The sequence below is a fragment of the Rickettsiales bacterium genome, from assembly GCA_035765535.1.
Classification (GTDB): domain Bacteria; phylum Pseudomonadota; class Alphaproteobacteria; order Rickettsiales; family JABCZZ01; genus JABCZZ01.
Map to the genome: position 1 here is coordinate 57672 of DASTXE010000002.1, position 114047 is coordinate 171718.

102 protein-coding genes and 2 tRNA genes (1 of these 104 only partly in view) are annotated in these 114047 nt (G+C 51.9%); 45 read left to right on the plus strand and 59 right to left on the minus strand.

Annotated features, from left to right (window positions below):
• The 5 genes from lpxD to lpxB form a co-directional block, all read left to right on the plus strand.
• Window positions 1–7: the end of a UDP-3-O-(3-hydroxymyristoyl)glucosamine N-acyltransferase gene (gene lpxD, locus VFT64_02475; GenBank protein ID HEU5046686.1), read on the plus strand. It extends 1022 nt beyond the left edge of the window; only the last 7 of its 1029 coding nucleotides appear in the window; the start codon falls outside the window, past its left edge; its stop codon occupies window positions 5–7.
• 7 nt (window positions 8–14) lie between these two features.
• Window positions 15–488 carry a 3-hydroxyacyl-ACP dehydratase FabZ gene (gene fabZ / locus VFT64_02480; protein ID HEU5046687.1) on the plus strand — a complete coding sequence of 158 codons (474 nt, stop codon included), beginning with the start codon at window positions 15–17 and terminating at the stop codon, window positions 486–488.
• A 116-nt stretch (window positions 489–604) separates the two neighbouring features.
• Window positions 605–1399 carry an acyl-ACP--UDP-N-acetylglucosamine O-acyltransferase gene (lpxA, locus tag VFT64_02485; GenBank protein ID HEU5046688.1) on the plus strand — a complete coding sequence of 265 codons (795 nt, stop codon included), beginning with the start codon at window positions 605–607 and terminating at the stop codon, window positions 1397–1399.
• Window positions 1400–1435: 36 nt separating this feature from the next.
• A complete protein-coding gene (gene lpxI, locus VFT64_02490) occupies window positions 1436–2278 on the plus strand; it encodes a UDP-2,3-diacylglucosamine diphosphatase LpxI (protein ID HEU5046689.1) in 843 nt (280 codons plus the stop codon).
• 90 nt (window positions 2279–2368) lie between these two features.
• Window positions 2369–3511 (plus strand): lipid-A-disaccharide synthase, encoded by a 1143-nt coding sequence (gene lpxB / locus VFT64_02495; GenBank protein HEU5046690.1) that lies wholly within the window; start codon window positions 2369–2371, stop codon window positions 3509–3511.
• A 35-nt stretch (window positions 3512–3546) separates the two neighbouring features.
• Here lpxB and VFT64_02500 read toward each other — a convergent pair whose 3' ends face one another.
• The 4 genes from VFT64_02500 to VFT64_02515 all read right to left on the minus strand — a co-directional run bounded on the left by VFT64_02500 (window position 3547) and on the right by VFT64_02515 (window position 6132).
• Window positions 3547–3930: a hypothetical protein gene (locus VFT64_02500; GenBank protein ID HEU5046691.1), complete on the minus strand. Its 384-nt coding sequence runs from the start codon at window positions 3928–3930 to the stop codon at window positions 3547–3549.
• 31 nt (window positions 3931–3961) lie between these two features.
• Complete coding sequence (locus VFT64_02505) at window positions 3962–4231, minus strand: hypothetical protein (GenBank protein HEU5046692.1); 270 nt, start codon at window positions 4229–4231, stop codon at window positions 3962–3964.
• A gap of 180 nt (window positions 4232–4411) precedes the next feature.
• On the minus strand, window positions 4412–5212 hold the full coding sequence (locus VFT64_02510; protein ID HEU5046693.1) for a protocatechuate 3,4-dioxygenase: 801 nt from the start codon (window positions 5210–5212) through the stop codon (window positions 4412–4414).
• A 35-nt stretch (window positions 5213–5247) separates the two neighbouring features.
• Window positions 5248–6132 carry an alpha/beta hydrolase gene (locus VFT64_02515; protein HEU5046694.1) on the minus strand — a complete coding sequence of 295 codons (885 nt, stop codon included), beginning with the start codon at window positions 6130–6132 and terminating at the stop codon, window positions 5248–5250.
• 84 nt (window positions 6133–6216) lie between these two features.
• On the opposite strand from VFT64_02515, the gene fabG reads away from it, so the two are divergent.
• Complete coding sequence (gene fabG / locus VFT64_02520; GenBank protein HEU5046695.1) at window positions 6217–6954, plus strand: 3-oxoacyl-[acyl-carrier-protein] reductase; 738 nt, start codon at window positions 6217–6219, stop codon at window positions 6952–6954.
• 1 nt (window position 6955) lies between these two features.
• Here fabG and VFT64_02525 read toward each other — a convergent pair whose 3' ends face one another.
• The 4 genes from VFT64_02525 to purC form a co-directional block, all read right to left on the minus strand.
• A complete protein-coding gene (locus tag VFT64_02525; protein HEU5046696.1) occupies window positions 6956–8896 on the minus strand; it encodes an NHL repeat-containing protein in 1941 nt (646 codons plus the stop codon).
• Between the two features lie 109 nt (window positions 8897–9005).
• Entirely contained in the window at window positions 9006–11087 is a 2082-nt protein-coding gene (locus tag VFT64_02530) for a hypothetical protein (protein ID HEU5046697.1), read from the minus strand.
• 27 nt (window positions 11088–11114) lie between these two features.
• On the minus strand, window positions 11115–11354 hold the full coding sequence (gene purS / locus VFT64_02535) for a phosphoribosylformylglycinamidine synthase subunit PurS (GenBank protein ID HEU5046698.1): 240 nt from the start codon (window positions 11352–11354) through the stop codon (window positions 11115–11117).
• Window positions 11355–11386: 32 nt separating this feature from the next.
• Complete coding sequence (gene purC, locus VFT64_02540) at window positions 11387–12202, minus strand: phosphoribosylaminoimidazolesuccinocarboxamide synthase (protein ID HEU5046699.1); 816 nt, start codon at window positions 12200–12202, stop codon at window positions 11387–11389.
• Between the two features lie 77 nt (window positions 12203–12279).
• Here purC and VFT64_02545 point away from each other — a divergent pair, with 77 nt between their 5' ends.
• From VFT64_02545 to VFT64_02565, 5 genes are all read left to right on the plus strand, one after another.
• Window positions 12280–12600 carry a DUF1476 domain-containing protein gene (locus VFT64_02545; protein ID HEU5046700.1) on the plus strand — a complete coding sequence of 107 codons (321 nt, stop codon included), beginning with the start codon at window positions 12280–12282 and terminating at the stop codon, window positions 12598–12600.
• 87 nt (window positions 12601–12687) lie between these two features.
• Window positions 12688–12951 carry a DUF2610 domain-containing protein gene (locus VFT64_02550; GenBank protein HEU5046701.1) on the plus strand — a complete coding sequence of 88 codons (264 nt, stop codon included), beginning with the start codon at window positions 12688–12690 and terminating at the stop codon, window positions 12949–12951.
• Window positions 12952–12973: 22 nt separating this feature from the next.
• Complete coding sequence (locus VFT64_02555; GenBank protein HEU5046702.1) at window positions 12974–13780, plus strand: hypothetical protein; 807 nt, start codon at window positions 12974–12976, stop codon at window positions 13778–13780.
• A gap of 44 nt (window positions 13781–13824) precedes the next feature.
• Window positions 13825–17100, plus strand: coding sequence for an isoleucine--tRNA ligase (gene ileS, locus VFT64_02560; GenBank protein ID HEU5046703.1), 3276 nt, complete (start codon window positions 13825–13827; stop codon window positions 17098–17100).
• Window positions 17101–17199: 99 nt separating this feature from the next.
• Window positions 17200–18210 (plus strand): NAD(P)H-dependent glycerol-3-phosphate dehydrogenase, encoded by a 1011-nt coding sequence (locus tag VFT64_02565; GenBank protein HEU5046704.1) that lies wholly within the window; start codon window positions 17200–17202, stop codon window positions 18208–18210.
• 115 nt (window positions 18211–18325) lie between these two features.
• Here the strand turns inward: VFT64_02565 and gshB are convergent, their stop codons facing one another.
• From gshB to rsmI, 4 genes are read right to left on the minus strand one after another with little or no spacing between them, the layout of a single operon-like run.
• Window positions 18326–19264 carry a glutathione synthase gene (gene gshB, locus VFT64_02570; protein HEU5046705.1) on the minus strand — a complete coding sequence of 313 codons (939 nt, stop codon included), beginning with the start codon at window positions 19262–19264 and terminating at the stop codon, window positions 18326–18328.
• Between the two features lie 33 nt (window positions 19265–19297).
• Window positions 19298–19894 (minus strand): BON domain-containing protein, encoded by a 597-nt coding sequence (locus VFT64_02575; protein HEU5046706.1) that lies wholly within the window; start codon window positions 19892–19894, stop codon window positions 19298–19300.
• On the minus strand, window positions 19891–20259 hold the full coding sequence (locus VFT64_02580) for a YraN family protein (protein ID HEU5046707.1): 369 nt from the start codon (window positions 20257–20259) through the stop codon (window positions 19891–19893). The genes VFT64_02575 and VFT64_02580 overlap by 4 nt, the downstream gene beginning before the upstream one ends.
• Window positions 20256–21149 carry a 16S rRNA (cytidine(1402)-2'-O)-methyltransferase gene (rsmI, locus tag VFT64_02585; protein ID HEU5046708.1) on the minus strand — a complete coding sequence of 298 codons (894 nt, stop codon included), beginning with the start codon at window positions 21147–21149 and terminating at the stop codon, window positions 20256–20258. The genes VFT64_02580 and rsmI overlap by 4 nt, the downstream gene beginning before the upstream one ends.
• On the opposite strand from rsmI, the gene VFT64_02590 reads away from it, so the two are divergent.
• Entirely contained in the window at window positions 21148–22578 is a 1431-nt protein-coding gene (locus VFT64_02590; protein HEU5046709.1) for a penicillin-binding protein activator, read from the plus strand. The genes rsmI and VFT64_02590 overlap by 2 nt on opposite strands.
• A gap of 1 nt (window position 22579) precedes the next feature.
• On the opposite strand, the gene VFT64_02595 is transcribed toward VFT64_02590, so the two are convergent.
• The 5 genes from VFT64_02595 to VFT64_02615 all read right to left on the minus strand — a co-directional run bounded on the left by VFT64_02595 (window position 22580) and on the right by VFT64_02615 (window position 25166).
• On the minus strand, window positions 22580–23392 hold the full coding sequence (locus VFT64_02595; protein ID HEU5046710.1) for an alpha/beta hydrolase: 813 nt from the start codon (window positions 23390–23392) through the stop codon (window positions 22580–22582).
• Window positions 23393–23442: 50 nt separating this feature from the next.
• A complete protein-coding gene (locus tag VFT64_02600) occupies window positions 23443–23799 on the minus strand; it encodes a hypothetical protein (GenBank protein ID HEU5046711.1) in 357 nt (118 codons plus the stop codon).
• A gap of 168 nt (window positions 23800–23967) precedes the next feature.
• A complete protein-coding gene (locus tag VFT64_02605; protein HEU5046712.1) occupies window positions 23968–24369 on the minus strand; it encodes a hypothetical protein in 402 nt (133 codons plus the stop codon).
• Between the two features lie 175 nt (window positions 24370–24544).
• Window positions 24545–24913 carry a hypothetical protein gene (locus VFT64_02610; GenBank protein ID HEU5046713.1) on the minus strand — a complete coding sequence of 123 codons (369 nt, stop codon included), beginning with the start codon at window positions 24911–24913 and terminating at the stop codon, window positions 24545–24547.
• Entirely contained in the window at window positions 24891–25166 is a 276-nt protein-coding gene (locus VFT64_02615; GenBank protein HEU5046714.1) for a hypothetical protein, read from the minus strand. The genes VFT64_02610 and VFT64_02615 overlap by 23 nt, the downstream gene beginning before the upstream one ends.
• Before the next feature lie 200 nt (window positions 25167–25366).
• On the opposite strand from VFT64_02615, the gene VFT64_02620 reads away from it, so the two are divergent.
• The gene (locus VFT64_02620; protein ID HEU5046715.1) at window positions 25367–27313 is read left to right on the plus strand and encodes a lytic transglycosylase domain-containing protein; all 1947 of its coding nucleotides are present in this window, start codon (window positions 25367–25369) and stop codon (window positions 27311–27313) included.
• Between the two features lie 11 nt (window positions 27314–27324).
• On the opposite strand, the gene VFT64_02625 is transcribed toward VFT64_02620, so the two are convergent.
• Both VFT64_02625 and VFT64_02630 read right to left on the minus strand, forming a co-directional pair.
• On the minus strand, window positions 27325–28344 hold the full coding sequence (locus VFT64_02625; protein ID HEU5046716.1) for a CBS domain-containing protein: 1020 nt from the start codon (window positions 28342–28344) through the stop codon (window positions 27325–27327).
• 132 nt (window positions 28345–28476) lie between these two features.
• Window positions 28477–29646, minus strand: a complete 1170-nt coding sequence (locus VFT64_02630; GenBank protein HEU5046717.1) for a tetratricopeptide repeat protein — start codon at window positions 29644–29646, stop codon at window positions 28477–28479.
• A 70-nt stretch (window positions 29647–29716) separates the two neighbouring features.
• Here VFT64_02630 and VFT64_02635 point away from each other — a divergent pair, with 70 nt between their 5' ends.
• Both VFT64_02635 and VFT64_02640 read left to right on the plus strand, forming a co-directional pair.
• Window positions 29717–30670 (plus strand): aspartate carbamoyltransferase catalytic subunit, encoded by a 954-nt coding sequence (locus tag VFT64_02635; GenBank protein HEU5046718.1) that lies wholly within the window; start codon window positions 29717–29719, stop codon window positions 30668–30670.
• A gap of 34 nt (window positions 30671–30704) precedes the next feature.
• Complete coding sequence (locus VFT64_02640; GenBank protein ID HEU5046719.1) at window positions 30705–32036, plus strand: dihydroorotase; 1332 nt, start codon at window positions 30705–30707, stop codon at window positions 32034–32036.
• A gap of 103 nt (window positions 32037–32139) precedes the next feature.
• Here VFT64_02640 and rnd read toward each other — a convergent pair whose 3' ends face one another.
• Both rnd and VFT64_02650 read right to left on the minus strand, forming a co-directional pair.
• Window positions 32140–33294 carry a ribonuclease D gene (gene rnd / locus VFT64_02645; GenBank protein HEU5046720.1) on the minus strand — a complete coding sequence of 385 codons (1155 nt, stop codon included), beginning with the start codon at window positions 33292–33294 and terminating at the stop codon, window positions 32140–32142.
• Between the two features lie 106 nt (window positions 33295–33400).
• On the minus strand, window positions 33401–36100 hold the full coding sequence (locus tag VFT64_02650; protein HEU5046721.1) for a hypothetical protein: 2700 nt from the start codon (window positions 36098–36100) through the stop codon (window positions 33401–33403).
• Between the two features lie 263 nt (window positions 36101–36363).
• Between VFT64_02650 and VFT64_02655 the strand changes: the two genes are divergently transcribed.
• The 3 genes from VFT64_02655 to VFT64_02665 are packed head-to-tail and all read left to right on the plus strand — an operon-like array spanning window position 36364 to window position 39077.
• Complete coding sequence (locus VFT64_02655) at window positions 36364–36828, plus strand: TadE/TadG family type IV pilus assembly protein (GenBank protein HEU5046722.1); 465 nt, start codon at window positions 36364–36366, stop codon at window positions 36826–36828.
• 20 nt (window positions 36829–36848) lie between these two features.
• Window positions 36849–37478 carry a TadE/TadG family type IV pilus assembly protein gene (locus tag VFT64_02660; GenBank protein HEU5046723.1) on the plus strand — a complete coding sequence of 210 codons (630 nt, stop codon included), beginning with the start codon at window positions 36849–36851 and terminating at the stop codon, window positions 37476–37478.
• 18 nt (window positions 37479–37496) lie between these two features.
• Window positions 37497–39077 (plus strand): TadE/TadG family type IV pilus assembly protein, encoded by a 1581-nt coding sequence (locus tag VFT64_02665; protein ID HEU5046724.1) that lies wholly within the window; start codon window positions 37497–37499, stop codon window positions 39075–39077.
• A gap of 578 nt (window positions 39078–39655) precedes the next feature.
• On the opposite strand, the gene VFT64_02670 is transcribed toward VFT64_02665, so the two are convergent.
• Window positions 39656–39730 (minus strand) — tRNA-Glu (locus tag VFT64_02670).
• A 199-nt stretch (window positions 39731–39929) separates the two neighbouring features.
• Here VFT64_02670 and alr point away from each other — a divergent pair.
• Window positions 39930–40994, plus strand: a complete 1065-nt coding sequence (alr, locus tag VFT64_02675) for an alanine racemase (GenBank protein ID HEU5046725.1) — start codon at window positions 39930–39932, stop codon at window positions 40992–40994.
• On the opposite strand, the gene lpxC is transcribed toward alr, so the two are convergent.
• Window positions 40954–41895, minus strand: a complete 942-nt coding sequence (gene lpxC / locus VFT64_02680) for a UDP-3-O-acyl-N-acetylglucosamine deacetylase (GenBank protein HEU5046726.1) — start codon at window positions 41893–41895, stop codon at window positions 40954–40956. The genes alr and lpxC overlap by 41 nt on opposite strands.
• A gap of 97 nt (window positions 41896–41992) precedes the next feature.
• On the minus strand, window positions 41993–42793 hold the full coding sequence (locus VFT64_02685) for a hypothetical protein (GenBank protein ID HEU5046727.1): 801 nt from the start codon (window positions 42791–42793) through the stop codon (window positions 41993–41995).
• Between the two features lie 76 nt (window positions 42794–42869).
• On the opposite strand from VFT64_02685, the gene bamE reads away from it, so the two are divergent.
• Together bamE and VFT64_02695 are read left to right on the plus strand one after the other, a co-directional pair.
• Window positions 42870–43376 carry an outer membrane protein assembly factor BamE gene (gene bamE / locus VFT64_02690; protein HEU5046728.1) on the plus strand — a complete coding sequence of 169 codons (507 nt, stop codon included), beginning with the start codon at window positions 42870–42872 and terminating at the stop codon, window positions 43374–43376.
• A gap of 114 nt (window positions 43377–43490) precedes the next feature.
• Window positions 43491–44357 carry a polymer-forming cytoskeletal protein gene (locus tag VFT64_02695; GenBank protein ID HEU5046729.1) on the plus strand — a complete coding sequence of 289 codons (867 nt, stop codon included), beginning with the start codon at window positions 43491–43493 and terminating at the stop codon, window positions 44355–44357.
• Window positions 44358–44419: 62 nt separating this feature from the next.
• Here the strand turns inward: VFT64_02695 and VFT64_02700 are convergent, their stop codons facing one another.
• The 10 genes from VFT64_02700 to VFT64_02745 form a co-directional block, all read right to left on the minus strand.
• A complete protein-coding gene (locus VFT64_02700; GenBank protein ID HEU5046730.1) occupies window positions 44420–44584 on the minus strand; it encodes a hypothetical protein in 165 nt (54 codons plus the stop codon).
• Window positions 44585–44683: 99 nt separating this feature from the next.
• Complete coding sequence (locus tag VFT64_02705) at window positions 44684–45685, minus strand: sulfate ABC transporter substrate-binding protein (GenBank protein ID HEU5046731.1); 1002 nt, start codon at window positions 45683–45685, stop codon at window positions 44684–44686.
• A 17-nt stretch (window positions 45686–45702) separates the two neighbouring features.
• Window positions 45703–47133 (minus strand): porin, encoded by a 1431-nt coding sequence (locus VFT64_02710; GenBank protein ID HEU5046732.1) that lies wholly within the window; start codon window positions 47131–47133, stop codon window positions 45703–45705.
• Window positions 47134–47268: 135 nt separating this feature from the next.
• Window positions 47269–47841, minus strand: coding sequence for a Maf family protein (locus VFT64_02715; protein HEU5046733.1), 573 nt, complete (start codon window positions 47839–47841; stop codon window positions 47269–47271).
• A 14-nt stretch (window positions 47842–47855) separates the two neighbouring features.
• Window positions 47856–48104, minus strand: coding sequence for a translation initiation factor IF-1 (gene infA, locus VFT64_02720; GenBank protein HEU5046734.1), 249 nt, complete (start codon window positions 48102–48104; stop codon window positions 47856–47858).
• 147 nt (window positions 48105–48251) lie between these two features.
• Window positions 48252–48692 (minus strand): TIGR01841 family phasin, encoded by a 441-nt coding sequence (phaP, locus tag VFT64_02725; protein ID HEU5046735.1) that lies wholly within the window; start codon window positions 48690–48692, stop codon window positions 48252–48254.
• A 140-nt stretch (window positions 48693–48832) separates the two neighbouring features.
• Window positions 48833–49447, minus strand: coding sequence for an RDD family protein (locus VFT64_02730; protein HEU5046736.1), 615 nt, complete (start codon window positions 49445–49447; stop codon window positions 48833–48835).
• Window positions 49444–50106, minus strand: a complete 663-nt coding sequence (gene bioD / locus VFT64_02735) for a dethiobiotin synthase (protein HEU5046737.1) — start codon at window positions 50104–50106, stop codon at window positions 49444–49446. The genes VFT64_02730 and bioD overlap by 4 nt, the downstream gene beginning before the upstream one ends.
• Window positions 50106–50711: a hypothetical protein gene (locus tag VFT64_02740; protein ID HEU5046738.1), complete on the minus strand. Its 606-nt coding sequence runs from the start codon at window positions 50709–50711 to the stop codon at window positions 50106–50108. The genes bioD and VFT64_02740 overlap by 1 nt, the downstream gene beginning before the upstream one ends.
• 151 nt (window positions 50712–50862) lie before the next feature.
• Window positions 50863–51747: a LysR substrate-binding domain-containing protein gene (locus tag VFT64_02745; GenBank protein ID HEU5046739.1), complete on the minus strand. Its 885-nt coding sequence runs from the start codon at window positions 51745–51747 to the stop codon at window positions 50863–50865.
• A gap of 117 nt (window positions 51748–51864) precedes the next feature.
• Between VFT64_02745 and VFT64_02750 the strand changes: the two genes are divergently transcribed.
• On the plus strand, window positions 51865–52404 hold the full coding sequence (locus VFT64_02750) for a peroxiredoxin (protein HEU5046740.1): 540 nt from the start codon (window positions 51865–51867) through the stop codon (window positions 52402–52404).
• 56 nt (window positions 52405–52460) lie between these two features.
• A complete protein-coding gene (locus VFT64_02755; GenBank protein ID HEU5046741.1) occupies window positions 52461–53021 on the plus strand; it encodes a carboxymuconolactone decarboxylase family protein in 561 nt (186 codons plus the stop codon).
• Between the two features lie 119 nt (window positions 53022–53140).
• Here the strand turns inward: VFT64_02755 and VFT64_02760 are convergent, their stop codons facing one another.
• Window positions 53141–54415 carry a hypothetical protein gene (locus VFT64_02760; protein ID HEU5046742.1) on the minus strand — a complete coding sequence of 425 codons (1275 nt, stop codon included), beginning with the start codon at window positions 54413–54415 and terminating at the stop codon, window positions 53141–53143.
• 187 nt (window positions 54416–54602) lie between these two features.
• On the opposite strand from VFT64_02760, the gene VFT64_02765 reads away from it, so the two are divergent.
• The 3 genes from VFT64_02765 to gltX are packed head-to-tail and all read left to right on the plus strand — an operon-like array spanning window position 54603 to window position 58295.
• Window positions 54603–55706 carry a glycosyltransferase family 4 protein gene (locus tag VFT64_02765; protein ID HEU5046743.1) on the plus strand — a complete coding sequence of 368 codons (1104 nt, stop codon included), beginning with the start codon at window positions 54603–54605 and terminating at the stop codon, window positions 55704–55706.
• A complete protein-coding gene (locus VFT64_02770; protein ID HEU5046744.1) occupies window positions 55699–56919 on the plus strand; it encodes an O-antigen ligase family protein in 1221 nt (406 codons plus the stop codon). Before VFT64_02765 ends, VFT64_02770 begins: the two co-directional genes overlap by 8 nt.
• A complete protein-coding gene (gene gltX, locus VFT64_02775) occupies window positions 56916–58295 on the plus strand; it encodes a glutamate--tRNA ligase (protein ID HEU5046745.1) in 1380 nt (459 codons plus the stop codon). Before VFT64_02770 ends, gltX begins: the two co-directional genes overlap by 4 nt.
• A 3-nt stretch (window positions 58296–58298) precedes the next feature.
• Here gltX and VFT64_02780 read toward each other — a convergent pair whose 3' ends face one another.
• Entirely contained in the window at window positions 58299–60050 is a 1752-nt protein-coding gene (locus VFT64_02780; GenBank protein HEU5046746.1) for a hypothetical protein, read from the minus strand.
• A gap of 199 nt (window positions 60051–60249) precedes the next feature.
• Between VFT64_02780 and VFT64_02785 the strand changes: the two genes are divergently transcribed.
• A complete protein-coding gene (locus tag VFT64_02785; GenBank protein HEU5046747.1) occupies window positions 60250–60537 on the plus strand; it encodes a hypothetical protein in 288 nt (95 codons plus the stop codon).
• A 75-nt stretch (window positions 60538–60612) separates the two neighbouring features.
• Here VFT64_02785 and aceA read toward each other — a convergent pair whose 3' ends face one another.
• From aceA to VFT64_02825, 8 genes are all read right to left on the minus strand, one after another.
• Window positions 60613–61917 (minus strand): isocitrate lyase, encoded by a 1305-nt coding sequence (gene aceA, locus VFT64_02790; GenBank protein HEU5046748.1) that lies wholly within the window; start codon window positions 61915–61917, stop codon window positions 60613–60615.
• 86 nt (window positions 61918–62003) lie between these two features.
• Window positions 62004–63416: a CpaF family protein gene (locus tag VFT64_02795; protein HEU5046749.1), complete on the minus strand. Its 1413-nt coding sequence runs from the start codon at window positions 63414–63416 to the stop codon at window positions 62004–62006.
• The gene (locus VFT64_02800) at window positions 63417–64646 is read right to left on the minus strand and encodes an AAA family ATPase (protein ID HEU5046750.1); all 1230 of its coding nucleotides are present in this window, start codon (window positions 64644–64646) and stop codon (window positions 63417–63419) included. It lies immediately after the preceding gene.
• Between the two features lie 142 nt (window positions 64647–64788).
• Window positions 64789–65121, minus strand: coding sequence for a CpaD family pilus assembly lipoprotein (locus tag VFT64_02805; GenBank protein ID HEU5046751.1), 333 nt, complete (start codon window positions 65119–65121; stop codon window positions 64789–64791).
• A gap of 10 nt (window positions 65122–65131) precedes the next feature.
• Window positions 65132–66541 carry a type II and III secretion system protein family protein gene (locus tag VFT64_02810; GenBank protein HEU5046752.1) on the minus strand — a complete coding sequence of 470 codons (1410 nt, stop codon included), beginning with the start codon at window positions 66539–66541 and terminating at the stop codon, window positions 65132–65134.
• Window positions 66538–67362 (minus strand): Flp pilus assembly protein CpaB, encoded by an 825-nt coding sequence (gene cpaB, locus VFT64_02815; GenBank protein HEU5046753.1) that lies wholly within the window; start codon window positions 67360–67362, stop codon window positions 66538–66540. The genes VFT64_02810 and cpaB overlap by 4 nt, the downstream gene beginning before the upstream one ends.
• A 203-nt stretch (window positions 67363–67565) precedes the next feature.
• Window positions 67566–68627 (minus strand): EAL domain-containing protein, encoded by a 1062-nt coding sequence (locus VFT64_02820; GenBank protein ID HEU5046754.1) that lies wholly within the window; start codon window positions 68625–68627, stop codon window positions 67566–67568.
• Complete coding sequence (locus tag VFT64_02825) at window positions 68624–69862, minus strand: N-succinylarginine dihydrolase (GenBank protein ID HEU5046755.1); 1239 nt, start codon at window positions 69860–69862, stop codon at window positions 68624–68626. Before VFT64_02825 ends, VFT64_02820 begins: the two co-directional genes overlap by 4 nt.
• Window positions 69863–70105: 243 nt before the next feature.
• Between VFT64_02825 and rpsB the strand changes: the two genes are divergently transcribed.
• The 5 genes from rpsB to queF all read left to right on the plus strand — a co-directional run bounded on the left by rpsB (window position 70106) and on the right by queF (window position 73936).
• Window positions 70106–71068 carry a 30S ribosomal protein S2 gene (gene rpsB / locus VFT64_02830; GenBank protein ID HEU5046756.1) on the plus strand — a complete coding sequence of 321 codons (963 nt, stop codon included), beginning with the start codon at window positions 70106–70108 and terminating at the stop codon, window positions 71066–71068.
• A 26-nt stretch (window positions 71069–71094) separates the two neighbouring features.
• Window positions 71095–72033: a translation elongation factor Ts gene (gene tsf, locus VFT64_02835; GenBank protein HEU5046757.1), complete on the plus strand. Its 939-nt coding sequence runs from the start codon at window positions 71095–71097 to the stop codon at window positions 72031–72033.
• Between the two features lie 88 nt (window positions 72034–72121).
• Window positions 72122–72796 carry a 7-carboxy-7-deazaguanine synthase QueE gene (locus VFT64_02840; protein ID HEU5046758.1) on the plus strand — a complete coding sequence of 225 codons (675 nt, stop codon included), beginning with the start codon at window positions 72122–72124 and terminating at the stop codon, window positions 72794–72796.
• The gene (gene queC, locus VFT64_02845; protein HEU5046759.1) at window positions 72793–73473 is read left to right on the plus strand and encodes a 7-cyano-7-deazaguanine synthase QueC; all 681 of its coding nucleotides are present in this window, start codon (window positions 72793–72795) and stop codon (window positions 73471–73473) included. Before VFT64_02840 ends, queC begins: the two co-directional genes overlap by 4 nt.
• 1 nt (window position 73474) lies before the next feature.
• Window positions 73475–73936 (plus strand): preQ(1) synthase, encoded by a 462-nt coding sequence (queF, locus tag VFT64_02850; protein ID HEU5046760.1) that lies wholly within the window; start codon window positions 73475–73477, stop codon window positions 73934–73936.
• Between the two features lie 190 nt (window positions 73937–74126).
• Here the strand turns inward: queF and VFT64_02855 are convergent, their stop codons facing one another.
• From VFT64_02855 to VFT64_02880, 6 genes are all read right to left on the minus strand, one after another.
• Window positions 74127–74606, minus strand: coding sequence for a UPF0262 family protein (locus VFT64_02855; GenBank protein HEU5046761.1), 480 nt, complete (start codon window positions 74604–74606; stop codon window positions 74127–74129).
• A complete protein-coding gene (hisD, locus tag VFT64_02860; protein HEU5046762.1) occupies window positions 74603–75892 on the minus strand; it encodes a histidinol dehydrogenase in 1290 nt (429 codons plus the stop codon). The genes VFT64_02855 and hisD overlap by 4 nt, the downstream gene beginning before the upstream one ends.
• On the minus strand, window positions 75885–76541 hold the full coding sequence (gene hisG / locus VFT64_02865) for an ATP phosphoribosyltransferase (protein ID HEU5046763.1): 657 nt from the start codon (window positions 76539–76541) through the stop codon (window positions 75885–75887). The genes hisD and hisG overlap by 8 nt, the downstream gene beginning before the upstream one ends.
• A complete protein-coding gene (gene murA / locus VFT64_02870) occupies window positions 76541–77821 on the minus strand; it encodes a UDP-N-acetylglucosamine 1-carboxyvinyltransferase (GenBank protein ID HEU5046764.1) in 1281 nt (426 codons plus the stop codon). Before murA ends, hisG begins: the two co-directional genes overlap by 1 nt.
• A 75-nt stretch (window positions 77822–77896) precedes the next feature.
• Entirely contained in the window at window positions 77897–78343 is a 447-nt protein-coding gene (gene rnhA / locus VFT64_02875) for a ribonuclease HI (protein ID HEU5046765.1), read from the minus strand.
• Entirely contained in the window at window positions 78340–79026 is a 687-nt protein-coding gene (locus VFT64_02880) for an ATP12 family protein (GenBank protein HEU5046766.1), read from the minus strand. Before VFT64_02880 ends, rnhA begins: the two co-directional genes overlap by 4 nt.
• Window positions 79027–79077: 51 nt before the next feature.
• On the opposite strand from VFT64_02880, the gene VFT64_02885 reads away from it, so the two are divergent.
• Together VFT64_02885 and VFT64_02890 are read left to right on the plus strand one after the other, a co-directional pair.
• Window positions 79078–79926, plus strand: a complete 849-nt coding sequence (locus VFT64_02885; GenBank protein HEU5046767.1) for a prephenate dehydratase — start codon at window positions 79078–79080, stop codon at window positions 79924–79926.
• Between the two features lies 1 nt (window position 79927).
• Complete coding sequence (locus VFT64_02890; protein ID HEU5046768.1) at window positions 79928–80185, plus strand: hypothetical protein; 258 nt, start codon at window positions 79928–79930, stop codon at window positions 80183–80185.
• Between the two features lie 42 nt (window positions 80186–80227).
• Here VFT64_02890 and rfaE1 read toward each other — a convergent pair whose 3' ends face one another.
• The gene (gene rfaE1, locus VFT64_02895; GenBank protein ID HEU5046769.1) at window positions 80228–81685 is read right to left on the minus strand and encodes a D-glycero-beta-D-manno-heptose-7-phosphate kinase; all 1458 of its coding nucleotides are present in this window, start codon (window positions 81683–81685) and stop codon (window positions 80228–80230) included.
• A 609-nt stretch (window positions 81686–82294) separates the two neighbouring features.
• On the minus strand, window positions 82295–84424 hold the full coding sequence (locus tag VFT64_02900) for an RNA degradosome polyphosphate kinase (protein ID HEU5046770.1): 2130 nt from the start codon (window positions 84422–84424) through the stop codon (window positions 82295–82297).
• Window positions 84425–85044: 620 nt separating this feature from the next.
• On the opposite strand from VFT64_02900, the gene carA reads away from it, so the two are divergent.
• The 6 genes from carA (at window position 85045) to VFT64_02930 (ending at window position 91675) form a co-directional block, all read left to right on the plus strand.
• Window positions 85045–86211, plus strand: a complete 1167-nt coding sequence (gene carA, locus VFT64_02905; protein ID HEU5046771.1) for a glutamine-hydrolyzing carbamoyl-phosphate synthase small subunit — start codon at window positions 85045–85047, stop codon at window positions 86209–86211.
• Window positions 86204–86482 (plus strand): hypothetical protein, encoded by a 279-nt coding sequence (locus VFT64_02910; protein ID HEU5046772.1) that lies wholly within the window; start codon window positions 86204–86206, stop codon window positions 86480–86482. Before carA ends, VFT64_02910 begins: the two co-directional genes overlap by 8 nt.
• A gap of 49 nt (window positions 86483–86531) precedes the next feature.
• Window positions 86532–89888 carry a carbamoyl-phosphate synthase large subunit gene (carB, locus tag VFT64_02915; GenBank protein HEU5046773.1) on the plus strand — a complete coding sequence of 1119 codons (3357 nt, stop codon included), beginning with the start codon at window positions 86532–86534 and terminating at the stop codon, window positions 89886–89888.
• 21 nt (window positions 89889–89909) lie between these two features.
• Complete coding sequence (locus tag VFT64_02920) at window positions 89910–90386, plus strand: hypothetical protein (GenBank protein HEU5046774.1); 477 nt, start codon at window positions 89910–89912, stop codon at window positions 90384–90386.
• Window positions 90387–90392: 6 nt separating this feature from the next.
• Complete coding sequence (locus VFT64_02925; protein HEU5046775.1) at window positions 90393–91454, plus strand: quinone-dependent dihydroorotate dehydrogenase; 1062 nt, start codon at window positions 90393–90395, stop codon at window positions 91452–91454.
• 83 nt (window positions 91455–91537) lie between these two features.
• Complete coding sequence (locus VFT64_02930; protein HEU5046776.1) at window positions 91538–91675, plus strand: hypothetical protein; 138 nt, start codon at window positions 91538–91540, stop codon at window positions 91673–91675.
• A 4-nt stretch (window positions 91676–91679) separates the two neighbouring features.
• Here the strand turns inward: VFT64_02930 and VFT64_02935 are convergent, their stop codons facing one another.
• Together VFT64_02935 and VFT64_02940 are read right to left on the minus strand one after the other, a co-directional pair.
• Window positions 91680–92192 carry a DNA-deoxyinosine glycosylase gene (locus tag VFT64_02935; protein HEU5046777.1) on the minus strand — a complete coding sequence of 171 codons (513 nt, stop codon included), beginning with the start codon at window positions 92190–92192 and terminating at the stop codon, window positions 91680–91682.
• 8 nt (window positions 92193–92200) lie between these two features.
• Window positions 92201–94084: a tetratricopeptide repeat protein gene (locus VFT64_02940; protein ID HEU5046778.1), complete on the minus strand. Its 1884-nt coding sequence runs from the start codon at window positions 94082–94084 to the stop codon at window positions 92201–92203.
• 159 nt (window positions 94085–94243) lie between these two features.
• On the opposite strand from VFT64_02940, the gene VFT64_02945 reads away from it, so the two are divergent.
• Window positions 94244–94609, plus strand: coding sequence for a hypothetical protein (locus VFT64_02945; protein HEU5046779.1), 366 nt, complete (start codon window positions 94244–94246; stop codon window positions 94607–94609).
• 60 nt (window positions 94610–94669) lie between these two features.
• On the opposite strand, the gene VFT64_02950 is transcribed toward VFT64_02945, so the two are convergent.
• A tRNA-Gln gene (locus tag VFT64_02950) sits at window positions 94670–94744 on the minus strand.
• A 175-nt stretch (window positions 94745–94919) separates the two neighbouring features.
• Complete coding sequence (locus tag VFT64_02955; GenBank protein ID HEU5046780.1) at window positions 94920–95282, minus strand: helix-turn-helix domain-containing protein; 363 nt, start codon at window positions 95280–95282, stop codon at window positions 94920–94922.
• Between the two features lie 114 nt (window positions 95283–95396).
• On the opposite strand from VFT64_02955, the gene gstA reads away from it, so the two are divergent.
• Window positions 95397–96017 (plus strand): glutathione transferase GstA, encoded by a 621-nt coding sequence (gstA, locus tag VFT64_02960; GenBank protein HEU5046781.1) that lies wholly within the window; start codon window positions 95397–95399, stop codon window positions 96015–96017.
• Between the two features lie 677 nt (window positions 96018–96694).
• Here gstA and VFT64_02965 read toward each other — a convergent pair.
• The 3 genes from VFT64_02965 to VFT64_02975 are packed head-to-tail and all read right to left on the minus strand — an operon-like array spanning window position 96695 to window position 101709.
• Window positions 96695–98221: an HlyD family type I secretion periplasmic adaptor subunit gene (locus tag VFT64_02965; protein HEU5046782.1), complete on the minus strand. Its 1527-nt coding sequence runs from the start codon at window positions 98219–98221 to the stop codon at window positions 96695–96697.
• Between the two features lie 2 nt (window positions 98222–98223).
• Window positions 98224–100344: a type I secretion system permease/ATPase gene (locus tag VFT64_02970; GenBank protein ID HEU5046783.1), complete on the minus strand. Its 2121-nt coding sequence runs from the start codon at window positions 100342–100344 to the stop codon at window positions 98224–98226.
• A gap of 3 nt (window positions 100345–100347) precedes the next feature.
• Complete coding sequence (locus VFT64_02975; GenBank protein HEU5046784.1) at window positions 100348–101709, minus strand: TolC family outer membrane protein; 1362 nt, start codon at window positions 101707–101709, stop codon at window positions 100348–100350.
• Between the two features lie 360 nt (window positions 101710–102069).
• Between VFT64_02975 and VFT64_02980 the strand changes: the two genes are divergently transcribed.
• From VFT64_02980 to VFT64_02990, 3 genes are all read left to right on the plus strand, one after another.
• Window positions 102070–104433: a hypothetical protein gene (locus VFT64_02980; protein HEU5046785.1), complete on the plus strand. Its 2364-nt coding sequence runs from the start codon at window positions 102070–102072 to the stop codon at window positions 104431–104433.
• A 301-nt stretch (window positions 104434–104734) separates the two neighbouring features.
• Window positions 104735–105253, plus strand: a complete 519-nt coding sequence (locus VFT64_02985) for a hypothetical protein (GenBank protein HEU5046786.1) — start codon at window positions 104735–104737, stop codon at window positions 105251–105253.
• A 1678-nt stretch (window positions 105254–106931) separates the two neighbouring features.
• A partial coding sequence (locus VFT64_02990; GenBank protein HEU5046787.1) for a hypothetical protein occupies window positions 106932–114047 on the plus strand: 7116 nt, incomplete at its 3' end.

Below are 114047 nucleotides of genomic sequence, written 5' to 3' on the forward strand. Positions count from 1 at the left end.
TGACTGAAGAGACCATGAAAAAAGTTGAATACGGAGCGGGGCATAAAGGCGGCGCATCGCTGGATATCGATCGCATTATGCGGATGATTCCGCACCGTTATCCGTTTCTGCTGGTGGATAAGGTCATTAACATCGTGGAAGGTGAATCGGCCACAGGCATCAAGAATGTCACTTTCAACGAACCGCATTTCGTGGGCCACTTCCCGCAGAAACCGATCATGCCTGGCGTTCTGATTATCGAAGCGATGGCGCAGACTTCCGCGCTGCTGGTCGTACATACGATTGGGGAGCAGGCAGAAGGCAAGCTGGTCTATTTCATGTCGATCGAAGAGGCGAAATTCCGCAAGCCTGTTGTGCCGGGGGATACGCTGGAGATTCACGTGCAGAAGGCGAAAAGCCGCGGCAATGTCTGGAAGTTCATGTGTGAGGCGCATACAGCCAACGGCAAGGTAGCGGAAGCGACCATCAGCGCAATGATTGTGGAATAACCGGCTCTCACGCTGGTTTCTTCGATTGTAATATAATGCAATAACTTGTGATTTGCAGCAGTCTGTCGCGCTGACTAGAGTGCGCACATGGAAACGGTTTCGATAAGGTAAAATAAATGACGAATATACATCCCACCGCCGTGATTGAAGACGGCGCAAAACTGGCCCCCGATGTAAAAGTGGGAGCGTTCTGCGTTGTGGGAGCGGAAGCAACATTGAGCAGCGGTGTCGAGTTGGTATCCCACGTATCCGTGAGCGGTTGCACGGAAATCGGCCAGAATACGAAAATTTTCCCGTTTGCTTCCATAGGTCATGCGCCCCAGGATCTGAAATACAAGGGAGAAAAATCTCGCCTTGTAATCGGCAAGAATAACATGATCCGTGAGCATGTGACCATGAATCCCGGCACACAGGGTGGTGGCATGCTGACACAGGTCGGCGATAACTGCCTCTTCATGGTCGGCGCGCACGTGGCGCATGATTGCCGCGTCGGTAACAATGTTATCCTCGCCAATAATGCGACGCTGGGTGGACATGTGACGGTGGATGATTTTGCCATTATCGGCGGTCTGGCGGCAGTGCACCAGTTCGTGCGCATCGGCAGGCATGCAATTGTGGGCGGTATGTCCGGCGTCGAAAATGACGTCATTCCTTACGGTTCGGTCATAGGTGAACGTGCATCCTTGGCGGGCCTGAATCTTGTCGGCCTGAAACGTCGTAATTTCGACCGTGAGACCATTCATGCGCTCAGGACGGCGTACAAAATGCTGTTCGATGCCGACAAGGGCACATTGTTCGAACGTTCCACGCAGGTGCAGGAAACATTCCAGAAATTTGCGCCCGTGCAGGAAATTATCAGCTTCATGGAAGACAAAGGCACACGTTCGCTGTGCACTCCCAAAATGTCGTAACCGGACGCAAGTGCGTCAGGACAGGATATCGCGCTTATGGACACCACTCCCCAATCCCAGGCTCCGCTGGGCATCATAGCAGGCAGCGGAGGATTGCCGCGCCAGATGATAGAGCGCTGTGCGCGTAGCAGTCGCGAGGTATTCGTGGTGGCCATTGAGGGTGATACAGACCAGCAGACGATAGAAAACGTTCCGCATATCTGGATTAATCTCGGTGCAGTAGGCACGGCCATTGAGGCGCTGAAATCGGCAGGTGTGAAGGATCTGGTGCTGGCAGGAAAAATTAACCGTCCTGCAATTTCGGCTCTGCGTCCGGATGCAGTAGGTGCGCGCCTGGTAGCCAAGCTCGGTTTTTCAATTTTCGGTGGCGACGCCGCCATATTCAAAACGATTGTGGCCTTCCTTGAAGAGCACGGCTTTCGCATTATCGGCAGTGAAGAGGTTATGGAAGAGCTAATCGCGCCGCAGGGGCCGCTCGGTCAGCATATTCCGGATAAACAGGCCCGCAAGGATATTGAATTGGGGGCGAAGCTCGTCCGTGCAATCGGAGAGTTCGATGTCGGCCAGGCGGTGATAGTAAAGAACGGTCTGGTGCTGGGCATTGAAGCAGCAGAAGGCACAGACGCATTGATCGAACGTTGTGCGGCCATTAAAGGCGATGGTAAGGGCGGTGTGCTGGTGAAAGCCAGGAAACCCATACAGGAAGAGCGTGTAGATCTACCAACTATCGGCGAACAGACAATCATGCTGATCCACAGAGCGGGATTCAGCGGTATTGCTGTCGAAGCGAAACACTCGCTTATCGTGAACAGGCGCGAAGTTATCAGGCTGGCCGATTCGCTGGGACTCTTTGTCATCGGGTTCTCACTGGGTGACTAGGTACCAGCTGAATAAATACACTTAAATATTCTCCTTTTAGCTGCGCTTGTTTTATCTTGTGTTTAAGAGGCATTCACCTACAAATACAGTATGCCGGTCATATATCTCATTGCAGGCGAAGCATCGGGCGATGCATTGGGCGCGAGCCTGATGCATGCGATCCATACTGTCCGCCCGGATGTACGTTTTGCCGGAGTGGGCGGAAACGCGATGCGTGCTGCTGGTCTGCAAAGCCTGTTTCCTTATGAAGCCTTATCCGTAATGGGGTTTATGGAAGTGCTGCCACATATTCCGAAATTCCTGCGGCTCCTTCGGGAAACGGCGCAGGATATCGCCGCAAAACAGCCCGATCTGGTCGTAACGATAGATTCTCCCGGCTTTAACTTCCGGCTTGCAGATATGCTCAGGAAGAACCTGCATACACAGGACATCAAACGTATTCACTATGTCGCGCCGAGCGTATGGGCGTATAAGCCGGAACGGGCTGCAAAAACCGCCCGCCTGTTTGACCGGCTGCTGGCAGTATTGCCGTTTGAACCGCCTTATTTTGAAAAAGAAGGACTGCAAACGAACTTCGTGGGCCATCCCGTCCTCTGGCAAGAAAATAAAGGTGATGCTGCCGCATTCCGCAACCGCCACAACATAGCTGCAGATGAGTCGGTTCTGCTTGTACTACCGGGCAGCAGGCGGGGTGAGGTACAGCGCCATTTGCCGATCTTCATGGAAGCGGCAAAAGCAATGGCAGGTTACAAAATAGTGGTCATGGCCGGAGCGCAGGTGAAGCGTTATATTGCAGAGAATGTGCCGCAAGATGTGGTGGTGTGCGATGTGCAGGAAAAACAGGATGCGTTCGCAGCGGCAACGCTGGCGCTCAGTAAATCCGGTACAGTGACGCTGGAGCTTGCGGCAAGTCTGGTGCCGACTGTCGTAGCGCATAAAGTGAGCGCGCTTTCCGCCTGGCTGCTGAAGAAAATGATCCTGATAAAGTATGTAAGCCTTGCCAATATTGCGCTAAATGAGGAAGTGATTCCTGAGCTCTTACAAGAGCGTTGCACGGTCACGGAAATTACGTCGGCACTGCGGACATTAGCGGCATCTGAAATGATGCAGAGGCAGAAGGAAGGGTATGAAAGGGCTATCCGTGCTCTGCGCGGAAATAATACCGAACCGCCTGATAAAATGGCTGCGGAAGCGGTATTGGCGGAACTGGATCAATCAAAACACATTAAATAAGCCGCTCCCTGAATAGGAAGCGGCTTATCTCATCACTATCTTCTTTTATGCTCATCGAGCATGCCATCCATAAAAGCGTTGGCAATGGACATGGCTCGTTCGGAAAGCGAGTCAAGCCCATGACCGGATGGTTTGCGTAAGCGGTGAACATATAATATGCCTGTTGTCACAATAGCCACAAGCAAGGCAATTATCAGGCCCCCTACCAAGGCAAGCGCCGTGCCGGGTGTTACTCCGTGCAGGATGAGTGCCTGGTAAACCGCATATAAAGCACCACACACCAGCAACGCTACAAGCGCGCTGGTAATAAGCGCTAAAATAAAGACCACTGCAAGGCTCACCACCAGTTTGTGAATCAGGCGGCTGCTGGCTGCAACGGTCTTATTGAATAGCAGAATACCTGCAACTTTTTCCAGCATAGGGCCGTATCGAGTCTGTTGCGGCACGCGCTTAGCGGCGAAAAAGAGCGCCTAGCAGAAACCCTGCTCCCAACGCCAGTAACGTGGAACGCATAGGATTGTCCCTGATTTCGTCTTCCACCAGATGAGCCGTATCTGCAAGATGCTCGCTCGCCGATTCAAAATAATGACGCGCTTTACGCCCTGTGTTATGGGCAAAAGCCTCCAGATCGTTTTCCGCATCGCGCTTGGCGCTGTTAACGGTTTTCCGGACATCGGATTTAACCTCATTTGCATTTTCTTTGGTAGCGGCTGATAACATAAATATTCCTCCTTTACGGGTAAGTTCTGCATCACATAACTGCGATACTACAAAAGCTTATCACTAGCCATTATAAGAAACGAGACGCCGCATGGGGTGATAGCATAAAGAACCCATAAACAGCAGGAAGCACGATTGGCAGAAAAGCTGGAAAAGACACTAAAGCTATTCAAAAAAGCCTTAGTAGGTCCGGTAAGGATTGACACCGTCTAGCACGACATCCCATTTGACTTCGAGCGCATTGTCGTTATTCAGCGGCGCTACGGTGGCCAGCAATGCACCGCGCACAGGTTCAGGTAAGGTCTGGAGCGATTTGTCGCTGTCATTGCGGCTGTCACCTGCGAAGAAGACCTCCGTATTCACGAGCGGATAATTACCATGCGTAATGCGGAAATGCAGGTGCGGTGCGTGTTTTGCGTCTTCCTGGCCGGGGAATAAAGTGATGAAGCTGAAATTACCGAGATTATCGGTAACCGCACGGCCCGAACCGGCAAAACCGGGGTAGGGGCTGAGACGGTCGCCCAGCGGCTCGGTGAGGTATTTGCCATCGGCATTAGCCTGCCACAATTCCACAATGGCATCGCTGATCGGTACGCAGTTCCTATCCAGTACGTGACCGCGAACATAAACTTTCTGCCCGGAAGCATAAATGGATTTGCCTGCAGGTAAGGCCAGATTGTTGGAGGTGATGATGGATTCCCGGCCCGGATAACCGCCGCCATTGCTGCCGCTGAGCGATGGAGTCGGATGGCATTTGCTGTTCATGTCGGGAATGCGCGTCTGCATCTTTTCTGCTGCCGCGTGATGTTTGCGGTGATGCTTCGCATGTTTCTTTTTATGTGCTTTATGAGCAGGCTTGGCTACAGGAGCTGCCTGACACCCTACGGGGCATTGCTGCGGGGTGCTGCTGGGAAGACTGATGTCGGCAGCCATAGCAGAAAACGGAAGGAGCGATACAAGCAGCAGCGGAATTTTTCTCATCTTTGCACTCATAATATAATAGCTTATAAAACATCTCAGTACTGGGTTTTAATGTCAAGCCAATCCGTTACCGTCTTGATCTGAAAATCGTCGATTAATGCCGGAGCGTGTCCGACTCCCTCAACTTCGGTAAGTGTCACATTGTTTTTCTCGCTGCGCATGGCCTGTGCCGTCTCCCGGGAAAGAATATCCGAATTGCCGCCGCGCAATATCAGAACCGGACAGGTAACGGCGTTCCAGAAGGGCGAAAGATCGATATCCTTGATCTCCTCGTCTTTAACAGCGCTTTCGCGGAAGGGAATGCTGATATCCGGGTCGTAACGCAGCGCATATTGCCCATCGGAAAGCGCTTTATAAGTGGTGTTGAACATAAATGCCCAATCCTCTTCGGATTTAACCCCGAAGGTTGCTGCGTTCTTGCGCAACGCAGCATTGGCTTCTTCCCGGTTCGCGAAATTACCGGAAACGCCCACGTAGCCCATAATGCGTTTGAGCCCTGCGGCAGAAACGATTTTGCCGACATCGTTAAGCACCATGCGCTTGATCCGCCCCGGCTGGGCGCTGGCCAGCATCATGCCGAGTATGCCGCCCATGGAAGTGCCTATCCAGTCCACCTGGGCGATATTCAAATGTGTGAGCAGTGCGAGCGTATCGTTAAAATAAGTAGTGTAGCTGTAATCGGATTTGCGGATCAGCCAGTCGCTATAGCCGCGTCCGGCCATATCCGGGCATAAAACCCGGTAACGCGGAGCCAGCCTGATCGCGAGCCGTTCAAAGTCCAGCCCATTGCGTGAAAGCCCGTGCGAACAGAGGATGACGTTAGGGTTAGACGGGTCCCCGAATTCATAGTAGGCGATATGGCGTGGTTGCGCTTCATTAGCAGGTTCTGACAGGGTAATATAACGGGGTTCCGGAGGCATAAATTTTCTCTGGGATATTGGCCGGACTGTGCTATAAGCCCAATATAAATTGAGCGTCCAACTTAATAAAGAGAATAATGGCTTATGATGAATCTGACAGGCAAAACCGCGCTGGTGACCGGCGCTTCGGGCGGCATCGGTGGTGCTATCGCAAAGGCGCTGCATAACAATGGCGCAAAGCTTGTAATTTCCGGTACCCGTAAGGAAGCGCTGGATGCGCTGAATGCGGAACTGGGCGGTGCAGCAACCCCCATCACCTGTAACCTGTCTGACGGTGCTTCTATCGAAGCGCTGATCAAGGAATCGGAAGCAGCTCTTGGTCAAATCGATATCCTTGTCTGCAATGCGGGCGTCACGCGCGATAATCTCAGCATGCGCATGAAGGATGAGGAATGGCAGCAGGTGATCGACGTCAATCTGACAGCCACGTTCCGTCTCGTTCGCGCTGCCATGAAGGGAATGCTGAAACGCCGCAATGGCCGCATTATTAATATCACATCCATCGTGGGCACCATGGGCAATCCCGGCCAGGCGAATTATTGTGCCTCCAAAGCAGGTATCGCCGGTATGACGAAAGCGATCGCGCAGGAAGTAGCCAGCAGAAATGTGACGGTAAACTGCGTTGCGCCGGGATTCATAAAGACCGCCATGACGGACGCGCTCAATGAAGAACAGCAGAAACGCATTACGAACAACATTCCGGCGGCGCGTTTCGGTCTTCCGGAAGATGTGGCAGGCAGCGTGCTGTTCCTGGCAAGCGAGGCAGCCGCCTATATCACAGGGCAGACCCTACACGTTAATGGCGGCCTTTTGATGGTGTAGCCTATCTGCCGAAGAAAATATTCTGCGGATAGTAGAACTGAAGCGGTGATGTGCCGGAACCGGCTGCAGCTGTGCCGATTGTTTTTATCAGCGCTCCTGTAGCGGGCGTGATATTATAAATATAGCTCGAGGTTGAATATTCATCCGCTCCCCAGAGGGTATTGCTGCGGTCGAAACCGAGCCCGTCCACGCCGCGGCCGCCGGTGCAGCTGAATACCGAGCCCGGTAAAGTGCCGCTGTAGGAACCCGAAGAATTGAATTTATAGACTTTGCAGTTGCCCTCGTCGGAAGCCCAGATGACGCCGCTACGGTCAACGGTAATATAATCGGAATAATCAAGGCCGCTTACATTGCTGAAACTAATGCCACTGACGAATGCGCAGGAGCTGACCGATGTGCAGCGTTTGATCTGCGTGTCGTTAGGGGAGATAATCCATATGTTGCCGGAGTTATCGATTGCCACCCCGGAAGGAGAATTGGTCAGCGAAATCTTATTCATATAGGCACCGGTGCTGCCGTTGAATTCTTCCACGCGATTATTGCCATAATCCGTCGCCCAGACATTGTTGCTGCTGTCAATGGCAAGCTGCTGTACGTTCGTGCCTACGGTAAACTGCCCGTTGCCGGTTCCGGTGCTGCCGGTCGTTAATAAGACATTCCCGTTATAGTCATATTTGATGAGGCGGTTATTGCCGCTATCGCCGACCCACACATTGCCATTGCCGTCAACCGCTACGGCATTGGGCTGATTAAGGCCGGTAGCGAAGGTAGAAACATACGCACCGGAGGAGGATAATTTCAATATGCGGTTATTGCCGCAATCGGCTACCCAGAGAAAATCGTCGATCACTACCTGCGACAGGTCCGGCGGAGAAAAATAGATGCACTGGCTTACGCCATTGCGAGTTATACTGCCGCCATTGAGGCTGATGGAGCTGGACAGGGAAATGCCACTCGGAGCCCAATCAGCCGAGGGCACAGTGTAGGTGAAGATGAGTGCGTTACTGCCGCTGCCGCTAACGTAATTGGCATAGGCCGTGTTACTGGTACCTATAGAGCCTGTTCCTAGCGCACTAAGCACGAGGCGGGGCGTGCCGGTGACCGTCACAGGGGAGGAGAAGGCAAGCGTAAAGGTGAGCACGGCTCCTGTGCTATAAGTATTATTGGAAGGCGGTGTGATGGAAGCGGTTTCCATCATGGGAATCTGCCTTAAATCCCATTGCTGCGTTTTATACACCACCAGATCGTCGAATGTGGATGTCGCCGGCTTAATGACAAAAGAGGCAAAAGCCGTGTTATTGGTAAGTCCGCCGCCATGGGCTACCTGTGCGTTGTCTGCCTGAGAAGTATCGGTAGAGCCGGAATTCAGACGCGTCGTGCCGCTACCGGTGCCGGGAAGGGGAAGCCATGCACCGTAACCATCTGCACCATGGCTGATAAGAGCAAGGACAGCATTACGGCTATGGCCGTTATCATTGACCGTGATGGAACCTTGTTGTGTGGTAGAAGTCCAGCATGCTGTTGCGCCCGTATCCACAGTGTAAGTAATATCTCTGCCGTAACTATCCAATGCGTAGCTGCTGGCAAGGCCGAGCGTTCTGACAGGAACCATGCCGATAGCGACATGATTGGGCGAAGAGGTAACAGCATAAATGCTGCCGCCGGAGCAATTGCTGCTCGCGCCGGAATTGGCGGAAGCCATTCCGTATGCCGTATTGCCGACAGCAAGGTTAGGGTCGGCGGGGCAGGGAACATAACCATGAGATGCTTCGTATTGTCTCACTGCGGAGAGTATGGCTTCCATTTTCTGTGTTCCCATTTCATTGGAGCGTAATGCGCTACGGGTACTGGGAAGCGTCGCAACGACCACTAAGGAAGCAACTGTCAGCAGGATGCTGATTTGCAGTAAGGTGAAACCAGAGGAATGTTTGTAATCCATCATCGTCCTATAATAGCATACATAGAGAGAAAATACACTCTAAGATATTATTTTCTCATGAAAATAAGCCCTTGGACGGCTTGAGGTTATTGTTTATACCGCTTTAATACGGCTAACGGCTTATATAAATCTGATAGGGATTACTCAGATTGATCGGTGTGCTGCCGGTCGTGCCCGTCGAGCCATGCCCCACTTTTTGCAAAATGGTGCCATCTTGCTTGAGCTGATAAACATAATTGTTATTATCGTTAGCAACCCATATATAGCCGTTGCTGTCTATGGCAATGCCAGCTGGGCCTACGCCGCTTCCCGGGGAGCAGTCTGCAAGTGAAAATGTAAAGGGTATGCTCCAGCTATCTGTAGTGGGATTGTATTTTTGCACCTGGCAATTGCTTTCGTCCGTTACCCAGATATTACCACCAGAATCAATGGCGATTTCGTCCGTATCACCGTTACCGGTAGTATAGAATGTTCCTGCCGTCCCCCCAGTGCTGCATGAACTATGCGAGACGCAGCCGCTGCCATTCGCATTGCAGCGCGCCAATCGGCAGACGCTATTGCCTGGCTGCATAATCCACAGATAACCGCTGGAATCAAGTGCGGCGCCGGAAGTATAACCGGAAATGGAAGTGGTCGTAGTGCCCATGTAGTTACCGCTGGTATCAAACTTGGCAAGACGCGTGTTGGTGCCACCGACATCCATTACCCATAAATAACCGCTCGTATCAAAAAACATCTGGGAGTTAGTGGTCATGTCAAACTGGGTAGTAAGTGCATTGCCGGCGTGACAGGTGCATGATGTGGCATTAAACGCGCAACATGCGGTACCGCTGACATAGCCACAACTTGTTGAGGTAGTATAATAGCCCGCGCATGTATCTGTTGTATTGCCGCCGATGGTCCGCTTCCAGGTTCCAGTGGTGTCGAACTCCGAGACACGGTCATTTCCGGTGTCGGCGACCCAGTAATTTCCTGCGCTGTCGATAGCCACACCGGCCGGGCTTTTTAAACGTGTAACACGTGTGCCGCTCGTATTGGTAGTACCCAGCTGACGGATAAAATTACCGTTGCTGTCGATCACGGTAATATAATGTCCGCCAAAATTGGCAATGGCGATAGTGGACGCAATAACAACCTGCGACAGATCCGGCGGATTGAAAGTGATGCAGGGAGAAGTGGTTCCTACCACTGAGGAGCCAAGCGAGATACCGTTAGGGGCGGTGTCGCTTGCCAGGATGGTGTACTTAAACACGAGAGAAGTAGAAGTGCTGGAGCCGCTGACATAAGTGGCATGCGCCGAAAGATTGCCGCCGGAAAGCGCCGTGAGCTGCAGGTAAGGGGTGCCGGTGACGGTGACGGCATAGGGCGTGGTTAAGGTAAAGGTCCAGGTTTGACCGCTGGTATAAGAGCCGTTGGAAGGCGGCGAAATGCTGATATTCGTAATCGTATTGGGAAGTGAGTTCAGATTGAAAAGCGGCGTTTGATAGATCACCTGATCGTCGAAGCTGGTGGATGGAGTGCCGTTGACAAAAGAAGCGGCTGCGCCGTTATTGCTAAGCCCTCCGCCGCGTGCCACCTGGGCATTATCGGCCTGTGAGTTATTGGTCGAGCCCGTGTTCAGGCGAGTAGCGCCGCTACCGGTGCCGGGAAGGGGAAGCCATGCGCCGAAACCATCCGCACCGTGGCTGACAAGTGCAATGACGGAATTGAAATTAACGTTATTGTCACTGATTTTAACGGAACCCTGCATGGTGGGGGAAGTCCAGCATGCGGTTGCGCCGGTATCAACGGCATAGGTAATATTCCGGTTGAAGCCATCCACGGCATAATCCGAAGAGAGGCCAAGCGTTCTGACGGGAACGGTGCCGACGGCAATATGATTGGGAGAGGAGGTGGGGGCATAAATAAGACCGCCGGAGCAGTTACTGGTAGCACCGGAATTTGCGGATGCCACACCATAGCTGCTGTTTCCTGTGGCCAGATTAGGATCGGCTGGGCAGGGAATGAATCCATGAGCGGCCTGATATTGGCGGGTTGCCTTCAGCACGGAGTTCATTTTCTCAGCGCTGATTTTCCCGGCGTCAAGCTTCGCGCGCGAACTCGGGAGCGTGGCAACCACTGCCAAAGACGCCATCGTCAGAAGCAGGCTGATCTGTATGAGGGTAAATCCTGAAGACGCTTTTTTCGGTGCCATAATTAAGAATTATAGCACAAGAAAAAATTACTCCAACTCAAAGTTGTAGTTCTCGATCACGGTATTAGCGAGCAGTTTCCGGCACATAGAGTCAACTTCATCATGCGCCTTCTGTTTGTCGGCGCCGTTCAGTTCGATTTCGATATACTTGCCTTGGCGGACATCGCCGATGCCCTGAAAGCCCAGATGGCCGAGCGCGCCGGAGATGGCTTTGCCCTGGGGATCGAGCACGCCGTTTTTCAAAGTGATATGGATCTTCGCCTTCATAATCTATCTACGAGGTCAGGGAGGGCCTGAACCTACTTGCCTTTCTTTTTCGTCTTAGGTTTAGCTTTAGCTTTAGCTTTGGTTTTAACTTTGGCCTTTGCCGCCACTACCAGCTCTTCGGTTTCACCGGGAAGCACGCCAAGCCTTCTGGCAACTTCGCGGTAAGCTTCTTCTACCTTGCCCATGTCGCGACGGAAACGGTCCTTGTCCATTTTCTCACCGGTCTTCAAATCCCACAGGCGGCAGCAGTCTGGGCTGATCTCATCCGCAAGGACGATCTGCACCGTATTGCCTTCGTAAAGACGGCCGAATTCGATTTTGAAATCCACGAGCTTGATGCCAACGCCAAGGAACAGGCCGCTCATGAAGTCGTTAATGCGCAGTGCCATGGAAGTGATGTCTTCCAGTTCATTGGGTTGTGCCCACTGGAACGCAATGATGATTTCTGGTGCGACGATAGGATCGCCCAGTTTGTCGCTCTTGAGGCAGAATTCGATGATTGGGTAAGGGAGCTGCGTGCCTTCTTCAACCCCAAAACGCGTAGCGAAGCTGCCGGCGGCAACGTTGCGTACGATCACTTCAAGCGGTACGATCTCAACCGCTTTTACCAGCTGTTCACGCATGTTGAGCATGCGGATGAAATGAGTCGGAATGCCGATTTCGCCGAGTTTAAGCATGATATACTCGGAAATGCGGTTGTTGAGCACGCCCTTGCCGTTAATCACGCCTTTTTTTGCATTATTGAAAGCGGTGGCGTCGTCTTTAAAGTGCTGGATGAGTGTGCCGGGTTCGGGACCTTCAAAGAGTTGCTTGGCTTTGCCTTCGTAAATTGGTGTTCTGCGGTTCATTGTTCTGCTTGCGGTTCGTTCGGATGACATGTAAAAGTCTTTCATAATACTGGCAATGAAAATAAGAAAGGGAAAATATGACTGCCTTCGATAATAAAGAAAAAGCCGAAGAAAACAAGTATGCTCACGATAAGGAGGTGGAATTCCTGATTAATGCCAGATATCATAGACTTCTGGCGGAATGGGCGATTGAGAAGATGGCTTTGGAGGCAGCAGCGGCAGAAGAATATAAAAAACAGCTGGTTGCAGGCGATCTGGGTAAAAATGACGAAGAAATGCTGTTTAAAAAGATCCGCCATGATTTTCTCACGCACGATATCCATATGACGGACCACGATATACGTGAGAAAATGTACAACCTCCTGCAGGACGCCAGGCAGCAGGTGATGGAAAAATAGCCTTACATCGGCTATTATAACGTAAATAATCAGGAATATGCGGTGTGGCGGCTTGCTTCGCCCACCGTATGCATAAAGGGCCGGGATATGAAGAAATTTACCATTCCCTGTGATTTCGGCGGTCAGAAAGCGCCGTTCAATATCTATGTGGGGGAGCCGGAACCGTCCAAGCACCCGCTGCAGAACCAGGCGCACTGGCTCTCGACCGAACGCGGAGGTAACATTCCGCAGGAAGTGATGGATAGTTTCCAGACCCTGCATAATATCTCGAAGGAAAACGGCGTTTCCTTTGAAGAATTATGCGTCTATGCACTCGGTTCGGCCTCTGAAGGCGACGGGGGAGGATCCTAAACCTTAGGATTAGCACAGACCCATGGCCCTTAATTATTTACAGACAGCACAGGAGTTCGATCGCTTTGTCGGGCGTTTCAACTCCATCGATTCCCTGAGCCAGGAAGTCAAGGAACTTTCGATAGAACATGCGCGCAACATATTGAAGCATCTGCGCATCGTGGCGAACGGGGAAAACAAGACCGAAAAACGCGACGTGGATGAGGACGCCAGGGAAATTGCCGACGCAATGCTGGAGGCGGCTAAGATGTTTGCTGCTCTGGTCATGGAATTGGTAAAAGATGGTATTGATCCGCTGAAGGATCAGGAAATCGCGCCCTTGTTTGAGGCGACACGGGATGCGTTCGGCAAAGCAAAGCGCCGTGTACGCGTGGATATTATCAACATGCTGTCCAAGATGGGACGTGCGGGCGAAGCGCTGCAGATGAAACAGCAACTTGAAGCGGAAAGCCGGCAGACAGCGCAGCCTACAACGGTTTCTTCCATGGCGGATGTCGCGCGCCAGATTGAGGAGCGCCTTGCTAAGCTGGAGGCTGCGGCCCGCAAAAAACAGATGCAGGCAAAGCTCGGCGGTGCCAAGGGCAAACTGGCCGCTGCCGTGATGAATGTGAGCAATAATGTTGGCGGTGTATTTCGCATTGTGGGACTTAACAAGGAAGGCTTTCTTCCAGCCGCCCAGCATACGAACGAAATTCTTGAAACGACGATGGTGGGTAAGTCCGTCGCCGAAGTCAGCCATGAAAAGCTTGTCGATGCCGCACAGAAGGCCAGCGAAGGCCCGGAAATCACCTTCGGTCAGAACCGCACCGATAATAAGGGTAAAGCATAATTTTCATTGAATTTTCGGCCTTTCTTTGATTAGTATGCCGGTCTATGACCGAAAACACCAAATATTACCCGAATGTGGACGCTAACCCCGATTTTCCTAAAATCGAGGAACGCATACTTGAATCCTGGAAAAATGAAGGAACGTTTGCCGCTTCCGTTGCAGCGCGTGCACCGCAAACGGCAGACGGCGCGAATAACGAATTCATTTTCTATGACGGCCCTCCGTTTGCTAACGGTTTGCCGCATTACGGCCACTTGCTGACCGGCTTCGTGAAGGATCTGTTCGCCCGCTACCAGACCATGCAGGGCAAGCGTGTAGAGCGCCGCTTCGGCTGGGACTGCCACGGTCTTCCGGCGGAACTGGGGTCGGAAAAAGAACTGGGAATTTCCGGTCGTCAGGCAATCACCAAATTCGGCATCGGCAGGTTCAATGAACACTGCCGTACCTCGGTCATGAAATATACCCATGAATGGGAATATTATGTCACACGCCAGGCTCGCTGGGTGGACTTTGCAGGCGACTACAAGACGATGGATAAGAACTATATGGAATCCGTCATCTGGGCCTTCAAACAGCTTTACGATAAAGGGCTGGTATACGAAGCTTACCGCGTAATGCCATATAGCTGGGCGGCGGAAACACCGCTCTCCAACTTCGAAACGCGCCTGGACAATTCTTACCGCGAGCGCGTGGACAAGGCGATCACCATTGCGTTTGAACTGGCGAAAGTGCCGGAGAAACTGATCGAAGCCGTGCCGGTGCTGGCGCGTTGCAGGACATTCAAAGTGCTGGCCTGGACGACCACACCCTGGACATTGCCGAGCAACCTCGCTTTGGCAGTCGGTAAGGATATCAAATACACCGCCATCTGCGTTGACGATACGTGCTACATCGCGGCCATCGCACAAACGCCGCTGCTCCAGCAGATCGCAGGGCAGGGCGGTAAAGCCCTTGTGACGGACGAGTTGCATCCCGGTTCGGCGGAAACCGTTGGCGAGTTCCCCGGCAGCGTTCTGGTGGGGCTAAGCTATAAGCCCCTTTTCCCATACTTTGAAAAACACCAGCCCGGCAGAACATTCCGTATCCTGGACGGCAGCGACTTCGTTACCGATACGGATGGTACCGGCGTCGTGCATATGGCTCCCGGCTTCGGTGAAGACGATCAGCGCGTGTGCGAAGCTAACGGCATCAGCCTCGTCTGCCCGGTTGATATGGCGGGACGTTTCACGGATGAAATCTACGATCTGCCGGAGCTTTCGCTCAAAGGCATGAACGTCATCGAGGAAAATGTCGCGGAATATAAATTCGGTGAAGCCAATGAGCGTATTATCGAATGGCTGAAGAAACACGGCCAGCTGATCAAGCAGGAACAGATCACGCATAACTATCCGCATTGCTGGCGCACGGACAAACCGCTGATCTACAGGGCAGTGTCGAGCTGGTACGTGGAAGTGACCAAGTTCCGTGACCGCGCTGTGGAGCTTAATCAGAAGATCAACTGGATTCCCGAGCATGTCAAGGACGGCCAGATGGGGCATATGCTGGCCACAGCGCCGGACTGGTCCATTTCGCGTAACCGTTTCTGGGGTACGCCGATTCCACTGTGGAAAAGCAAATCAGGCAAGATAAAAGTATTTGGCAGCATCGCCGAACTGGAAGCCGCAAGCGGCCAGAAAGTGCCCGACCTGCATCGCCCCTATATTGACGAAATCGTCATCACCGAAAACGGTGAGGAATACCGCCGTGTGGAGGATGTGTTCGACTGCTGGTTCGAATCCGGCTCCATGCCGTTCGCGCAGGTGCATTATCCGTTCGAAAATAAGGAATGGTTCGAGCATCATTTCCCGGCGGACTTCATCACAGAATATGTTGGCCAGACGCGCGGCTGGTTCAATACGCTGATCATGCTGTCGACGGCTTTGTTCGACCGCCCGCCATTCCTTAACTGTATCTGCCACGGCGTCGTGCTGGATGCGGAGACGGGGCTGAAATATTCCAAGCGTCTCAAGAATTATAAAGACCCGCGTGAGGTAATGGACCAGTTTGGCGCCGATGCGTTGCGCTGGCTGATGCTTTCTTCTCCCGTCATGCGCGGGCAGGATTTGAGTGTCGACCCGGAAGGCAAATTCATCCGCGACATGGTACGCCTTGCGATCAAGCCGATCTGGAACGCGTATAACTTCTTCTGCCTCTACGCCAATGCGGACGGTATCAAGGCTGCGTTCAAAACGGATTCCAAAGATATCATGGACCGTTACATCCTGGCCAAGTGCAATCAGGCCGTAGCTGCCATTGCCAAGGCGCTTGACGGTTACGATACACCCGGTGCGACCGAAGCTGTGACGCAGTTCTTCGAAGCGCTGAACAATTGGTACATCCGTCGCAGCAAGGAACGTTTCTGGAAAAGCGAGTGCGACGAGGATAAAATCTCGGCCTACAACACGCTCTATACCGTGCTGCATATCATGTGCCGCGCCGCTGCGCCGTTATTGCCGTTGACGCTGGAAGAAATCTACCGCGGCCTGACCGGCGAAAAGAGCGTGCATCTTGCGGACTTCCCGGCTTATGCGCAGACCAGCAAGGAACAGAGTGATGCGATCCGCAGAATGGACCAGATCCGGGATATCTGTAACGCGGCCCTCGCTATCCGCAATGCGCGGAATCTACGTGTGAGGCTGCCGCTCGCAGCGCTGAAAATTGTGTCTGCGGAAGGGAACTTCTCCGAGGAAGAATTGAACATCATCCGTGACGAAGTGAATATCAAGGATGTCGGCTATGATAGCAACCTGACGCAATATGCGGCTTTCAAGCTGCAGATTCATTTCCCTGTGCTTGGCAAGCGCCTGCCGGAGAAGATGAAGCAGATCATTCCAGCTTCCAAGAAAGGGGATTGGAAACTGCTGGAAGATGGGCGCGTGGAGATTATCGGGGAGCCGCTGGAAAAGAATGAGTTCTCTTTGCTGCTGGAACCCAAGCCGGACTATAAGGATAACGCGCAGCCGCTTTCCACGAACGATGCGTTAATCCTCCTGGATACACATATTACGCCGGAACTGGAAGCCGAAGGCTATGCGCGCGATATCGTGCGCCTCGTGCAGGAAGCGCGCAAGCGCGCTGGGCTGAACGTGACCGACCGCATCAATCTGCGTCTGCGCGTAGCGGATAAGCTGGCGCCGGCACTGCAGAACCATTCGCATTATATCGCGGATCAGGTGCTGGCGGCATCGCTGGAGCAGGGGGACATGCAGGGCTGCACCTATATCGCAAACGATATGGTCGAAGCACATGAAGTCTCCATCGGCTTTGCGGTAGCAGCGTAAGAGAAAGTGACGAACGAGCGTAACGAGGGCTAGCGGCCAAGGGGGAGCGCAGCCTGCGTGGCGCCAAGGCGCCTGAACGCAAATATAACAGGAAAACCTATGACCAACCAGGCCACCAGTATCGGAGTCATAAGCGCAGGCGGATGGGGCACGGCGCTTGCCATTGCCGCTAATCGTGCGGGTAGCCGCGTCTCAATGTATTCAGCCAATCCCAACGTGCTGGAGTCCATTCGCCGTAACCGCACGAACGATGTCTATCTGCCGGATGTCTTCATTGATCCCGCCATTACGGTCAGTGACAAGCTTGCCGAGATTTGCGCGAGCGATATGATCATACTTGTCGTGCCGTCGCAGCATGTACGGTCCACCTGTATCTGGCTTTCCGATCAGTTGCCCATCACAACGCCCGTTATTATCGCGACCAAAGGTATTGAGCGCGGAAGCCTTGCCTTGATGAGTGAAGTCGTTGGCTCCATCCTGCCGAAGAACCCGCTCGCAATCCTGAGCGGACCGAATTTCGCTATCGAAGTGGCGCGCGGCCTTCCCACTGCCACGACAATTGCCTGCCAGGATGCGTATCTGGCAAAGCAGATTATTTATGCTATCGGCGGTAAATTCTTCCGCCCCTATTATACGGATGATGTCATCGGAACTCAGATCGGCGGTTCGGTGAAAAACGTGATTGCCATAGCCTGCGGTATCGCGATTGGCCGCGGCTTCGGTGAAAACGCCAAGGCAGGATTGATCACACGCGGCATCACGGAGATGGCAAGATTATGCAACGCCAAAGGCGGAAGGCAGGAAACACTGATGGGATTCTCCGGTGTAGGCGATTTGATTCTGACCTGTGGCAGCCGCATGTCGCGCAATATGTCGCTGGGCATTGAAATCGGCAAACAGAAAGAATCGGTGAGAACCATCATCGAAAACCGCCAGAGCAAACTGGCCGAAGGCGTAGCAACGGCTGATTCCGTGAATGAGCTGGCCAGCAGTCTCGGTATTTCCATGCCGATCTGCCATGCCGTGCAAAGCATCATCAGTGGCTCTGCCAGCATCGACGAAGCAATTGCCGCCCTGCTGGAACGCCCGTTCGCCACAGAGATGGCTTAATTACTTACCCTTACTTTCATAGCGGGTACAAAAACGCGGTCAGAAGACCGCGATCTTTAGTCGCCGAAGGTGTCAGGTTCATTGCGAGGGCAGCAGGCCGAAGCAGGAACAATTATTATTTTAACTTCTCTTCCACCGCATCCCAGAATATGCGTTCCTGCTGGATGCCGTAAAGTTCATTGGACTTGATGAGCCCGGTCGGGCAGGTGATGTTAATCTCGGTCAGGTAATCCCCGATGATATCGAGTCCGGCAAGCAGGATACCGCGTTTCTTCAACTCCGCGCCGACCGTTTCTCCGATCAGTATATCGCGCTCATTGGTGGGCGCTTTAACGCCCGTGCCGCCTACGCGCATATTGGCGCGGATATCGTCCTGCGCGGGCACGCGACCTAGAATGGCGGTTACTTTGCCGTCAATAACGATGACGCGTTTATCCATGTTGCGGATTTCCGGCAGGAAGCGTTGTGCGATCACCGGCTCGCCGGAACCCGCAAAAAACATTTCCAGCAGCGCATGGAAATTAGAGTCTCCCTGCTTGATATGGAAAACCGCATGGCCTGCAAATCCGTAAAGTGGCTTGAGTATAATTTCACCATGCTCGTTCAGGAAATGTTCGATAGCTTCCACATCGTGCGAGATCAGGGTTGGCGGCACGAATTGCGGGAAGTCGAACATAAACCATTTTTCCGGCGCGTTACGCACATGGAACGGATCATTGACCACCTGCACATCTGGCTGGAGCTTTTCCAGAAGGAAAGTAGAGGTAATATATTCCATATCGAACGGTGGTTCCTGCCGCAGCAGAACAACATCCATTTCATGCAGGTTCAGCGTCTGCAATTCGCCAACCGTATAATAATCCTTTGGGTCATCACGCAGTATAAGCTTACGCCCCTTGGCTGTGACCTCGCCGCTATGGAAGGACAGGTCTTTCGGCAGGTAGTAATACAGCTCATAGCCGCGCCGCAGAGCCTCACGGCCAAGCAGGAGCGTCGTATCGCTGCGCGGATTTAGCCGTTCAACCGCGTCCATTTGTATGGCGAGTTTCTTCATAAACCGTACCCAGCTTAAGGTGAGCGTGGCAGCCTAGTCGTTCTTCCTGCGCGGATCGTCTCTCAGGACGGCATGGTTGACGACTTTCTGCACGCCGGAAGTCGTGCTGGCAATATAAGTTGCCTTGTCAAGCTCAGCCTGGTCCTGGGCGATGCCCATCAGGTAAACCACCCCGTTGACGACTTCGACGTTATAATTGACCGAATGCAGGCCTTTTTCCAGAATGAAGCGCGAGCGCACCGTATTGGCGATCCAGCTATCCTTGGCGTAATCCATGATTCCTGTCTTATCGTTAACCTGGATTTCGTTGATAACCTCGCGCACGCCTTTGACGTTCCAGGCGAGTTCTGCCGCCTTGATTTTGGTTTCGGGCTTATCCACGTCACCCGTCAGCAGAACGCGGCCTTCGGTGACCTTGATCGTTACATTGCGATACAGATCGTTCACATCGCCTTTTTGTAGGAACTGGTTATTGATAGCGAGGCGAATGCCGGTGTCATCCACGGCATGGCCCGGGGTACGGTCCTGCTGCGCGACGACCGCGCCGGTTCCGGCTCCGGCAAATATAAGAGGAACGCATCCGCTGACGAGGAGCGGAGCAGCGATAATGGCGAGTGAAAGTTTCTTCATTGAATGCTCCATGCATTTTCAAGATGATATATTCTGAAACGCGATGTTACCACCATCAGATCGAAGCGCAAGTCCGTATGCGAATATTTTTCATGCGCTGCAATAAAAGCACTTGCCGCTCGGGCGATCACCTGTTGTTTGGTGGGCGTGACGGAGTATAGCGCCGTCTCCATGGCGCTGCGTGCCTTGACTTCCGTAAAGACAAGCAGGTTTCTTCTGGCGGCGATGATATCGATCTCGCCGTAACGGTTGCGGTGGCGCAGCTGGATAATGCGGTAGCCTTTCAGCAGCAGCAAACCGGCGCACCAGTATTCGGCGGCGATACCCCGCAGGTAAGAACGTTTGCGGCGTGCGTCGTGAGTCATGGTTTTTCCGGCCTGAGCTGCAAGGCTTTGGCATAGAGTTCCTGCCGCGGCAATCCGGTAGCCTTGGCGACATGCGCCGCCGCATCTTTCACACGCATGGTCTGAAGCGCTTCGGAAAGCAGCGCTTCCACATCTTCCGCCGCCGGAGCTTCAGCGGGCAGGGGAGGTGCAACGACAATGACGACTTCGCCTTTGGGCTCGCCAGCTTCAGCATAATAGTCTGCCAGTTCCGGCAATGTTCCACGCCGTAACTCTTCATGCAGTTTGGTGAGCTCGCGCGCGATCACAGCCTCACGCTCTCCGAGCTGCTGCGCCAGTTCCGCCAGTGCTTCCGGCAGGCGGCGGGCCGATTCAAAAAAGACCAGCGTAGCGGGAATGACGGCCAGTTCGGCAATTTCTTTTGCGCGTGCCTGCATTTTGGCAGGAAGAAAACCGCAGAACAGGAAGCGGTCCGTAGGCAAGCCGCAGACACTCAGCGCGGCGATAGAGGAAGAAGCGCCCGGGATCGGAATAACCCGGATACCTGCAAGTCCCGCTTCCCGTACTAGCCTGTAGCCGGGATCGGAAATAAGGGGTGTGCCTGCATCTGAAATCAGGGCGACAATTTTACCGCTTTGCAACTCCTGCAATAGTTGCGGTAGAGCCGATTCAGCGTTATGGTCGTGATAAGAACGTGTGCGGGCCTTAATGCCGTAATGCGATAGCAGCTTCGCGCTGGTGCGCGTATCTTCGCAGGCAATAAGATCGGCAGCGCGCAGCACGTCCAGCGCCCGCAGCGTGATGTCGGAAAGATTGCCGATAGGCGTGGCCACGATATAAAGGCCGGGTTCAATTGTTTGACTATTCGCCATCGGCTGGTTATTGTCCTGAAAAATAATGGAACGTCTCATGCATATTACAGCTTCTTTGCGATTTGTGTACCGTTTATTGGCATTGCTGATGCTCATGACGGTTTGGGCCTGTGGAACTCCCACCGGATGGATGGGGCTGGGCGGGGAGGAAGAAAGCCCCGCGGCGAAAGCTGCAGCGGCGGCGCAGGAAAAACCGGCTGAAAAACAGCCGCCCAAGCCGGCAGCTCCTGCTACGCCTGCTCCGGCGTCATCTTCCACGCCGCCCGCAACACCGGCCCCTGCGCAAGGGAATCAGGGCAATAATGGATTCGCGCCGCCAAGCCATATCAATAACGAACCGCCGCCGCCAGCGCCAGTGGGGGTATACGCGCTGCCCACCAATCTGGGCGAAGGTGCCCTGAAGAATGTGCCCACTGTTAAGGTTGCGCTTCTGGTGCCGCTCACGGGAGCATCGGCGGATGTAGGAAAATCCTTCCTCGATGCTGGCGTATTGGCGCTTTACGATAAATATAATGCGCTATCTACGCATGAAACAACCGCCAAGGTCGAGTTACTGCCCAAGGACACCGGGGATACGATTGAAGGGGCGGAAAAGGCAGCGCAGGATGCCATACAGGAAGGCGCAACGCTGATTCTGGGGCCGGTATATAGCAAGCAGGTGAGCGTGGTAGCCTCGAGCGCGCGTCACCAGAATATCCCTGTCATCACGTTTTCCAATAATATGGCCGTGGCTGGCGAAGGGGTCTATCTGTTCGGCTTTGTGCCTGAGCAGCAGGTCGTGCGTATCGTACAGTATTCGCTCGGACACAACATTACCAATATAGCGGCGCTCGTACCCAGCGACCCATACGGCGCGGCGATCGTCAAACAGCTTTCACAGGAAATGCGCAAGCATAACGGCCGTATCTACCCGGTGGAATATTACTCGGAAGACATGCAGGCGCTGGATAATAATGTAGGCCGCCTGTCGCGCTTCATTCAGGACGAAGGCACCAAGAACCAGGCGCTCTTCATTGCCGAGGGTGGCAAAAAACTGAAAACACTGACGGATACGCTGGTAGCAAACGGTATAAGCGCAAACAATGTGCAGATGCTCGGCACCGGCCTTTGGGACGATCCGGAACTGCTGAAATGGCCCAATGTTAACGGCGGATGGTTTGCAAGCTCGCCGCCGGAAAAGTACACTGCGTTCGAACAGCATTTCATGACAACCTATTCCTACAGGCCGGAAAGACGCTCCAGCCTGGCATACGATGCCACTGCACTGGCGGTAAACCTGGCGCTCTCATCCAGCGGGAAAGGCTTCCCCACGGAAAAGATTCTGGATCCCGTAGGTTTCAACGGGCCTGCAAACGGTATATTCCGTTTTCATGATGACGGCTCGGTCGAGCGTGGGCTGGCGGTATTGATGGTGACACCCGCCGGATTCAAAACGATCGACCCTGCGCCGACGATGTTTAATCAATAGGCTAGGCAGATTTGATAAGCCCCAGCTTCTTCGCTTCCTCAATAACGGGAGTGACGATCTGCTCTGGTGTATAATCGGCATGGTGGACATCGTCATACACCACCAGCCGCTTGGGCTCATTCGCGGCTTCAAATAATTGCTGGCCGTGGCGCAGCGGTATTGTCAGGTCTTTGGTCCCATGCAGCATCAGCAGGGGGCAGATAACCTTCTTGATCTTGGAAAGCGAGTCGTATTTATCCAGCACAAGTTGGCGGACGCCGATAATGAAAGGATAGAGCTCAGCCGAACGTGTTTCCACGGACGTATAGGCGGCTTCCAGCACGAGAAGTGCAGGAGGACGTTTCGTAGCCATTTGCACGGCTACGCCGCTACCCAGTGACTCACCGAAATAGATCAGCTCTTCCTGAGGGATTTTAAGATCGATCAGCGCGTAATTGATGGAGGCTTGTGCGTCGCGGTAGATACCGCTTTCCGTGGGCGTACCCTCGCTTTTGCCGAATCCCCGATATCCGACGGCGATCAGACCGAACCCGCTATCGATGAATGCGCTGAATTTTGCGACCCTGTCCCCCAGATTGATGGCATTGCCGTGGAAATAGATGATAGTGGGATAACCGGGCTTTGCCGTGTGCTGCCATAATTGCACCCGTACGCCGTCCAGCGATTCGATGAAAAGGTCGTTAATCTGGCCCAGCCCGTATTTTCCGGGGTCACCTATATCGCGCGACGGGTGATACATGAGGTTCCTTTGGAAAAGGAACACAAGGCAGGAGATGATAATATATCCGATGATGGCAAACTGTATAAAAATCATCAGAATTCTACTGTTTCAAAATAAAGCCTGCTCCCGCAAACGGCGATCAGCTAGTCATCAAAAAATTTAGGCTGGAAGCTGCCGAACCGGTTGACAGGCTTGGGTGCCGGTACGTCGATCATGTTATATTTTTCTTTCATCTCGTCCCGGATTTCCTGCGGCGGCGTATCGCGCCCGGCAGCAAGAACGGAACCGAAATCGGCGGGTTTGAAATTCTTGCCCGCCTGCATTTCACCGAACATCCGCTTCAGGTCTTTCCCCATCAGCTTCAGGTAGGAATAAACAGGATCGCCGAATAGATTGCTGCCCTGCAGAAGGATGACAACCTCCACGTCAAGCAGTTCGTCGTTTATCCAGTCGGGCGATACGTTCTTTCCAAAACCCGGGGTTGACCAATTATTCTTCATGATTACTAACTTGTCGGTTGAGGCGGTTAAAGTTCAAATTATGTAGAAATATTAGTGCACAAAAGTGCAAAATAAAACAAAAATTTTCTAGGGTAACGTGAAAAATCCCATAGTGTTGCACGAAGCTTGCCATGGCGGAATGCCGAAAGGAGAGGAGAGGACAGTGGGTTATTTGAAGCGTGTGCCGATATTCTGGGACGGGGCGGCTACATTCTTACCCACCAGCTCCATGGCCTGAGGCAGGTATTGCTTGTTCTGTATCCCTACGGCAAGTATCACAACATTATAAATTTTTCCGTTCGGGAAGACGATGCCGTCTTCATCGGTCTGGGCTTTGTTCTTATGCACCAGTCCAACCACTTCCGGCAGGTGTTCTACATCGACAGCGCCGATGGCGGGGATGCGGGCGTCAAAGACCACTTCATTGGGTTCGCCCTCAGTTGTGATGGAATTCTTGTCAATTAAGGCTTTTAAGAGGGGTAAATGTGCTTCGGAAGTGGTGCCTATGCAAGGAATGTTGGCTGCGTAAAGTCTCTTATCCGGTAGAACCCCATTTTCTTCGGTATTCATTTCCATACTCATTTTACTCACCCTTCCTAAAACCGGTAACTTGCTTGTGTTTCCGTATCCATTAAGCCCAGTATATCTAAAACACCCCCCCTATGCCATTGCATAATGCAGGTGTCAAAAACACTTCATCAATTTGTAATAGGATTGTAACAATTTAAGGGAAAAAGCAGGAAAACTAGTCTTCATCGAAGAATTTGGGCTGCGATGTATCAATTTTAGGTAGAGCCGGTTTCTGTACGTCGATGATATGGTGCTCGTTATTCATTTCCGCTTTGATTTCGGGAGACGGTTCTCCGCGTCCTGCCACGATGACGGTGCCGAAATCGGCAGGCTTGAAATTCTCGCCGCTACGTATCTTTCCGAAGATTTCGCGTAAGTTCCTGCAGGTCAGCTGCAGGTAGCAGTACAGGCGGTCGCCGAAGGTGTTATTACCCTCCAGCAAAACGATGACTTCGTCGTCCAGGAATTCATCGCTGATCAGATCAGGCGATACATACCTGCCGAAGCCGCTTGCCGTCCAGTTACTTTTTTTTGGAGGGGTCATAAGGATTCAACGAACGTTGCATGGTGTATAGCTGCTGTCTTTGTTTCTGCGCCTGCTGGAATAGCTCGGTATTGATTTCCATCATCCGCTTGGCGTACCGGGCGGCGATGAACCTTGCCGCTTCGGCGGAACGCTGTTTTTGCTGCTCGGTGCCGTTGCTGCGGATTCCCAGGCCAGCCATAAGCACGGTCAGGGCATTAAGCATTTCCTGATTTACGTCTTCGCCGTTCAATATGTCTTTCATGTCAACCATAGGAAAATCGCAGCTTCCGATAATACGCTTCAGTCTATTTTAGCATAAGGTCTGAAATAAATAAATCCTAGTGTTTTTTTAACCATTTTGTCACATGCGCAACGTGCGAAACTATTGTGCAGACTTGCACTGTAATAGGATTGTAACATCCTGTATTATGCGGTATGGTAATGCGCTTTCAGGAGAGAACTCGGAATCCCATGCGTAAGGCCCTTATCCTAACTACAGCGCTTGTAATGCTGCTTCAGCCGGTGATGGCGGGCAATGCGAAGGCAGAAAGCCTGAGAGACATGCACATACAGTCGGCATTTCTCTTTGCCAAGCGCCAGAACTGGCACGAGGCGGTAGCGCATGCCAGAATGGCGCATGATGAAATTCTGGAAAAATATTTCATCTGGGAATATCTCAGGGACCCGCAATCTGACGCGACGTTTGAGCAAATCAATCGCTTCCTTGATGAAAACCCTTCCTGGCCGGACAGAACGTTACTGGAGAAGCATGCAGAAGTAGCGCTCATGGCCGCTAATCCGACAGATGACATGCTTGACGAATGGTTCAGCAAGCACCCTTCGCAGACAAATCTGGTGAAGCTGAAAAGAGCCAAAAATGCCGAAGCGCTTAAAGCCATGATACGTAGCGCGTGGGTGAGCGACAATTACGATAAGGCGACTGAAAAAAGGATACTGGAAAAATACCACAGCATCCTGCGCTCGTCCGACCATGTACGCCGCATTGACCGCCTGCTATGGGAGGGGAATGAAAGCGATGCAAAGCGTTTGCTGAAATACGTGCCTCGTTCGTATCAACGCCTGTTCCAGGCACGCATTGCACTCACTAATAATGAGGACTCGGGACCGGCAGCGCTGAAAAAAGTGCCGCGCGAGTTGATGGGAGACGCAGGATTGATTTACGCCCGCATCTGGTGGCGTATGCGCGAGAATGACAGGGACGGCGTGCGTGAACTGCTGCTGTCCGCGCCTGCTCAGGTGCCTTATCCGGAAAAATGGTGGCGTCTGCGCGACCGTCAGGTACGTGAGGCATTGGCAGAAGGCAATGTGCATATGGCGGAAAGGCTATTGCAGCGCACGGGACAGAAACCGGATACGGTCGAATATAAGGAAGCCGAATGGCTCAGAGGCTGGATAACGCTGGAGTACCGTCATTCGCCAGACAAAGCGTATGAGATGTTCACAAAGCTGCATGAACAGATGGAAACGCCGTTCGGCAAAGCGCGCGCCGCTTACTGGGCAGGACGTTCGGCGCAGCATATCGTCAAGAGCGATCCGGCACGCTGGTTTGGCGAAGCATCACGTTATCCGACCACATTTTACGGTCAGCTCGCCGACTGGGAATTGCAGAAACATGACGAAAACCGGCACGGACATTATATTGAATCCAGCGTACAGCCAACGCAGGAAGAGCGCGAGCGCTTCAAGAGACGTGAACTTGTTAGGCTGGTCTATACACTCTCCGCGGCACAGCAGACGGATCTCGCAGGCAGGTTCATTTTTTATATCGCGCAGAATGCAAAATCGGATAGCGAAGCTATTCTTGCCACTGAACTTGGCCGCGATATAAAGCGTATCGATTTTGCCGTTCGCGCTTCCAAGAAAATATTACTGCGCGATATTGTGGCGCTGGAAAATGGCTGGCCTGTAATTCACACGCCTCAGGCAGCGATAGAGAAGGCGCTGATTCTGGGGCTTACGCGCCAGGAAAGCGAATTCTATCCTTACGCCATCAGCCCTTCCGGCGCTGTCGGTCTCATGCAGCTTCTACCCGGTACGGCCAAGGAAACAGCCAAAAAAGCAGGACTCTCTTATTCGGGTGACCAGCTTTTCCAACCGGAATACAATATGACGGTGGGCAGCGCCTATATGGCCAGAATGGTCAACAGGTTTAACGGTTCTTATGTGCTGGCGATCGCCAGCTACAACGCCGGACCTGGACGTGTGACGCAATGGCTGGGCGAGTTCGGTGCGCCTGCGGCGAATGTGCATTCGATGGTGGACTGGATTGAACGCATCCCGACGAGCGAGACACGAAATTATGTCGAGCATGTCATGGAAAATATAGAAGTCTACCGCTTCCTGCTGGGTGGCAAAACGGATGCAAAGACCTTAATTGCGGATGATTTGCTGCGGTAAGGGTAACGTCGCTATTGCTGTGACGATCCCCACACCAGGAACAGGCCGATATCGCCCGGGAATCCGCCGGGATAATCAAGTACGCGCGCGCCAAGGCGGAATCCCTGTGGTTTTAAGTCGTGTTCCCAGCGTGCGAATACTTCGGCAGCCTCGCCGCGTAAAGTATTCTGCCAGCCTTCTTCCACGACATTAATTGCACGGCCGTTATCCGTGCAAAGATCGCTGGGGAAACGCAGGATCAGAAACTCCTTTTCACCGCGCTCGGCGGCTTCTCTTGCGTTATGCAGCATTGCCTGCCAGTCGGCATCGGCGAGATGGTGATTGATAAGCTCAGCCACCATTTTCTTATGCTGTTCCATGATGCGGCGGCGCTCTTCCTGTTCTTCCAGCAGCCGCTCATGTTTATAATGTACCACGAGTCCCTGAAAGTCCTTGGCAGTTGCCTTCATAGAAGCCTTAGTTTTGTCCTGCTCATGCTTCTGCTCAGGAGGATGAGTATATTCGTGGAAATGCTTATCGACTTTATCGAACGCTTCAAAGATATACTGCCCCAGGTCGAAGCCGTGATGCTCGGCTTTCCCTGCCTGTAATGTTAAAGCACGCACGAGATCTGCACGGCTGACAATGCCAATGATCTCACCGTTCTCGACGACCGGAACGCGTTTGATATGATGTTCGGTCAGTAATTTTGCCACATCGCTTACATCGGTATTTCCGTCCACGGTAATGACAGGGGTGGCCATTAATTCGCGTGCGCAGCGGGAACGTGCCTTGAGCGACTGAAGAAAATCAGGAGCTACGGCATTGCCTTCTGCCAGAAGATCCAGCCACCATTCGCGCCGCTCCATATCCTTTATAATATTGCGCCCGGTAAGATCACCTTCGCTGACGATACCTAGCGGTCTGCCATCCGCATCCACCACCGGGACAGCGCTGATATGATGCTGCATCAAAAGCTTTGCAATATCCTGCGTAGTAGCTTCAGGAGCAACGGCAACGACTTTGCGGGTCATGATATCTTTAACAAGCATACAATCCCAGAGCGCGGTTGAAAAATACGATGAAAGAAAAAAGCAAGGAGCACAAGACAAGAAGATACCTGCATATTTTACCACTTATGCAGGCATATTCAACCTCTTGTAGGCTGGGAAGCGAAAAAGCACCTATTTTTGCGGTTTTGTGGCGTCCTCAAGAGGAGCGCTATCCACGGCCGGAGGCTGAGGAGCGGATGTCGCCTGATGGGGCGCATCTATAGAGGATTTTGCTTTACGGTGCTTCTTCTTTTGCGCAGGCGCTGGTGCCGGATCAGTCTCACCAAAGGAATTGGGTATATCCTGCGCCGAGACGGGGCCATTATCAAGCGCATTGTCATTGACGACGACGCGTTTGCTATGAGAGCCGTATTGCATTGTGTTTTCACCGGAAGGGCCGATGGAGTTATCGCCATTGACGATGGCGAGATTCTTCCATGCGCGGTCGTAATAAATCGGATCCTGTGTCAGGGCTTTATTCAGGTAGACTTTCGACAGGTCGCGATTTTTCGAAATATAGGCATAGAAGCCCATATTATTATACAGTCCTGGTTTGCTTAAGTGCGGCGCTGCCATTTGCTCTGCTGCGTCAAGCTTGCCGAAAGTGGCGTAGGCGAGGGCAAAGTTCAGATCGATCTTGCTTAGTTCCGGGCTGCCGCTTTCCAACTGGCCGCGCGCACGTGTAAAAGCATCGACGCATTCATTATATTGATGGCCCATCGCATAAGCCAGGCCGAGATTGTTCAGGATGCCTGCATTAGTAGGATTAATCTCAAGCGCGGCTTTATAATATTCAATTGCCTGCGGTTCCATTTTCTTGATGGCGAAAAGAATGCCGATAGCGTTCAGTGTACGCCAGCGACGCTTGTCGTTCTTCATAACCTTCGCGAATGTCTTGCTGGCAGTGGTGAATTCGCCCACATTCATTAACGAGAGTCCCTTTACTTCCAGCGCTTCGGCATCGTCAGGATATTTACGCAATAGGACATCCGACACTTTCAGCGCGGAATCATTTTCGCCGCTGCGCCTTAAATTGTCCGCAAGCGCAATCATGTAATGTTTGTCGTCGGGATGCTCGTCGCTAAGCTGTTTGTAGACCTGCGCGGCACGCTTGTAATCCCCATTGCTTACAGCTTGATTTGCCTGATTTTCCAAAGCCTTATCGACCGTACCCACCTTGGGGCCTTCCAGTTTTGCCAGTTCCGCGCGTCCGTTAAGGGTGGGGGTAGGAACGCAGGAGGAAAGAAGGCAGGTCAGGCTGGTGGCGGCCAGGATGTTAATGAGGGTTGCAGGAAAACGCATTTTATGTCATTAAATTCGTTGAACGGGCACCCGACTATACCCCCCGAAAAAGCTTATAACAAGCGGTAACATGACAAACGAACAGAAAAACCCACGCGCCGGAAAATATCCGCATCCGCATTTGCTCGGCATCGAAAATCTCTCCCGCGAAAATATCAGTCATATTCTGGATGTGGCGGAAGATTATATTGAAAGAAATCGCCAGATAGACAAAAAGCACAGCATCCTGAAAGGGCGCACGCTGATCAACCTTTTCTTTGAGAACTCCACGCGCACGCGCATGTCGTTCGAGCTGGCAGGCAAAAGGCTCGGCGCGGATGTGATCAATATGTCGGTCGCGACTTCTTCAGTCAAAAAAGGCGAAACGCTGATCGATACGGCGATGACGATCAACGCCATGCACCCGGATTTCATCGTGGTGCGCCATCCGGAAAGCGGTGCAGTGCATTTGCTGTCGCACAAGGTAAATTGCGCGGTGATCAATGCCGGTGACGGCAGCCACGAACACCCGACGCAGGCACTGCTTGATGCGCTGACAATCCGCCGCCGTAAAGGCAGGATCGAAGGGCTGACGGTGGCCATCTGCGGCGATATTGTCCACAGCCGCGTTGCCCGCTCGAATATCCTGCTGCTCAGGACGATGGGGGCGAAAGTGCGCATCGTCGCGCCGGCGACGCTTTTGCCGCCGCAGCCTGAAAAGCTTGGCGTGGAAGTGTTCACGGATATGCGTAAAGGCATCAAGGATTGCGATATCATCATGATGCTGCGTATTCAGACCGAGCGCATGGAAAGCAACTTCATTCCATCCGTCCGCGAATATTTCCATTTCTGGGGGCTGGATCAGGGCAAGCTTGCTCTGGCCAAACCGGATGCGCTGATCATGCATCCGGGACCGATCAACCGTGGTGTGGAAATCGATACCAAACTGGCTGACGATCTGAACCGCAGTGCGATTCTTGAGCAGGTGGAAACAGGCGTGGCGATCCGCCAGGCCGTGCTGGAAATCCTGTCGCAGCAATTATAAAGATTCGACGAAACCTTAACTTAAAATGAAAACCATGAAACAGCATTTTGCCCAGCCGACCCGCTCCCTTGCGGCCAACCATAAAGTAGCTTATGTCAACGCCCGCCTGTACGATCCGGAAAGCGGACTGGATGCAAAAGGTGCGCTGCTCACGGAAGGAAGCACTATTGCTGATTTCGGTGCAGGTCTGTTCGCCGGTGGTGTGCCGGAAGGGGTTGAAGTTGTAGATTGCAAAGGCGCGCTGCTCACGCCGGGCCTGCTCGATATTCAGGTGCATTTCCGTGAGCCGGGACAGGAATATAAGGAAACCATTGAGACCGGCAGCAAATCAGCTGCAGCCGGTGGCGTAACCACGGTTGCCTGCATGCCTAACACCAAGCCAGTAATTGACGATGTCGCGCTCGTGGCCTTCATCCACAAACGTGCCCGTGAAACCGGCTATGTCAACGTGCGCACATACGGCGCGATCAGCAAAGGCATGAAGGGCGAAGCGCTTACGGAAATGGGCTTACTGAAAGAAGCAGGGGTCGTAGGTTTTACGGATGACGGTCTGCCCGTGATGAACGCGCTGCTGATGCGCCGCGCGCTGACCTATGCGCGTGAACTCGGCGTGCCGATTGCACAGCATGCGGAAGATCTTAACCTGACTGCACATGGCTGCATGAATGAAGGCGTTGTGTCTGCAAGGCTTGGTTTGCCTGGCATTCCCAATGCGTCCGAAGCCGTGATCGTGGAGCGCGATATTATTCTCGCTGAACTCACCGGCGGACAATATCACGTGCTGCATATCTCGACGGCGGAAGCGGTGGATGCCGTGCGTCGTGCTAAGAAAAAAGGACTGCGTGTGACCGCCGAAGCGGCTCCGCACCATTTCTGCCTGACGGATGAAGCAGTAGAGGAATACCGCACTTTCTCCAAAATGAACCCGCCGTTGCGTGCTGAAAAAGATCGTATGGCTATTATCGAAGGACTGAAAGACGGCACGATCGATGCGATTGCCACCGACCACGCACCGCATGATGAGGAAAGCAAGCGCGTGCCCATGACGCATGCCGCGTTCGGTATTGTCGGTTTAGAGACGATGCTGCCGCTGTCGCTATCACTGTACCACCAGAAGATCATGCCGCTGCGCGATGTCATTGCCGCCATGACTTATAAGCCTGCAGACATTATCCATGTCGATGCCGGGCGCTTGAGAAAAGGTGCGCCTGCGGATCTCTCGCTGATCGATCTCGATCTGGAATGGAAGCTTGTACCGGATGCATTCGTCAGCAAATCGCAGAACTCACCGTTCGACAATTGGCCGACCAAAGGCCGCGCCATCCGCACTGTCGTCGGCGGCGAGACGGTCTATACGCTGGGTTAATATTCTCAATCTTCGCGTGGATACGCGGAGGAGCGAAGCGACGACCCCCTTAGAGGGGGTAGGCAAAGCCGTAGGGGGCGATGAACTCGCCCCCTTTTATTATTTAAATTTCCACAAACGCGACGCCGTTTTCGCCATCTGCTTTCAGGGCAATCTTGCCTTCCAGCAGTTTAAGTGCCTGTGCGCCGAACAGTTCATAACGCCAACCCTGCAACGTTTTGACGCCATCACGCTTGCCCATAGCGAGCATATCCAGATCGTCCTTATCCGCGATCAGGCGAGGGACGACCTGATGCTGGTAGGCACAGTTCTTCAGTAGCATGCGTAGCAGATCCGCCAGCACGTCGCTATTGCCGGTCATTTGCGGCTTGGCGGGCATACGGGGATAAGAAGAAGGCGGCATTGCCTCCACTTCTTTCCACAATGCGAACAGCGGCTCATAATTAACGGCGGACATTGTCGGATGGAACCCGCGGATGGCCTGAAGCGCGGCGAAATCCTCCGGCCTGCTATGTGCCACTTCGGCGAGTGTTTCATCTTTCATGATGCGGCTGCGCGGTACATTGCGTTCACGTGCGAGCAATTCACGCCAGCATGCCGTCGCCTGCAGCGCCGCGAGGTAACGCGGAGAAGCATTGCGCACACGGATCTTTTTCCATGCCTCGTTGGGATCGTTATCATACGTTAGCGGATCCAGCAGCGGCTGCATTTCCTCCGCAATCCATTCCTTACGTCCCATATCGGCCAGACGTTGCGAGAGTTCCAGATAGATCTTGCGCAAGTGTAGCACATCGTCCAGCGCGTAAACGAGCTGCTTGTCCGTCAGCGGGCGGCGTGACCAATCCGTGAAGCGCGAGGATTTATCCAGCGGCGCGCGAAGTATCTTGTTCACGAGCGTTTCATACGAAACGGATTCGCCGTAGCCGCATACCATTGCTGCAATCTGCGTATCGAACATCGGAGCGGGGATGACGCCGCCGGAAGCATGGTAAAAAATTTCCATATCCTGACGGCAGGCATGGAACACTTTCAATACGGCCGGATTTGCCAGCAGGTCGAAAAGCGGTTTAAGGTCAATGCCGGGCGCAAGCGGGTCGATTGCAGCAGCGTTTGTTTCACCCGATACCTGCACAAGACAGAGCTGCGGATAATACGTCTTCTCGCGCATGAATTCGGTATCGACCGTAATAAAAGTTTCGTGGGCAAGGGAGGTGCAGAAAGCCTCAAGTGCGGCGGTATCGGTAATGACGTTGACCATTTTATTCTGATAGAAATTCAAAGAAGGATATTCTGTTAAGATGTAAGATTGTTAACCGGCTGTGACAAGCTTTTTCTTGCCAATGCGCTGTAGAGTTAAGCGCAAGCTATCTCTGTGCTACGGCTTTACCGGAATCTTTTTCGGGAGGGCGTTCAACCTCATTGCCAAGCCATTCAGGCTTAGTTGTGGAGGTCAGAATATGATGCTCGACGGTTCTGTCGAAAAGATTCTCGATTGTCTTGGGCTGAAAGGCCTGCCGGGGCTTGCGCATTCCGTCGGCAGTGCGGTTGCCGTATGCATCCTTAATATAGGAGCCGAAAGTGCCGTTGAGCTGCTGCATAAGGGCTTCTATTGCTGCATCATCCACAGTACCGCTGACTTTAAATGTGCGGCTAAGTTCCTTGCCCGAGGGGCCTTTAAAACGGATGATATCGCCTTCTGCTTCCGTGCCGCGCTCCACATTCAGGGTAAGGAATGTATCTTCCCCTTTGGTATATTGTGTATAGCCTACACGGAAATTGGTTTTTGGATTCGGCATGTCCTGAGTGATATGCAGTAAGTTATGCGGTTCGGGATCGGGAAGCTGGCTGCCATCCGGCAGGCGCAATGCAAGACGGCTGGCGATAAAACCCTGGCCGTGCGGTGAATCGGTTCTGTCTTCTTCGGGCTCCGGCGCACGATCTTGAAACTCAAAGCGTAAGCCCGGATGGCTTTGTCCCAGACGGCGCAATTCATTGGAGAGAAACTCGATCGCTTCGCTTCCACGCGCCTGAGCCGTCAACTCATCGGACGTGTGCAGATTCTGCCTGAACTCGCATTCTTGCGTTTCGTCCCCGTCTGCTCCCAGCCCTGTAATTTTTAAGGTATAGCGTAGTCGCCATGTGGGATTGGGATATCTTGCTCCTTCTTCAAGATAGAGCGTAGAAGAGGTCAATATGACATTCTGGCCGCTGCCGCTTGCAAAGGGCAGGGTATGAGCGCCCTCGTCATAATGATCGAGCTTCTGGCGGTCTGCAGTGTGCCATGCAAGCTCGGCCCGTTGTGCTGCATCTCGCTTTAAATCGCGGATAATATCGCCCAGGCTTATCCTAAAACCTGCTTCATTGGCTTCCAGCAGATATTCCTCTATGCGGCTGAAGCGCCGCTCTGCTTCGATCTGCACGGATTGGTCGCGAGGCTGATCAAGCAGACCGAGCGGGAGAATGAACTCCCTTTCCTGATCCGTGCCTTCTGTAAAAACTAAGCGTGCTTCATAGCGCCGCCCCGATTTGATAATCTCCGAAGTGGTGGGTAAATCATCGGGAATAAATGCATCTGTCGCGGTCGTGCGCTGAGAGGGACTTCCGCCGACATTCATATATAATGCCGTCATATTCTCATGGTTCAGGATATGACTTTGCAGCATCTTCTTAAGCGCAATAGCTTCATCCAGATCACCAGTGCCCGTAAATACGGTGTATTCTGCGGTGTCTCCCCGGTCATTGCGAAAAGTGAGATTGATGGGGTAGTTGTGGCGCGTGTTATTATCATCCAGCACCAGGCGGCAGCGAAACTGCGTGCAGGGCGGAGTACGCGACAAGGCTTCCGCCATGATCGGGCGCGTGCTTTCTATCAGGCTTGTCTCAAGGGGATTCTCGGAGAATGGATGAGTTCCGAAATCCGCCAATATCGGAGGGGCAGGGGGCTGAACAGCGTCGGTGGCTGGCTTAGAAAGTTCAATACCTTCCTGATAGCGTAGCGGGTTATGTGCAGGACTGCTCTTAAGTTCATTGACATGTTCTCTGACAATATCCATGAAACGTTCATAGAGCGCGACTGATTGTGGCATTTCGTGGCGAATAGTCAGCGGATTATAAAGACCGCTATTCAAAGCAAAATGAAGCTGACTGATGATTAGCATTGCAGGGTAAGGCATGGGACTAGTATCATCTCCAGCCTGCTGCGTTCTGTTCATGACAAGATCGCGGTGCTGGTTGAATTCTTTCCGGATACTTTCCATAGCCTGCTGGTTAGGGATATTTAGCATCCTGTTTGTGACACCGAGCGATATTCCAGCCATCATCACCACAGCCTGTGACACGAGATTGTTGATTTCATATTCAGATTGTGAAGTCGCCCGTATTAGCTTGTTGCTGAAGAGGGCAAGGCCGTTGGCTGCAGATAGGAGGAAGTCCGTGTTAGGGCGAGCAAAAAAATCTCGGGGTGCGACGGTAATGGGAATATTATCATATGCAAAAAGCTCGGCGAACTCGGATGTAAATACCGGCTGGCCCGTAAAAATTCTTTGAGCATTTTTGAAGCGAACATCGTTGATGCAATAATCCGATAGAGGTTTTCCGCGGCGCAGCGGCATTTCTGTAAAAGCATGATGTACTTCCGCATCGCTTAACCATTGCTCCGGCGAATTGGATATCGTGCGTAAGGTAGCTTGAGCAGCCGTCTCAGCATCTTTGGCAAAAGCTCTTGCTGCTTCATCTTCCCGGCTGGCAGAAAGAGGGGTCTCCCATATGTAACCGGCTTTTTCCAGTGTTCTATAATATTGAGCGTTTTTCTCTCCGCGATCTCTCAGATGCTGTGCCATTCGGGTGTTGAAAGTGTCGCTGCCGAAGACTGCCAAATCTTCAGGTGTTGGTGTGGTGCCGCTTGGCCACATTGCGATGGCTTGCCGGATATGTCCCGGTCTGCTGGCAGTCGTACTATCGAAAAGTTCAGCTTCCCTCTTCAACGAGCCGTCAGGCAGCAAAACGACCTCATCGCCTTTCAGCCATAATAAAGAAGGAGGGGAATCTACGGGAGTATCCGTCATAATTCATGCAAAACCTTGGTTCACCGTAACTATAGCGAAAATAGGTTACAGAATTATGAATATAGTCAGAAAGAGATAGGGCTGATGTTGACCCCTGCGGGACTCGAGCCCATGTTAATATCATATTGTATATAAATAAAATATATTGCAGATAATGTCTTTCTTGGCATATGGCCTGACAGGAGCCGTATTAATTTTTTTAACGATTCTTTAATGAGCTGTATGGTAAAATGCGGGCTATAACGCGTAATTAATATGGTTTTATGAAAAACGTTTTTAACGCTTTTACGTGTTGGTGTGGTAGGAAATTAAAGGATGCCGCCGGTAGCACTGCTATCGAATTTGCGATTGCGTTTCCCATTTTTCAGCTGTTTATCATGGGCATCATAGAATATTCTCTTATCATTGCTGCCTCCTCGGTTCTGGAAGGCGCCGTTTTGGCAGGGGCACGGGAAGGTTCAACTGGCTATGTGCCCGCAGGACAAACACAATCAAGCTATATCACAAGCCTGATAAAGGCTCGCGTAAATCACCTTCTGATTAATTCAGCTAATCTGCAAATCAATATACCTGCAAATGCAAATACGCCGGGTGCTCTGGTCGTCTATACCGCCACTTATAACTGGCCTGTCATAGATCCCGTAATGAAGAGGATTGTCGCCAATAATAGCCAGGGAACCTATACCATCAATGCGACCGCTGTTATTCAAAACGAAATGCATCCTTAAGTGACAGCTTTGGAAAACAAATGAGATTCTCAGGCATCATATCGCATTTGAAAGAAAAGAGAGGAATCCTCTTTTGTGAAAGCGGTGTGGCGATGGTGGAGTTTTGTATCATAGTGCCCATACTCTTAGTGCTTGCGACGGGAATCATAGAAACTACCCGCTATATGCTGACTATTCAGAAGCTGGAAAAAACCATCATCCTGAGAAATAACATCGTGACACAGCATTCCTCGCTGCTGGATAGCAGTAATGGCCATATCCCCATAAGTAATGCGGAGATGGCTGCACTTATGCTTAAGGTACCCAGCATGCTGTCTCCTTATTCTTTCGGCAGTAAAGGCTTGGTCATTATTACAGATATCAAGACAGGTGCCAACGCTGCCAAACCAGTCATAAACTGGCAGTATTGTGGTGGTGGAACGCTTTCCGCAACAAGTAAATTGGGTAAGGGTGCAACGGGTTCAACACCAGCTGCTACGTTACCAAGCGGTTTTAGCATGATCGCTAACGAGGAAATCGTCATAGGTGAGATATTTTATCAATACACCCCCTTGCTGCATAGCGTTATACCTTCCACGCGAATATATCGCACTGCTATTTTTGTACCTCGTTTTGAAACGCTTGCCGGGTTATCGTCTAACTGCCCCTGAAAGGGTAAGGAATTGTATATGAAGATGCTGATAAACCTGATGCGAAAAAAGGCCAAAGCCTTTGCTGCTGACGAAAATGGTTCCATGTTAATATTAATGGCTATCCTGACGGCTTTTGTGCTTATAGTAGCGGCGGGGTTTGCAATTGACATCACACGTGGTGAGATATTGCAGGGAAAAATGTCATCCGCATTTGATGCGGCCAGCCTTGCAACGGAGGTAGAAGTACAGAACCCGCCCACGGGGTATACGCAGGAAGCATGGGCAAATGAGGTCGCGCAGCGTTACTTTAATGCAAACTTCCCTGCGAACTATCTGGGAGCCAGCACGATAACTCCTGCAGTGACGCCAGTCACATCAGACTGGAAAACACTATCTGTCAGTGGAAATACGAACGAATCAACTGTGCTCATGAAAATGGCTGGCTTTAAAACCATTAAGGTCGGTGCATTATCGCAGGTGACGGAAAGCAGTCAAAACAAGAGTGTGGAAATAGCGTTGGTTGTAGATAATAGCTCGGCCATGTCTTCATCAGGAAGAATGGCATCATTGCAGGCGGCTGCCGGCAAGATGATCGATACTATTTTTGGCAGTAATTTAACCTTGTCTAACACGTATATTTCCATCATTCCCTTTTCTGACGGTGTAAAGATACAGCCAGCCACAGCTAACCCATGGCTAAGTACGCCATTCAGTCCGGTATCTGGATTCGATGGCTGTATGACGAACCGCACGAATGCCGCCGCTTCTACAGACAATGCGCCGACAGGTTCCAACCGTTTCCCCCGTTACATAGGGCCGTTTGATACGCTGAACAATGTCAAGATTACGGGGTATAGTGTGAATAATGCGGCAAGAACGAAACCTGATCTTACCTTGCCCTATGATATTTACCAGATTGAAAACGGAGCCGTTGTAGGAGGGGGGCCTGGCGGCATCGGATCGGTGGGGGCTGGCAGTAAACCGGTGCGTGACGGAATACGCATTAAGATTACGGATGATACGTTGGATTTGCCGGGAGGGCGCTGGAGCAAGGAAATCGATTATATCGATAAGGATTGGAAAGGGAATTCGGTCAAACGCTCGGAAATGGTCCGGCTCGATCTCGGGGTGGACTATACGGCATCTTATGCCAATCTTTTTGTGCATACGCTTACCAATGACGATTACACCGACTCTAATTGCTTTATTCCAGCTTCCGGGGGCTGTGTCGAACAGGGGCAATGGCAGACATATAATAGTGCTCGTACATTGATAACTCAGGGAAAGATAATGGGGTCTGCCGATACCTACACCAATTATGCCGTTGATGCGACGAAACCGTTCCGTTATGTCGAGGTGAGTGCGACCGATGATGGGCAGCGCTCATACCATATGTGGGCTGGTGATACACCGGGAAATCGTGATTGCACGAGTTATGAATGCGGTTATGCAGGTACCCCTGAAAACAGTGACTTAGGTTTGCCCGGGTTTGACGTATCGCCAAAATGTAACTTGACGCAGGCGTCATTTTTCATGCAGGACAAAGCCACGTTAAAATATCAACTCTCCTTGCTGAAAGCAGATGGCCCTACCCGCAGTAATATAGGTATGGCATGAGGCTGGTTTGCCCTTTCTCCAAGTTGGAAAGGATTGTTTAACTCTGGCCTGCCTAGTATCCCGGCGGCATATAAATCAGCAAATGCCCAGAAAATAGCTGTGTTAATGACGCAGGGGGTGAACTTCAATCCATCGGTGGATAATTCCAAATTCGCACAAATATGCACGAATATGAAAACGGATGGCATCGCTATTTATACGGTGGCGTTTGATGTAACAGACTCAACAGTGAAAACATTGCTAAAGAATTGCGCAAGTTCACCCAGCAATTACTTTACAGCGACTGACACAGCTTCTTTGACCACAGCCTTCCACGATATCGCCATATCTATCAATATAAACAATCTGCGTATAAGTCAGTAGCGTAGTCGTTTAATCGAGCGATTGCACTCAGATATCAGAGGCAATGATTATCGGGCGAGCAAATAAATCAGGCGCGAGATATTTTATTATGAAGGGCAAGATAACTGGTGACAGGAAAATCCTTCAAGGCGATATATAACTACCCTAATCGCTATTGGTTATGCCGTACATTTTGTACGACATCCAGATAAATCAATATAACTGATTGAAAAGTATGGTGACCCCTACGGGACTCGAACCCGTGTTACCACCGTGAAAGGGTGGTGTCCTAACCGCTAGACGAAGGGGTCTAAAACTTGTGCGGTGCTGCCGAAAACAGGCCAGCACTATCATCAATTATTGGCCCTTAAGTCAAGCGGAATTTTCAATAATAAATGAGATAATGCTAAAAAAGCGGGCGGAGCAGGGGAAAGATGCTATTGAAGTGGCATTTTGCGTGGGTGCGGGTATAATCAGGCCGTATATTGGCCGCAAGGATTGTCTCTTACAATGCATTCTCCCCATTACCCGACACTGGAAGTAAGCCTTGAGGCAGTCGCCCGCAATTACACGCTGTTGAAGAGAAAAGGGGCCGGGCGCTGTGCTGCGGTGGTGAAGGCCAATGCCTATGGTTTGGGAGCGGAGGAAGTGGCTCCCGCGCTGTATCACGCCGGATGTCGCGATTTCTTCGTTGCCACGCTCGATGAAGGCATCGCATTACGGCAGGTCTTCAGAAAACATAGCTTCGCTCAGGCAGATATTTACGTATTTCATGGTGTGCGTGCAGGGCAGGCAAGCGAGTTCGCCGCTTATGGCCTCATCCCGGTGCTTAATGACCGCGGGCAGATAGAGCATTGGCGCGATTCAGGCCGTTATGCATTGCATATAGATACAGGCATGTGTCGTCTGGGGGTGACGCCGCGGGAACTGGACGCTCTGCCGCCGGTAACGGGAAATCTTCAACTGGTAATGTCACATCTGGCCAATGCGGGTGATCCGCAAAGTCCCCAAAATGCCGAACAGCTGGAAGCCTTCAGGCAGGCATTGCATCATTTTCCAGGCATTCCGGCCAGCCTTGCCAACTCCTCAGGTGTGTTCCTCGGCAAGGAATATCATTTCGATCTTTTGCGCCCTGGTTGCTCGCTTTATGGCATTTCGCCCAACACCTCATTACCCAATCCGGTGGAAAACGTAGTAAGGCTCTCCGCTCCCGTGCTGCAGTACCGCTTTATCGGCCAGGATCAGCTGGTGGGATACGGAGGTGAGGGCAGGGCTGGAAAAGGCGCAGTGCTCGCAACGCTGGAGCTTGGCTATGCGGATGGCTTCCTGCGTGCGCTGGGCAACCGGGCTTATGGCTTTGCCGAAGGGATAAAGGTGCCGATCATTGGCCGCGTATCCATGGATATGGTGAGCGTTGACCTGACGGCCGTGCCGGAACATCTGCGCACGCCGGATTTACGCATTACCTTTATCGGCCATGAACAGCCGGTGGATATTGTGGCGGAAACCGCGGGTACGATCGGGTACGAGATATTTACGCGACTTGGTACGCGGGTACGAAGGGTGTACGCTTGATGGCAGCCTTCGGCTTGGCCGAAGTGGTCAGCCTCCAGGCGTCACGGTCAGCAAACAGCGCACGCAGCAGTTTGTTATTAATGCCATGGCCCGGACGATGCGTAGTGACGGCGCCGCGCAGCCTCATGCCGCTTAAGTAAAAGTCGCCGACGCAATCCAGCGCTTTATGGCGTACAAACTCGTCATTATAACGCAGGCCTTCTTCGTTTAGCACAGCTTTGTCACCGATGACGATGGCGTTATCCAGTGAGCCTCCACGTGCAAGACCCATGGCCTGCAGCTTTTCCACGTCCGAAGCAAAGCCGAATGTGCGGGCGCGGCACAGAGCGTTCTTAAAACTCTGCTGGCTGAAATCGTACAAAGCCTGCTGGCGCGGAATGACGCTGCCGGGATAGTCGATCGAGATGTCGAGCGAAAAACCATCCAGCGGAGCGATGGTTGCGGTGGATCCGCCTTCGCTGATGGTGATGGCCTGCAGTACTTCAACAAAGCTGCGATGCGCCTGGAGTTCTTTCACGCCCACGCATTCCAGCAGGAATACGAATGGTTCGGAACTGCCATCCATAATAGGCACTTCGGCATTGTCCAGCGTGATAATGACATTGTCCACGCCCATGCCCCACAGCGCGGCCATCAGATGTTCGATGGTGCTGACGCTGACATTATGCTCATTGCTGATCGTGGTGCCGAGCATGGTGTTCGTGACGGCCAGATAGTTGGCGGGGACGACGGATTTTTCTTCTTCGACGTCGAGACGGATGAACTGAACGCCCGTATCCGCTTCCGCCGGATAGAATTTCATGGTAACGGTCTTACCGGAATGCAACCCGATGCCAGAGCAGGAGATCTGGCCGGCGATGGTGGTCTGATGCAGCGAACGGAAGTGAGAATTATCGAGCATTTTTATCACTTTATATCTGGTTGCTATGGAAGCCAAGATACCTGCTTGCACCGCAACACGCAAATCACAGTTTATTACGAAATGTTACAAATATAATCTATTGTAATAACTGGCGATTCCTTTCTTCCTGCGCCTTGCGTTCCGTGAGTTCCTGTTCCGTCAGGCAGTTAAACCAGTGGCGACCGGGAAGCTTGCGCTCAATGAACTGGTTGATACAGGATAGAAGAAATTCCCGGTCCGTAGTGGTGGGGGCAACGGGGCGTATATCGAAGCGGTGGACGATGCCATGAACGTCTACGCTAAACTTGCGGCCCATATTGACGACCGGATTGTCTTCAATGATTTCTACGGATGTATGGGTTTTGTCAGGTGCGCTCAGATGGACAATGAAATAGCTGCGGAAAGGCAGGTCAGCTCCGTTAGCGCTATATTGAGAATACCAGTAAGGTGTATCGGGGCTCCATAGATAAATATCTTCGGAACGCTCTTCATTGGAAAGCTTGGCGTAGCGTTGCAAGGCAGGGTTATCCATGCCCAATATACTGTAAGGCGTCACCTCTTGCAGGCGTCGTTGCATGGGCTTATAAGCAGCAAAGAACACATAGAATTTATTGGGTCGCACAAGCGGGAAGGCAATGAATTTCCGGTAAGCGGCCTTGCTCAGTCCATGGATATCTTTGGCATTATCCGGCAGCTGGTAGATGGCTCCGTTATAATCTTCGAAGAAGGCGCGATCGTCGGCGCTGAACTGAAGATTGATGCGGTCGCGGACGAATTCCAGCGGGTAGGGAAGAACATCGGATACAAAATCCTGCTGTCCGTCTGCGGTAAGCTGAGGGTCCTGCTGCGCCGTGCCCTGTACAGGCGCTCCCGTAAAGCACAATATTGCAGCTAGCATAAAAAATGCTTTTCGTGTTTGCCTGCCGGGTGCTATAGAGGTGAGCAGACGAAATAAAAACAGGTTTATTCGCGCCATGAACATAAAGATATCGTTACGGGATGTAGGAGTTGCGTCGGCTATGCTGGTTATAGCCGCATGCAGCGATACTGTAAACCGCGGACATTTGAAAGAAGACGAAGCCATGGCGCACATTAAGGTCGGGGTTACGACCGAGAGCCAGGTGCGGCAGGAACTCGGCTCTCCCTCGAGCGAGTCCAGCTTCGGCCCCAAGACATGGTATTACGTCTCCAGTATTTACCAGAACCGCGCGATCCTTGCGCCACGTCTTATTTCACAGCACACGACGGAAATTGCATTCAATCAGGACCACGTTGTCTCCGGCATCAAGGAATATACGCTGGCGGACAGTAAAGACATCCAGATCGAGAAACGCATCACTCCGAGCGAAGGCCAGCATCTGGGATTTTTCGAGCAGGTATTTGCTAATCTCGGAAGGTTCAACAAGAACCAGAATGGGACCGATATCAGCCATGGTCATAGCTCGACAGGAGGCGCTCCCACAGGCTATCCGGGAAGGTAGAAATTTCCTCCGGCTAAAGCAAAACAGCGTTTGACTAAACCGGAATTAGGGGATTAGTATACTTGCGTCACAACCTCGTTAAATGCAACCAGCAACAACCCAGGAGAGTACATTATGTTTCGCCGCAAAGAAGAAGAATCTAATGATGGTTACCAGGCTTCGGCAGGCACGGCCCAGGAACCGTCCACCGGTGCAGCTAAAAGCGGTGAAAACGCTCCTTCCGGCGCGGCTCAGGTGCAGCCCCTGCATCAGTCCCAGCCTGCTCAGTCCTCTCCCGCAGCTTCTCAGCCGGTAGCAGCACCGGTAGTACAACCTGCGGTGCGTCCGGTTGCTGATATGGCCCGCCCTGCAGCAGCGGCAGGTGCTCCGGCTGCAGCTACTCCTGGCTATCGCCCGTCCCCGGTAACGGATTTCAACCGCTCGCCCGCAAGCCCGTCTCCGGCTCGCCCTGTGGGTCAGACACCCTCTTCCTCTGCAACAGTATCCCATTCTTTCCCCAGCAGCGCTGACAGGCAGACCACTAATACCGGTGGCAAAACGAGCCCGCGTATCCTGACGGTTGGTAACGACATCCTGCTCAAAGGTGAAATCGCGACTTGCGACCGTGTTGTGATCGAAGGCCGTGTTGAAGCGAAACTCAGCGACGTGCATACGGTGGAAATCGCTGGCAGCGGTTCTTTCAAAGGCACTGCTGAAGTGGAAGATGCTGAAGTCAGCGGCCTGTTCGAAGGTGATCTCGCTGTGCGCAACCGCCTCGTGATCTACGCGAACGGCGAAGTGCGTGGCAACATCACCTACGGCGAAATCGAAATCGAACGTGGCGGCAAGCTGACCGGTCAGATCAAGACCGTAGGCGGCGCAGCAACTTCCGGCTCCTCGGCTGCTGCTGCTTCCGGCAGCGCATCTTCCGGTGAAAAGCCGAACCTGCTGGACGTGCTGGATGCAAAGTCTTCCCGTAAGGAAGCTGGTGGTCACCACTAAGACGCCTTAAGCATTAAGAAATGCAAATACCCCGCCCGAAAGGCGGGGTATTTTTTTGTGGGTTAGATTCCCCAGATATTCATAATCATAATGATTGCGATAATGGCGGCGATTGCCTGCACGCCCCATTTGATGCCTTCTCCCTTGATGGGAGCAGTCGCGACAACTTCCCTTGCTATACCCAGGCAGATCAATACGACCGCCGTAAGCAACAGGTGCATTATCATAATTCCTCCATGCGGCATTGGTAAGTTACACCGCTAATACTATTAGTATAATGGAAATGATATAAGATTTACATGTGGTTCTGGCGTATAAACTCGTATTTACTTCGCGTAAACCTGATCAAACGTACCGCCATCCACGAAATGTTTTTGCTGCACGGTTTTCCATCCGCCCATCTCTTCGATCGTCAGCAGGGATATCTTGGGAAAAATATCGGAATGCTCAGCAAGCACGGCCGGATCGCTGGGGCGGTAATAAAATTTTGCCATGAGCTCCTGCGAATCCTTGGTATACAGATGTTCCAGATACTCATGCGCAGCGGCCTCCGTCCCGTTTTTCTGGGCGTTTTTAGTAATGACAGCTACCGGAGGTTCCGCCAGAATGCTGATGGATGGTGTAACGACCTCATATTGCCCTTTCGCCAGCTTATTGGTAATAAGCAAAGCTTCACTCTCCCATGTGATCAATACATCGCCAATGCCGCGTTTAGTGAAGCTCGTCGTTGCTCCGCGCGCACCGGTATCCAGCAGCGGTACATGTTTGAACAACTGTGCGATGAAAGCCTTAGCAGCTTCTTCATTGTTATTATTCTTCTTATAGGCATATCCCCATGCTGCAAGGTAATTCCAGCGCGCGCCGCCTGAGGTTTTGGGGTTGGGGGTCAGCACCTGCACGCCGTCTTTTACCAGATCATCCCAGTCGTGGATATGTTTGGGATTATCCTTGTGCACCAGGAAAACAATTGCGGAATCGCAGGGGGCGCTGTTGTGAGGGAATTTGGTTTGCCAGTCCGGCTCCAGAAGCTTTCCGCGTTCGGCGATGACATCAATATCATAGGCCAGGGCAAGCGTGGCGACATCGGCATTGAGTCCATCCATAATGGCGCGGGCCTGCTTGCCGGAACCGCCATGCGACTGGTTGATCTTGATATCCTTGCCGGTCTTGCTTTTCCAGTACTGCGTGAATTCTCTATTATACGCTTCATAAAACTCACGGGTAGGATCGTAGGAAACATTCAGCATCTGTAACGTATCTTCCGCATAAGCTGCAGCAGACAGACTGACGATGGTGGAGGTAAGAAAGGCAGCCAGTAATTTACGCATTGCTAAGTCTCCTATAATTAGAATTTAACCTGAGTGCGGCCAAGAATGGCTCTTTCGGTGGGCCTGTCACCGTTATTGGCTGCGCCGCCGCTGAAGGAGGTCACGGCGAAGTCCAGATTGAACTTAACCGCTGGGTTCAGATACCAGTTGCCGCCGAACGTCGTTTCCTGCGCTTCGTTCGCGGAAGTAGAGGAACTGGCAAACACAGGGAAGGCCGCCTGATCCACCTGCAGTTTGCCTACACGCCCTGCAAGTTCAAACGCACCCCATTCGCCATTTGCCGGGTCAAAATTATGTTTGGGGACTACGCCTGAGAAACTGGCATCTTCTCCCGTTACGACATAGGTGACAATGGCCTGCCAGGCATCGTTGCGCAGATCCGCTCTTACATTGCCGGAAGCAAGTTTCTGCTGCTCCAGCACATATTCTCCCAGAAGACTGAAAGGACCGTTATAATAGGTCAGCTGTGGATTCAGGCGCCACTGGCCTCCATCCGCATAAGCCGAAGTGGCATAGGTAAAGAATTTCGACTGTGCGGGCGTCACATAGCCGGTGGTGAGATCTTGCGATGTCAAAGAAGCATCATGCGTGCCATATGAGGCCGCTGTGCCGATACCAAGACCTTTCAATGCTTTAATATCAGTCTGCGCGAAAGGGCGAACAAGAAGGCGACCAACAACAGACTTTCCGTCGTCTGCGCCGTTACTCAGATTGACCTGATCCGGTGCGCCGTCGGTAAAGGCAAGGTTATATTCCAGCACATTGGAAAACAGCTTGCCATAAACACCGATGCCGTTATCGCGGTAGGGCACGAGGTTAGTGGTAAGTCCTCGTTCTACGAACAGGATATTCTGCTCCGGCTGCCAGCGTTCAAGCCCGAGCGGCACTTTGAATTTACCGATCCGGGCGTTAAAGGCTTCGGATGCGTTATAGTCGCCATACGCATCCATAAGGGTGCTCTGGCCGTTGCCGAAATCCAGCATGAGCCGCGCACTGAATTTATCGAAAATTTTCGCTTCAAAAATCGGTCGCGCGGAACGTATGAAGAACTGGCTCGGATTGTTTGAGGGAGTATCATGTCCGGTGAATTCACGCCCGTCGAACTGGAAATAACCACTGACTTTCAACTGGGACTGTCGGTCAGGTGAAGTGATTGTTAAGCCTTTGCCGCTTTCATAAGCGACGCTGGCATTATTGGCAGCAGGCGCAGCAGCGTATGCGGTAGATGAGGTAGCAACAGCGGGAGGTGTTGTAGTAGTGGCAAAGGGAGAAGGAGATACGGCTGGTGATGCTTTTACACTTTTCTGCGTTTCCTTTTTCTCCAATGCATCCAGTCTGGCTTCCAGTGCTTTAATCTGGGCACGCAATGCTGCGGTTTCTTCATTGGCCGTTGCGGATTGGAAGGGGGTGCTCACCATAATGGCAGACAGCAGCAAAGCTTTTTTCACAGTCCGTACCTCTGATAATTGCAAAATGAAAAAGCTTATAGCGTATATGGAGTATATGCGCAATTATGAATGTATATTGAATTAAATTCACATTCATTTGGGTGAAAATAGTAAGAGAACGAATGAAGCAAGCTGTTAGGCTGTAATGCCGAATGCTTCCAGCATCGCTTTTACTTCGCATAGCGGCAGGCCGACAACATTGGAGTAAGAGCCGTTGATGAAGGGAATAAATGCGCCAGCAAGGCCCTGAATAGCATATCCACCTGCTTTGCCATGCCATTCGCCGTTAGCGATATAGTGATCGATTTCTCCAGCGCTTAAACGTTTAAAGCGTACATGGGTCTCAACATGTTTCTGCCGTAACACTTTATCCTGTAGCATAGCGACAGCGGTGACAACGCGATGCCTGCGGCCTGAGAGTAAGGTAAGACACCGCCGCGCAGTAGCTTCGTCTTCTGCTTTAGGAAGTATACGTCTGCCACAGAAAACCACTGTATCCGCCGCAAGCACGGTATGGCCTGGCATGCGCGCGGCAATCAGGGAGGCTTTTTCCAGTGCTACGCGCTTGGCATAGCAAATAGGGAGTTCGCCCTTCAGGGGCGTTTCATCAATATCGGCTGGGGAAACACCGGCAGGTTTGATGCCGATCTGAGCAAGCAGCTCCAGCCTGCGCGGGGAGGCGGATGCAAGGATTAAGGGGCTGCTCATCGGCTGGATTCGGCTTATGCCGCGCCGCCTGCAGGCGGAGCTCCGTCTTTGTGGCGGAATTTAATGCGGCCTTTGGTAAGGTCGTACGGGGTCATTTCCACGGTCACGACGTCGCCGACAAGGATACGGATGCGGTTCTTGCGCATCTTGCCGGAAGTCACGGCGATCAGTACATGCCCGTTTTCAAGCTTCACGCGGAACATCGCGTTGGGCAGCAGTTCCAGAACCGTTCCGGTAAATTCAAGTAGTTCTTCTTTAGCCATAAATTACGTGTAATTCTATATAAAGGTTTTTAACTCTAAGCGTGATTACCAGCATCTGATGGGCTTGTCCAGAATTGACTGTTCTGGGGTAATAAAAAACCTCGCTGCAGGTTGCAGCGAGGTGATTTATTCGTAAAGCAAAACCTATTAGGCGGCTTTCTTCTTAGCAGCGCTCGGAGCGGAGGCAGCTTCGGAGAATTCCTTTACCTGTTCGGAAATGTGCTTGTTTACAACTTCGAAAACTTCCTGAGCGGATTTGGTGCCCAGTTCAACGAGCTCGCGAACGCTGTTAACGTTGTATTCGAGCCAGTTTTTAGCGAAGTCAGCCTGCTTTGCAGCAGCGTTTTCCGGGGTTGCGTTGCTAGCGATTTCTTTCGTTGCTTTGATAGCCTGCTCAGCATTGGAACGCAGGATTTCAGCCTGACGGCGTGCAATTTCCTGGGTGCTGGCGGTAGCAATCTGGATAACGTTGGAAGTCGTTTCCGCGTTGCGGCGGTACTGGCTGATGATCTGGTTGACGTCAATAGCCGGAGCTTTGAAATCCCCAAATACTTTCGTCCATTCGGTGAATGCGTTATTGTATGTCATGTGAAGTCACTCCTTAGGCAAAGATGATTGAAAAACTCAACGACCGCCGCGAATAATAGCAGCAAAACTCGCCTCGTCAACCCTAAAATGTTGCAATGCACCAATCAATTGTAAGTTGAAAAGAATTTGGTCCTGCTAAATCAGAGTTTGTCCGTAGCAGGAGGAGTATTTACTGAATTGTCTTTGTTGGACTTCTTCGGTTTGACCACAACGATTGTACCCGCAATAAGATCATGAAAACCACGGCGTTTTTTATTGAACAGGATATAAAGAAAGCCAAAAGTAGCGGGTATGAATGAGACAAGATAGCCCAGAAAACGTATAACAGCCTGTTTACGGGTCATCGGCGCGCGAGTGGCGGCATCCTGAATTTCGATGCGCATGAGCATCTTGCCGGGAGTAGAGGAGTAGCGGAACCAGAAGGGCAGCATATAGGCTGCAACAAACAGGAACTGCATAAGATTCTCAAAAAACGCCTGCTGCACGAGCCTGCGGTCCTGCGCAATCTGGACGAATCCATGCAGGAAGGTCCCCATATTGCGGGAGTGCTCATATTCCCTGGCCAGGGGGGCAAAGTCATTGGGCGTCAGGGGAGTCCATAAATGCGCGGCAATGGTGTTGATGACCGGCATGGCGACAATCATGATCAGCAGCACATCGACAGCAGTTGCCATGATTCTGGTATTAAACGGGGCGTACTGGACGGGCAGGGGAGCGTTTTCGTAATCCTGTGCGGCTTGGGTAGGCTCGGTCATAACGTCATTTCTGCCGGGAGGGCCGTAGTATCGTTTCGGTTAACGCAGTATAGAGGAAGATTATTAGGCAGGAAACGTTTAAGCGTCAATAGTGTGCGTGCGGTGGGAACAGGTGATGTCTCCGATTCGCTGATGATAAGGGAATGGATGGGCATGCCGCGTCCCGTGATGCAATGGCAGGCGGTAAGCGTATGGCTGAGCGTGCCGAGATAGCTGCCCGTAACGATGATAGCTTCATAGCCCAGTGCCGTCATCCAATCGAGTACGGTATAATCGCCGCCGATCGGGGTCATGACGCCGCCCACACCCTCGATTAGCAGGTAATCCTGTCGCTCATTATTGCGGCAAAAGGCAATAAGTTCTTTCAGATCGACCGGACGTTTCTCCGCTTCAGCAGCCATATCCGGTGAAATAGGGGCGGAAAATTGCCAGGGCGAAATGGCATGGGCATTCGCCTGCGATAACGGCAGGCCTTGCGCCTTGAGCAGAATGCCAGTGTCGCTTTCCTCAAGTTTAGCCGGATCAAAACCGCTAATAACAGGCTTTAACGCTACTACGCTTGCTCCGCGGCTGCGCAATTGCCGGGTCAGGGCAGCGGTGATAAAAGTCTTGCCGATACCGGTTCCCGTAGCAGTGATAAAGTAGCGCTTACAGCTCATTACTTAAGCGGAGTGGTGCGCGGGTCGCCGCTGTCGCGTTCATCCGTATTCTTGAAGCTGAACATATAGGCGCGCAGCTTGCCTTTTACGACGGAAATTTTTGCGTCCTTCACTTCATCGTCACCGCGCTGTGCGCGTACTTTGTATTTGCCGGTCGGAAGATTCGCCAGCAGGATCGGGCCTTCTGCGGTAACATCAGCAAGTACGTGGCCTTTCATATCTTCAATATGCACCGCTACGTCTGAAATAAAGGTGCCGTTCTTTTCCGTGATAAGCAGTTTTAAATCATACTGGTTCTGGATGCTTTTCATGTGAGCGAGTTCATCGTCACCGATACCGCCGGAGACAATATCAACACTGCTGTTATTATCCTGTGCTTCGTTTTCCACCGGTTCGGAGGCGTTTTCGCCCGGGGCTTCGGTGGTAAGGTCACGTGTGGTGTCCGTCGGAGTTTCTGTCTGTACTTCTTCCGAAGGGGACGTATGTTTCTGGTTCTGTATGACGATCTGAGGAGCATGTATGTCAAGCGTATCCGCCAGTGCCGGAACCGCTGTCAGCATCGTAGCGGTCAGCAATGTGGAAGCCAGTGGAAGTAAGCCTTTCATAGAACTCTCCTGTCTAGGTTAAGAAAGAGATGCGCTTGCATCAGAATGGCGAAGTCTGCCACAATATCACGCGGATTTCCATAGGTAATTTGCTGTTTATAGTGCCGGATCAGCCGAATAAGGGGTATATTTACTGCTTCTTTACGGAAAACTATAAATGAGCATATTCGTCTTTAATGAGTTCGGCTATTTTCGCAAAAAGGACTTTGCGCGCGGAGGTCGGACGTGAATAGAGTCCGATGGTGCGAAACGGGACGGTACCGCTGAAAGGAATATAGCGCAGATAGTCATCATGCCTGCGGATGGCGAGCTTAGGCACAAGGGTTATATTATTACCTGACGCCACCATATGCAACAATGTCTCCAGACTGGTTGCACGGAAGCGGTTGGCCTCTCCGATACCGATTGTATGGCAGACATCAAGCGCCTGTTCACGCAGGCAGTGCCCGTCTTCCAGTAGCAGCATCGTTTCCTGCCGTATGTCGTCATAAGAGATTGATATTTTGCCCGCAAGTCTGTGGGAAACAGGCACGGCCACCAGGAACGGTTCATTAAACAGCGGCAGCGCGCTGAATCCCCCTTGCGCAACCGGCATGGCAAGCAACGCACAGTCTATCTCCCCCAGACTGAGCCGATTTACCAGTTCCGGTGTTTTTTCCTCGACCAGCAGCACGTTGAGCTTAGGGAAGGCGTTTTTAAGTTTCGGCATCAGCGAAGGCAGCAGGTAGGGCGCGAGGGTAGGAAAAACCCCCAAGCGGATTTCACCTGCGAGCGGATCGGCTGCCAGATGGGCAAGCTGACGGATCTGCTCAGCTTCCGCGAGGATATTACGGGCATGCGCCACAACATCACGGCCTGTTTCGGTAAGGCGCACGCTTTTGTTGGTGCGCTCAAAGAGCTGAGTGCCGAGCGTATCCTCCAGTTTTTTGAGCTGCATGGAGAGTGTGGGCTGGCTGACATTACATAATTCCGCCGCTCTGCCGAAATGCAGCTCGTCCGCCGTAGTGACCAGATATTGTAAATCCCTGAGGTTCATAATAATGATAATTATAATCTATCGTTATCATAAAAACAATAGATTATACAATTAAAGGCGGGGGGAGTAGGGTCCTTTATGCAAGAAAGCAGTAACTATAAAACTAAGGAGAAAATTATGTTAAGCGTAGGTCAAAAATTCCCCGCCTTCAATCTCAAGGCCACTGTAAGCAACGATGTAAACTCCGCCTTCACGGATGTCACCGAACAGAGCTACAGGGGAAAATGGCTGGTTGTATTTTTCTGGCCGAAGGATTTCACCTTCGTCTGCCCGACCGAGATCGCCGAATTCGGTAAGCTGAACAAGGAATTCAAAGACCGCGATGCCCAAATTCTCGGCGCCAGCACGGACTCCGAATTCGTTCACCTCGCATGGCGTCAGCATAAGGAAGAGCTGAATAAGCTGCCATTCCCGATGCTGGCGGATATCAAGCGCGAACTGAGCACTTCGCTCGGCATTCTCGACCCGAATGAAGGGGTGGCGCAGCGTGCGACCTTTATTGTCGACCCGGAAGGCATCATCCGCTTTACCATGGTGACCGACCTGAGCGTAGGCCGCAATGTGAAGGAAGTGCTGCGCGTGCTCGATGCATTGCAGACGGATGAACTCTGCCCCTGCAATTGGCAGAAAGGCGAAGATACGCTGAAAGTGGCGTAAGTAAGTAAACGAAGGGGGCGACGAACTCGCCCCCTTACAACAAAAAAGGACTTATTATGACGCTGGAAAATTTAAAAGACTCTTTCGGAGATTACGCCAAGGATATCAAACTGAATCTTGGGAATGTACTGAACACAGAAGGCGCACCGGACCTGACGCAGAACCAGATCCACGGTATTGCTCTGGCTTCTGCCTATGCTACGCAAAACGATGCACTCATTGCAGCTATTCTGGCGGAAGCCGATTCATTATCGGAAGCGGAGCGTAAAGCTGCGAAGGCAGCGGCGACCGTGATGGCGATGAACAATATCTACTACCGCTTCGTGCATCTGGTGGGCGATAAGGAATATGGCCAGATGCCTGCCAAGCTGCGCATGAACGTGATTGGCAATCCGGGCATCGTGAAGGTGGACTTTGAGCTATACAGCCTTGCCGTGTCCGCGATCAATGGCTGCGGCATGTGCATGGACGCCCATGTGCATGAAGTGACCAAAGCCGATATAAGCAAACTTGGTGTACAGTCGGCCATCCGTATCGCCGCTGTCATCAACGCGGCTGCGCAAGCTGCTTACCTGGGCGCACACGAACAAGCTACCGCGCAGCAAAATGCCGCGTAGTAAGACTCAGTAAGTTAATAGTACTTGCGGGGGTACGCGGAGGAGCGTAGCGACGACCCCGCGAAGCGAAGGGGTAGCGTAAGCGAAGGGGGATGACTTCATCCCCCTTAAACAACTAGCTACTTCTCAAACTCGGCCACTAGTTCCAGATGCGAGCTATAGACGAACTGGTCGACGGGAGTCAGTTTTACTAACTCATACCCGCCTGCTTTCAGGAGGCGGGCATCACGTGTGAAGGTCGCAGGATTGCAGGAAACCATGACAATCTTCGGCACTTGTGAAGCGGCAAGCTCCTCAGCCTGTGCTTTCGCACCTGCACGTGGCGGATTGATGATGACAATATCATAAGGTTTGAGTTCTGCGGCTGTGTAAGGACGTTGGAACAAGTCGCGCTGAAGGGCTTTAAAAGAAAAAGCAGGAGTGCGCACCGGTGCGACAGTGACAACTTCTTCAGGGGCGGAAAGCAAAGCCGCAGGGGGCTTGCTAAATACCACTTTCTTCATCGCCTCTACCATACTTTGCTCACCTTCCACGGCGGTAACGCTGGCAGATGCAAGAAGAGGGAAACTATAGGTTCCAATCCCGGAAAAAAGATCCAGTATCTGAACGCACCCGGCGGCGGCCTGTACGACAAGATTAGTCATGAGTGCCTGCGCATCGCGCGAGGCCTGCAGGAAAGCACCTGGCGGTACTTCCACTTCGGCTCCGGCCAGCGTCATTATGACGGGACCGGATTCATAAACGATGCGTATCTTATTATTTTCACGCACGGAAATACGCCTGATCTCAGGGCTTTGGGAAGGATCGATTTTTGCAGCGCCTTCCAGCAGCAGATCATACCCTCCATCCACGCCGTTGATCTGCAGGCGCGTAGTGCCGGGAGCCGAGATAAGTTGCAGTTTCAAGCGCATGATGAGTGACAGCAATTCCGGCTCCAGTACCATGCACTCACCGATATCGATGATAGTATGGCTGCCTTCGGCATAAAATCCCAGTTTGCCGCCCGCCGCCTTTAGCTCAACACGTCTGCGGCTACCTGCAGGGAAGCGTGCAAGTTCTACGGTCAGATTCGGATCGAATCCGGCTTTTCGCACAGCCTCGCGGGCCATGGTCTGCTTAAATTCCGCATATGCAGTATCGGAAATATGCTGTAGCGTACACCCGCCGCAAATACCAAAATGCGGGCAGGGTGGAGCGATACGCTCCGGGCTTGGCGAAATAACTTCAACCAGTTGGGCATAATCGGCATCCGTAGTGCGCCGTATAATACGCGCGCGGACCGTATCGCCTGTGCAGACGTAAGGCAGAAATACCTTCCTGCCGTTATGCATTCCCATCCCGTCGCCTAGTCCGGCAAGTTTCTCTACTTTAAGTGTTATAATGTTTTCAGCCATTGCTTCTTTTATGGCGGCAGTGCAAGATGCACAAGAAATTTGTGATATTTCTCTGTCATCGAAGAGTTGGGCGGAGGAGCGGATGCGACGACCCCGCGAAGCGAGGGGGTAAGCGTAAGCGAAGGGGGATGGCTTCATCCCCCTTATTTAACTCTTCACAGGAATAAGTGATAACTACTGAGTAATAATGAACGATATTGTTTCCATACTTCCCAAAGGAGAAGGGTTTTCTCCCGACCAGTTCGGTGCGATAGCGCTGTGTGTGCGGGATTTTACCCTTCATAGCGCCTATCGCGACAGGACGGTCATACTTGGGGGGATGGAAGGTAAAAGTTTTAAAGGCTTGCGTTATGAAGGAATGCGCAAGGCAAAATGGTACGAAAACCGTACCCGCGCTTACGCACGCGTTTGTACGGAATATATACGCAAGCATGAAGTTGGACTGGTAGAAATCCATAACCGCCCGGCAATGCTGCATATGATTGCGCGTCGCGTAAAATGCCCTCTGGCACTGCATCTGCATAATGACCCCCAGGAAATGGAAGCTGCCCGTACTGCACGCGAACGCAAAAAGCTGCTGGAAATATGCGATGCGGTCTATTGTGTGAGTGGCTACATACGCAACCGCTTTCTGGAAGGCATTGAACAGGAAGCACACGCTAAGGTGCATGTGATTTATAACGGCATCGAAGTACCGGATACGATGCCCGAAAAAGAAAAGACCATTACCTTTGTAGGCCGCATGACGGAGGGCAAGGGGGCATTGCTGCTGGCGCAGGCATTGCGCATCGCGCTGCCGCAATTGCCGGAGTGGAAAGCTGTGCTGATCGGCAGCAGGCGGCATGAAGTGGCCAAGCATTTGACACCGCATGAACTGCAGATCGCAGATATGCTGAAACCACTGGGAAAACAGGTGGAGATGACAGGATTCCTTTCGCATGAAGAGACAATGACGGTGTTTGGGAAATCGGCGATTGCCGTAGTCCCATCTGTTTGGCAGGAACCGTTCGGACGCACGGCGATTGAAGCGATGGCGGAAGGCTGTGCATTAATCAGTTCAGGGCGCGGCGGTTTGTATGAAGTAACCGGAGACGCGGCTCTTACACCGCAGGAATTGACGCCGCATTCACTGGCAACTTCTATAATGCAGCTTGCACAGGATGATACGGAGCGGCTACGCATGCAGACGGCAGGACGTGAGCGCGCCAGATATTTTTCCATTGCGCGCCGCACGCAACTGCTGGATAAGGTGAGACAATCGATACTTAAGGAGAAATATGAGGATGGTTAACAAACTCCTGAAACTTCCGTTATATCTAACAGCATTCTTTCCCATATTATTTCTGACTGGCACTGCATCGGCGGATATCGGCATGTCGCTCATTGCTATTTGCTTCCTGCTGCACTCATGGCTGGAGAAGGATTGGGCATGGACGAAAGCGCTGTGGGTACGCACGCTCGGCCTTTTATGGATTTATATGAACATACGCGGACTGTTCGCCGAGCAGCCTTCGGAAGCACTGCATCGCAGCCTTCCGTTTGTGCGCTATTTCGTCTTTGCGGCGGCGCTGGCTTACTGGACCTTGCGGGAAAAATGGGTGCATGAGACATTCCTGAAAGTGCTGGCTTCCGTGGTGCTGCTTTCCTCACTGGATGCCCTGCTGCAGTGGGTACACGGAACTGACTTGATCGGTATGCCTTATAAGATCGACAATAATCATATTCGCCTGACCGCGCCTTTCCGCATGCAGATTGTGGGCATTATGCTAGCCTGGCTTTCCTTGCCGGTATGCATGCTCTTTATTAAGAATAATGAGGGCAGGCTGAAGCTGGATTGGAAACTGCTTATTATACTGCCTGTGCTGGTGGCCATTGTGCTCTCCGGCGAGCGTATGGCGTTGTTGCTGACGGCGGCAGGCTGGCTGATGGCAGTGTTCATGCTGCCGGTGCGCAAGATCTATCCGCTGGCCGCAGTGATCGCAGGCATTGCAGCATTGGGAGCATTAGCCTATATGAGCCCGGTCACATTCAACCGCCAGATCGTTTCCACGGTGGAAACCTTGCAGAACTGGCAGCAAAGCCCATATGGTATATTGCTCACCAGCGACTTACGGGTTGCGCAGGTGAATCCGGTCTTCGGCATCGGCACCAATCATTTCCGCCTGGAATGTCCGAAATATTTTTCCGGTCCCTTGGCCTGTAATCTCCACCCGCATAATATCTATCTGGAGTGGTTTATAGAGCAGGGGTTCATAGGGTTCATCTTGTTCCTCACCTTTATTTACGCCCTCCTGCGCGCTTGCGTTAAAAACTGGCAGGTGGTGCAGCAGAATCCGGTCTGTATCGGCTTCCTGGTGGCCGTGCTGTTGCGCCTTTGGCCGCTGGCTTCCTCCACGGGTTTCTTTTCCCGCTGGGGCGCACCGCCTTTCTGGCTGGTGATTGGCGCATTATTAGTGTATATAACCGGCAACTTTAAACAAAATACATCTGAGACTTCCTTATGACTGTTGTTACCCGTTTCGCTCCCTCGCCAACCGGATTCCTGCATATCGGCAATGCCCGCACGGCGTTGTTCAGCTGGCTCTATGCTCATCATACGGGTGGGAAATTTCTGCTGCGTATCGAGGATACGGACCGCGAACGCTGGTCGCAGGCGGCAGTGGATGCTATCCATGAGGGGCTGGATTGGCTCGGCATTGTGCCGGATGGTGAGGTAGTCTACCAGTTCTCGCGTGCGGAACGTCACCGCGCGGTGGCACAGCAGTTGCTCTCGCAGGGCAAGGCCTATCACTGCTATGCAAGCCAGGAAGAGCTTGCGGCATTGCGTGAGCAGGGCAAACCTTATGACCGCCGCTGGCGTGACCGCAAACCGGAAGAAGCGCCTGCCGGTGTGAATCCCGTCATCCGCCTAAAATCGCCGCTGGAAGGCGAAGTAATCGTGCACGACCATGTGCGCGGTGAAATCCATGTGCCTGCCGCACAGCTGGAAGATCTCGTGATCCTGCGTTCTGACGGCACGCCGACCTATAACCTCGCCGTGGTAGTGGACGATCACGATATGGGCGTGACGCACGTAATTCGCGGTGAAGACCATATTACCAATGCCGCCAAACAGGTGCTAATATACGAACTCATGGGATGGGATGTGCCGGAATTCGCGCATGTTCCGCTTATACACGGACCGGACGGTGCGAAACTCAGCAAACGTCACGGCGCGCTGAGCGTGCGCGATTACCGCGATATGGGCTACCTGCCCGAAGCAATGCGCAATTACCTGCTGCGCCTGGGCTGGGCACATGGCGATGCGGAGATTATCAGCAGCGAACAGGCAGTCGAGTGGTTCGATCTTGATGGCATTGGCAAATCGGCTTCACGCTTTGACTTTGTAAAACTTGAAAACCTGAATGCCTATTATATCCGTGAGGCAGATGATGCCCGTTTGGTGGATCTGGTGATGCCGCTTATCCGCAGCAAAGTAACGGGTGTGGATGTAGACGCCGCCCGGAAAATATTGACTGCGGGCATGAGCGGCCTGAAGCAGCGCGCCAAGACCATCACTGAACTGGCCGAGAACGCAGCCTTCTATATAACGCCGCGTCCGCTGCCGCTGAATGATAAGGCCAAAGGATTGCTGAACGAAGAAGGCAAGTCAGTATTGAAAGAGCTGGTCTCGCTTTATGAAGCGGCGGATGCATGGGAAGAGGCAGGCTTGCAGGATATGGCGAAGGCTTATGCTGAACGCAAAGGCATCAAGCTCGGTGCGGTCGCACAGCCGCTGCGCGCGGCGCTTTCAGGTAGCAATATTTCACCGGGTGTATTTGAAGTAATGCGTGTGCTGGGGAAAGAAGAAAGCCTGAACCGAATCAGGGATGTATTGTAGTACTTAAGATAGCGCGACGCTAGCTCCGCGCGGCCGTGAATTCACATGATCGGCATGGGATGGCGCGGGCCCTCTGGCTAAAGGGTTATTCTGGGGCCGGTTCTTGATAGAGTCGAGTTCTACCCATTCTTCGGGACGTTCCTTACCTTTAATACCATATTGCTCCATAATGGATTTGCCGGGGGCGGCTTCTTCCGCCTGCTCGGGCGCAACCATACTGTCAATAGGAGGCAGTTCCTTACTGCGTGCGATAATCTCCTGCACTTTGGCGCTTGGTAATCCCATAGTGACGGAGGCAATGATATGCTTGACGGTATTGCGTTCGTCCGGTGACATCTGTGTATAATCAATTGGGCCTTCCTGCGCATGGCGGACGATAAATTTATTCGTATCTGCTGTGAAGCCATAATTCTTTTGGAGATCAGCTGCAGAGAGGGTTTCCAGGCTGTTGGCTATTACCGTGAAGATATTGCCCATATCGGAGCTGGTAAGCTGCTCACGCTGTTTAAAGATATCCGCCTTCTTCATGCCGGCTTTCATGAGCACGCCGGTCGGAAGAACAATGCTTGCCAGCGCCCGTTCATCCTTATCGCTCGATTTAACATGATTGGCGACATCGCCCAGTCCATAAACCTGGGTATTCAGGAATGCCTGTACATTAATGGTTGCGCTACGGGGAAGTATCTGGGTTTCCTTGACGAGCACTTCGTTGATTTTGTCCTGCGACACGAATTCAAGCTTGGTTTTGTCCAGCAGTTCTTCCTTGCCGATAATATTGATCAGAGAGAGGGGGCTCAGATCGCCGCGCACCAGATGCTGAGCAACGATATCGGCAACCTCTTTCATACTGTGGCTGGGAATTTCTCCACGGCCTTGCTCTTTCTGAAACTTCTGGAAAATATCTTTCACCTTGTCGGCAATCTGGCCGACTTTATGATCATCTATCTTCTGGCAATCCACACCTTCGGTGCGCATAAAATCAACCAGCTTGCGGACCATGCCGAGTGAAGTGCCATCAATTACTTTGAGTGGGTCCGGAGGTGCGGTAGTGGCCTTGATACTTTGTTCTAACGCGCCGGTGACAAGTGTACCGTACGTATCAAGCATCTTATGCGTCCGGATGCGAGCCTCCAGTTTATCGGAAGATGCGGAAACGCTGTCCTTATCCGCATTACCTTTGCGAGGAGAGGCTGACTGGTCACGAGCGATGTTTTGGCCCATTTCAGCTGTAACATTCTGCATAAGCGTTGAACTTAAGCCGGTGGTATTAATCATGAGATTGCGGCGTGTGGAGCTGTTAATGATGCCGCGCGCGCTGGCTACCATTTTATTGCCTGAGAAACCATTGTTAAATAAGCCGCTGCTGTTACCGGAAGCTTTATTAGCCTGTGCTATCGGAGCAAGCCAATTATTGAGAGTAGCATTCTGTTGACGGCCTTTTTTGCCAGTGCCGATAAACTCGCTGATATTTCTGAGATAGGGAAAGGTAAATTCAAAACCACGTCCCGTAAGTTCACCAATGCGTTGTGCCTGATCTGGGGGAGCGGAAAGTAATGAGCTGGCAAGGGCGGTGGTTCCTTTCGTCACAAAAGGCTTTGTCTTTTGTGTGATGCCCTGCATTATTCGGGGAAGAACAAAGTTTAGAGCGGATGCAAGAGTCGCAGGAACTTTAATCAGTCCGAAGATCTCTCCGTCCTGGTTAAGGAGCACTTTCTTAAGCTCTTCTTCGTCCTTTGTAAGTTTATCATCCGCCATAGAAATCTTATCCGCTTTCCAGCACAATTCCTCATTATTCATACTAGCACGGAATTGTTACAGAATTATGAATATTGGTGCTTTTTTGACGATTTTATTTTGCGGTGAAGTGAATTGACCTTACTATGGCAGACATGTAAAAAAGGCCGTTCAACCGTAGATTATCCGTTACCATCAGGGAAATAAGGAAACATCCCGCGTGTCTGATCATAGTAAAGAGGAAAAAGAGAAGAAAAGGAAAAAACGGCTATCGGACGTGCTGTTCCATATGCACGCGGCCCGGTTTGTAAAAAATGTCGACATTGGCACGCCGGAAACCCGAAAAGATAAAGTTACCCCCAAACGCAGCGAAGGCGTTATTCATGATGAAGAATGCGCTGAGAAGCTGGCTACCGTCTATAAAAGCATCGAACTCAGAAGGCGCGAGGCAAAGGACAGATGGAACCGTTTTGCAGGCACAAGCGGCGGCGGCGGCAGGGGACGGTAAGAAATCTCAAATAAATCCTAAAGAAAAAGCGCGGCCGGATGACCGCGCTTTCTCAATTTCAAAGAATCGATTTACTTAAGCTTTCGACCTTTTCTTCGCCTGGAACTGCTCTTCTTCCGTTGATCCATGCAAAGCGGTGATGGAGCTTTCGCCGCCGGAAATCACCATGGCAACCTGATCGAAATATCCCGTGCCGACTTCGCGCTGGTGCTTTGTGGCAGTATAGCCCAGTGCTTCATCTGCAAACTCTTTTTCCTGCAGGGTAACATACGCGCTCATACCTGTGCGCGCATAATTCCTTGCCAGCTCAAACATGCTGTAATTGAGCGCATGGAAACCTGCCAGTGTGACGAACTGGAATTTGTAGCCCATCTTACCCAGTTCTTCCTGGAACTTCTCAATCGTTTTGCCGTCGAGATTCTTTTTCCAGTTGAAGGACGGCGAGCAATTATAAGCCAGCAGCTTACCCGGGAATTTCTTATGAATGGCGTTGGCGAATTTCTCAGCTTCCTTAAGATCCGGCTTGGAGGTTTCACACCAGATGAGATCGGCATAAGGTGCATAAGCCAGGCCGCGGCTGATGGCTGCGTCAATGCCGCCCTTGAACTTGAAGAAGCCTTCCGAAGTACGTTCGCCCGTAACGAACTTGCGATCATTGGGATCGTTGTCTCCGGTGATGAGGAATGCCCCGTTTGCATCCGTACGCGCGACGAGAATGGTCGGTACGCCCATGACGTCTGCAGCCAGCCTTGCAGCAATGAGTTTCTGCACGGCTTCGCCCGTGTTGACGAGCACCTTGCCGCCCATATGGCCGCACTTCTTGGCGGAAGCAAGCTGGTCTTCAAAATGCACGCCTGCCGCGCCCGCTTCAATCATGGCTTTCATGAGTTCGAACGCATTCAGATTGCCGCCGAAACCGGCTTCCGCATCCGCAACGATAGGCTGGAACCAGTCGATGGAATTATCGCCTTCGCTGAACGCAATCTGATCGGCGCGCTGGAGCGTGTTGTTGATGCGCTTTACGACTTCCGGCACACTGCTGGCCGGATAAAGGCTCTGGTCCGGATACATATGGCCCGCATTGTTGGCGTCGGCAGCGACCTGCCATCCGCTTAAGTAAATGGCTTTCAGACCTGCACGGACCATCTGCATGCCCTGATTGCCGGTGAGCGCACCGAGCGCGCGCACGAACTTTTCCTTATGCAGATATTTCCAGAGTTTTTCTGCGCCCTTTTGTGCGATCGTGTATTCGATTTTTAGGCTGCCGCGCAGCTTCAGCACATCTTCCGGGCTGTAGGGGCGGGTAATGCCGGCAAAGCGCGCGGACTTCCATTCTTTCTTAAGTGCTTCAACGTCTTTGCGTAGGTCGATTTTAGCCATATGCGTTATCCCCGATGCATGGATGTTATAAGGTGCTGATGTTATAGCACTTTATAAACTGTTAAGCTACAAGATAGTGAGAGATTTTACATCGCTTCGAGCAGTTTCTTATCCAGCCCGTAATAAGCAGCCTTGGTGACAAAATTGGGACGAAGTCCCGTCGATTTGAATTCGCCGACCAACCTGCCGTTTTCATCTTCGCCCTGGAATTCAAAAGTGAACAGGTCCTGTGTGATAATCACATCGCCTTCCATGCCGACCAGCTCCGTCACATGGGTAATGCGTCGTACACCGTCGCGCATACGGCTGATCTGAACGATCAGGTTCACGGCGTTGCTGATCTGCGTGCGTACGGCTTTGCTCGGCAGGTTGATGCCCGCAAGGCCGATCATGTTTTCAAGGCGGGTCAGGGCCTCGCGCGGATTGTTGGCGTGCAACGTACCCATGGAGCCGTCATGGCCCGTGTTCATGGCTTGCAAAAGATCGATAGATTCCGCGCCGCGCACTTCGCCCAGGATAATGCGGTCAGGACGCATACGCAGCGCGTTCTTCACAAGATCGCGCATGGTGATTTCACCGTGCCCTTCAAGATTGGCCGGACGCGTTTCCAGCGGCACGACGTGCGGCTGCTGCAATTGTAATTCTGCGGCGTCTTCGATGGTGACGACACGTTCGCCATGATCGATCATCTGGGAGATGGCATTGAGCAGCGTGGTCTTGCCGGAGCCCGTACCGCCGGAGATAATGATATTAAGACGGCATGCACCCGCGATCTTCAGCACCTGGCAGACATTGGGCGAGATATTTCCCTGCGATGCCATGATGTCGAGCGTAATTTTCTTCTGCGAAAATTTACGGATGGAGATACTGCATCCTTTAATGGAAAGCGGCGGCGCAATCACGTTGACGCGGCTGCCGTCCAGCAGGCGGGCGTCGCAGATGGGGCTTGATTCGTCCACGCGGCGGCCTACGGCGGTCACGATACGTTGCGCGATGGAAAGCACATGCGGCTCGTCGCGGAATTTCACATCCGTTAATATGAGCTTGCCTTTTCGTTCCACGTAAACCTGATTGGCGCCGTTCACCATGATATCGGTCACGGCTTCATCGCGCAGCAATGGCTCCAGCGGCCCAAGGCCGAGCATGTCGTCCACAATCTGGTTGGCAAGAAATTGCTGTTCAAGCTGATTGATGAGCAGCTTCTGCTCCATCACGATTTCGCCGATCAGGTCGATAATCTGACGCTTCAAATCCTCGCGCGGCAGGCGCGATGCCGTCGTAAGATCGATTTGCTCCATCAGCAGCGAATAGATCTTTTCCTTGGTAGAAGAAATTTCAGGCGTAACGGGCGCTGCCGTAGGAGTAGGGGCCTTGATTTCAGGCGGAGTGAGCCGGTCGCCTGGCTCTGGGGGCTTGGCTTCTTGTGGTGTGGGAGCGGGAGCCGGAGAGGCAGGCGGTGGAGAAGGAGGAAGATCAGTACTGCGTCGGCCGAACGCCATTTACTTATCCTTCTTGAATAATGTGAACAAGCCGCTTTGCTTGCCCGGCAATTTTTCTCCCGGTTCCGCATGGGAGAAATGCATTGCCAGTGAATGCAGTATTTTCGTAGCGGGAAGATTCTGCGCGGTTTCCGCCAGCACTTCGCCTGCGGTCGCGGCGGCATGTGCATCCAGTACGAAAGGAATATTGAAAGCTACCTTGGCGCCGAGACCTTTTTCAAACTCGCTTTGCGGCATCTGGTGCTTGCCTGCAAGACCGATTTTGTTGGCAACGAATACCGGCGGTTTGATTTTTAGAACATTGCGGAAATATTCGAGATAGCGCAGTGACTCCCGAAGCCCTGCCATACTGTATTCGGTGACGCATACGACATGGTCGGCCTGTGTAATGGCGCGGCGTGTAAATGGATTGAGAACGCGTGGCAGGTCGATCACGATATGCGAGAATTTCGTGCGGCATTGTTTAAATAAACCTTCTGCGGCAGGTTCGCTCGTTACGATATTTTCTTCCAGCGGTTCTTCCGCGCTCATGAAGGAAAGATAATCGTCGACACGCACCATCACGCGATCCACGAAAAGACTGTCGATACGGTCGGGCTTTTCAAGCGCATCGCGTAAGCCACGGCCCGGTTCAAGATCGAGCGAGAGTGCTACGGTGCCGAACTGGGGGTCGAAATCCAGCAACGTGGTTTTATGATGCAGACGATTGGCGAGTATCCATGCCATATTCACGGCAACTGTCGTTGCGCCGACACCGCCGCGCGTACCGATAACAGTAATGATGTTGGATGCTTTCTTCGCTTCTTCGGGTTTGGCAGAATGGACGGGAGCGACATCTAATGCCTTCTGGTACGCTGCATTCAGCGCTGCAAGTGTGAAAGGTTTCAGCAGGTAGTTTGAAACGCCGATCTCTACGAGCCAGCAATAGAAAGAATATTCGTTCACCTTACCGGAAACGATGACCTTGATATTAGGATCGCATACATCCGCCAGCGCGTCGAGCGATGGGGAGACCGTCTCTGTGGTAGAACCGATATCTACGAACAGAACTTTCGGAGAAGGGGAAGATTTAAGGAATGTCGTAGCCGTATCAATATCGCCGGTATGCACAACGCTTTCCGGCCAGCCATTCGTGGTCGCGAATTGCTTCAGCAAAGCGAGGCTCTCCTGGTCGTTACTGAACGCCATGAATGGAGTCTGCGAGCCGTTGGAGCTAGAAGCGGTACTCATAACGCAAACCTCTTTTCCACAATCCTTTAGTCGGTTTCATTTCCATAGAAATTATCATAAAACCGTTACTATTTTATTAATGTTTATAACATCGCAGGACGCGGCGGCATAATAAGCAAAGCAATAGCCTGTCGGCCTGGGGTTACCGGCCCGACATGGAAGAAGTCACGTCCATCACCGGCAGCGCTTCCTGCGTTGCTTTCATATACCTGTCCAGCACGGCGCTTTCGCGGTCGCCCGAGCCCGTCATATCGCCATGGCCCATATGCAGATCGTCCGGATTGGCCACCTGCACGCTCAGATTATTGTAATAGGCGCAGCCGAATCCGCTGAACTCCGTATTCTGGTAATCATGGCTCGCATTGCTGCTCCAGTTGGGGCAGGCGTTAGACATTTTCTGTTCCGGCGCAGAGTCGCATCCGGTTGCCAGGATCGTCCATGCCGCAAGGACCAGTACAGATGATATGCGTTGCATAAATCCTCCCTTACTTCAATTGATAGCCAGCCGCGCCATGCAGGTGCGGAGCGTCTGCGTCGTGCGAGTATCCCGGCGGCATTTCCTTATAGAGCTTGCCCAGTAATATGCGTTCGAAGTCGCTGGAGAGCACAAGCCCTTCCGTCGGGTCGTGCAATGCCTTGGGATTATTCACCGCATCGACGATATAAGGTGTTACAATAATAACCAGTTCGGTCTGGTTGTTATGGAACTCACTGGAGCGGAACAACGTGCCGAGAATCGGCATGTCGCCCAGGAACGGGAACTTCGTAATATCGTTATTGCGGTCATTCTCGATTAACCCGGCGATAGCGAAGCTCTGGCCGCTGCCCAGTTCCACCGTTGTAGAGGCTTTACGTGTCTGCAGGGCAGGGATATTGAATCCGGCCGTGCTGACGGCGCCGGTCTGCGTCAGCGAGCTGACTTCCGGCGAAACGGTCAGGTTGATCCGGCTTTTGGACAACACCGACGGAACGAAACTCAGGCTCACGCCGTAAGGCTGGTAATTGATGGAAACCTGCGCAGAGGAACCCGTGCCGGTAACGATGGGAATCGGAATCTCACCGCCTGCGAGGAAGCTTGCCTTCTGGCCCGACTGGGTGGTCAGCGTCGGTTCAGCCAGTGTCGTGACGAGGCCGTTATTTTCCAGTGCGTCAATCACGCCGTTGATGCTGTTATGCGAGTCGCTGAATCCACCAAATAAGGATCCGACCGTACCGTCACGTACGAACGTAGCGGGCGTCGTAGAGTTGTCGATAAAGTTACGGTTATTAAATACACCGAAGGAGAAATTACCGGCGAGAGAAAGATTCTGAAGGCTGATACCGAACTGTTTCAGCACGGTACGGCTTACTTCGGCCACTTTCACTTTCAGCATGACCTGGTTGGAACCGAGCGGTCGCAGCATGTTGACAAGTGTCTGACCCTGTTTGACAAAGGGAGTCGCAATCTTGCGCACATCTTCAGCCTGCAGGGGAGAATCGACATCGCCTTTGACGACAAGCGCGCCACCGACAGACTGAACGCTGACCTGCGAATCGGGCAGCATTTCACGGATTTCCTTGCTCAGCCTGCTGAGATTATTCGTGACGTTGATCACGGCATGCAGAACTTCCGCGTCCTTGGAGTCCACGGCGAATACAGTCGTTTCACCGACTCCTTTACCGTTGACATAAATAAGGCTCGGAGAAATTACCTGTACGTCGGCAATCGTCGGATCGGCCGCGATGACGGAAGAAGCCGGTGAGGACAGGCGGATAAGCTTGCCCTTGCTGACCTCAATCGAATAATCCTGCTCAGGGAGGGTTTCATCCTTGCCGGAGGCATAGGACTGCGCTGCGTAAAACGGCAGGCAGGTTATGCACATGACCAGCAGCAGCTTGCGGATGGCGTTGCTCATTTGCTGTTCTCCTGAAAGTTCATTTGTTCGTTAGTACTGCCGTGATAGACGTTCACCTTGGTGGTGATGGAGCCTTTCTCGTCCAGAAGCCTGCTGACATCCAGATTGGTGGAATAATTACCTGGAGCGTCATGCGGCGCGTCCGGTGCACCGGCAGCTGTCGGAGCTTTCTGCGTGGCAAGACTGCGCAGGCTTACGGAAATCGTGCCGATGCTGATGGCGACATTGATCATCTCTGCCTGTTTCGGTGTGACTTCCAGCGTAAGGGTTTTCGGAATAACGGCTTTGTTGTCCGGGTTATTCAGCATCTGGTCAACCGCCAGCACGCGCAGATCCTTCAGGAAGGTTTCGCTCGCCAGTACGCCGTCAGGAATCTTATGTGTAAGGATCAGGTCCACATGGTCGCCGGGGAATACAAACCCTGCATTAGCCGAGATGGAATTCACTGCGATGGAAACAGCGCGCATGCCGGGAGTGAGCACGGCAGACATGAATCCGCCTTCATTGACGCGTACTACAGCAGTGGCGGTAATAGGTTCGCCCGCTGCAATATCATGACGCGCAACGGCGCCGTTGAAATCTTCAATGCGGTTAGCCTGCGGCGTGAGATAGGAGGGTGAAACACTGGCTTGTGGCCATTCTGCCCATTGCAGATCTTTATCGGCGCGGATGAAGCTGCCCGCGGCGATCGTCTGTGCCGCCACAAGTATCTTCGGTCCGGAAACAGTTTGAGTGGGGGCATTACGGTTATTGACCATAATGACCATGACCGCCGCGATGGCAACCGCCATAACCAGCAGTAAAAGTGTGCGCCCGTTCATAGAACTACTCGCCAATCATTTGTCCAAGAATTATTGGGGCAAAAAACCGGAGAACTTTGATCGCGTGTGGTCGTGTCATACGTGAGCGAAGCCCGGTCCGCCTCCACAAGACTATATACCCGCCATCCTTAATAAGTGGTTAAGAAGCCGTAATTAAAATTCGTCAAAATGCATTTTGCATAGCTGTGGCAATTATGCCGCAGTTAGCCGACAATGTTCTTAAGCCGTGAAACCGCCACCGGTGGAGAAAAGAGATACCCTTGAAAAAGATCCACACCTGCTTTCAGCAGTTCCGCATGCGTTTCTTCCGTTTCAACCCCCTCGGCGATGATGGTCGCGCCGGAGCTGTGCGCCATCGATACGAGCTCGGCAATCGTGCGCTGGGACTGCGCTTCAAGCGCCGAACGCACAAGATGGACATCGAGCTTGATAAAATCGGGGCGGACGGTTTCCAGAATCTTCTTTGCCATGGCGACGGAAGCAATATCGTCCATGGAAAGCAGGTAGCCATGTGAGCGGCAATAATCGAAAATGGATTTCAGGTGCGACATGTCGCGCGGCGTTTCGGACTGAGTAAAGTCCAGTACGATCTGCTTGGACGGCATACCATTGAATTTCGCGCTTTCGGAAAGCCCTTCAAGATATTTTTCCGGTCGGTGAATGAAGCCCGGAATCAGGTTGATGAAGAGAAAGCCTTCAAGATCGCTGGAAATAAAGGTGCGTATGGCTTTTAAATGCAGGTAACGGTCAAGCATATACTCCGCATTGAGATATTTGCTCGCTTCGATAATCTGTCCGCCGCCTACGGGTTTATCAGCGGTTTCAATACGGGCGAACGCTTCATGCCCGAACACTTTATTACGCTTGTCGAAAACCGGCTGCATATAGCATACAATACGGTCTTCCAGCATCGCTTCGCCAAGCCAAAGGCTGGAAGCGATTTTATCCAGTATATCAAATGACTTGCGAGTGTAACTGAATTCCTGCGGCTCGGGTTGGTTCTCGCCCGTCAGCAATGATACCTGCACCCCGTCTTTTACATTATGCTGCAGGATGGATTCTTTGACGTTTTTCCATGCATCTGCCCATGTTCCCGAGATCTTCATGACACATGCCCCGTCTCCTCCCGGCAGGCCCGCTAGTCCGTTATCGGTCAGAGATTGGCGGAATTCCGGCATATTCTCTGGTGGATAAACGGCAAGCCAATAGGTGGAGGACTGGTTATATGGCAGGTTGAAGGTAAACGGGATTTTATCAGCGTTCATGCGAGGCTCATGAGTGTGTACAGTTCCGATATCGCCGCCCGGGATGCTTCTGCCAGAGTGGGATCGCGCAGGTCCTTGAAACTGATTCTATCACGATAGTGTTTTTTAATCCACTGACAAAGCGTACTATATAGCGCATCGTTGAAAACGGCCCCGGGATGAACCGCTTTCAGCTCAGCGGATGTCAGAGGTACGCGCAGCCTCAGGCAGGCGGGGCCACCACCGTTTTGCATGCTTTCACGTAAATTAAGATAATGGACGGTTTTAATATGTCCATCTTCCACAAGCCGATCGAAACACCGCCGCGCCGCAGGGCTTTCTCCGCATTCGCTCGGGGCGATAACGGCCATTCCGCCTTCTGGAAGGCTAACAAGCTGGGAATTAAAGAAATAAGTGGAAACAGTCTCCGCCAGGCTCAGATCCTGTTCGCGGATCATGACAGGAGTGAAACCGGCTAGTGCATTGGTATCTAGGTTGTCATAAGCGGTTTCATGATAGACCATCAGGGTTTCATTGCTCATTGCGATCACATCATTATGGAAAACCCCGGCATCGATGGCGCGCGCGCTTTGACGCAAAAACAGGGTGCTGGCCGTTTCCAGTCCGTGCAGCCGCGCAACGGCCTGTGAGGCATGCAGAGACTGGCGCGCCGGGTATTTCGCGCTTTCGCCGCCATAGACAAATATCTCCAAACCCTTTGCACCATGCCCCTTGCAAAGGCGCATATGATTGGCGGCGCCCTCGTCGGAGAATACATGATGCGCGGGCAGGGGAGCATGATGGACGAAATGCGGCTCGGGAAATATTTTCTTTAAGTATTGGGCGGTTACAGCCGGTTCAATGGAGCGGTGAAACTTACTCGAGAGATTGGCCGGAGTAAAATGTGTCTTTCCATCTTCGGTATCCGCGGCGGGGGAAACGGTGGCGGCATTGGCCGTCCACATGGCGGAAGCGGAATAAATCGGATAGAGGATATCGTCTGGCACATCTTCAATTTTAGTGAATCCGAGCTGGTGCAGAATGTTCATCTCAGGGCGTGGATGGGGCGGCATGACAAGCTGGGGAATACCAAGATCATGCAGGAATTTCATCTTGTTAAGTCCCTGCAGCGCTGCCGCCATCGGGTGGGACTCGGAAAGCGCATGCCTTTCGGAAGCGACATTGCCGAAAGAAAGCCCGGCATAGTTATGAGTGGGGCCGACAAGGCCGTCTATATTAACTTCGATCGTATCCATCTTCAGGTCCTTAAGAGATTTAAAACCGTATTTTAGTAGTTATATACCATAATATTGAGAAAATGTAGTTATGTTGGTTGATTTTCCTGCCCCTGTGTGATAAATGGGCACCCTCTGTCATGGTGGCAGAGAAATTCACAGACAGGTCAGGGACGGTGCGGTGCATTGCCCCATCCGGTGCGTAAGCTTGGGTTTATGCGCTTGATTTGTCGAGGTTTAACCGGAAAATAAGGAATAAAGACTATGGCATTGCCAAAATTTACCATGAGCGAGCTGATTGAAGCTGGCGCGCACTTCGGACATAAAACCAAGCGTTGGAACCCCAAGATGGCTCCGTACCTCTTCGGCGTTCGCAACGGCCTGCATATCATCGACCTTCAGCAGACCGTTCCCATGCTGCACCGTGCACTCGTTGCCGTGCGTGAAGTGGTGGCTAAAAACGGCCGCGTACTGTTCGTAGGCACGAAGCGCCAGGCAGCTGACGTTGTCGCTGAAACCGCTAAGAGCTGCGGCCAGTATTACATCAACCAGCGTTGGCTGGGTGGCATGCTCACCAACTGGGGAACCATCCAGGCTTCGATCAAGCGCCTGCGCAAACTGGAAGAACTGCTCTCCCAGGAAGAAACCGGCCTGACCAAGAAAGAACTTTTGACGCTGACCCGCGATCATGAAAAGCTGGAAAAATCGCTCGGTGGTATCAAGGATATGGGTGGCCTGCCGGACCTCATCTTCATCATCGACACCAATAAAGAAGATCTGGCTGTTAAAGAAGCTGCTCGCCTGAACATCCCGGTGATCGGCATTCTCGACAGCAACTCCTCCCCGGACTTCATCACCTATCCTGTTCCGGCGAATGACGACGCAACCCGCGCTATCAAGCTGTACTGCCAGCTGATCGCAGAAGCGGCGATCGACGGCCTGAAAGAAAGCGTTGTTAAATCCGGCCGCGATATCGGCGCATCCGCTGAAGTGCCGTTTGCGAAGCCCGTAAACGATTCCGGCAAGAAGGAAGACAAAGCAGAAGCCAAGGACGCTGAAGACAAAAAGGGTAAGAAAGCTGAAAAAGCTGCTCCTGTTGTCGTAAAGAAGCAGGCGAAGCTCGTAGAAGCGGAAGAAGCTGAAGCGGAAGAAGGGGAAGAAAAAGCCCCGGCTAAAGCAAAAGCGGCAAAACCCGCTAAAGCTGCTCCCAAGGCGAAGAAGGCTTAATATGTATAGTGTAAAGGATAAGTAACATGAGCGATATCTCAGCATCTTCGATTAAAGAACTGCGCGAAATGACAGGCGCAGGCATGATGGACTGCAAAAAAGCGCTGACCGAAACCAAAGGTAACATGGAAGAAGCGGTGGACTGGCTGCGTAAAAAAGGTCTTGCTTCGGCTGCCAAGAAGTCCGGTCGCGTTGCGGCTGAAGGCCTCGTTGCAGTGGCAAGCACCGGCACCACCGGCGCTATCATCGAGCTGAATGCGGAAACCGACTTCGTTGCCCGCAACGACCAGTTCCAGGCACTGGCCAGGAGCATTGCGGAAACCGCGCTGACCTATGGTGACGACGTTGAAAAGCTGAAACAGGCGAAGGATGCGAAGTCCGGCGTGCAGGTTTCTGAACAGGTAGCTCAGTTGATCGGCACGATCGGTGAAAACATGAACCTGCGTCGTAGCGCGAAGCTGCAGGTAAGCAACGGCGTTGTTGCTACCTACATCCACAGCGCGACCGCTCCAGGTCTTGGAAAAATCGGCGTACTCGTTGCGCTGGAATCCACCGGTGACAAAGCGCAGCTCGAAGCACTCGGCAAGCAGATTGCGATGCATATCGCCGCTGCAAAGCCGGAAGCGCTCACCACGAAAGACGTGGATGCTTCCAAGCTCGAACGTGAACGCGCTGTGTTCAAGGAACAGGCGATGGCTTCCGGCAAACCAGCTGAAATCGCCGACAAGATGGTCGAAGGCCGTATCCGTAAGTACTACGAAGAAGTGGTGCTGCTGGAGCAGGTATTCGTCATCGACAATAAGAGCAAAATCTCTCAGGTCGTTGCCGATGCTGAAAAAACAGTCGGCGCTCCTGTAAAGCTCACCGCATTTACCCATTTCAAACTGGGTGAAGGCATTGAGAAGCAGGAAACTGACTTTGCCGCTGAAGTAGCTGCTGCTGCCGGTACGGGCGCTGCTGCTTAAGCTGAGGCTTTAAGATATGCATAGGGATTTCCTTGTGCAAAAATGAAGAGGGGGCGATGAACTCGCCCCCTTAACTATATGTAGAGATATGTACGGCACAAATCCCATACGCCAGCCGATACAAGGCGACGGCATGACGCTCAACGTTCAATCCATATTTGCGACGTTGCAGGGCGAGGGTATTTATGCGGGATGGCCTGCTGTTTTCGTCCGTCTCGGCGGCTGCAATCTCACCTGTAAGTTTTGCGATACCGAATTTGAAAGCTTTACTTCCATGACGCTGGATGCTGTGATGCAGCGCGTGAAAGAGCTTGCGCAAAAGGATGGAAAACGCATTCGCGGGCTGGTGGTGATCACAGGCGGCGAACCATTTTTGCAGCCCATAGGTAGATTATGCGAAGCGCTCGTCGCGGAAGGTTTCAAAGTGCAGATTGAAACGAACGGAACGCTTTACCGCGAACTTCCGCAGGAAGTGGATATTGTCTGCTCGCCTAAGAATAATGGCAAAGGCTATTTTCCGGTGAGACCGGATTTACTTGCACGTATAGGCGCATTCAAATTTATTATTTCGGCCCATAATCCAGATTACAGTGATATCGCCGAAGTGGGGCAGGCTGAAAGCGGAGTGCCGGTGTATGTGCAGCCGATGGATGAATACGATGCTGCGAAGAATGCGGCGAATCTACAGCGTGCAACAACGTTGGCGATGGAGAACGGCTATCGCCTTTCAGTGCAGCTGCATAAAATAACGGGAATCGAATGAACAAAAAAGCAGTATTGTTGCTAAGTGGCGGGCTGGATTCCGCAACGGCGCTCGCGATGGCGAAAGCGCAAGGGTTCGAGGTGTATGCGCTGAGCTTCCGCTACGGCCAGCGGCATGAAGTGGAACTGCGTGCGGCACAGCGCATTGCAAAAACACTCGGTGCAAAGGAACATAAGATCGCGGAAATCGACCTGCGCCTGTTTGGCGGCTCAGCGCTTACAGCTGACATCGACGTACCCAAGCATGATTCCGCAGAAGAAATTGGCGAAGGCATTCCTATCACCTATGTTCCGGCGCGTAACACGATCTTCTTGTCCTTCGCGCTCGCCTGGGCGGAAGTGCTGAAAGCCTATGATATTTTTATCGGTGTAAATGCTGTCGATTATAGCGGTTATCCTGACTGCAGGCCGGAATTCATTGCGAGCTTTGAAGATATGGCGAATAAGGCAACGGCTTATGCTCTGGAAGCCAACCGCCATATCACCATCCATACACCGCTGATTCACTTGACAAAGGCGCAGATCATCAAGGAAGGCCTGACGCTCGGTGTAGATTACGGCATGACCATCAGCTGCTATGATCCAAAGCTCGAAGGTAAAGGCTGCGGCCACTGCGACAGCTGTCTGCTACGTGCCAAGGGATTCCATGAAAACGCAATGACCGATCCGGGAGTATGATATGAGTAAGAAAAAAGAAAATCTGGGGTTGCTGGGTAACCAGGTGCGCGGATTTGCATCGCCGGAAGAGGCCGTGCTCGAAGTAGTAAAGAATCCGCATCCGGATGTGGACTACACTGTACGTTTCACCTGTCCGGAATTCACTTCCATCTGCCCAATCACAGGCCAGCCAGATTTTGCACACATCGTGATCGATTATGTGCCAGGCAAGACGCTCATCGAAAGCAAGGCACTGAAACTGTTCATGGGCTCGTTCCGCAACCACGGCGCATTCCACGAAGATTGCACGGTTTACATTGCAAAGCGTCTTATCAAAATCATGAAACCGAAATGGCTGCGCATTGCAGGTTACTGGTATCCGCGTGGTGGCATCCCGATCGATATTTTCTTCCAGCAGGGCAAACTCCCCGAAGGCGTCTGGGTGCCTGAAACAGGAGTAGCGCCGTATAAAGGCAGGGGCTAACAAGCGTCATCCCGCTGCCTGACAGCGGGATCTCTTTGCACTTGCATGAGATACCGCGATTAAATCGCGGTATGACAAAAATCTTTTAAGGAATATGAATTGCGGTCAGGAGACCGCATGCTTTAGTCGCCGAAGGCGTTAGGTTCATCGCGTAGGCAGGCCAGTAGGCCGAAGCGGGAACGAAACAATTTTATTTTAGATGCAATGCACACACTAGCGTGAACAGCCTGCGGGCGGTTTCGCTATCCATATTCACGCGTTCTGCCGTCAGATTGGTGAGCAGGTCCGCGCCTTCGTTATGCAGGCCACGGCGGCTCATATCGATGGCTTCAATCCTCTGCAGGTTACCACTTTTTACCGCGTCGAAATAGCTTTCGCAGATCAGGAAATAATCGCGGATCAGACTGCGAAACGGTGTAATGATAATGGGGACGACCACCGGCGTTGAAACGGCAGGGGAGGTGACGCTCAGCGTAATGCGGCTTTTGGCAGTGCCGAGTACAATATTATACGGGCCTTCAATATTGTTTCCGTCTGCATCTTTGACGATGAAATGATTCCACTCGATGAGGTCGTTGATGGCAACGTTGCGCTCATGCTCAATTTCATCGGTACGCCGCGTGATACTCGATTCGTCAACTTCTATGCTGGCAATGTAACTTGTGCTCATAACCGAAGCGTAACGGATAATGCATGTGCAGGCAACCCTTCCGTATCCGCAAGCAATGCCGCGTCCGCACCGATCTTTTTGACGGATGTTGCGTCACAGCCGATCAGCGACGTGCGCTTCAGGAAGTCGTAAACCGAAAGGCCGGAGGAGAAACGTGCCGTGCCTGAAGTCGGCAGCACATGTGAAGGTCCCGCAACATAATCACCCACAGCTTCGGGTGTATGGCGGCCAAGGAAAATAGCACCCGCATGGCGAATAAGTTTTGCAAGCGCGTCCGGATTTTCCACGGCAAGTTCCAGATGTTCCGGCGCTATGGCGTCTACAATCCGTGCAGCATCCTGCACCAGATCTTTAGCAATGATAATGGCGCCATACTGTTCCCACGATGCGCGGGCGATCTCTGCGCGCGGCAGAAGGAATAGTGCAGATTCTACCGCTTTCTCCACGGCGCTGGCAAACGCAGCATCGTCTGTGATCAGCACGGACTGTGCCATACGGTCATGCTCGGCCTGTGAAAGCAGGTCCGCGGCAATCCATTCGGGTTTATTCTGATTATCTGCTACGACGAGAATTTCAGAAGGGCCGGCAATCATATCGATGCCGACCTTGCCGAATACCTGGCGCTTGGCTTCGGCAACATAAGCATTGCCTGGGCCGACGATCTTATCGACCGGCGCAATGGTTTTAGTTCCGTAAGCAAGTGCGGCCACGGCCTGTGCGCCGCCGATACGGTAGATTTCCTGTATACCTGCAATACTCGCTGCCGCAAGCACAGCCGGATTAATTGCCCCATCGGGAGTAGGTACCACCATCACAAGGCGCTTCACGCCTGCTGTGATAGCAGGAACGGCATTCATCAGTACGGAACTGGGGTAGGAAGCCGTACCGCCGGGAACATAAAGCCCTACTGCATCGATGGCATTCCAGCGCCAGCCGAGACGCACACCTTCTGCGTCCGTATATTCCAGATTCGGTGGCAGCTGCTTTTCGTGATAGCTGCGGATGCGTTGCGCTGCATGTTCAAGCGCGGAGATGATGCTATTGCCGCATTTGGCACGTGCATCGCGAATCTCTGCGGCGCTGATGCGGATAGTTGCCGTACTGGGTTTGAACCGGTCGAACTGCTGCGTATACTGAATGAGCGCATTATCCCCTTCACTGCGGACTTTTTCGATGATGTCGCGTACGATAGCGCTGACATCGCGCTCAGTGGTTTCACGCAAATCCAGAAATTTGCGGAAAGCTTCGTCGAATCCATCTCCAGCCGTGTTGAGCTTATTAACCACCGACCGCCTCCCTGAATTTGCCGATCCATGCATTCATCTCTTCGCTACGGGTTTTGAACGCCGTGCGATTAACGATGAGGCGGGAAGAAACGTCGATAATCTTTTCCACTTCCACAAGCCCATTAGCCTTCAGCGTCGCGCCGCTGCTGACCAGATCCACAATATGCTGGCACAGGCCGAGTTTCGGCGCGAGTTCCATGGCGCCGGAAAGCTTGACGCATTCTGCCTGCACGCCGCGCTGCGCAAAATAGCTGCTGGTAATATGCGGATATTTCGTGGCGATGCGGATATGGCTCCAGCGCGTGGGGTCGTCATCACGCGCGTTTTCTGCGAGTTCTGCAACGGACAGGCGGCACTTGCCGATACCCAGATCGAGCGGGGCATAAATATCGGGAAAATCGAACTCCATCAGCACATCGCTGCCTGCAACGCCAAGATGCGCCGCACCGAATGCAACGAAGGTCGCTACATCAAAACTGCGCACGCGTATGATGGAAAGTCCCGCGATATTCGTGGTGAACTGAAGCTTGCGGCTGCCGTCATTGAAGAAATCCGCTTCCGGTTCGATCCCGGCGCGCTTCAGTAGCGGCTGAAGCTCTTCCAGAATGCGGCCTTTGGGCACGGCAAGAATAGTGTTGTCCGTCGTCATTATTTGATCCGCTCGATTTGCGCACCGCAGGCCGACAGCTTTTCTTCCAGCCGTTCATAGCCGCGGTCCAGGTGGTAAACGCGGTTGATGATCGTATCGCTTCTGGCGGCGAGCGCTGCGATAACGAGTGATACCGAAGCACGCAGGTCCGTCGCCATCACTTCGGCCCCCATAAGGCGCGGTGTGCCGCGAATCATGGCCGATGCGCCGTGCACGTTGATGCGTGCGCCCATGCGCATAAGTTCAGGCACATGCATGAAACGATTTTCAAAAATCGTTTCGGTAATCATGGAAGCGCCTTCGGCTACCGTCATCAATGCCATGATCTGCGCCTGCATATCCGTCGGGAAACCGGGATAAGGCTGCGTCATGACGTCAACACCGTGCAGGCCGTTCTTGCGTGCGACCAGCACACCATTTTCAGTCGGGGAAATAACCACTCCGGCTTCGGAGAATTTTTCCACGGTCGAGCCGAGAATATCCAGATGGATGCCCAGAAGTTCTACACTCCCACCGGTAATCGCTGCAGCTGCGGCATAAGTACCTGCCTCAATACGGTCGGCAATCACGCGATGTTGCGCAGCGTAAAGCGTCTGTACGCCCTGAATCGTAAGCGTATCCGTGCCGATGCCATCAATATGTGCGCCCATTTTAACGAGGCAGTGCGCAAGATCGCTGACTTCGGGTTCGCGCGCGGCATTGCGAAGGATGGTTTCGCCGTCCGCAAGCGCAGCGGCCATCAGGAGATTTTCCGTTCCTGTCACCGTAACGGTATCGAACGTGATATCCGCGCCGCGCAGGCGGCCTTTAACATGCGCATTGATGTAACCATCCGCAAGCTCAATCATCGCGCCCATCTGCTCCAGCGCTTTAAGATGCAGATCGATCGGACGCGTGCCAATGGAACAGCCGCCCGGCAGCGAAACTTTCGCCTGGCCGAAACGGGCGAGCAGGGGGCCGAGCACCAGCACGGAGGCGCGCATCGTGCGCACAAGATCATAAGGTGCGGTGAAATTATTAACGGCAGCGGCATTAAGCCCCAGCGTGCGCCCGAAACCGAGCGCGCCAGTTGCTTTTTCATCCATATGCAGTGTCACGCCGTGCTGGACGAGCAGGTTCGCCATCGTCACCACATCGGCAAGGTAGGGAATATTGGAGAGCTTCAGTTCCTGTTCGCTCAGAAGACAGGCGGCCATCAGCGGCAACGCGGCGTTCTTCGCGCCACTGATAGGAATGACGCCATTGAGCGTTTTACCGCCGCGTATACGTATCTTATCCATTAATCATCTCTAAAAATCGTCGGGAATCTCGTCCACCGTTATAGTGAAGAAATCTGCCCAAATCAATGCGATTTGTTACCGTTTTGGTATGCCTTTTCGTGCCAGTTCATCGGCGCGCTCATTAAGCGGATCGCCGTTATGACCTTTGACCCAGTGCCACTGCACATCGTGCTTACGGGCGGCTTCATCCAGTAACTGCCAGAGATCGGCGTTTTTGACGGGTTTTTTGTCCGCTGTGCGCCAGTTGTTCTTTTTCCATCCGAAAATCCAGCCGGTTATACCCTGGCGGACGTAATTGCTGTCCGTATAAAGGTTAACTTTGCAGGGTTTTTTGAGTGAATTAAGCGCCTCAATGGCTGCCATAAGCTCCATGCGGTTATTGGTGGTTTCCGCTTCACCGCCGGAAAGTTCTTTTTCCCTGTCATTATAAAGCATGACGGCACCCCAGCCGCCGGGACCGGGATTGCCCGAACATGCGCCGTCCGTGTAAATCGTCACAAGAGGAAGGGAAGCCTCGCTCATGCGTGCCCGCCAGACTTTTGCAACAGGGCCAGAAATGCGCCGGCGGCACGAATATCTTCCAGTAGCTTTTCCATGCGGGCTTCTTTCTCGTCGTCCACTCCCCACTGGGCGGTTTCAAAACTTTCTTCCAGATGGCTCGCCTGAAAGGCGCGATCCGCATCCAGCACCCCTTCAAGAAAAGCCAGGGCGATCACAATAGAAGAAAGCGGTTTGACAACGCTGGCGAGTACAGCCAGATGCCATATGTCATATTGCCGCAAATGTGCTTCCAGCTTCGAGCGATTTTCGGGAGGCTGGGGGATAGGCATGATGCCATCCGTGATCTGCAACTGGAGCGAAAGCGTGTTCTTTGCCCATCGTACCAGCGGATCGAGAATATCTTGCTGCAATGCGGAAAGTTCAGGAATATTGCCGGCGCGGTAGCAGATCTGGTCCGTATCGCAATAGGCAAGAATATCATCTACTAGCTGCGGTCTTTGATGCGATGCAATATCAATGGCGATGCAGGCGATCTGCGTGAGCGGCATCAGCTCTTTACGCGGTGTATTACCCTGGGCACGCCATTCCTGGGCTACCATATCCGCAAGTGTGGCATTCGGCAGAGCCAGTGTCCTGCCGCGCGGTGTCATCAACGGCTTGCCGTCACATAATAATGTCAAATTCTCGACTGAAATCTTTTTCATTGTTCTTAGCTACCACTCCTGTTTATTATGGCAACCGGAAAGGTAACCCCTATGGCTAAAATTGATCCTGAAAATACGATTGCGTTCATGGGCGTCGCGGGAGCGAATGCCGATCTGGCATGCCGCCAGAAATATCCCTATATGCAGACGCTTTCCTGCGCCTCGTTTGAAGATGTCTTTCAGGCGGTGAGCCAGGGCAAGGCAAAGTTTGGCATGATCCCGATTGAAAATTCCCACGCGGGCCGCGTGGCGGAAATCCATCAGATCCTGCCGAAAACGGATTTGCGGATCGTGGCGGAGCATTTCCAGCGTATCGAGCATTTCCTGCTCGCCCCCAAAGGCGCAAGCCTCTCCACCGTTAAGGAAGTTTACTCACATCCGCAGGCACTGATGCAATGCCGCGATCATTTGCGTAAATTGGGACTGGAACCGCACTCTTATTCCAACACGGCCAAGGCGGCAGCGGATGTCGCCCAGTGGAATGATCCGTCAAAGGCAGCTATTGCTTCCACGTTGGCGGCGGAGCTTTACGGACTGCAATGCCTTAAAGAGCATATCGAGGATTCCAAGGATAACGTCACCGTGTTTGTGACGCTTGCGCGTGAGCCGGTGGAACTGGATACGGCCACCAAGGTTTTAACGACAATGCTGTTCACAGTGCGCAATATTCCGGCGGCGCTTTATAAAGCGCTTGGCGGTTTTGCGACCAACAGCATTAATATGATTAAGCTGGAAAGCTATATACCGGGCGGCATCTCCGCCGCCGCGCAGTTCTTCCTGACCGTGGAAGGGCACCCGGACGACCGCCTGATGCGTCTGGCGCTGGAAGAGCTGAAGTTCTTTTGTGAGGAAGTCAGCATCATAGGTGTCTATAACGCCGATGCCGAAAGGTATAAATAATATGCTCAAGAAAATAGCCGTGACGCTGCTGACGCTCACGGTTGCGGCTTCCATAAGCAATCCGGCTTTCGCACGCCGCAGTAGCTCAGGCCATAGCAGCAGCGGACATCACAGCTCCTCGCACCGCTCTTCCGGACATGCTAAGAAGGTCAAATACGAACCGTATAAAAGTCCGCAAAGATATAAAGTAAGGCATTGCAAGAAAGCAGGGTGCTATAAAAAGCATCCCGAGGGCAGCTATCTCGTTTATCCAAAATAATCCGGCGTATGTTTTCGGGGCCTGGCGTGTGCCGGGATCAGGTCAGGCCACCAGTTTTTTTATGATATTCGTGGTGCTGTAACCTTCTTTCAAAGGCACCAGAACCACTTCTCCACCATAACTTTCCACCAGTTCGTGACCGACAACCTGGTGCTTCTGGTAATCTGCGCCTTTGGCAAGCACATCAGGGCGCAGGGCTTCCAAGAGCCGCATAGGCGTGTCTTCGCCAAAGATCACCACCATATCGACCACGGAGAGCGAGGCCAGCAGCAATGCGCGCTCCATTTCGCTGTTTACCGGCCTGCTTTCACCTTTAAGGCGTTTGACGGAAGCGTCGCTGTTGAGAGCCACGATCAGCCGGTCGCAATGGCTTTTCGTGCGGTTGAGAATCGCAAGATGACCGGAATGGATAAGATCGAAACAGCCGTTCGTGAAGCCAACTTTACGCCCCTCGCGCTTCCACTTCTCCACTTGGACGATAGCATCTTCCAGCATGAGAATCTTATGCGTGCCGCCGGTCTTTTCCTGCACGAATAACTCGGTCTTGAGATCCTGCGCGGCAATAGTAGCAGTGCCAAGCTTACCCACCACAACGCCTGCGGCAGTGTTGGCGAGGATTGCGGAATCCAGCAATGGCATGCCTGAAGCGATGCCGAGCGCCAGCGTGGCAATGGCGGTATCGCCTGCGCCGGAGACGTCGAACACTTCATGGGCCCGTGCCGGAATATGATGCACATTACCGTCGCGGCTGACGAGCGACATGCCGTCCTTGCTGCGTGTGACCAGGATATGCTCAAGGTCATGCGACTGGATCAACGCCTTTGCTGCGCTAATAATATCGGCTTCGTTCTTGAGCTCGCGATGAGCGGCAACGGAAAGCTCGTGAAGGTTCGGGCTGATGAGCGTTGCACCGGCATAAACGCCGAAGTCACGCGATTTCGGATCGACGATCACCGGTTTATTCTTCGCTTTGGCTGCGGAAATAATACCCTGCAGTACCGCACGCGTGAGCAGGCCTTTGCCGTAATCGGAGAGGATGATAGCATCCACATTATCAAGCTCGCTTGCCACGGCGTCCAGCACACGGCGCTCCGTATCCTCGCTGATGGCGCTCACCACCTCTTTATCCGCGCGAAGTACCTGGTGCGATCCGGCGACGTAGCGAGTCTTGGTCGTTGTCAGGCGGTTGCTTTCGGTCAGCATATAGGGCAGTACATTGCGTTCCTGACCGATCATGGATGCGATATCATGACCGACCTTGTCGTGGCCGATAACCGAAACCAGCACCGTGTTCGCGCCAAGTGATACGATGTTACGCATCACGTTACCCGCCCCGCCGAGCATGGTCTTTTCTTCCTTAATACCGAAAACGGGAATCGGCGCTTCCGGCGAAATTCTTTCCACGACGCCGTACACAAACTGGTCGAGCATGATATCGCCGACGCAGAGAATGCGGATCTTGCCGAAATTATCGACGACGGAATTATAATAATCGGACATCGAAATACCCCTTTGAAGTTGCGGGTTTTATACATGAACCAGCTGCCGGCGGCAACTAATATCACTAAATTTGGAATATTATTGTTGTTATACAGTATTTTGATGTGCTTTGCCTGATATTTTTGCGCCTAATGTTTTTGCCTGAGGGAAAAACTGGCTGTTTGTGTATTATGGCAGAAATTTCATATTTGCAGAGTTGAATGTGTATATTGGAAATGTTACCCTTAAGTGAATTTGCTCGCACTTTTAAGGTTATATCTATGTTGTTGAGAGTGTGAGCATAGGCTTGGCGCAATATACGATGCGCTAAGTACCTACAACTCCCACGAAGGGGGGGTATTATGCTGGGAACAGCAAGGAAGTTTGCCATAAGAATGGCAAGCCAAGTGCTGTGTTTCGTCTGCTTCAATGGCTTGGATGAAGCGCAGCGGTGCAAAAAAACAAGCGCCTGCATTGAGGCAGGTGCAGGTACGCCGTATCACCACCTAGACTGCTGCCCGTTCTAGTAAAAATGGCACTGGATCATCCTTTCAGGGGATTGTTAGGTGCCATTTGGGCAGCAGTAGATTTTAAAACGCAATGCACTCACAAGTGCCAAATTATATAGCGCTAATTTTCCTTTATAGCCGATTTTGCCTTGGCAAGCGCTTTGCCGCGCCCGGAAAGCGAAGGATTATGCATGAAATAATCATGTGCCGAGAAACTCTTTTCGTTGTGCGGTGTTTTAATGTATTCCCCTGAAGGTTGCAGTGACCATGAGTTTTTATGGTCGTTCAGGTTAGCCACCATGATCTGCCCCATGATCTGGCTGTGCACGGTGGGGTTCTCAATTGGCATCATCGCCTCAACGCGCCAATCGAAATTACGCGGCATCCAGTCGGCGGAGGAGAGATAAACCTTGGCGTCTGGGGAAGGCATGGGGTTGCCGCCGGAGAAACAGAAAATGCGCGCATGTTCCAGAAAACGCCCGATCACGCTTTTCACACGAATATTTTCTGAGAGGCCTGGAACGCCTGGACGCAGGCAGCAGATACCGCGCACAACCAGGTCGATTTGCACTTTGTGCTGTGATGCATTATAGAGCGCTTCAATAATCTCCGGGTCGACCAGCGCATTCATCTTTGCCCAGATAGCGGCAGGTTTTCCGGCTTTTGCGTGCTCCACCTCATCTGCAATCAGCTTCAGCAGCTTCTTGCGCATATCGGTGGGCGCAATAATCATCTTTTTCAATGACTGCGGCGGCGCATACCCCGTCAGGAAGTTAAAGATCTGTGCCACGTCATGACAAATAACCTTATCGCAGGTAAACAGCGATAAATCCGTGTAAATCTTGGCCGTAGCGGGGTGATAGTTGCCGGTGCCGAAATGCACGTAAGAACGCAGTTTGCCTTCCACATGGCGCGTGACGAACGACATTTTGCAATGCGTTTTCAGATGCACGAAACCGTAGACCACCTGTGCACCTGCGCGTTCCAGGTCGCGCGCCCATTTGATATTAGCTTCCTCATCGAAGCGGGCTTTGAGCTCCACCACCGCCGTGACTGACTTACCGGCTTCTGCCGCTTCGATCAGCGCCTGTACAATAGGGGAATCCTGGCTCGTGCGGTAAAGCGTCTGCTTGATGGAAACCACGTCCTTGTCGGCAGCAGCCTGGCGCAGAAACTGTACGACAACATCAAAACTTTCGAACGGATGGTGTACGACCATGTCCTTGGCTTCAATAGCGGCAAAATAATCACCGCCGAAGTCCGTAATGCGTTCCGGGAAACGCACGGTATATTGGGTGTATTTCAGGTCCGGGCGGGGAAGCGCATAGATTTCTGACAGGTTCGAAAGACCAATCATGCCTTGTGAAGAGACGATATCGGCTGATTCCACCTGCATTTGGGTCAGGATGAACTGTTTAAGATTTTCAGGTGTTCCTGAAGCGATTTTGATGCGGATAACACGACCGCGTTTACGGCGTTTTACGGCTCTTTCAAAATAGCGCACAAGGTCGTCACCTTCGTCCGCTACGTCCAGATCGGAATCGCGCACAATGCGCAGCAATGTGGAAGCCAGCCGTTCAGAACGGGGAAATAACTCTTTGAAATTCAGTTCAATAAGGTCTTCCAGCCGGATCAGGCGAATATGATGCGGATGCTTTTTGTTTGAAGGAGGTAGTTGAATGAAGCGTGCCAGTTTTTGCGGGAATGGCACCACGGCAATCTGCTCCGTTTTCTTCTTGGCGCCGCGCGCAAGCAGGAAGAGCTGGGCCAGCCCCAGATTAGGCAGGAAAGGGAAGGGATGCGCCGGGTCGATGGCGATAGGCGTGAGTACCGGAAATATATTTTCCAGGAAGTGCTTCTTCAGCCAGTTGATTTCACTGGTGGAAAGTTCGTTCAGGTCGGTAATGCGGATATGGTGTCCGGTTAGCTCTTCCTGCAGTTCTTTCCATATTTTCTGCTGCACTGTGGTGATGTTATGGATTTCATTGTTGATCTTCGCCAGCTGCTCGGCGGTCGTAAGCCCGTCATCACTCACCAGCGAGGACTGGGCACGGATATGATCCATGAGCCCCGCCACCCTGACCATAATGAACTCATCAAGGTTTTTGGAAGAAATCGACAGGAAATTGACGCGCTCGAGGATCGGGTTTTCCTTGTTTGCAGCCTGCTCAAGCACGCGGGAATTGAAGGCAAGCCAGGAGAGCTCGCGATTGAGAAAAAGGGCCTGCGGTTCAGAGCGGTTATGCGACATAAATCCTATGTTTAGATACCTAGCTTATGCTATATATAACATAATCTTGTAAGGCTTGCGAGTCCAGTATCTTATGAGAAATAAAGCTAAAGTGTCATATAAAATTCATAAATAGAAGGTTGCCTAAACCGCACTTAGGCATAAAATGCTTGCGTCTTGCCTGTTCAGTTGTCGGAAACTTAAGTTGTTTCCCTGAACGGCTATAGCCAGCATGCATATACGTTGCCTGCGGCTTCGTTTGTGTCTTGCTGACCGAAACAAGACTAGGCCCCCTTGTCCAGAACGATTTGGGAAGGGAGGTGTGCGTGCAATGTTGAAACGGATTATTGCATCTATTCTGCGTCCGCGTTTGCCCGGATGGACTTGCATCTGTGGCAAAGTAAACTCTGACGCAGCAATGAGCTGCACGAGCTGCGGCCGATAATGAATAATGAAACGGCGGATCAGTACCAGGCCGGCGTTTCAGCGGTGGCTCCTTGGTCGTCTCCTGAGGGGGATGTGCCAAGGGGTCATCTGCTAAAAGATGCTGCTGGTAAGAACCCAAGATTGTTGAACAGTGCGCTTGACACCGGGAAGCTTTGCCCTTAGAGTCCGCAAAATTCGACGGAGTACACCCCTAAATGTTAAGAGAGAATAACGAACTGCCTTCACATATGAACGCAGCCTTGTTGCTTGCGGACGGAACAATATTTTATGGAAAGGCGCTGGGCGCCGCCGGAACGGTTTTCGGGGAAATTTGCTTCAATACAGCAATGACCGGTTACCAGGAAATCATGACGGATCCTTCCTATAATGGCCAGATCGTTACTTTTACTTTCCCCCATATCGGCAATGTCGGTTGCAACGCGCAGGATATAGAAAGCGATTCCGGCAGGCATCTCGGAGCATGCGGGCTTGTAGTGCGCCAGGGGATCACGGAACCCTCCAACTACCGTGCTACGCTGCATTTCGACGACTGGCTGATTAAAAAGAAAATTACGGGTATCAGTGGAGTGGATACGCGCGCGCTGACCCGTCATATCCGCAAGAACGGTGCGCAGAATGTAGCGATTATAGCAGGCTCAGAACCGCTCAGTATGCAGAAACTGCAGCAGGCATATGAAGAACTGAAACGCCATCCTTCACTTAAAGGTATGGAACTGGCGAAGAAAGTGACGGTTGCAAAACCGTACGAATGGATCGAACCGCGCCTCCTGCTGACGGGCAGCAAACCGCAGACCATCAAACATCATGTGGTGGCGGTCGATTACGGTGAGAAGCTCAATATTCTGCGCTGTCTGGCAAGCCTGGGCTGCAAGATAACAGTTGTTCCGGCGGAAACGTCGGCGGAAGAAATTCTGGCGCTGAAGCCGGATGGCGTGTTCCTGTCCAACGGTCCCGGCGATCCGGCAGCGACCGGCCAGTATGCGGTTCCGGTGATTCGTAAGCTTGTGGATTCCGGCCTTCCGGTGTTCGGTATATGTCTGGGTCATCAGATGCTGGCGCTGGCGCTCGGGGGCAAGACGGAAAAGATGCATCAGGGCCATCGTGGCGCAAACCATCCAGTAAAACATCTGGAAACGGGCAAAGTTGAAATCACCAGCCAGAACCACGGCTTTGTGGTGAGCGAAGATCTGCCGCCGGAACTAGAAGTGACGCACCGCTCGCTATTTGACGGCACAATCCAGGGACTGAAGCATAAGAGCAAACCGGTTTTCTGTGTCCAGGGCCACCCGGAAGCTTCCCCAGGGCCGCATGATAGCCTGTACCTGTTCGAGAAGTTTGTGGGAATGATGAATAATGCGTAGAGAGGCATTCTATATAGCATTTATTCTACTGCTGACGGGTTGCCAGCAAGCTACGAGCATGCGTTTAAATGCTCAGAAACCAGAACAATATAAAGTAGTTTTTAAAGAGCCGGATTCCACTACACAGCCCGCAGAAGTGCTGGAATATATGACAGAAGAGTCTAGGAGGGTATGTCCTAATGGCTTCGATAAAAAAGCAGATGATACGGATGTAGAAGATACGTTCGGCGGATTGAATGTAATCCATACATGGAAAATAGAATGTCTGTGATGGGTGATGTAAGTGTTGTCATGATGGATAAACGGATAAGGTCGTAGAAATGCCAAAAAGAAGTGATATAAAATCCATTTTGATTATTGGTGCGGGTCCCATCATTATCGGTCAGGCCTGTGAATTTGACTATTCCGGCACCCAGGCCTGTAAAACGCTGAAAGCGGAAGGTTACCGCGTCATTCTCGTCAATTCCAATCCGGCGACCATCATGACGGACCCGGAGCTGGCGGACGCAACCTATATTGAACCGATCACCCCGGAATTCGTAGCCAAGATTATTGAAAAAGAACGCCCCGACGCATTGCTGCCGACCATGGGTGGCCAGACCGCGCTTAACTGTGCAAAAGCGCTTGCAGAAAACGGCACGTTGAAAAAATTCGGCGTTGAGATGATCGGTGCTAAGCTCGAATCCATTGATAAAGCGGAAAACCGCCAGCTCTTCAATGAAGCGATGGAACGCATCGGTCTGAACGTAGCGAAGAATGCCGTTGTGCATACGCTCGAAGAAGCAAAGAAAATCCTGCCGCATGTCGGCCTGCCTGCAATCATTCGTCCGTCCTTCACCATGGGCGGCACGGGCGGTGGCATCGCTTATACGGAAGAAGAGTTCGAGCAGATTGTCACGAGCGGTCTGGATGCATCGCCGACCACGGAAGTACTGATTGATGAATCATTGCTCGGCTGGAAAGAATACGAGATGGAAGTGGTGCGCGACAAAGCGGACAACTGCATCATCATCTGCTCTATTGAAAACGTGGATCCGATGGGCGTGCATACGGGTGACTCCATTACGGTGGCTCCGGCGCTTACACTCACGGACAAGGAATACCAGATCATGCGTGACGCATCGCTCGCGGTGCTGCGTGAAATCGGCGTGGATACGGGCGGCTCGAACGTGCAGTTCGCGGTGAACCCAGCCAATGGCCGCATGGTGGTGATCGAGATGAACCCGCGCGTGTCGCGCTCCTCGGCACTGGCTTCCAAGGCAACGGGCTTCCCGATTGCAAAAGTCGCGGCAAAACTCGCAGTGGGCTACACGCTCGACGAAATCCTCAATGACGTCACCAAAGTAACGCCTGCGTCCTTCGAGCCTTCGATCGATTATGTCGTGACCAAAATCCCGCGCTTTACGTTCGAGAAATTCCCGGGCACGGACCCCACGCTGACCACCGCAATGAAATCCGTGGGCGAAGCAATGGCAATCGGTCGTTCCTTCCAGGAGTCGATGCAGAAAGCACTGCGTTCGCTGGAAACCGGCCTGACCGGCTTAAACGACCGTCCGGGCACGCTGGAAGATCTGCGTAAATCCATGGCGATCCCGACCCCGGAACGTATCTTGCAGATTGCGCAGGCGCTGCGTCTGGGCATGAGCGAAAAGGAAGTGCATGAGATCACCAAATACGATCCGTGGTTTGTCGAACAGCTTGCGGAAATTGTAGCGGCAGAAGAGAAACTCAAAGCTCTGATCGCGCAGAAAAATACTCCGGAGCAAGCTCTCATTGCATTGAGCAACGAAGGAATCTACCTGAAACAACAGGGATTCAGCGATGCCCGTATAGCAGAGCTTTGCGGCTGCCAGGCAAAGGATATCGCAGCGCTGCGTAACAAATACAATATTCATCCCGTCTATAAGCGTGTGGATACCTGTGCGGCGGAATTCGAATCCGTTACGCCTTATATGTATTCCACATACGAAGCGCCGAGCGGCAATATTGTGCAAGGCAAAGCAGGCTTGACCAGTTGCGAATCCAATCCGACCGGACGCACGAAAGTGGTGATTCTCGGCGGCGGACCGAACCGCATCGGGCAGGGGATCGAGTTCGACTATTGCTGCGTCCATGCGGCATATGCGTTGAAGGATGCCGGTTTTGAAACCATCATGATCAACTGCAACCCCGAAACGGTTTCGACGGACTATGACACATCCGACCGCCTGTATTTCGAGCCGCTGACAGCAGAAGACGTGATCGCGATTGTCCGCAAGGAACAGGAAAACGGCAAGCTGCTCGGCGTAATCGTGCAGTTCGGTGGCCAGACGCCGCTGAAGCTCGCCAAGCATCTGGAAGAGGCAGGCATACCGATCATCGGCACCTCACCCGATTCGATCGATCTTGCGGAAGACCGCGAGCGTTTCCAGCAATTGCTGCATAAATTGGGCCTGCGCCAGCCTGCCAACCATATCTGCCATTCCGCCGCTGAAGTGGTGGAGCAGGCGCAGAAGATCGGTTACCCGGTTGTGGTGCGTCCGTCTTATGTTCTGGGCGGCCGTGCAATGGCGATTGTGCATGACGCTGAAACACTGAAAAAATATACGCAGGAAATTATCCATTCGTTTGGCGACGGTCCGATCCTGATCGACGGTTATCTGAAAGACGCCATCGAAATGGATGTGGATGCGCTGGCGGACGGCAAGGATGTCTATGTCTCCGGCATCATGGAGCATATCGAGGAAGCGGGTATCCATTCCGGTGACTCTGCCTGCTCGCTGCCGGCTTATTCTGTTTCTTCCGCAGTGTTAGAAGAAATTGAGGCGCAGACCATCGCGCTGGCAAAGGAATTGAAGGTTGTCGGCCTGATGAACGTGCAGTTCGCGGTCAAAGACGATGTTATCTATATTCTGGAAGTAAACCCGCGCGCATCCCGTACTGTGCCGTTTGTTGCGAAGGCAACGGGCGTTTCGGTGGCCAAGCTTGCTGCCCGTATCATGGCAGGTGAAACCTTGCGAAAGGTCATGAAAGATGCGGGAGTCCATGCCGATGCCGCAGGCGATGAAATTGTACAGGAAGTCCTGCGTAGCGGCACCGGAGGCAGCATCAGTATTCCTCTGGCGAAGAAACGTCACTTCTCGGTAAAAGAAGCCGTCTTCCCGTTTGCGCGCTTCCCCGGCGTGGATGTGATTCTGGGACCGGAAATGAAATCCACCGGCGAAGCGATGGGCATCGATACCGATTTCGCGCGTGCATTTGCCAAAGCGCAGATCGCAGCGGGTACGCACCTGCCTTCCAAAGGCAAAGTATTTATCTCGGTCAAGGAATCCGACAAACAGCCTATGCTGGCGGCAGTAGGAAAGCTTTTGCAGATGGGATTTGAGATCGTTGCTACAAAAGGCACTGCTCAATTCCTGGAAGGTAACGGCTTGAAAGTCTCGCGCATCAATAAAGTGTATGAAGGCAGCCCGCATATCGTGGATATGATCAGGGAAGGAGAGATCGCGCTCGTAATCAACACGACTGAAGGCGCGAAATCCATTGCCGATTCATTCAGCATCCGCCGTACAACGCTACTGGGCAAGATCCCTTACTCCACGACGCTCGCAGGCTCGCGCGCGCTGGTGCAGGCGATCGAGGCCATGCGCGGTAACGGCTTGACGGTATGCCCGCTGCAGGATTATTTTGCAGCTTAGTTAACTGCACCGGTATAGGCTATGCGTCTGGTCATTCTGGCGATCCTGCTTCTGGTGCTGCCCGCCTCGATATGCGGTGCGACGGAACAGGAAAACAAGATCGTCATTATCAGGGGAAAGAAGTTCTTCCCGCTTGGTAATGCGCGCCACCGCTATGGCAATAGCAAGGGCATGCCAATGCCGGAAAATAAATATATGCATGATTCATTCCGCTCGGAGAAGCGCGTAGGAAAATCCCGCATTGTGACTCCCCAGAAAAATGAGGCCGGCAAAACCGATGCGATTGTCAAAGGCGCTGCCGCTTCCGCGCCACACCCTAAAACGCCTGATGCACCGAACGCGGCAGCTGAAGCTGCAGCAGCGGCCAAGGCCGCTTCCGGACAAACTCAGCTTCCCAGTCAGCCACAGCCTTCTAGCCCCCGTACCCCCGCTTCGGACGTGCTTTCCATTTTCGAGCCGGAAGGCCAGCAGACGGCCACACCACCCCCTGTAAAGTAGGAATATATGGATTATTACTCAGTAATCGGCCGTTTCGCCCGAATGATGCCCGCAGAAACCGCACATAATGCAGCCATTGCGGCTTTGAAGAACGGCCTGGTGCCGCCAGCACGTAAGGCGGAGTTCCCCTCGCTTGCGTCCGAAGTATTCGGGCTTTCATTCGCAAGCCCTGTCGGTATGGCCGCGGGATTCGATAAACATGCTGAAGCAGTGGACGCTTTGCTGGCGCAGGGATTCGGCTTCGTAGAAGCGGGCACGGTGACGCCGTTGCCCCAGTCCGGAAATCCGAAACCGCGCCTGTTCCGCCTGCCGGAAGATGAAGCCGTGATCAACCGGTTTGGTTTCAACAGCCACGGAATGCATGTATTTGTGAAGAACCTGGAGAAACGCAGGCGGGCGGGAATCGTCGGCGCGAATATCGGCAAGAATAAGGATTCGCTGGATGCCGTGCATGATTATGCCACGCTGCTGGAAGGCGTGTATGATAAGGTGGATTACATCACCGTCAACATTTCCTCGCCAAACACGGTAGGCTTGCGTGACTTGCAGCGCAAAGAGGCGCTTTCCGGGCTGGTGATGGAGGTGGAAAACCGCCGCACGAAACTCGCGCTGGCGCATAAGAAACGCAAACCTTTGCTTTACAAGATTGCGCCCGATCTCTCTGACCGCGATAAGGAAGATATTGTCGAAGTGGCGCTGGCGCATAATATCGACGGGCTGATCGTCACCAACACTACCGTTTCACGTCCGCTGGGCCTAAGCAGCTGCCATGCGAACGAGACCGGAGGTTTGAGCGGAAGGCCCCTGTTTGAGCTTTCCACGCAGACACTGCGCGATATTTACCGCCTGTCGGAAGGTAAGATCCCGCTGATCGGTGTAGGGGGTATCGGCTCGGCGGAAGATGCCTACACAAAGATCAAGGCAGGTGCTTCGCTTGTGCAGCTCTATACGGCCCTCGTCTATAAAGGATTTGGGCTGGTACGCGAGATTAATGAGGGGGTTGCCGGGATGCTTCAGCGCGATGGCTTTAAGCATATCCGCGAAGCTATCGGGGCGGAACATCGTTAATTTCAATTAATAGATATCCGTTAATATAATATTAACGAATTCGATCTAATATGGGCTTCCTCTCACATCAAAAGGAGCAAGCCATGACGGATCGTACCCCCACAAAAAACACGCATAATACATCACAAGTATCTGTAAAATCTTTATGTATTATGAATGGCAAGGTATCTTGGGGTGCTGTTCTTGCTTTGTTTGAGGTAGAACCCCGGTCAGCTAGCTAATTTTCTAACGGACAATATATTCGCCAAGCGCTTTACGCCATTGCTCCAATTTTTGTGCGCGCGTGATGTTGGCGCGGGCGGGGCTGGTGGAAGGCAGCACTGTATGAGGAATCGCAGCGGCGCGAGCAGGCAGGGAAGTCACTTTGCGCCGGAACAATTCATTCGCCTTCTGCCCGTTGAAGAAGATGTGCGCTACTTCTTTGTGCGGCGCAAAAAATCCGGCGAAGTCATTGGCGATAATGCTGTCAGGCGCAATATTGGAATCGAGGCTTCCCGGCCTGAGCGCCGAATGGCAGACATCCCATAATGCAATACCATGTCGTTTCAGCTGCGCCAGCCGTTCAGTATAGGGCAGTTCAGGAAACGCGCCGACAAGCTCACCCATGATCCACCAGAAACTGTTATGCCTGAGCGCGTAATATTCGCCCTGCCGCAGCGACTCAGCGCCCGGCAGCGTGCCCAGAATAAGCACCCGTGCATCCTTGTCCGCTACAGCGTCAAATCCGGTGCATTGCATGACGCACCTTAAACAGCATCGGGTGGAGTATGGCGTAATGCTTCTACAACGCGCGCGATAACGCCGCCCCAGTCGTTGATTTCCTGCTGCCGGAAAAGCCGTGCCGTGGGATACCAAGGGCTGTCTTCCCGGTCCAGCAGCCAGCGGTAATCCGGCACAACGGGCAGCAACACCCACGTCTTCTTTCCAAGCGCGCCCGCCAGATGCACCAGCGATGTATCCACCGATATCACCAGATCCATCTCGGATGCCAGCGCCGCCGTATCGGAGAAATCTCTCAGCTCATGAGCAAGATGCGTAATCGAAGAGGACGCAAGAAACGCCGCGTCGCTTTCCCGCACTTCTTTCTGTAGTGAGAAAAACTCAAAATCCATCTCCAGCAGGGGCTGCAGCAGATGCAGCGCAATGCTGCGGTTATGGTCGTTCACATGCTTGGCGGCGCCCGACCATGCGATGCCGATTCTCGGCCGCGTTTTCGCTCCGAGCCGCGCCTGCCATTCAAGCAGCGTTGCAGGGGGGGCATGCAGATAAGGCACTTGCGCCGGAACGGTTTCAACGGTGGTTTTAAAAGCATGCGGCAGGCTCATGAGCGGGCAGTGAAAATCAAATTCTCCCGTGAAACACTGTGTTTCCATCACCTGCCCGGAATAATCGGCGACACTGGAGACAATCTGAACCAGCGGAGCCTGCACCTCCATTATGACATTGGCTCCCAGCGCTTCCACCATGGAAGCATAGCGGCAGAATTGCAGCGTATCCCCGAATCCCTGTTCCGAATGCAGCAGGATGGTCTTGCCCGCAAGCGGTTCCGCGCCTAGCCACAGAGGCTGTTCGAACGGCCTCGCATCGGCGCTGCTGGTGTCGGCATGTTTCCAGCGCCATTCATATTCCCTCCAGCCCTCCTCGAACTCTCCGAGCAGCAGCTTGAGCAGGGCCCTGTGAATCTGGGCTTCCGCATAATCCGGCTGGAGCGCGATAGCTCTCTCATACTCTATGAGCGCTGCGCTGTAGCGCTGCAGATTCTGGAGAATGAAACCGAGATTGCTATGCGCTTCTGCATAATCGGGTTTGCTTGCGAGCGCGGCATGATAAGCGGCGTATGCCTCCTCATACCTTCTTAAGCCCAGCAGAGCATTCCCGCGGTTATTATGCGCTTCTGCGAAGCCGGGTATAATGCCCAGCGCCTTATCGCAGCTTGCCAGCGCTTCATCATAGCGCTTCAGGTTCCGCAGGATGGAACCGCGCGTGCTATGCGCTTCCGCATGATTGGGAGATAGGGTGAGAGCGCGGTCGCAGCTCTCCAGCGCTTCCTCATATCGCTTCAATCGCTGCAGGATAATGGCGCGGTTGTTATGGGCGTTCGCATAACCGGGCTGCAGCATGATCGCGCGGTCGCAATAAGCCAGCGCCTCTTCATACCGTTTCAGCTGCAGCAGGGCGGCAGCGCAGGTATTGCAGGCAACTGCATTTTCAGGAGCAAAGGTGAGCGCCTTCTGGCAACTTTCTACGGCCTCCTGAAACCGCTTCAGGCTGAATAGCACCGTTGCGCGACTGTAGTACGTGTCGGGATTTTCTGCGTTATGGGAAAGGGCGGCATCGTATTTAACAAGCGCCTCGCGATATTTATGCTGCATGGCCAGCGCGCTGCCGTAATTATGATACGCCATCGCATGTTTAGGGTTAGCGGCGATAGCCTTATCCAGAAATTTTATAGCTTTCGCAGGCGCACCGCGCTGAATCTCAATCACACCGAGCAGCGTCAGCACATCCGCATTCTTCGGGGAAGCGGCCAGCAACTGCCGGTAAAGCTTCTCCGCCTCATCAAGATTCCCCGCCTGGTGCAGCGCCATGGCCTGGGTTAAGCGATCGTTACTGGAAGGAGTCTGTTGCATCCGCTTTTCCTTGATGGATTGCTAAAACCATAAAGCCTGAATGCAATATTGCAACGATTGAGTACAGACTTTGTCGATACGCCCGGATGTGCCGATGCTGAATGTATAGCATCTTAAGAAATAGTGGAGTATGATTTGGCCCATATTCAGGAGGATAGTATGCATATAAAACCTGCCGCTCTGAAACCGTTAAACAGTATATCCCTGACGCATGATGAGAATGTCATACTAAAATGGCTTCGCACCGTTGCGTGGGAAGCCGTGAAAGTAGGAAGCGAACCTTTCCTGAAAGCAAAAGTGCCGCAATATTATGGCGGCATACAATTATACCGGTTGCAGGCAGGCGGGGCTCCTGCCGGAGCACTCGGGGCGCTGGAAATTTTTATCAAGAAATTAGCTATTCACGGCATCATAACCAAGCAGGGGCTTTACCCGGTCGAGGGGCATGGTGCACAGCCTCGCTACCTGTCACTCAGGAAAACGGATCTGGATAATCTGGTGGCCGAGGAAGAGGATGAACTGTGAGGGCAGAAGCTGATCAGTAAGTATTTTGCGGACTTAAACGGACGGTGCCGAAGGGGAGGTTGGCTGGGGTGCCAGGGATCGAACCTGGGAATGGTGGAATCAAAATCCACTGCCTTACCGCTTGGCTACACCCCAACTAGCGGACGTTATAATCGTGACAAGCCGCAAGAAGCAAGCATATTGTGAAGGAAATTTCCTACTTTGTGCCACATATCCTTAAAAATATAAGGAAAATCAGGCATGGTATTTTATAACATATTTATAAAACCCGCTTTTTTGCCTGTCTCAAAGAAATAATCCAGATGCTAGACTACGCCTTCTTCCGGCCCGGTGTGGCCCATGAAATCGCAAGCTCGTTGATGTGGTCCAGCAGGTCGTTGAGTTCATGGCCGCGCTTGGTAAAGCTGTAGCTCACCCGGGGCGGGATGGTCGCTTCCGCGTGCCGGTTCAGGATTCCGGCATCTTCCAGCATGCGCAGGCGGTCGGTCAGCACTTTAGCGGAGATCGCGGGCATCTGTTTCTTGATCTGACCGAAACGCATCGGGCCGTTCTGATGGATAAGCCATAAAATATATGTGGTCCACGGGCCGGTGAGTAACGTCAGCAGCCCATGCATGGGGCATCGTATATCGCTATAGTCGCGGACATCGCGGAATTGCTGCTTGGGAGCCATATGGTTACTTACAGGTAATTAGTTACTTTAAGGTACCTACTTGTTTAAACATACTAATAGCATATTTTGTAATCGTTAACCAGTGATGATTTGTAACAATTAAAGGAGATATTTATGAAGCTATATTACACCCCCGGCGTTTGCTCCCTTTCCCCGCATATCATATTGTGTGAAGCGGGGTTTCCCTTCACGCTCGAAAAGGTGGATCTGAAAACCAAGAAAACCAGTTCGGGCAAGGATTTCAATCAGATCAATCCCAAATCCGTGGTGCCGGTGCTGGAGTTGGATAACGGGGAAATTCTGACGGAAGGTCCGGCCATCGTGCAGTATCTGGCCGACCTGAAACCGGAAGCGAACCTCGCTCCCCAATCCGGCACGATGGAGCGCGTGCGCCTGCAGGAATGGCTGAATTTTATCAGTACCGATATGCACAAATCCCATTGGGCGATCTTCCATGTTGCGGAAGCCGGGGAACAGGCAAAACAGGCCTATATCGGCAAGATCAAGAAAAACTACGATTTCGTTGCGGATAAGCTTAAAGGAAAACAGTACCTGCTGGGCGACCAGTTCACCGTCGCGGATGCGTATCTGTTCACCATCCTGACCTGGCATAAGGCTGTGGTGACCGATCTTTTAGCCTGGCCGGTGTTGGTGGATTATATGAAACGCGTCTCCGCCCGCCCGCATGTGCAAGAAGCACTGGAGGCAGAAGGCGCCAGCGCCAAAGCGGCTTAATGTTATAGGCAAACTCCAAAGGCTTTACGGTTCGCCGTAAAGCCTTTCTTTTTGAATATTCTATATATTAAGGCATTCTTCACACAATCTTCACAAATCCTAAATTGAAACAAAAAGGTTAATGGTCTAATGTGATAGGGTACGCCATTTTTGTAAGTGTAAAAACGCTACGGAAAGGGGCTTCAGTGGATAGAGGTTTATCCACTACCACATTGCTGGAATGTTTTGCTGACTTGACCCCAGAAAGGAGTCAGGCGTGTCTACAAGAATGACACCGGCAGGTAAGTTTGTTTTAGTAGCTCTTGTCGGCGTGATTGGGCTCTTGCTTGTTGATGTTGGCCTATGGATGATGCCCTTGTGGGAACCCTTCGAGTTCATTCTTACCGGGGCTACCTTCATCGGAGCTGCGGGAATCGGATGGAAGCTAACGAAGTCCTCTCGTCAGGCCGTCCAGATCGCCGATTTGGAAAAGAGGGTGTTGAATCTGGAAGGAATCATACTACGTGCGAGTCGGCCTCGGCAACGCTGATCTCCAGCTATAAAAGAACTTGCGGGGGTAGGAAACTACCGGTTCTTAGTATCCTGTTGCTTTGAAGTACGAAGAGTGCTTTTAAGCTTGGAGAGTTCCCGCACCCTAACACTCAATCCCAAAATTCAAAAATACTCACGTAGCGGCATTACTGTTCCCTGAAAGCGTCATGCGTATGACGCCGCAGTGGGGAGAGTAGGTACTGAATGATATGACGAGACCCAGTCTTAATTTCCACAGTGACAGCCATGCCGGGTTCAAGATTCACAAGCTGGCCATCCACAGGCATAGCGGTTTTATCCAGGCTGACGCGTGCGGCATAAAGCAATTCCTGCCCTGCGGGTTCGCTGCTGCTGTCACTGGCGCCGTTCGGTTGCTTCTTATCACCCGGAGGCTTTTCCTGCGTGATCGAATCCCGGGAAACGGATTCCACTTCGCCATGCAGTAACCCATATTCGGTAAAGTTGAACGTATCGATCTTGATTTCCGCTTTCTGTCCTGCATGGACGAAACCGATATCATGATTCTTCACCATCGCTTCAATTTCCAGATGACTCGTGGCGGGCACAATGGCAAGAAGCTGCTGGGCAGGCGTCACCACCCCGCCGACTGTATGCACGACAAGCTGCTGCACGGTGCCGTCTACCGGAGCAGTGAGTGTCTGCAGGCGGTATTTCTGCGCGGCCTGCACAAGCTGCTGTTGCAGACTGTCAGCCTTCTGTTCTGCTTCTGCAAGGTCTTTCAATGTCGTATGACGGTATTCGGCTTCCGTCTGCTTGCGTTGTTCATGCAGTGCCGCGACCGTAGCCTCTGCTTCTGCCAGTTTGCCCTGCTGCACCTGCAGGTCGCCCTGATGCTCGATCAGATCCTGCTTTGTGCTGAGTGCTTCAAGCTTGGAGCCGTAGCCTTTCTTGGCCAGGTAGTCGCGAGCGGCAGAACGCTTTTCCAGATAAGGAATACTGTCATGCAGTTTGGCAATAGTTGCTTTCACCGAATCTCGATCTCCCTCATGCTGGGTAATCTGACGGTCAAGCCCATCCAGCTTGGCGCGGATTTCATCCAGCTGATTATGCAGCAGCGTTTCCTGCAATGTGATCTGGGCATCAGTTGCACCTTCAGGGGCAACAAAGCCGTCATCCTTTTTGCCGGATTCAAATGCTGCCGCGGCCTTGAGCCTTGCGACATCGAGCATGGCCTGCATGGTTTCGCCTTTCAGGCGGTCGCGTTCCGCTTCGCTGATGGTCGTGTCGATCTCAATCAACACATCACCCGCTTTAACCTTCTGCCCGTCCTGCACATGGATGGCGCGAATAACACCGCTATCCAGCGGCTGGATGAGTTTGATACGTCCAGTAGGAATAATTTTACCGGTGGCAGTCGCAATAATATCGACCGATCCGAAAATAGCCCATAACAGTGCGATGACGAAGAAAGAGATGATACTGCCCGCGACCATGCGCCCGGCCGGAGAGGGAGGGGTCTCGATAATTTCAAGCGCCGCCGGGAGGAACTCGGTTTTGTGCGATTTGGAGGTGGCAATATCCAACGCAGTCTCGGCCTTCTTGACCAGATGTTCCAGCCTGCGGGTTCCGTCTACAGCTTCCCAGCCTGCCTGCGCCTGTTCAGCGCCTTTACGAATCCATTTGGAGGGCAGATGTACTAATAGTTTTTTCATCGTTAACCTCCCTGCATGTTCCAGAGGGTGGCGTAGCGGCCATTCTGCGTAATCAGCCGGTCATGCGGGCCGTCCTCGACGATATGGCCTTTTTCAATCGTGATGATGCGGTCACAATGGCGCACGGCGGAAAGACGATGGGCGATGATGATGACCGTGCGTCCTTTGACGATATACTGCATGTTATGCTGGATGATGCGTTCGCTCTCATAATCCAGCGCGCTCGTCGCTTCGTCGAATATCAGGATGCGCGGGTTTGTCACCAGCGCGCGGGCAATGGCGATGCGCTGGCGCTGGCCGCCGGAAAGGCTGGCTCCGCGTTCGCCGACGGGAGTATCGTAGCCTTGTGGCAGTTCAAGAATGAATTCATGCGCGCCTGCGAGCTGCGCAGCTTGAACAACCTGCTCAATCGGCATGCCGGGATCGGCCAGCGCAATATTGTCGCGAATGGAGCGGTTGAACAGCATGTTTTCCTGCAGCACTACGCCGATCTGACGGCGCAGCCAGGAAACATCCACCATCGAAAGATCCACGCCGTCCACTAGCACGCGACCTTTCTCCGGCACATAAAGGCGCTGGGCCAGCTTCGCGAAAGTCGATTTGCCGGAGCCGGACGAACCTACAATCCCCAGTACCTGTCCGGCCTGAATCGTCAGGTTCACATTATGCAGGATTTCCGGGCCGTCAAAACGGTAACGGAAACCGACATGCTCGAAACTGATCGTGCCTTTGATAGCGGGCAGGGCAGTGCGTCCGGGAGTAAAGAGTGGTTCCGGCGGTGCATTAAGAATATCGCCGAGTCGGTCGATAGAGATTTTTGCCTGATGAAAATCCTGCCAGAGCTGCGCCAATCGCAATACCGGCTGTGCTACACGCCCTGCCAGCATGTTGAACGCGACAAGTTCACCGATGGTAAGATCCCCGGCAATCACGGCCTTGGCGCCGAAATAAAGTGTTGCGGCTGTTACGAGCTTGCTGACCAGCTGCACGCCCTGGCTCGCCCAGTTGCCGAGATTGAGCACGCGGAAACTTGCATGCACGTATCCGGCAATCTGTTCTTCCCATTTGCGCTGCATCTGCGGTTCCACTGCCGTAGCCTTCAGCGTTTCAATGCCGGTGATGCTTTCAACGAGGAACGCCTGGTTCTCTGCGCCGCGATTGAATTTTTCATCTAGGCGCTGGCGGAAAAGCGGCGTCGCACAGGCCGAGATCACAATATAAAACGGGAACGATGCGAGAACGAGAAAAGTCAGCCACAAAGAATACCACGCCATGACGGCGAGAAAGACGAAGGTGAAAAACACATCGATCACAAGCGTAAGGGCGGAACTGGTCAGGAAGTTACGGATGTTCTCAAGCTCGCGCACGCGCGCTACACTATCGCCTGCGCGGCGGGATTCAAAATAGGCAATCGGCAGCGCCACGAGATGGCGGAACAGGCGCGCGCCTAATTCAACATCAATACGGCTGGTCGTATGGGAAAATACATAAGTGCGCAGCGCCGTTAGTGCGCTTTCAAACAGTGAAATACCCACAAGGCCTATAACCAGAACGTCGAGTGTTTCCATGCCGCGATGCACCAGCACCTTGTCGATCACCACCTGGAAGAATAACGGTGAAATCAGGGCAAAAAGCTGCAGGAAGAATGAAGCAACCAATACCTCACTCAGCAAACGGCGGTATTTATGCATGGCCTGCAGGAACCAGGTTACATCGAATCGGCGCGCGAGTTCGGATAGGCCAGCGCGGCGTGCCATGAGAATCAGTATGCCGTTCCATTGCTCCTCGAATTGCTCGCGGGTAAGCAGCTGCGGTGCGCCGATGGCCGGATCGTGCACCAATGCACCGTCATCGGAAATTTTGGCTAAAATAACAAAGCTGCCGTCGCGGCGCTGGGCAATGACAGGAAGACTTAAATCGGCCAACTCCTGCCATTGCGAGGTAATAGCACGTACCTTGAGTTTAAGTTCTTTCGCAGCGCGTACAAGGTCGGTCACACCGAGTGCCTTACCATATTGATGGATCAGATGTTCCGGCTCCACCGCGATCCCATGAAAGCGCAGCATCAACACCAGTGCGGCGATGGCGGTAGGGTGCTGGAGCTCAGTGGAATCTTCAGTCATAAATTATTGCTCACCGGAAGTAGGAACCTGATACTGGGCATCATCCTTGCTGAACCCGATCCACTGGCCTTTAACATCGTTATAATGCGTTGCAGGATCATAATAAGTAACCGGAAGCTTAAGCTGATCGGCCGTCAGTTCGCCGATAGCTGCACGAATTTGCACCATGGCAAGCTGTTCGTCATGCTGTGAGCGGGCGAGATCGATTTTGGCATCGAGTAATTCCTGCTCGGCATTGAGCACGTCGAGCATTGTGCGTGTGCCGACCTTGGATTCGATCGTGACGCCTTTGAGTGCTTTGGTGTCAGCCGTGACTTCATTTCTATCGGCATCACTTGCCGTGCGTGCTGTGAGCAGGGACATCCAGCCGTTGCGGGCATCCTCTGTTGCTTTATGGCGCGCTTCGTCCAGCTCCATCTTGCGCTGCGTCAAAGTCTGTTCGGCTGCGCGGATACGCGAATAATCTTCTCCTGAACGGTAAAGCGGCATGGTAGCCTGCACCATCACCTGGCTTGAATCCTCGCGGCCCGGAATCGTGCTGCTCTGTCCCCAGTCGCGGTCGCGACTGGCAACCAGATTCACTTCCGGCAACAGGCTGCCCTTGTTAAGTTTGACCTCCGCCTTTTCCTCCTCAACCGCGAATTCGGCACTGGTGACGCCCGGATTATGGGGGATTTTCTGGAGTGTATCTTCCAGTGTCGCAGGCAATGCCAATGCGGCGGGTTTATTGCTCAATGTGCCCGGCATATGGCCTATGAGCCGCTGGTAGCTGGCACGGTCTTCCTCCACGGAATTTTCGGCCTGCATGCGGCTGACTTCGCCGCGCGCAAGGCGGGCTTGCGCCTGTTGCACATCGGTCTGGGTAAGATCGCCATGCTGGTAACGCACCTGCGTTTCCGTAAGCTTATCCTTCAGCACCTGCACGTTGTCGCGCTGGGCGTCAAGAATCGCCTGATCGCGTACGAGATGCAGGAAGGTTGTGGCCGTATCGAGAAATAATTGCTGCTCAGCCTGCTGGAGCTTGGCACGACCTTCCATCACCTGCTGCTTGGCGGCTTCGGTTTCTTCAATCGTGCGGAAGCCGCGGAAAATCGGCTGGGTCAGTTTGACACCGCCTCCATGAGCCTCGCTGGCATAATGTCCGCTGCCGAATACATCCAGTCCCGGCACACGCTGCCAGGTTCTTCCGACATGCGCATTTGCGTCAATACTTGGGCGCCAGTGGCTCAGCGCCTGCGAGACCTGTTCATCCGTGGCCCGAAGAGCGGCACGCTGTGCCTGTAAGGACGGATTAAGTCCATATGCATCCGCCCATGCACTTTCCAATGTTTCCACCGCACTGGCTGCAAGGGGACATACTGCCACTGCAACCGCCAACCACATTCCTAACTTACTCTGCATCCGGACACGCAACCTATAAATCTCGTAAACGCCTGATATTTTCTACCGGAGGACTATTAACATCAGTTAACGTTATGTACAGCAGATTTTGTGTTATTCGTGCTATAAAAAGACAAAAATACCTGTTGCCAATGTGCAAATGATACAATCAATCCTTTGGGGTGGTGCGTGTCTTTTTGGGAGGTTGTGTGGCGCGGAGGCAACATAACATATTGATAAATATGTGTCTTGATTATGGGAGAAGAGGTTGGTAAACCAGTGGCAACAATAGTGCCGGACTCTTTCCGGGACTTCCCCATATAACCTACTAATACTGGAAGCTTTATGACACAGATTTTCAATGAATCCAATGCCGCCATTAACCTTGCTGCTAATGCCACGGCCAATATTACGGGCAATAACAATACGGTGACCGGCAGCACCGGTGAAAATATTGCGGAATACGGCAATAATAATAACACGACAGTGGGCACGACCAGCACGGTCTATATGAACGGTTCCGGCAACGCCGTAACCGCAGGTGACGGGGACACGATCAATATTCTCGGCAACGGCCAGACCACGAATGCGGCTTTATTCGATACGATCAATATGTCAAACGGTCTCGTGAACACTTCCGGCAGTGTCTCGTTCAATGTCAACGGCGCGGGCAATTCGGTGAATGCATCAAACAACAACAACGTCAACGTGAACGGCGATAACAACACAGTATATGCGGCTTCCATCACCGGCAGCACTATCGCGTTTGTGGGCGGTAAGAATAACACGGTGACCGCAGGCGTCGGCAATGTCATCACGATTGCTGGAAACGGCAAAACTACCACAGGCATGGATACGGTATATGCCAATAGCGATGTGATCAAACTGTTCGGCACATCGAGCGCGGCTATTTACGGCAACAGCGACACGATCACGGGAAGCCCGTTCGAGAATATTTATGTCAGCGGTAACGGCAACACGATTTCCGCATCGTCAGGCTCTACCGTTACTGTTAACGGCGGTTCAAATACCGTAACGGCTGCCAAGGGAGATATCGTGAATGTGTCCGGCAACTCGCAGGACGGCAGCAATGGCGGTGTCGACATCGTGAATATGTATAGCGGCACGGTTAACCTTGCTTCCGGTTCGGATGCAACGGTGAATGGCGGCAGCGACATAATCAATATGGCACTGTATGAAACGCTGCAGGTCACCGGCAAAGGCCACACGATCAATGGCGTAGACGGCAACACGATCAACATCTCGGGCAACGGCCAGACCACGACTGCGGGTGCGATTGATAATGTTAAGCTTGTCAATGGCACGCTGAACATGAGTGATTCCAGCTCCGCAAGCCTGCAGGGGAATGAAAATACGATTAACCTGGGCAACCATGACGACCTGAATGTAAACGGTAACAATAACACCGTGAAAGCGGGTGGCGTGACAGGCAGCAACATCGCGCTCATCAGCGGAACCAGCAATATTGTCACGGCAGGCGCGGGCAATAACATCAGCGTTGCAGGCGACGGCAAGACGACCAATTCGGATATCATGGATACGCTCTATGCCACCAGCGACAGGATCACCCTGGCGCAGACGGCAAGCGCTCTCATCTCCGGCAACGGCAATACCATCACTGGACAAGGTAATGACGATATTTTTGCCTATGGCAATAACAATGCCACCACAGCAGGAGCAAACAGCAACGTGTTTATGAGCGGTTTAGGCAATACTGTGCATGCCGCGAATGGCGACCATGTAACCATGCTTGGCAACGGTGCGAATGCTACCGCAGCCAATACCGACAACGCCTATCTTTCTGCGGGCACGCTCAATGTCGGAAATAGTTCCACGGTGAACCTGAGCGGCACGGGCGATACGGTGAATCTCGGCAGCCACGATATTGTTAACATTACCGGCAATGACAATAAGATCTTCGGCACTTCCGTCACCGGCAGCACGATTGTATTGAACGGCACGCATAACGCCATAAACGTGGCTCCCGGAAATGTGGTCGTCGTGGAAGGTGACGGGCAGGTGACTTCTGCATCTGTTATGGATTCAGTGTATACCTCAGGCTCTAATGTTAATGTGGCAGATAATGCAAGCGCCATCATCTCCGGTAACAACAATCTAATCAACGCAGCTACGCATGATAACCTGTATATCTATGGTAATAACGATACTGTAAATACGGGAAATAACAGCAATATATACATTAAAGGTACGGGAGAGATGGTGAAAGCCAGTAACCAGAGCACGATTACCCTTGCCGCCGGAGCTTCAGCAACCATAGGCGGTACAAACCTGACAGTGCAGGGTAATGGTAATCAATACCAGTTCGGCTATAATAATATACAGGAAACTATCATCAATGGTGTGTCAACCAATGCAGGTGCAAGCGGTGAACTGGATCTTATAGGTATATCCAAAAACAACGTATGGTTTGAACGTGTGGGCAATAACCTGCAGTTGGATTTTATTAGTTCTACCGACCATGTAACGATTAAGAATTGGTATGCCAACAGCTATTCTCAGCTAGGTAGTATTCATGCGGAGGACGGCGTTATTGACTCGCAGTTAGCAAAGCTTGTTCAGGCAATGGCAACCTACAGCGCCAACCATGCAGGCTTCAACCCCACCACCGCCACTGCAATGCCGACCGACCCGACACTGCAAAGCACGCTCGCAGCAAGCTGGCATTGAGACTGAGTGATAGTTGTTACAGGGAAGGGCAGAATTCAATATTCTGCCCTTTTTGTATTTGAATCGAATAATAAGCCGTACCGATCTTTTGCCAACGTAATAGCGAATAAAGAAGATATTTATGCTTGATAAGAAGCATATTCTGATGTTAAAGGTCGGAGTACATAATTGGCACACATAAACGAACATCCAAAATATAGCAAAGTTTGAAAAACGGCGCTCTATAAAGACACATCTTGCTGCATTTGGAGTATTATTATACTGCTCGCATTAATACAGAATTAAGTTTCATCGAGGAAATATGACGTTTGAAGTTATTAAGACCCCCCATCATGCTATTGTGGATAAAAGCAAGGGCATTACAATAGCGTTGGTACCACGTTCTGTAGGTGGAACAACTGGGGGGGAGCAGTTAGAGTATCGTACTTACCGTTTTAGCAAAGGGGATTTGCAGTTTCTCTTTAAGGTAGCTTTTATTGGAACTCGCATGGCGTTGCCGCAGCAAGAGAATGATCCCGATAACGTTACCAAGCCAGGAGTTAATACCCTGTTCATTTTGGAAGATAGCTTGCAAAAGGGATTAACAGAAGGATTGGATAAGGCTCCGACCGATAAAGAGTATCAAGAAATTAAAGCACTTATTAAAGAAGCTTTTGATGTGCATGTGCAGGGTGCTAATGCCGAAAGTATAAAACCATATTGCTACCAAGTGTTGATCGATAAAAATATGGATAGCATTGCGAAGAAATATCCGAACCGAATGCCAAACTACGAGCACTGGGCAAAGGCTTACAATAAAACTATGCCAGAGGCTATATAGCTACGAAGCAATTTTGCCGCGAAAGCTGGGCAAAATCTACAATTAAATCATAATCATGCACAAAAATTAGGGTTCTATGTTAAATCCTGTCAATTTCTATGTTAACCAAGCTCTTGCCCGTTCAGCATATCAAGGACTTCTTTCTCCAGAGCAGGCAACTATCTTGCGGAACTTTTATAGCAGTGCGCAAATGAGTAATACTGTTGCACAAATGAATTCACGGTCAGCTACAGTCAGCGGAAAAACTACATTAAACTTGTATAGTGGTTATGATGGATTAGGTTCTGGCATGAATGATTATGCCAATGTGGCAACAACTTCAACTACGCCTAATGCTTACACTATTGATCAAACTGCAGCCACAGCATATTTGAAAGTACAAGAATCTACAATATTACAGAATTTTAACACAGCACTAACTGATGCGGGATTGCCAACTATACCGCTCACTGATGATCTAGGTAACCCTACGGCAGAATCTTTTCAGGTGCTGGAGCCAATATGGCGAATTAACTCAGAGAACACAGTTGCTGCAGCAATTAATGCAAAAGTGACACTGAATGCTTATATCAGTAATGCTACTAGCGATTCTGTATTTGCTCAAAACGAGATTATGACTGCGGTCAATTCTGGTGCAAAAATAGATGGTTTTACGTCTGCCGAGCTCTCTAGCACGACAGCGCTTACAGACCTTGCAAGCTACACTTCAGCCAATTTAACCAATAATATAACTCTTGCTTACGATATAAATACGCAACAGCCATTTAATGCCTTTAATACCTCCACGACTGATTCTTATATCACTGAAAGTCAGGCGGTAAGTAGTATGCCCGCAGATGAACTTTCGATATTGACAGGCGCTGCCAAGATCAGTCAGGCGATGCAACAAATAGCAGCTACCAATCCTCAACTTGCTGTTGCTCTGGAAGGGCTTACGAGTGGTTTGCAGCGAGTTGGTTATGCGATGATTGCCTATGATGCACTGAGTTCAGGGAAGGAAGCGGTACAGCAGGCAGTGAACGGCGATATTCAAGGGTCATTACTTACTGTGCAGCAATGCTATGCCCGTATAAAATTAGGTCTAGTTGGTGCTGAACTTGGATCTACTGTTGGCGCTGAATTTGGTTCAGTTGTAGGTCCTGTAGGGACAGTGGTAGGGGGAATAGCAGGTGGAATAATTGGTGCTTATTCGGGAGCAACCAGTGCTAACGCAATAGTTACTGCCATTAATCAAGGGATGCAGAATATCGCTCGAACTATTAGTCAGGCAATATTAAGTCAGGATCCAAATTTCTCTGCAAAGTTTGGTGGCAGTAATCTTGCAAGCTTTCTTACACCAGACAGCAATGGAGTTTACCAACTTCCTTCCGGCCCGCTATTTGTCGGAAACACCAATCAGCTCTTGGGAGCTATCAATGGTAATGGTTTAAATACAGATGGCCAGGGCAATACAACCGTCCAGATATTGTCATCCTCTGTTTCACAGACTATTTCCCAGCAATCCAACGGCCGAGTTCTAAGTCAATATAATATTAATGTTGCCGCAAATAGTAATTTTGATCCAGGAACTATTTCCTCTAGCACTGATCAATCCGCCGGGAAATTTATAACATGGACTGAACCTGTTTCCCAGAATGTATACAGAGGGCAAGTAGTATATGTAAATAATGGCAACTATATGGTTGACTCTAATACAGTCCTACCGTTGTCGGATGCGGGTAATAGAATAACTGTCCTTCCTCGTGACCGTCTGTGGTCCATTCCTCCTGGAAATGTTACTAAAATTGAAGCTGCTTCTCCGTCGGTAGATACGAATGTTACTTTACAGAAACAGAGTGCTAATGCTGACGGTTCTTACACTGAATTCGATCAGACTATTGGAAATAATGGATTGCAGTCCTCAGATACTAAGACGACTTCTTCCAATGGCCGGACTACCTATGACGCAAAGCAGTACCAGAATGGCACCTTGGCGCAGGAAACCATCACTACACCGGATGGCGATATTATAGTCACCGATCTTCCGCCTTTGACGGGTACGAATGCCAGTGCGACGATAATTCTAGATAAAAAGGGAAATGTGAAGAAAGGGCCGGATGCGGCAAGCTTCAATTACCAGCAATTCCAGAATGTGGCGGCGAATGCCTTGGCGACGCAGGTGATTGCGCAGTTTTTATTCAAGAATCACTTAGCGCCTTCAATTATAGCACAGGCGACAGCGACAGCAGCATTGAACACGGCTCTTCCGCCGAGTGCAACAGCGCCACAGGGCTTTATGACTAATTATGCTGTTGGCATCGCCAATATCATGAGCAGCATCGGTGGTTCTGCCGCGGGTGCTGCTTTGTTCCGTGAACTTGGGCTGCCGCAACAGATAGGGGCGGTATTAGGAAGCGCTGCCGCGACTACCTATCTTACCCCTATTACTGCGCCGGTTATTGCACAGATTGAAAGTTATGTTACAGGTACGGTGGTAAATGCAACAGTTACAGCGACTGACTTTTTCCCTAATCTTACCAATATAGGAGCAACCGCAATTGGTGATCTTATCGGAGAAGATTTAAGCAAATTGGTGATTGGTTCACCCAATGAAGGGGCAACGTTCGGCGGTGCTGTTGGAGGAGCTATAGGTGCCGCAATCCTTACCGGTACCGGTACTGAAATTGGAGCAGCTCTTGGTTCTATTGTTCCCGGACTCGGTACGCTTGTCGGTGCTGCGGTAGGCTCATTCCTTGGTTCTATTATCGGCAGCGTATTTGGACCGGGCAAAAGTGTTGGTCCCAACGCTTCCGCAGGCATTGGCTATGATGCCGCATCTGGGAAGTTCTATGCCGGACCTGCCAATCAGGATAATGGCGGCGATCCTGCCATTGCAGCTAACATGGCGGCAGCATGTGTCGCGGAATTAAATGGTATTCTTTCCACGGTTGGAGGGCATATTACCAATACAGGTAGTATCGCTAGCTTTGGGTTAGGGTATTACGCTGAAACCGGGTTCTTCGCATACTTTAAACCGGGCGATGATAAAACAAATCTTTATGGCGATCCAACCGGTGCTATTGATAATGCCTTGCTGCATGAAATACGCAGTTTAGTAGTTCAGGGCGGCAATCCATTCATGGAATATGCTTTGAATCATAGCACGGCGACCACAACAGCGGGATTAATCAGTGATCTGAATGCGGCGTATGATTACGGTCAGTACTTAACTAATCCTATACTGTTTGATGTTTCTCTGGCGTTGGCAAACAATGCAACTCAGTACAACACCTGGCTCGCAGAAATGCAGCAGGCGCAGGCGATGGGGTTGACCAATGCGCCGGGTGAGGCGACGCTGAACGGCACGGTCTATACCGATACGGCAGCCAATATCGCAGCCAATATGGAAATACTGCATGATTTCATTACCAGCAATGAAATTACGCAGATCAACCTGAGTGACGGCGGCACGCCGACGATTACTCTGACTGCGGCACAGGCCATACAATATGGCGATGTACTGAGCAAAATCAATGGCGCACATCGAGTCATTGTTGCCGATACCGCTGCAAATATAGCCATAAATTATAACATACTGCAGGGAGAATTAAATAGTGGTGCGATTGCGACATTAAAGTTCACAGATACCAGCATACTGCATTTTGATGCTGCGTCTAATGTTACTATTGCAAATGCTTCGGGATTAAAAGGTTTCAATGTTGTTATAGGCTCACCGGGATCGGATGTATTTTCCAATAGTGGGATTAGCGGCCCTGTTACTTTTATAGGCGAAGGGGCTCCTCAATATGGAGGTGATACATACGATATTACTTCCGCCAATGGTGATGTAATGATTAGTTGCCTTCCCACCGACGGTGCCGTCAATATTACTATTAATAACGATCCCAACACAGGTCTGCTGACATTGTATCCAAATGGGGGTGCTTTAGTTGGTAATGATGCCATCTATACAGGCGCTACAACAATAGTTATGCAAGATTTTACAAACTATCTTTACTATTACATAACTTCTCTTCCAGGTTCTAATGCGTCCAGTGTACTTACTTACGATGCGTATTTTAGTACCCATCCGCAGCATGCCAGCATGGCGGCAATATTGACTCAGATAAATAATATCATACCCTATTTTAATAATACTGTTGAGCCTTTTAGTGTTACCTTCATTGATACAGCAGCTAATGTGGTTAGCAACATCGATGCTATTCAGGTGCTTTATAATCAAGGAAGATTGGCAACCATCAATCTGACGGATAGTGGCACTCCGGTATTGAGCCTTACAGCCTTCCAAATTACAGATGATGCAAATGCATTGAGCAAGATCAATCGGTCTTATACGGTCAGCATCTCTGATCAGGCTACAAATGTCGCTGCCAATATTAACGCCATTCAGGCTCTTGCAACACAGGGTAAAATTACATCCATTACTCTTACCGATAGCGGCACTCCCACGCTTACGTTAAGCGTTGCACAGCTAAGTGACACAGCAGCACTGGCTGTTATTAGCCAAGCCTATCATATAGTATTGTCGGATAGCTCGACGAATGTTGTTGCGGATTTGGACGCAATAAATGCGCTCGTGGTGAGCGGTAAAATCACTTCTATCAGCCTGACAGATGGCGCGGCAGCCAATCTGCAGTTAACCGCAGCACAAATCGTGAATGATGCCGCGGCGCTCAATCTCATCGCAACGAACAATGCCATTGCTTTGACTACCTCTGGCACCAATATGAGCATAGGCTTGAGCAACAGGAACATCACGCTTGCGGATAACAGCTCGGCAACTTTAACCGGCAGCAGCGATACGATTAATCTGGGCAACAACGATAGTCTTACGGTGTCTGCAAATAACGACACTGTTATTGCCAACAATGTTACGGGCAGCACGATTTCCATCACTAGTGGCGTGAATACAGTCACCGCTACCGCCAACAATACGATTAATATTGCTGGTGACGGTCAGGTTACTACTGCATCCAGCATGGATACGTTAACCGCAACGGGTGATACTATCAATATGGCTGCGGTTTCCAGCGCGGCTATCAACGGCGGCAATAATACGATAAGCCTGCTAAGCAATGATAATATTTATATTTCCGGCGCTGGCAACGCGATTACCGTAGGCAGCAGTGATAATGTTACGATTACGGGCAACAGCAATAGCATTACCAAAACATCAGGTGTTTCCGCTGCAGGTGATATTATAACCTTCGATGGCCAGGCTGTGGCGAGTAATGTGGTGGCATGGGGAGCGGTAACTCCTTATGGCTTAACCTATACGCTCAACGGCACTACTTTAAGCATAGCTTACGGTGCGGATTCTCTTACCATCAACGGCTTCCAGAATGGCGATTTCGGCATCAATACGACGGCAGCTATTACGACGTATACGACGAGTAACGGCACAATAAATATTCCTGCTTCCTCTAGTGCGCTCATCAATGGAAGTGGGGATACGATCACCAGCGGTGTGAATGACACTCTTTATATCAACGGTAACACTAACACGATCAATGCGGCTAGCGGTAACAAGGTGACCATAAATGGTGGCGGTGACACGCTGACCATTGCCAGCGGCGGCGTGGTGAACGTGTCGGGTAACGGCACGACCGGCAGCAATGGTGGCGTAGATACGGTCAATGCATCCAGTGGCTCAGTCACTATAGGTGCCAGCTCGGATGTTAAAATTAGCGGCTCTACCAATACAGTAACGCTGGCTGCTTCAGATACGGTTGTGGTGGGAGGTTCCAGCAACACGATCAATGCAGTGGCCGGAGATACGATCTATACATTCGGCAACGGCCAGACGACAACGGCTTCACTGCTGAACGTCGTCAATGCCGCAAGCGATACAATCGGGCTTTATAGCTCCTCCAGCACCAAAGTAATTGGCGGCAGCAATACCATCACGACGAGTGCCAGCGACAACCTGACGGTCATCGGCAATGGTAATACGATTACAGCAGCCGGGAGCAATACCATCACGATCAATGGCGGTGGTAACACGGTCAGTGCCGCAAATGGAGATATCATTAACATCTCCGGTAACGGCATCACCGGTGCGAATGGCGGCATCGATACGGTCAATATGTATTATGGCACCATTAACGTGGCCGCTAATACCGACGTTAAGGGCAATTATTCAGGCAATGCGATCAATGTATCAAATAACGATACAATAAGTGTTTCCGGTAATGCCAATACGGTGACTTCCACCGGCAGCAATACGTCGATTTCTGTAACGGGTAACAATAACATCGTTAATGCCATAGCATCCGATACGGTTACCATTGCCGGTAACGGCGACACGGTCAACACCACCGGTGCAGCTACGATCTCCCTGTCCGGCTACAGCAATATTGTAAATGGAGCTAACAACAGCATTACGCTTGCAAGCGGAGCAACTGCTACAATCAATGGCAATGGTGATATCGTAACGGTTAATACAAATAATAGTATTTCTCTAACTGGTGCTGGAAACACCATTAACGTAGCTTCCAATATTACCCCAACGGGAGACACTATCACACTTGATGGAAAAGCGGCTGCTGGCAACGTTAATTTGGGCGTAACAACCGCTTCCGGTCTTCTCTATACCCTTAACGGTACGGCTCTAACCGTAGCTTACGGGAACGATACTTTCACGGTCAATGCCTTCCAGAACGGGGAGTTTGGAATCAACACCTCTCTGCCGGTCTATAATTCAAACAATGCAACAATCAGTGTTGTAGCCTCTGCGGGCGCAATTATAAACGGCAGCGGCAACACTATTAATGGCAGTACAAACGATACTATATCTGTCAATGGCGGCACCAATACCGTTACCGTAAGTACGGGCAGCAATGTGCAGGTAAATGGTGCCGGCAACACGGTAACGGCTGGTAACGGTGATACTGTGAGCATAACAGGCAACGGCCAGACGACAACGGTTGCTAATTACAATACGGTCAATCTTTCCAACGGCATAGTAAATGCCAGCGATAATGCTTCCTTCACCATCAATGGCTCAGGAAATGGCGCGACTGTTGGTACGGGAATCAATCTCGGAAGCCATGACAATGTGAACGTTAACGGCAACAACAATGCAATAAGCGCGAGCACGGCAACGGGCAGCAATATTTCTGTGGCCGGGACAGCAGATACGATTACTGCTGGCAATGGCAATACCATTAGTGTGTCTGGTAATGGCCAGACGACCACTATTGCCAATTACCATGTCATAAATGCGTCTTCTGGCAGTGTAACAGCAGCAGACAGCACATCGTTTAACCTGAATGGTAGCAGCAATAGTATTAGTGTTGGTAGCAACGATGATCTGAATGTTGTTGGCAATAACAACACCATTAATGGAAGTACTGCAACAGCTGACTTTATTACCCTCAATGGTACTGGCAATATGGCGACCATTTCGACTGGTGGTACTATTTACGTCAATGGCAACGGGCAGACTACTAATAGTTCCTTGATGGATACGCTGTATGCAACGAGCGATACGATTGGTTTATATAGCACATCCTCCGCTCTTATCGTCGGTAACGGTAATACCATTACGGGTGATCCTAACGCCAATATCTACGTTAACGGCAATAGCAATACGATCTATGCTGGTAATGGAAGCAACATTAGCGTTGCTGGTGGTGGCAATACGGTAAGCGCCTCCGGTGGTGATGTAATTAATATCTCTGGCAACGGTACGACAGGCAGCACGGGAGGCGTGGATACAGTAAATGTTTACAGCGCTACCATTAATGTTGCAGCCAATGCAGATGCGCTTGTAAATTATGACCATAATACGATTAACGCAGGTGACAGCGATACTGTTTCCACTGTCGGCAGCAGCAATACGATCACGGGCGGCAATAGCGATACGATGTCCATCAATGGCAGCTACAATACTTTGTCTATTACAGGCACGGGAACCGTGGTTACCCTGACCGGAACGGGCATTAGTAATACCGTTACTTCTGGCAGCGGCAATACGATCAAGGTGACGGGTAACGGGCAGATTACTACAGGCCTGGATACGCTCAATGCCACAAGCGATCTGGTGCAGCTTTATAGTACCTCCAGTGCAAAAGTGATTGGTAACAGCAATACTATTACCACTAGCGCCAGTGACAATCTGACGGTAATCGGTAACGCCAATAATATCACTGCAGCCGGAAGCAATACCATCACGATCAATGGCGGTGGCAATACGGTCAGTGCTGCGAATGGGGATGTAATTAATATTTCCGGGAATGGTACGACTGGTGCCAATGGTGGTATCGATACGGTCAATATGTATTACGGTACGATTAACGTAGCTGCGAATACAGATGTGCAGGGCAATTACTCTGGCAACACAATTAACGTAGCGAATAATGATACGGTGAGTGTGTCCGGTAACGCGAACACGGTGACTTCTACCGGTAGCAGTACGTCTATTACAATTGCTGGGAATAATAATATTACCAATGCAGTTGCATCCGATACAGTTACAATCTCCGGCAACGGTGATACGGTGAATACGACCGGAGTGGCTACAATTTCCCTGACCGGCTACAGCAATATTGTCAACGCTGCGAGCAACACCATTACCATGGCAGCGAGTGCATCTGCGACAATTAATGGTAATAGCAACACGATTTCTGCTTCTACAGGTAATAGCATCACGATCAATGGCGGCGGAAATACTGCTACCACCTCTAACGGGGGCACCATCAGCATATCCGGCAATGGCACGACGGGCAGCAATGGTGGCTTAGATAAGGCTTACATTTCTAATGGCACGGTCAATGTTGGAGCCAGCTCGGAT

Bases quoted from the DNA above. Each gene is read 5' to 3' on its own strand.
- rsmI (HEU5046708.1), bottom strand. From the start codon at position 21,149: ATGAGACGTTCCATTATTTTTCAGGACAATAACCAGCCGATGGCGAAT.
- fabZ (HEU5046687.1), top strand. From the start codon at position 15: ATGAAAAAAGTTGAATACGGAGCGGGGCATAAAGGCGGCGCATCGCTG.
- VFT64_02600 (HEU5046711.1), bottom strand. From the start codon at position 23,799: ATGAAGAATAATTGGTCAACCCCGGGTTTTGGAAAGAACGTATCGCCC.
- carB (HEU5046773.1), top strand. From the start codon at position 86,532: ATGCCAAAAAGAAGTGATATAAAATCCATTTTGATTATTGGTGCGGGT.
- VFT64_02715 (HEU5046733.1), bottom strand. From the start codon at position 47,841: ATGAGCAGCCCCTTAATCCTTGCATCCGCCTCCCCGCGCAGGCTGGAG.
- VFT64_02840 (HEU5046758.1), top strand. From the start codon at position 72,122: ATGTACGGCACAAATCCCATACGCCAGCCGATACAAGGCGACGGCATG.
- VFT64_02625 (HEU5046716.1), bottom strand. From the start codon at position 28,344: ATGCTTGTTAAAGATATCATGACCCGCAAAGTCGTTGCCGTTGCTCCT.
- VFT64_02580 (HEU5046707.1), bottom strand. From the start codon at position 20,259: ATGACTCACGACGCACGCCGCAAACGTTCTTACCTGCGGGGTATCGCC.
- VFT64_02525 (HEU5046696.1), bottom strand. From the start codon at position 8,896: ATGATGGATTACAAACATTCCTCTGGTTTCACCTTACTGCAAATCAGC.
- VFT64_02605 (HEU5046712.1), bottom strand. From the start codon at position 24,369: ATGAATACCGAAGAAAATGGGGTTCTACCGGATAAGAGACTTTACGCA.
- VFT64_02590 (HEU5046709.1), top strand. From the start codon at position 21,148: ATGCATATTACAGCTTCTTTGCGATTTGTGTACCGTTTATTGGCATTG.
- VFT64_02985 (HEU5046786.1), top strand. From the start codon at position 104,735: ATGACGTTTGAAGTTATTAAGACCCCCCATCATGCTATTGTGGATAAA.
- VFT64_02545 (HEU5046700.1), top strand. From the start codon at position 12,280: ATGACTGCCTTCGATAATAAAGAAAAAGCCGAAGAAAACAAGTATGCT.
- VFT64_02930 (HEU5046776.1), top strand. From the start codon at position 91,538: ATGACGGATCGTACCCCCACAAAAAACACGCATAATACATCACAAGTA.
- VFT64_02620 (HEU5046715.1), top strand. From the start codon at position 25,367: ATGCGTAAGGCCCTTATCCTAACTACAGCGCTTGTAATGCTGCTTCAG.
- purS (HEU5046698.1), bottom strand. From the start codon at position 11,354: ATGAAGGCGAAGATCCATATCACTTTGAAAAACGGCGTGCTCGATCCC.
- VFT64_02980 (HEU5046785.1), top strand. From the start codon at position 102,070: ATGACACAGATTTTCAATGAATCCAATGCCGCCATTAACCTTGCTGCT.
- VFT64_02965 (HEU5046782.1), bottom strand. From the start codon at position 98,221: ATGAAAAAACTATTAGTACATCTGCCCTCCAAATGGATTCGTAAAGGC.
- rfaE1 (HEU5046769.1), bottom strand. From the start codon at position 81,685: ATGTCCGATTATTATAATTCCGTCGTCGATAATTTCGGCAAGATCCGC.
- VFT64_02610 (HEU5046713.1), bottom strand. From the start codon at position 24,913: ATGACCCCTCCAAAAAAAAGTAACTGGACGGCAAGCGGCTTCGGCAGG.
- VFT64_02565 (HEU5046704.1), top strand. From the start codon at position 17,200: ATGACCAACCAGGCCACCAGTATCGGAGTCATAAGCGCAGGCGGATGG.
- phaP (HEU5046735.1), bottom strand. From the start codon at position 48,692: ATGACATACAATAACGCATTCACCGAATGGACGAAAGTATTTGGGGAT.
- bamE (HEU5046728.1), top strand. From the start codon at position 42,870: ATGAACATAAAGATATCGTTACGGGATGTAGGAGTTGCGTCGGCTATG.
- carA (HEU5046771.1), top strand. From the start codon at position 85,045: ATGTTAAGAGAGAATAACGAACTGCCTTCACATATGAACGCAGCCTTG.
- VFT64_02820 (HEU5046754.1), bottom strand. From the start codon at position 68,627: ATGAACGCTGATAAAATCCCGTTTACCTTCAACCTGCCATATAACCAG.
- VFT64_02505 (HEU5046692.1), bottom strand. From the start codon at position 4,231: ATGTTATCAGCCGCTACCAAAGAAAATGCAAATGAGGTTAAATCCGAT.
- gshB (HEU5046705.1), bottom strand. From the start codon at position 19,264: ATGAAGAAACTCGCCATACAAATGGACGCGGTTGAACGGCTAAATCCG.
- VFT64_02940 (HEU5046778.1), bottom strand. From the start codon at position 94,084: ATGCAACAGACTCCTTCCAGTAACGATCGCTTAACCCAGGCCATGGCG.
- VFT64_02730 (HEU5046736.1), bottom strand. From the start codon at position 49,447: ATGACCGAGCCTACCCAAGCCGCACAGGATTACGAAAACGCTCCCCTG.
- fabG (HEU5046695.1), top strand. From the start codon at position 6,217: ATGATGAATCTGACAGGCAAAACCGCGCTGGTGACCGGCGCTTCGGGC.
- hisG (HEU5046763.1), bottom strand. From the start codon at position 76,541: ATGACGACGGACAACACTATTCTTGCCGTGCCCAAAGGCCGCATTCTG.
- VFT64_02515 (HEU5046694.1), bottom strand. From the start codon at position 6,132: ATGCCTCCGGAACCCCGTTATATTACCCTGTCAGAACCTGCTAATGAA.
- VFT64_02745 (HEU5046739.1), bottom strand. From the start codon at position 51,747: ATGAACCTCAGGGATTTACAATATCTGGTCACTACGGCGGACGAGCTG.
- VFT64_02810 (HEU5046752.1), bottom strand. From the start codon at position 66,541: ATGAGCAACGCCATCCGCAAGCTGCTGCTGGTCATGTGCATAACCTGC.
- VFT64_02825 (HEU5046755.1), bottom strand. From the start codon at position 69,862: ATGGATACGATCGAAGTTAATATAGACGGCCTTGTCGGCCCCACTCAT.
- VFT64_02650 (HEU5046721.1), bottom strand. From the start codon at position 36,100: ATGACGGATACTCCCGTAGATTCCCCTCCTTCTTTATTATGGCTGAAA.
- queF (HEU5046760.1), top strand. From the start codon at position 73,475: ATGAGTAAGAAAAAAGAAAATCTGGGGTTGCTGGGTAACCAGGTGCGC.
- VFT64_02665 (HEU5046724.1), top strand. From the start codon at position 37,497: ATGAAGATGCTGATAAACCTGATGCGAAAAAAGGCCAAAGCCTTTGCT.
- lpxA (HEU5046688.1), top strand. From the start codon at position 605: ATGACGAATATACATCCCACCGCCGTGATTGAAGACGGCGCAAAACTG.
- VFT64_02770 (HEU5046744.1), top strand. From the start codon at position 55,699: ATGGTTAACAAACTCCTGAAACTTCCGTTATATCTAACAGCATTCTTT.
- ileS (HEU5046703.1), top strand. From the start codon at position 13,825: ATGACCGAAAACACCAAATATTACCCGAATGTGGACGCTAACCCCGAT.
- VFT64_02805 (HEU5046751.1), bottom strand. From the start codon at position 65,121: ATGCAACGCATATCATCTGTACTGGTCCTTGCGGCATGGACGATCCTG.
- VFT64_02925 (HEU5046775.1), top strand. From the start codon at position 90,393: ATGGATTATTACTCAGTAATCGGCCGTTTCGCCCGAATGATGCCCGCA.
- VFT64_02800 (HEU5046750.1), bottom strand. From the start codon at position 64,646: ATGAGTACCGCTTCTAGCTCCAACGGCTCGCAGACTCCATTCATGGCG.
- purC (HEU5046699.1), bottom strand. From the start codon at position 12,202: ATGAACCGCAGAACACCAATTTACGAAGGCAAAGCCAAGCAACTCTTT.
- VFT64_02935 (HEU5046777.1), bottom strand. From the start codon at position 92,192: ATGCAATGCACCGGATTTGACGCTGTAGCGGACAAGGATGCACGGGTG.
- infA (HEU5046734.1), bottom strand. From the start codon at position 48,104: ATGGCTAAAGAAGAACTACTTGAATTTACCGGAACGGTTCTGGAACTG.
- VFT64_02740 (HEU5046738.1), bottom strand. From the start codon at position 50,711: ATGAAAGGCTTACTTCCACTGGCTTCCACATTGCTGACCGCTACGATG.
- VFT64_02705 (HEU5046731.1), bottom strand. From the start codon at position 45,685: ATGCGTAAATTACTGGCTGCCTTTCTTACCTCCACCATCGTCAGTCTG.
- queC (HEU5046759.1), top strand. From the start codon at position 72,793: ATGAACAAAAAAGCAGTATTGTTGCTAAGTGGCGGGCTGGATTCCGCA.
- VFT64_02755 (HEU5046741.1), top strand. From the start codon at position 52,461: ATGACGCTGGAAAATTTAAAAGACTCTTTCGGAGATTACGCCAAGGAT.
- VFT64_02780 (HEU5046746.1), bottom strand. From the start codon at position 60,050: ATGGCGGATGATAAACTTACAAAGGACGAAGAAGAGCTTAAGAAAGTG.
- VFT64_02700 (HEU5046730.1), bottom strand. From the start codon at position 44,584: ATGATAATGCACCTGTTGCTTACGGCGGTCGTATTGATCTGCCTGGGT.
- VFT64_02750 (HEU5046740.1), top strand. From the start codon at position 51,865: ATGTTAAGCGTAGGTCAAAAATTCCCCGCCTTCAATCTCAAGGCCACT.
- VFT64_02910 (HEU5046772.1), top strand. From the start codon at position 86,204: ATGCGTAGAGAGGCATTCTATATAGCATTTATTCTACTGCTGACGGGT.
- VFT64_02855 (HEU5046761.1), bottom strand. From the start codon at position 74,606: ATGAGCACAAGTTACATTGCCAGCATAGAAGTTGACGAATCGAGTATC.
- VFT64_02695 (HEU5046729.1), top strand. From the start codon at position 43,491: ATGTTTCGCCGCAAAGAAGAAGAATCTAATGATGGTTACCAGGCTTCG.
- VFT64_02635 (HEU5046718.1), top strand. From the start codon at position 29,717: ATGACAAACGAACAGAAAAACCCACGCGCCGGAAAATATCCGCATCCG.
- rnhA (HEU5046765.1), bottom strand. From the start codon at position 78,343: ATGAGCGAGGCTTCCCTTCCTCTTGTGACGATTTACACGGACGGCGCA.
- gltX (HEU5046745.1), top strand. From the start codon at position 56,916: ATGACTGTTGTTACCCGTTTCGCTCCCTCGCCAACCGGATTCCTGCAT.
- alr (HEU5046725.1), top strand. From the start codon at position 39,930: ATGCATTCTCCCCATTACCCGACACTGGAAGTAAGCCTTGAGGCAGTC.
- aceA (HEU5046748.1), bottom strand. From the start codon at position 61,917: ATGGCTAAAATCGACCTACGCAAAGACGTTGAAGCACTTAAGAAAGAA.
- tsf (HEU5046757.1), top strand. From the start codon at position 71,095: ATGAGCGATATCTCAGCATCTTCGATTAAAGAACTGCGCGAAATGACA.
- lpxC (HEU5046726.1), bottom strand. From the start codon at position 41,895: ATGCTCGATAATTCTCACTTCCGTTCGCTGCATCAGACCACCATCGCC.
- VFT64_02660 (HEU5046723.1), top strand. From the start codon at position 36,849: ATGAGATTCTCAGGCATCATATCGCATTTGAAAGAAAAGAGAGGAATC.
- VFT64_02945 (HEU5046779.1), top strand. From the start codon at position 94,244: ATGCATATAAAACCTGCCGCTCTGAAACCGTTAAACAGTATATCCCTG.
- VFT64_02685 (HEU5046727.1), bottom strand. From the start codon at position 42,793: ATGCTAGCTGCAATATTGTGCTTTACGGGAGCGCCTGTACAGGGCACG.
- VFT64_02575 (HEU5046706.1), bottom strand. From the start codon at position 19,894: ATGAAGAAACTTTCACTCGCCATTATCGCTGCTCCGCTCCTCGTCAGC.
- murA (HEU5046764.1), bottom strand. From the start codon at position 77,821: ATGGATAAGATACGTATACGCGGCGGTAAAACGCTCAATGGCGTCATT.
- VFT64_02655 (HEU5046722.1), top strand. From the start codon at position 36,364: ATGAAAAACGTTTTTAACGCTTTTACGTGTTGGTGTGGTAGGAAATTA.
- VFT64_02920 (HEU5046774.1), top strand. From the start codon at position 89,910: ATGCGTCTGGTCATTCTGGCGATCCTGCTTCTGGTGCTGCCCGCCTCG.
- VFT64_02765 (HEU5046743.1), top strand. From the start codon at position 54,603: ATGAACGATATTGTTTCCATACTTCCCAAAGGAGAAGGGTTTTCTCCC.
- VFT64_02555 (HEU5046702.1), top strand. From the start codon at position 12,974: ATGGCCCTTAATTATTTACAGACAGCACAGGAGTTCGATCGCTTTGTC.
- VFT64_02530 (HEU5046697.1), bottom strand. From the start codon at position 11,087: ATGGCACCGAAAAAAGCGTCTTCAGGATTTACCCTCATACAGATCAGC.
- VFT64_02795 (HEU5046749.1), bottom strand. From the start codon at position 63,416: ATGGCGTTCGGCCGACGCAGTACTGATCTTCCTCCTTCTCCACCGCCT.
- cpaB (HEU5046753.1), bottom strand. From the start codon at position 67,362: ATGAACGGGCGCACACTTTTACTGCTGGTTATGGCGGTTGCCATCGCG.
- rnd (HEU5046720.1), bottom strand. From the start codon at position 33,294: ATGGTCAACGTCATTACCGATACCGCCGCACTTGAGGCTTTCTGCACC.
- VFT64_02885 (HEU5046767.1), top strand. From the start codon at position 79,078: ATGGCTAAAATTGATCCTGAAAATACGATTGCGTTCATGGGCGTCGCG.
- bioD (HEU5046737.1), bottom strand. From the start codon at position 50,106: ATGAGCTGTAAGCGCTACTTTATCACTGCTACGGGAACCGGTATCGGC.
- rpsB (HEU5046756.1), top strand. From the start codon at position 70,106: ATGGCATTGCCAAAATTTACCATGAGCGAGCTGATTGAAGCTGGCGCG.
- VFT64_02880 (HEU5046766.1), bottom strand. From the start codon at position 79,026: ATGAAAAAGATTTCAGTCGAGAATTTGACATTATTATGTGACGGCAAG.
- VFT64_02900 (HEU5046770.1), bottom strand. From the start codon at position 84,424: ATGTCGCATAACCGCTCTGAACCGCAGGCCCTTTTTCTCAATCGCGAG.
- VFT64_02595 (HEU5046710.1), bottom strand. From the start codon at position 23,392: ATGATTTTTATACAGTTTGCCATCATCGGATATATTATCATCTCCTGC.
- VFT64_02955 (HEU5046780.1), bottom strand. From the start codon at position 95,282: ATGGCTCCCAAGCAGCAATTCCGCGATGTCCGCGACTATAGCGATATA.
- VFT64_02970 (HEU5046783.1), bottom strand. From the start codon at position 100,344: ATGACTGAAGATTCCACTGAGCTCCAGCACCCTACCGCCATCGCCGCA.
- VFT64_02640 (HEU5046719.1), top strand. From the start codon at position 30,705: ATGAAACAGCATTTTGCCCAGCCGACCCGCTCCCTTGCGGCCAACCAT.
- VFT64_02500 (HEU5046691.1), bottom strand. From the start codon at position 3,930: ATGCTGGAAAAAGTTGCAGGTATTCTGCTATTCAATAAGACCGTTGCA.
- gstA (HEU5046781.1), top strand. From the start codon at position 95,397: ATGAAGCTATATTACACCCCCGGCGTTTGCTCCCTTTCCCCGCATATC.
- VFT64_02760 (HEU5046742.1), bottom strand. From the start codon at position 54,415: ATGGCTGAAAACATTATAACACTTAAAGTAGAGAAACTTGCCGGACTA.
- VFT64_02615 (HEU5046714.1), bottom strand. From the start codon at position 25,166: ATGGTTGACATGAAAGACATATTGAACGGCGAAGACGTAAATCAGGAA.
- VFT64_02630 (HEU5046717.1), bottom strand. From the start codon at position 29,646: ATGCGTTTTCCTGCAACCCTCATTAACATCCTGGCCGCCACCAGCCTG.
- VFT64_02550 (HEU5046701.1), top strand. From the start codon at position 12,688: ATGAAGAAATTTACCATTCCCTGTGATTTCGGCGGTCAGAAAGCGCCG.
- VFT64_02510 (HEU5046693.1), bottom strand. From the start codon at position 5,212: ATGAGAAAAATTCCGCTGCTGCTTGTATCGCTCCTTCCGTTTTCTGCT.
- lpxI (HEU5046689.1), top strand. From the start codon at position 1,436: ATGGACACCACTCCCCAATCCCAGGCTCCGCTGGGCATCATAGCAGGC.
- lpxB (HEU5046690.1), top strand. From the start codon at position 2,369: ATGCCGGTCATATATCTCATTGCAGGCGAAGCATCGGGCGATGCATTG.
- VFT64_02890 (HEU5046768.1), top strand. From the start codon at position 79,928: ATGCTCAAGAAAATAGCCGTGACGCTGCTGACGCTCACGGTTGCGGCT.